This is a genomic window from Hyphomonas johnsonii MHS-2, from assembly GCF_000685275.1.
Lineage (GTDB): Bacteria > Pseudomonadota > Alphaproteobacteria > Caulobacterales > Hyphomonadaceae > Hyphomonas > Hyphomonas johnsonii.
Genome location: NZ_ARYK01000007.1, coordinates 1 through 111466, shown reverse-complemented (window position 1 = coordinate 111466; position 111466 = coordinate 1). Strand labels below are relative to the sequence as shown.

At 64.3% G+C, this 111466-nt stretch carries 113 protein-coding genes, 3 tRNA genes and 1 pseudogene (1 of these 117 cut by a window edge); 68 read left to right on the top strand and 49 right to left on the bottom strand.

Going from position 1 to position 111466, the window contains the following annotated elements:
• From HJO_RS14100 to HJO_RS14090, 3 genes are all read right to left on the bottom strand, one after another.
• On the bottom strand, window positions 1-1061 hold the 5' portion of the coding sequence (locus tag HJO_RS14100) for a threonine ammonia-lyase (protein WP_156945678.1). It extends 166 nt beyond the left edge of the window; the window shows 1061 of its 1227 coding nt (coding positions 1-1061); its start codon is at window positions 1059-1061; its stop codon lies off the left edge, out of view.
• A gap of 133 nt (window positions 1062-1194) precedes the next feature.
• Complete coding sequence (locus HJO_RS14095; protein ID WP_035617996.1) at window positions 1195-3030, bottom strand: ABC transporter ATP-binding protein; 1836 nt, start codon at window positions 3028-3030, stop codon at window positions 1195-1197.
• Window positions 3031-3157: 127 nt separating this feature from the next.
• A complete protein-coding gene (locus HJO_RS14090; protein ID WP_035617994.1) occupies window positions 3158-3838 on the bottom strand; it encodes an OmpW/AlkL family protein in 681 nt (226 codons plus the stop codon).
• A 297-nt stretch (window positions 3839-4135) separates the two neighbouring features.
• On the opposite strand from HJO_RS14090, the gene HJO_RS14085 reads away from it, so the two are divergent.
• Together HJO_RS14085 and HJO_RS14080 are read left to right on the top strand one after the other, a co-directional pair.
• Window positions 4136-5269, top strand: a complete 1134-nt coding sequence (locus HJO_RS14085; RefSeq protein ID WP_035617992.1) for an iron-containing alcohol dehydrogenase — start codon at window positions 4136-4138, stop codon at window positions 5267-5269.
• Window positions 5270-5280: 11 nt separating this feature from the next.
• Complete coding sequence (locus tag HJO_RS14080) at window positions 5281-5952, top strand: DNA-3-methyladenine glycosylase I (protein WP_035617990.1); 672 nt, start codon at window positions 5281-5283, stop codon at window positions 5950-5952.
• A gap of 15 nt (window positions 5953-5967) precedes the next feature.
• Here the strand turns inward: HJO_RS14080 and HJO_RS14075 are convergent, their stop codons facing one another.
• On the bottom strand, window positions 5968-6147 hold the full coding sequence (locus tag HJO_RS14075; protein ID WP_035618121.1) for a hypothetical protein: 180 nt from the start codon (window positions 6145-6147) through the stop codon (window positions 5968-5970).
• A 70-nt stretch (window positions 6148-6217) separates the two neighbouring features.
• Between HJO_RS14075 and HJO_RS14070 the strand changes: the two genes are divergently transcribed.
• Window positions 6218-6640 (top strand): hypothetical protein, encoded by a 423-nt coding sequence (locus HJO_RS14070; protein WP_035617988.1) that lies wholly within the window; start codon window positions 6218-6220, stop codon window positions 6638-6640.
• On the opposite strand, the gene HJO_RS14065 is transcribed toward HJO_RS14070, so the two are convergent.
• Window positions 6637-7020 (bottom strand): hypothetical protein, encoded by a 384-nt coding sequence (locus tag HJO_RS14065; RefSeq protein WP_035617986.1) that lies wholly within the window; start codon window positions 7018-7020, stop codon window positions 6637-6639. The genes HJO_RS14070 and HJO_RS14065 overlap by 4 nt on opposite strands.
• Window positions 7021-7209: 189 nt before the next feature.
• Between HJO_RS14065 and HJO_RS14060 the strand changes: the two genes are divergently transcribed.
• Window positions 7210-8490: a polyhydroxyalkanoate depolymerase gene (locus HJO_RS14060; RefSeq protein WP_035617984.1), complete on the top strand. Its 1281-nt coding sequence runs from the start codon at window positions 7210-7212 to the stop codon at window positions 8488-8490.
• 104 nt (window positions 8491-8594) lie between these two features.
• Window positions 8595-9161 carry an HdeD family acid-resistance protein gene (locus HJO_RS14055; protein WP_051618637.1) on the top strand — a complete coding sequence of 189 codons (567 nt, stop codon included), beginning with the start codon at window positions 8595-8597 and terminating at the stop codon, window positions 9159-9161.
• Window positions 9162-9177: 16 nt separating this feature from the next.
• Here HJO_RS14055 and HJO_RS14050 read toward each other — a convergent pair whose 3' ends face one another.
• Window positions 9178-10245 (bottom strand): PLP-dependent cysteine synthase family protein, encoded by a 1068-nt coding sequence (locus HJO_RS14050; protein WP_084142038.1) that lies wholly within the window; start codon window positions 10243-10245, stop codon window positions 9178-9180.
• A 116-nt stretch (window positions 10246-10361) separates the two neighbouring features.
• Here HJO_RS14050 and HJO_RS14045 point away from each other — a divergent pair, with 116 nt between their 5' ends.
• Complete coding sequence (locus HJO_RS14045; protein WP_035617982.1) at window positions 10362-10823, top strand: Lrp/AsnC family transcriptional regulator; 462 nt, start codon at window positions 10362-10364, stop codon at window positions 10821-10823.
• On the opposite strand, the gene HJO_RS14040 is transcribed toward HJO_RS14045, so the two are convergent.
• From HJO_RS14040 to HJO_RS14030, 3 genes are read right to left on the bottom strand one after another with little or no spacing between them, the layout of a single operon-like run.
• On the bottom strand, window positions 10820-11710 hold the full coding sequence (locus HJO_RS14040) for a hypothetical protein (protein WP_035617980.1): 891 nt from the start codon (window positions 11708-11710) through the stop codon (window positions 10820-10822). The genes HJO_RS14045 and HJO_RS14040 overlap by 4 nt on opposite strands.
• A gap of 35 nt (window positions 11711-11745) precedes the next feature.
• The gene (locus HJO_RS14035) at window positions 11746-12564 is read right to left on the bottom strand and encodes a HupE/UreJ family protein (protein ID WP_051618636.1); all 819 of its coding nucleotides are present in this window, start codon (window positions 12562-12564) and stop codon (window positions 11746-11748) included.
• Window positions 12561-13343 (bottom strand): ZIP family metal transporter, encoded by a 783-nt coding sequence (locus tag HJO_RS14030; protein ID WP_051618635.1) that lies wholly within the window; start codon window positions 13341-13343, stop codon window positions 12561-12563. The genes HJO_RS14035 and HJO_RS14030 overlap by 4 nt, the downstream gene beginning before the upstream one ends.
• Window positions 13344-13531: 188 nt before the next feature.
• Between HJO_RS14030 and HJO_RS14025 the strand changes: the two genes are divergently transcribed.
• From HJO_RS14025 to HJO_RS14005, 5 genes are read left to right on the top strand one after another with little or no spacing between them, the layout of a single operon-like run.
• The gene (locus HJO_RS14025) at window positions 13532-14113 is read left to right on the top strand and encodes a ZrgA family zinc uptake protein (protein WP_035617978.1); all 582 of its coding nucleotides are present in this window, start codon (window positions 13532-13534) and stop codon (window positions 14111-14113) included.
• A gap of 16 nt (window positions 14114-14129) precedes the next feature.
• Complete coding sequence (locus tag HJO_RS14020; RefSeq protein WP_035617976.1) at window positions 14130-14825, top strand: ABC transporter ATP-binding protein; 696 nt, start codon at window positions 14130-14132, stop codon at window positions 14823-14825.
• Window positions 14822-16090, top strand: a complete 1269-nt coding sequence (locus HJO_RS14015) for an ABC transporter permease (protein ID WP_035617974.1) — start codon at window positions 14822-14824, stop codon at window positions 16088-16090. Before HJO_RS14020 ends, HJO_RS14015 begins: the two co-directional genes overlap by 4 nt.
• Window positions 16091-16149: 59 nt before the next feature.
• Window positions 16150-16869: a DUF3299 domain-containing protein gene (locus HJO_RS14010; RefSeq protein ID WP_035617973.1), complete on the top strand. Its 720-nt coding sequence runs from the start codon at window positions 16150-16152 to the stop codon at window positions 16867-16869.
• A 4-nt stretch (window positions 16870-16873) separates the two neighbouring features.
• Window positions 16874-17494, top strand: a complete 621-nt coding sequence (locus HJO_RS14005; protein ID WP_035617971.1) for an HAD-IA family hydrolase — start codon at window positions 16874-16876, stop codon at window positions 17492-17494.
• Window positions 17495-17604: 110 nt separating this feature from the next.
• On the opposite strand, the gene mscL is transcribed toward HJO_RS14005, so the two are convergent.
• From mscL to aroA, 5 genes and pseudogenes are all read right to left on the bottom strand, one after another.
• A complete protein-coding gene (gene mscL, locus HJO_RS14000; protein WP_035617969.1) occupies window positions 17605-18015 on the bottom strand; it encodes a large conductance mechanosensitive channel protein MscL in 411 nt (136 codons plus the stop codon).
• 111 nt (window positions 18016-18126) lie between these two features.
• Window positions 18127-18426 (bottom strand): integration host factor subunit beta, encoded by a 300-nt coding sequence (locus tag HJO_RS13995; protein WP_035617967.1) that lies wholly within the window; start codon window positions 18424-18426, stop codon window positions 18127-18129.
• Window positions 18427-18850: 424 nt separating this feature from the next.
• Window positions 18851-20530 (bottom strand): annotated as a pseudogene (gene rpsA, locus HJO_RS13990) (30S ribosomal protein S1); the annotation flags it as partial.
• Window positions 20531-20665: 135 nt separating this feature from the next.
• The gene (gene cmk, locus HJO_RS13985) at window positions 20666-21304 is read right to left on the bottom strand and encodes a (d)CMP kinase (protein WP_035617963.1); all 639 of its coding nucleotides are present in this window, start codon (window positions 21302-21304) and stop codon (window positions 20666-20668) included.
• Window positions 21301-22629, bottom strand: coding sequence for a 3-phosphoshikimate 1-carboxyvinyltransferase (gene aroA, locus HJO_RS13980; protein ID WP_035618110.1), 1329 nt, complete (start codon window positions 22627-22629; stop codon window positions 21301-21303). Before aroA ends, cmk begins: the two co-directional genes overlap by 4 nt.
• 113 nt (window positions 22630-22742) lie before the next feature.
• Between aroA and HJO_RS13975 the strand changes: the two genes are divergently transcribed.
• From HJO_RS13975 to HJO_RS13940, 8 genes are all read left to right on the top strand, one after another.
• Window positions 22743-23285, top strand: a complete 543-nt coding sequence (locus HJO_RS13975) for a TIGR02300 family protein (protein WP_035617961.1) — start codon at window positions 22743-22745, stop codon at window positions 23283-23285.
• Window positions 23286-23333: 48 nt separating this feature from the next.
• Window positions 23334-23409 (top strand) — tRNA-Ala (locus HJO_RS13970).
• 279 nt (window positions 23410-23688) lie between these two features.
• Complete coding sequence (locus HJO_RS13965) at window positions 23689-23931, top strand: DUF1150 family protein (RefSeq protein ID WP_051618634.1); 243 nt, start codon at window positions 23689-23691, stop codon at window positions 23929-23931.
• Between the two features lie 86 nt (window positions 23932-24017).
• Window positions 24018-25271: a parallel beta-helix domain-containing protein gene (locus HJO_RS13960; protein ID WP_035617959.1), complete on the top strand. Its 1254-nt coding sequence runs from the start codon at window positions 24018-24020 to the stop codon at window positions 25269-25271.
• A complete protein-coding gene (locus HJO_RS13955) occupies window positions 25268-26338 on the top strand; it encodes an SO2930 family diheme c-type cytochrome (RefSeq protein WP_035617957.1) in 1071 nt (356 codons plus the stop codon). The genes HJO_RS13960 and HJO_RS13955 overlap by 4 nt, the downstream gene beginning before the upstream one ends.
• 32 nt (window positions 26339-26370) lie before the next feature.
• Window positions 26371-26835, top strand: coding sequence for a YaiI/YqxD family protein (locus HJO_RS13950; protein ID WP_035618105.1), 465 nt, complete (start codon window positions 26371-26373; stop codon window positions 26833-26835).
• Between the two features lie 79 nt (window positions 26836-26914).
• A complete protein-coding gene (locus tag HJO_RS13945; RefSeq protein ID WP_051618633.1) occupies window positions 26915-27700 on the top strand; it encodes an enoyl-CoA hydratase/isomerase family protein in 786 nt (261 codons plus the stop codon).
• Entirely contained in the window at window positions 27697-28980 is a 1284-nt protein-coding gene (locus tag HJO_RS13940) for an acetyl-CoA hydrolase/transferase family protein (protein WP_051618632.1), read from the top strand. Before HJO_RS13945 ends, HJO_RS13940 begins: the two co-directional genes overlap by 4 nt.
• Here the strand turns inward: HJO_RS13940 and HJO_RS13935 are convergent.
• Entirely contained in the window at window positions 28977-29378 is a 402-nt protein-coding gene (locus HJO_RS13935; RefSeq protein ID WP_035617956.1) for a PaaI family thioesterase, read from the bottom strand. The genes HJO_RS13940 and HJO_RS13935 overlap by 4 nt on opposite strands.
• A 130-nt stretch (window positions 29379-29508) precedes the next feature.
• On the opposite strand from HJO_RS13935, the gene HJO_RS13930 reads away from it, so the two are divergent.
• The 5 genes from HJO_RS13930 to rpoN all read left to right on the top strand — a co-directional run bounded on the left by HJO_RS13930 (window position 29509) and on the right by rpoN (window position 33741).
• Complete coding sequence (locus HJO_RS13930; protein ID WP_035617954.1) at window positions 29509-30123, top strand: ribonuclease D; 615 nt, start codon at window positions 29509-29511, stop codon at window positions 30121-30123.
• Between the two features lie 89 nt (window positions 30124-30212).
• Window positions 30213-30887, top strand: a complete 675-nt coding sequence (locus HJO_RS13925) for a hypothetical protein (RefSeq protein WP_051618631.1) — start codon at window positions 30213-30215, stop codon at window positions 30885-30887.
• Window positions 30874-31392, top strand: coding sequence for an LptA/OstA family protein (locus HJO_RS13920; RefSeq protein ID WP_035618094.1), 519 nt, complete (start codon window positions 30874-30876; stop codon window positions 31390-31392). The genes HJO_RS13925 and HJO_RS13920 overlap by 14 nt, the downstream gene beginning before the upstream one ends.
• Window positions 31393-31489: 97 nt before the next feature.
• The gene (lptB, locus tag HJO_RS13915) at window positions 31490-32224 is read left to right on the top strand and encodes an LPS export ABC transporter ATP-binding protein (protein ID WP_051618630.1); all 735 of its coding nucleotides are present in this window, start codon (window positions 31490-31492) and stop codon (window positions 32222-32224) included.
• Between the two features lie 23 nt (window positions 32225-32247).
• Window positions 32248-33741 carry an RNA polymerase factor sigma-54 gene (gene rpoN / locus HJO_RS13910; protein ID WP_084142034.1) on the top strand — a complete coding sequence of 498 codons (1494 nt, stop codon included), beginning with the start codon at window positions 32248-32250 and terminating at the stop codon, window positions 33739-33741.
• 4 nt (window positions 33742-33745) lie between these two features.
• Here the strand turns inward: rpoN and HJO_RS13905 are convergent, their stop codons facing one another.
• The 3 genes from HJO_RS13905 to HJO_RS13895 all read right to left on the bottom strand — a co-directional run bounded on the left by HJO_RS13905 (window position 33746) and on the right by HJO_RS13895 (window position 36387).
• Window positions 33746-34540 (bottom strand): S1/P1 nuclease, encoded by a 795-nt coding sequence (locus HJO_RS13905; protein ID WP_035617950.1) that lies wholly within the window; start codon window positions 34538-34540, stop codon window positions 33746-33748.
• A 75-nt stretch (window positions 34541-34615) separates the two neighbouring features.
• On the bottom strand, window positions 34616-35467 hold the full coding sequence (locus tag HJO_RS13900) for a ribokinase (protein WP_035617947.1): 852 nt from the start codon (window positions 35465-35467) through the stop codon (window positions 34616-34618).
• Complete coding sequence (locus HJO_RS13895) at window positions 35464-36387, bottom strand: nucleoside hydrolase (protein ID WP_035618089.1); 924 nt, start codon at window positions 36385-36387, stop codon at window positions 35464-35466. Before HJO_RS13895 ends, HJO_RS13900 begins: the two co-directional genes overlap by 4 nt.
• Before the next feature lie 121 nt (window positions 36388-36508).
• Between HJO_RS13895 and cdd the strand changes: the two genes are divergently transcribed.
• Entirely contained in the window at window positions 36509-36913 is a 405-nt protein-coding gene (cdd, locus tag HJO_RS13890) for a cytidine deaminase (protein ID WP_241764754.1), read from the top strand.
• Here cdd and HJO_RS17890 read toward each other — a convergent pair.
• Together HJO_RS17890 and HJO_RS13880 are read right to left on the bottom strand one after the other, a co-directional pair.
• On the bottom strand, window positions 36910-37446 hold the full coding sequence (locus HJO_RS17890) for a thioesterase family protein (RefSeq protein WP_051618628.1): 537 nt from the start codon (window positions 37444-37446) through the stop codon (window positions 36910-36912). The two genes, cdd and HJO_RS17890, sit on opposite strands and share 4 nt — an antisense overlap.
• 228 nt (window positions 37447-37674) lie before the next feature.
• Window positions 37675-37751, bottom strand: a tRNA-Arg gene (locus tag HJO_RS13880).
• Window positions 37752-37882: 131 nt separating this feature from the next.
• Between HJO_RS13880 and HJO_RS13875 the strand changes: the two genes are divergently transcribed.
• Complete coding sequence (locus tag HJO_RS13875; protein WP_035617946.1) at window positions 37883-38878, top strand: TraB/GumN family protein; 996 nt, start codon at window positions 37883-37885, stop codon at window positions 38876-38878.
• Window positions 38879-39007: 129 nt separating this feature from the next.
• Here the strand turns inward: HJO_RS13875 and HJO_RS13870 are convergent, their stop codons facing one another.
• The 4 genes from HJO_RS13870 to HJO_RS13855 form a co-directional block, all read right to left on the bottom strand.
• On the bottom strand, window positions 39008-39685 hold the full coding sequence (locus HJO_RS13870) for an HAD family hydrolase (protein ID WP_035617944.1): 678 nt from the start codon (window positions 39683-39685) through the stop codon (window positions 39008-39010).
• A 9-nt stretch (window positions 39686-39694) separates the two neighbouring features.
• Window positions 39695-40570 carry an inositol monophosphatase family protein gene (locus tag HJO_RS13865; RefSeq protein ID WP_035617942.1) on the bottom strand — a complete coding sequence of 292 codons (876 nt, stop codon included), beginning with the start codon at window positions 40568-40570 and terminating at the stop codon, window positions 39695-39697.
• Window positions 40571-40602: 32 nt separating this feature from the next.
• Entirely contained in the window at window positions 40603-40998 is a 396-nt protein-coding gene (locus HJO_RS13860; protein WP_035617940.1) for a helix-turn-helix domain-containing protein, read from the bottom strand.
• A gap of 266 nt (window positions 40999-41264) precedes the next feature.
• Entirely contained in the window at window positions 41265-42167 is a 903-nt protein-coding gene (locus HJO_RS13855; RefSeq protein ID WP_035617938.1) for an N-formylglutamate amidohydrolase, read from the bottom strand.
• A gap of 151 nt (window positions 42168-42318) precedes the next feature.
• Between HJO_RS13855 and cpdR the strand changes: the two genes are divergently transcribed.
• The 3 genes from cpdR to HJO_RS13840 all read left to right on the top strand — a co-directional run bounded on the left by cpdR (window position 42319) and on the right by HJO_RS13840 (window position 43623).
• Window positions 42319-42678 (top strand): cell cycle two-component system response regulator CpdR, encoded by a 360-nt coding sequence (gene cpdR, locus HJO_RS13850; RefSeq protein ID WP_035617936.1) that lies wholly within the window; start codon window positions 42319-42321, stop codon window positions 42676-42678.
• Window positions 42679-42732: 54 nt separating this feature from the next.
• Window positions 42733-42807: transfer RNA gene (locus HJO_RS13845), tRNA-Val, on the top strand.
• A gap of 165 nt (window positions 42808-42972) precedes the next feature.
• Complete coding sequence (locus tag HJO_RS13840; RefSeq protein ID WP_035617934.1) at window positions 42973-43623, top strand: glutathione S-transferase family protein; 651 nt, start codon at window positions 42973-42975, stop codon at window positions 43621-43623.
• Window positions 43624-43630: 7 nt separating this feature from the next.
• On the opposite strand, the gene HJO_RS13835 is transcribed toward HJO_RS13840, so the two are convergent.
• The gene (locus HJO_RS13835) at window positions 43631-44521 is read right to left on the bottom strand and encodes a dienelactone hydrolase family protein (RefSeq protein ID WP_051618627.1); all 891 of its coding nucleotides are present in this window, start codon (window positions 44519-44521) and stop codon (window positions 43631-43633) included.
• Between the two features lie 79 nt (window positions 44522-44600).
• Window positions 44601-45521 (bottom strand): oxygenase MpaB family protein, encoded by a 921-nt coding sequence (locus HJO_RS13830; protein ID WP_035617932.1) that lies wholly within the window; start codon window positions 45519-45521, stop codon window positions 44601-44603.
• 156 nt (window positions 45522-45677) lie between these two features.
• On the opposite strand from HJO_RS13830, the gene HJO_RS13825 reads away from it, so the two are divergent.
• Complete coding sequence (locus HJO_RS13825; protein WP_051618626.1) at window positions 45678-46418, top strand: nucleoside/nucleotide kinase family protein; 741 nt, start codon at window positions 45678-45680, stop codon at window positions 46416-46418.
• Here the strand turns inward: HJO_RS13825 and HJO_RS13820 are convergent.
• Window positions 46411-46938, bottom strand: a complete 528-nt coding sequence (locus HJO_RS13820; protein ID WP_035617929.1) for a VOC family protein — start codon at window positions 46936-46938, stop codon at window positions 46411-46413. The two genes, HJO_RS13825 and HJO_RS13820, sit on opposite strands and share 8 nt — an antisense overlap.
• 10 nt (window positions 46939-46948) lie before the next feature.
• Complete coding sequence (locus HJO_RS13815) at window positions 46949-47158, bottom strand: SlyX family protein (RefSeq protein WP_035617927.1); 210 nt, start codon at window positions 47156-47158, stop codon at window positions 46949-46951.
• 96 nt (window positions 47159-47254) lie between these two features.
• On the opposite strand from HJO_RS13815, the gene dusA reads away from it, so the two are divergent.
• From dusA to HJO_RS13795, 4 genes are all read left to right on the top strand, one after another.
• On the top strand, window positions 47255-48244 hold the full coding sequence (gene dusA, locus HJO_RS13810) for a tRNA dihydrouridine(20/20a) synthase DusA (RefSeq protein ID WP_035617925.1): 990 nt from the start codon (window positions 47255-47257) through the stop codon (window positions 48242-48244).
• A 466-nt stretch (window positions 48245-48710) separates the two neighbouring features.
• The gene (locus HJO_RS13805; protein WP_035617923.1) at window positions 48711-49529 is read left to right on the top strand and encodes a hypothetical protein; all 819 of its coding nucleotides are present in this window, start codon (window positions 48711-48713) and stop codon (window positions 49527-49529) included.
• A complete protein-coding gene (locus HJO_RS13800) occupies window positions 49529-50470 on the top strand; it encodes a hypothetical protein (protein WP_035617921.1) in 942 nt (313 codons plus the stop codon). The genes HJO_RS13805 and HJO_RS13800 overlap by 1 nt, the downstream gene beginning before the upstream one ends.
• Window positions 50471-50815: 345 nt before the next feature.
• The gene (locus HJO_RS13795; RefSeq protein WP_162173835.1) at window positions 50816-52159 is read left to right on the top strand and encodes a CHAP domain-containing protein; all 1344 of its coding nucleotides are present in this window, start codon (window positions 50816-50818) and stop codon (window positions 52157-52159) included.
• Between the two features lie 343 nt (window positions 52160-52502).
• On the opposite strand, the gene HJO_RS13790 is transcribed toward HJO_RS13795, so the two are convergent.
• Window positions 52503-52778, bottom strand: a complete 276-nt coding sequence (locus HJO_RS13790; RefSeq protein WP_199285761.1) for a hypothetical protein — start codon at window positions 52776-52778, stop codon at window positions 52503-52505.
• A 395-nt stretch (window positions 52779-53173) separates the two neighbouring features.
• Complete coding sequence (locus HJO_RS13785) at window positions 53174-53527, bottom strand: cupin domain-containing protein (RefSeq protein WP_035617917.1); 354 nt, start codon at window positions 53525-53527, stop codon at window positions 53174-53176.
• 96 nt (window positions 53528-53623) lie between these two features.
• Here HJO_RS13785 and HJO_RS13780 point away from each other — a divergent pair, with 96 nt between their 5' ends.
• The 5 genes from HJO_RS13780 to HJO_RS13760 all read left to right on the top strand — a co-directional run bounded on the left by HJO_RS13780 (window position 53624) and on the right by HJO_RS13760 (window position 61253).
• Window positions 53624-54514 carry a LysR family transcriptional regulator gene (locus tag HJO_RS13780; RefSeq protein ID WP_035617915.1) on the top strand — a complete coding sequence of 297 codons (891 nt, stop codon included), beginning with the start codon at window positions 53624-53626 and terminating at the stop codon, window positions 54512-54514.
• A 350-nt stretch (window positions 54515-54864) separates the two neighbouring features.
• Window positions 54865-56256, top strand: a complete 1392-nt coding sequence (locus HJO_RS13775) for a hypothetical protein (RefSeq protein ID WP_156945669.1) — start codon at window positions 54865-54867, stop codon at window positions 56254-56256.
• Window positions 56257-56420: 164 nt separating this feature from the next.
• Window positions 56421-57968, top strand: a complete 1548-nt coding sequence (locus tag HJO_RS13770) for a YifB family Mg chelatase-like AAA ATPase (protein WP_035617911.1) — start codon at window positions 56421-56423, stop codon at window positions 57966-57968.
• A gap of 55 nt (window positions 57969-58023) precedes the next feature.
• Window positions 58024-59514: an ATP-binding protein gene (locus HJO_RS13765; protein ID WP_035617909.1), complete on the top strand. Its 1491-nt coding sequence runs from the start codon at window positions 58024-58026 to the stop codon at window positions 59512-59514.
• Window positions 59511-61253, top strand: a complete 1743-nt coding sequence (locus HJO_RS13760) for an MFS transporter (RefSeq protein ID WP_035617907.1) — start codon at window positions 59511-59513, stop codon at window positions 61251-61253. Before HJO_RS13765 ends, HJO_RS13760 begins: the two co-directional genes overlap by 4 nt.
• Window positions 61254-61259: 6 nt before the next feature.
• On the opposite strand, the gene HJO_RS13755 is transcribed toward HJO_RS13760, so the two are convergent.
• Window positions 61260-63536: an NADP-dependent malic enzyme gene (locus tag HJO_RS13755; RefSeq protein ID WP_035617905.1), complete on the bottom strand. Its 2277-nt coding sequence runs from the start codon at window positions 63534-63536 to the stop codon at window positions 61260-61262.
• Window positions 63537-63715: 179 nt separating this feature from the next.
• On the opposite strand from HJO_RS13755, the gene mutS reads away from it, so the two are divergent.
• Together mutS and HJO_RS13745 are read left to right on the top strand one after the other, a co-directional pair.
• Window positions 63716-66442 carry a DNA mismatch repair protein MutS gene (mutS, locus tag HJO_RS13750; protein ID WP_035617904.1) on the top strand — a complete coding sequence of 909 codons (2727 nt, stop codon included), beginning with the start codon at window positions 63716-63718 and terminating at the stop codon, window positions 66440-66442.
• Between the two features lie 137 nt (window positions 66443-66579).
• Window positions 66580-66834 carry a hypothetical protein gene (locus HJO_RS13745; RefSeq protein ID WP_035617902.1) on the top strand — a complete coding sequence of 85 codons (255 nt, stop codon included), beginning with the start codon at window positions 66580-66582 and terminating at the stop codon, window positions 66832-66834.
• A 17-nt stretch (window positions 66835-66851) separates the two neighbouring features.
• Here the strand turns inward: HJO_RS13745 and HJO_RS13740 are convergent, their stop codons facing one another.
• The 8 genes from HJO_RS13740 to HJO_RS13705 all read right to left on the bottom strand — a co-directional run bounded on the left by HJO_RS13740 (window position 66852) and on the right by HJO_RS13705 (window position 74448).
• On the bottom strand, window positions 66852-67259 hold the full coding sequence (locus tag HJO_RS13740; protein ID WP_051618625.1) for a helix-turn-helix domain-containing protein: 408 nt from the start codon (window positions 67257-67259) through the stop codon (window positions 66852-66854).
• Between the two features lie 59 nt (window positions 67260-67318).
• A complete protein-coding gene (locus tag HJO_RS13735; protein ID WP_035617900.1) occupies window positions 67319-68731 on the bottom strand; it encodes an efflux transporter outer membrane subunit in 1413 nt (470 codons plus the stop codon).
• Entirely contained in the window at window positions 68724-69956 is a 1233-nt protein-coding gene (locus tag HJO_RS13730; protein ID WP_035617898.1) for an ABC transporter permease, read from the bottom strand. The genes HJO_RS13735 and HJO_RS13730 overlap by 8 nt, the downstream gene beginning before the upstream one ends.
• Window positions 69953-70654, bottom strand: coding sequence for an ABC transporter ATP-binding protein (locus HJO_RS13725; RefSeq protein WP_035617896.1), 702 nt, complete (start codon window positions 70652-70654; stop codon window positions 69953-69955). Before HJO_RS13725 ends, HJO_RS13730 begins: the two co-directional genes overlap by 4 nt.
• 2 nt (window positions 70655-70656) lie before the next feature.
• Window positions 70657-72153: an efflux RND transporter periplasmic adaptor subunit gene (locus HJO_RS13720; RefSeq protein ID WP_051618624.1), complete on the bottom strand. Its 1497-nt coding sequence runs from the start codon at window positions 72151-72153 to the stop codon at window positions 70657-70659.
• 202 nt (window positions 72154-72355) lie between these two features.
• The gene (locus HJO_RS13715; protein WP_162173834.1) at window positions 72356-72730 is read right to left on the bottom strand and encodes a hypothetical protein; all 375 of its coding nucleotides are present in this window, start codon (window positions 72728-72730) and stop codon (window positions 72356-72358) included.
• 28 nt (window positions 72731-72758) lie between these two features.
• Window positions 72759-73709, bottom strand: coding sequence for a glutathione synthase (gene gshB / locus HJO_RS13710; protein ID WP_035617891.1), 951 nt, complete (start codon window positions 73707-73709; stop codon window positions 72759-72761).
• A 55-nt stretch (window positions 73710-73764) separates the two neighbouring features.
• Window positions 73765-74448 carry a BON domain-containing protein gene (locus tag HJO_RS13705; RefSeq protein WP_084142046.1) on the bottom strand — a complete coding sequence of 228 codons (684 nt, stop codon included), beginning with the start codon at window positions 74446-74448 and terminating at the stop codon, window positions 73765-73767.
• Window positions 74449-74618: 170 nt separating this feature from the next.
• Here HJO_RS13705 and rsfS point away from each other — a divergent pair, with 170 nt between their 5' ends.
• The 3 genes from rsfS (at window position 74619) to HJO_RS13690 (ending at window position 77306) form a co-directional block, all read left to right on the top strand.
• Entirely contained in the window at window positions 74619-75053 is a 435-nt protein-coding gene (gene rsfS / locus HJO_RS13700) for a ribosome silencing factor (RefSeq protein ID WP_084142027.1), read from the top strand.
• A gap of 6 nt (window positions 75054-75059) precedes the next feature.
• Entirely contained in the window at window positions 75060-75524 is a 465-nt protein-coding gene (rlmH, locus tag HJO_RS13695; RefSeq protein WP_035617889.1) for a 23S rRNA (pseudouridine(1915)-N(3))-methyltransferase RlmH, read from the top strand.
• A 480-nt stretch (window positions 75525-76004) separates the two neighbouring features.
• Entirely contained in the window at window positions 76005-77306 is a 1302-nt protein-coding gene (locus tag HJO_RS13690; protein ID WP_035617887.1) for a TAXI family TRAP transporter solute-binding subunit, read from the top strand.
• Here HJO_RS13690 and HJO_RS13685 read toward each other — a convergent pair.
• On the bottom strand, window positions 77303-78070 hold the full coding sequence (locus tag HJO_RS13685; protein WP_084142025.1) for a LytTR family DNA-binding domain-containing protein: 768 nt from the start codon (window positions 78068-78070) through the stop codon (window positions 77303-77305). The two genes, HJO_RS13690 and HJO_RS13685, sit on opposite strands and share 4 nt — an antisense overlap.
• 126 nt (window positions 78071-78196) lie before the next feature.
• On the opposite strand from HJO_RS13685, the gene HJO_RS13680 reads away from it, so the two are divergent.
• The 9 genes from HJO_RS13680 (at window position 78197) to HJO_RS13640 (ending at window position 88938) form a co-directional block, all read left to right on the top strand.
• Entirely contained in the window at window positions 78197-78751 is a 555-nt protein-coding gene (locus HJO_RS13680; protein WP_241764753.1) for a DUF2306 domain-containing protein, read from the top strand.
• A gap of 70 nt (window positions 78752-78821) precedes the next feature.
• Window positions 78822-79991, top strand: coding sequence for an alkaline phosphatase D family protein (locus HJO_RS13675; protein ID WP_035617885.1), 1170 nt, complete (start codon window positions 78822-78824; stop codon window positions 79989-79991).
• A gap of 45 nt (window positions 79992-80036) precedes the next feature.
• Window positions 80037-81281: an MFS transporter gene (locus HJO_RS13670; RefSeq protein WP_035617883.1), complete on the top strand. Its 1245-nt coding sequence runs from the start codon at window positions 80037-80039 to the stop codon at window positions 81279-81281.
• Window positions 81282-81404: 123 nt separating this feature from the next.
• Window positions 81405-82592, top strand: coding sequence for an ADP-forming succinate--CoA ligase subunit beta (gene sucC / locus HJO_RS13665; RefSeq protein ID WP_035617881.1), 1188 nt, complete (start codon window positions 81405-81407; stop codon window positions 82590-82592).
• A gap of 9 nt (window positions 82593-82601) precedes the next feature.
• Window positions 82602-83504: a succinate--CoA ligase subunit alpha gene (gene sucD, locus HJO_RS13660; protein ID WP_035617879.1), complete on the top strand. Its 903-nt coding sequence runs from the start codon at window positions 82602-82604 to the stop codon at window positions 83502-83504.
• Window positions 83505-83667: 163 nt separating this feature from the next.
• On the top strand, window positions 83668-86676 hold the full coding sequence (locus HJO_RS13655) for a 2-oxoglutarate dehydrogenase E1 component (protein ID WP_035617876.1): 3009 nt from the start codon (window positions 83668-83670) through the stop codon (window positions 86674-86676).
• Window positions 86677-86715: 39 nt separating this feature from the next.
• Complete coding sequence (odhB, locus tag HJO_RS13650; RefSeq protein ID WP_035617874.1) at window positions 86716-88236, top strand: 2-oxoglutarate dehydrogenase complex dihydrolipoyllysine-residue succinyltransferase; 1521 nt, start codon at window positions 86716-86718, stop codon at window positions 88234-88236.
• 9 nt (window positions 88237-88245) lie between these two features.
• Window positions 88246-88491, top strand: a complete 246-nt coding sequence (locus HJO_RS13645; protein WP_035617873.1) for a CBU_0592 family membrane protein — start codon at window positions 88246-88248, stop codon at window positions 88489-88491.
• 102 nt (window positions 88492-88593) lie between these two features.
• A complete protein-coding gene (locus HJO_RS13640) occupies window positions 88594-88938 on the top strand; it encodes a chorismate mutase (RefSeq protein ID WP_035617870.1) in 345 nt (114 codons plus the stop codon).
• Here the strand turns inward: HJO_RS13640 and HJO_RS13635 are convergent.
• Window positions 88899-89291 carry an Hpt domain-containing protein gene (locus HJO_RS13635; protein ID WP_035618066.1) on the bottom strand — a complete coding sequence of 131 codons (393 nt, stop codon included), beginning with the start codon at window positions 89289-89291 and terminating at the stop codon, window positions 88899-88901. The genes HJO_RS13640 and HJO_RS13635 overlap by 40 nt on opposite strands.
• A gap of 471 nt (window positions 89292-89762) precedes the next feature.
• Between HJO_RS13635 and HJO_RS13630 the strand changes: the two genes are divergently transcribed.
• Window positions 89763-91760, top strand: coding sequence for a hypothetical protein (locus HJO_RS13630; RefSeq protein ID WP_162173833.1), 1998 nt, complete (start codon window positions 89763-89765; stop codon window positions 91758-91760).
• On the opposite strand, the gene gcvA is transcribed toward HJO_RS13630, so the two are convergent.
• A complete protein-coding gene (gene gcvA / locus HJO_RS13625) occupies window positions 91757-92689 on the bottom strand; it encodes a transcriptional regulator GcvA (protein ID WP_035617866.1) in 933 nt (310 codons plus the stop codon). The two genes, HJO_RS13630 and gcvA, sit on opposite strands and share 4 nt — an antisense overlap.
• 108 nt (window positions 92690-92797) lie before the next feature.
• Between gcvA and cysG the strand changes: the two genes are divergently transcribed.
• Genes cysG through HJO_RS13595 form a run of 6 tightly spaced genes read left to right on the top strand, consistent with a single transcriptional unit; the run spans window position 92798 to window position 97975 of the window.
• Window positions 92798-94189, top strand: a complete 1392-nt coding sequence (gene cysG, locus HJO_RS13620; RefSeq protein WP_035617864.1) for a siroheme synthase CysG — start codon at window positions 92798-92800, stop codon at window positions 94187-94189.
• The gene (locus tag HJO_RS13615; protein ID WP_035617862.1) at window positions 94186-94491 is read left to right on the top strand and encodes a DUF2849 domain-containing protein; all 306 of its coding nucleotides are present in this window, start codon (window positions 94186-94188) and stop codon (window positions 94489-94491) included. The genes cysG and HJO_RS13615 overlap by 4 nt, the downstream gene beginning before the upstream one ends.
• The gene (locus HJO_RS13610; RefSeq protein WP_035617860.1) at window positions 94488-95099 is read left to right on the top strand and encodes a glutathione S-transferase family protein; all 612 of its coding nucleotides are present in this window, start codon (window positions 94488-94490) and stop codon (window positions 95097-95099) included. Before HJO_RS13615 ends, HJO_RS13610 begins: the two co-directional genes overlap by 4 nt.
• Window positions 95092-96750: a nitrite/sulfite reductase gene (locus HJO_RS13605; protein ID WP_035617858.1), complete on the top strand. Its 1659-nt coding sequence runs from the start codon at window positions 95092-95094 to the stop codon at window positions 96748-96750. The genes HJO_RS13610 and HJO_RS13605 overlap by 8 nt, the downstream gene beginning before the upstream one ends.
• Window positions 96737-97225 carry a DUF934 domain-containing protein gene (locus tag HJO_RS13600; RefSeq protein WP_035617857.1) on the top strand — a complete coding sequence of 163 codons (489 nt, stop codon included), beginning with the start codon at window positions 96737-96739 and terminating at the stop codon, window positions 97223-97225. Before HJO_RS13605 ends, HJO_RS13600 begins: the two co-directional genes overlap by 14 nt.
• 6 nt (window positions 97226-97231) lie before the next feature.
• Window positions 97232-97975, top strand: coding sequence for a phosphoadenylyl-sulfate reductase (locus tag HJO_RS13595; protein ID WP_035617855.1), 744 nt, complete (start codon window positions 97232-97234; stop codon window positions 97973-97975).
• Window positions 97976-98053: 78 nt separating this feature from the next.
• Here HJO_RS13595 and HJO_RS13590 read toward each other — a convergent pair whose 3' ends face one another.
• Complete coding sequence (locus HJO_RS13590; protein WP_035617854.1) at window positions 98054-98920, bottom strand: TrmH family RNA methyltransferase; 867 nt, start codon at window positions 98918-98920, stop codon at window positions 98054-98056.
• Window positions 98921-98991: 71 nt separating this feature from the next.
• On the opposite strand from HJO_RS13590, the gene HJO_RS13585 reads away from it, so the two are divergent.
• Window positions 98992-100215, top strand: a complete 1224-nt coding sequence (locus HJO_RS13585; RefSeq protein WP_035617851.1) for a hypothetical protein — start codon at window positions 98992-98994, stop codon at window positions 100213-100215.
• Between the two features lie 7 nt (window positions 100216-100222).
• On the opposite strand, the gene rpoH is transcribed toward HJO_RS13585, so the two are convergent.
• The 4 genes from rpoH to HJO_RS13565 all read right to left on the bottom strand — a co-directional run bounded on the left by rpoH (window position 100223) and on the right by HJO_RS13565 (window position 103767).
• Window positions 100223-101137: an RNA polymerase sigma factor RpoH gene (rpoH, locus tag HJO_RS13580; RefSeq protein WP_035617850.1), complete on the bottom strand. Its 915-nt coding sequence runs from the start codon at window positions 101135-101137 to the stop codon at window positions 100223-100225.
• Window positions 101138-101475: 338 nt separating this feature from the next.
• A complete protein-coding gene (gene zapE / locus HJO_RS13575; protein ID WP_035617848.1) occupies window positions 101476-102600 on the bottom strand; it encodes a cell division protein ZapE in 1125 nt (374 codons plus the stop codon).
• Window positions 102601-102606: 6 nt separating this feature from the next.
• The gene (locus HJO_RS13570; RefSeq protein WP_051618620.1) at window positions 102607-103221 is read right to left on the bottom strand and encodes a rhomboid family intramembrane serine protease; all 615 of its coding nucleotides are present in this window, start codon (window positions 103219-103221) and stop codon (window positions 102607-102609) included.
• A gap of 114 nt (window positions 103222-103335) precedes the next feature.
• On the bottom strand, window positions 103336-103767 hold the full coding sequence (locus HJO_RS13565) for a response regulator (protein ID WP_035617846.1): 432 nt from the start codon (window positions 103765-103767) through the stop codon (window positions 103336-103338).
• Between the two features lie 252 nt (window positions 103768-104019).
• On the opposite strand from HJO_RS13565, the gene HJO_RS13560 reads away from it, so the two are divergent.
• The 4 genes from HJO_RS13560 to HJO_RS13545 all read left to right on the top strand — a co-directional run bounded on the left by HJO_RS13560 (window position 104020) and on the right by HJO_RS13545 (window position 107774).
• Window positions 104020-104931: a 1-acyl-sn-glycerol-3-phosphate acyltransferase gene (locus HJO_RS13560; RefSeq protein ID WP_035618062.1), complete on the top strand. Its 912-nt coding sequence runs from the start codon at window positions 104020-104022 to the stop codon at window positions 104929-104931.
• Window positions 104932-105127: 196 nt separating this feature from the next.
• Window positions 105128-106312, top strand: coding sequence for a mechanosensitive ion channel (locus HJO_RS13555; protein ID WP_035617844.1), 1185 nt, complete (start codon window positions 105128-105130; stop codon window positions 106310-106312).
• A 91-nt stretch (window positions 106313-106403) separates the two neighbouring features.
• Window positions 106404-106895 (top strand): GNAT family N-acetyltransferase, encoded by a 492-nt coding sequence (locus HJO_RS13550; RefSeq protein ID WP_035617843.1) that lies wholly within the window; start codon window positions 106404-106406, stop codon window positions 106893-106895.
• Between the two features lie 63 nt (window positions 106896-106958).
• Window positions 106959-107774 carry a hypothetical protein gene (locus HJO_RS13545; RefSeq protein ID WP_156945664.1) on the top strand — a complete coding sequence of 272 codons (816 nt, stop codon included), beginning with the start codon at window positions 106959-106961 and terminating at the stop codon, window positions 107772-107774.
• Between the two features lie 15 nt (window positions 107775-107789).
• Here HJO_RS13545 and HJO_RS13540 read toward each other — a convergent pair whose 3' ends face one another.
• Both HJO_RS13540 and HJO_RS13535 read right to left on the bottom strand, forming a co-directional pair.
• A complete protein-coding gene (locus tag HJO_RS13540) occupies window positions 107790-108254 on the bottom strand; it encodes an MORN repeat-containing protein (protein WP_156945662.1) in 465 nt (154 codons plus the stop codon).
• A 22-nt stretch (window positions 108255-108276) separates the two neighbouring features.
• Window positions 108277-108762, bottom strand: a complete 486-nt coding sequence (locus HJO_RS13535; RefSeq protein WP_035617837.1) for a CinA family protein — start codon at window positions 108760-108762, stop codon at window positions 108277-108279.
• Between the two features lie 123 nt (window positions 108763-108885).
• Between HJO_RS13535 and HJO_RS13530 the strand changes: the two genes are divergently transcribed.
• The 3 genes from HJO_RS13530 (at window position 108886) to HJO_RS13520 (ending at window position 111322) form a co-directional block, all read left to right on the top strand.
• Window positions 108886-109815: a LysR family transcriptional regulator gene (locus HJO_RS13530; protein ID WP_035617835.1), complete on the top strand. Its 930-nt coding sequence runs from the start codon at window positions 108886-108888 to the stop codon at window positions 109813-109815.
• Window positions 109816-110188: 373 nt separating this feature from the next.
• The gene (locus HJO_RS13525) at window positions 110189-110599 is read left to right on the top strand and encodes a hypothetical protein (protein ID WP_156945661.1); all 411 of its coding nucleotides are present in this window, start codon (window positions 110189-110191) and stop codon (window positions 110597-110599) included.
• A 150-nt stretch (window positions 110600-110749) separates the two neighbouring features.
• On the top strand, window positions 110750-111322 hold the full coding sequence (locus HJO_RS13520; protein ID WP_035617831.1) for a hypothetical protein: 573 nt from the start codon (window positions 110750-110752) through the stop codon (window positions 111320-111322).
• The last annotated feature ends 144 nt before the right edge of the window (window positions 111323-111466 follow it).

The following is a 111466-nucleotide window of genomic DNA, read 5'->3' as shown; positions in this document are numbered from 1 at the left end:
CCGATCACCTTGGAAACCAGCGCCAACAGGCCGGGCCGGTCATCGCCGACGATGCGGATGGACGCGAGGCGCTTTTCCCTGACCAGAGCGCGTGTCAGGACGGAGGCCAGCAAACGCGTGTCGATATTGCCGCCACACAGGACGAGGCCGACTTTCCGGCCGGCAAATTTTTCAGGATGCGCCAGCAGGGCTGCGAGCCCCGCAGCGCCGGCACCCTCTGCGACCGTCTTTTCGACGTTGACGAAAAGGGTAATCGCGCGCTCCAGGTGCTCTTCCTCGACGAGGAGGACCTCATCGACAAGTTCACGGGTGATCTGGAGTGTCAGGCGGCCGACATCGCGCACGGCGATGCCTTCGGCGATCGTGGCGCCACCGACCTTGACTTCGCGGCCTTCCAGTTCGGCAAGCATGGCCGGATACATCGAGGTTTCGACACCGACGATGCTGATGTCCGGGTTGATGCCCTTGGCCGCAACCGCCATGCCGGCGATCAGGCCGCCTCCGCCGATCGGAACGACGAGCGTGTCGAAATCAGGTTTTTCCGCAAGCATTTCAAGGGCAACGGTGCCCTGTCCGGCGATGACATGAGGGTCGTCGAAGGGATGGATGAAGGTCAGGCCTTCACGCTGGCAGATATCGTAGGCTTTCGTCTTGGCCTCGTCGAAGCTGAGGCCGTCGAGCACGATCGTGGCGCCGTGGCTGCGGGTTTGTTCGACTTTGCTGAACGGCGTGGTGCGGGGCATGACGATGGTGGCGGGGATTCCGAGGCGCCGGGCGTGGTAGGCCACGCCCTGGGAATGGTTGCCAGCCGAAGCGGCGATGACGCCCGCCTTGCGCTGGGCATCTGTCAGGTGGGAGAGCCGGTTGAGCGCGCCGCGTTCCTTGAAGGCTGCGGTGAATTGCAGGTTCTCGAATTTCACCCACACTTCTGCGCCCGTAATGGCCGACAGTGTCCGCGAATGCATCATTGGCGTGTGCACGATCTGGCCTTCGAGGACGCGGGCAGCGGCTTCGATATCAGACAGCGTTACGGGCAGGGTGGTGGTGAGTGTATCAGGCATTCAGGAGGTCCCGGTTCAGGTCGGGCGCACCCTATTCTTGCAATCCGGTGAGGGCAAGGCGGGGGAGGCGAGGCGGTGGCAGGGGCGTTTCGTCGCGCTGGCCGGGGTGGGGCAGGGCGTGGTGTGGGCGAGGTCAGGCGAGGTGCAGGCCTTCGCTGCCGAGGATGGCGTCATGTTCGGCGACGAGATGGCCCGGGGCGATTTCGACCAGCTGCGGCTGGTATTGTTCCGCGTCGGGGTCATCGACCAGTTTCGACTTGAGGAAGCGCAGCGGCGCGCGGCTGTCGAGCGGGCTGGGCAGGTCACCGGTCAGCGTGATGCGTTCGCGGCTGCGTTCGAGTTTCGGGTCGGCGGCGGGTACGGCGGCGATCAGGGCCTTGGTATAGGGGTGGCGGGCATCTTCGTAGATCGCCGTGCGTCCGGCCAGTTCCACGACGCGGCCGAGATAGAGAACCATCACGCGGTGGCTGATCTCGCGCACGACGGAGAGGTCATGGCTGATGAAGATCATTGCGAGGCCGAATTCCTTCTGCAGCTCGATCAGCAGGTCGACGACCTGGGCCTGGACCGACACGTCGAGGGCCGAGACGGCCTCGTCACAGATGACCAGCTTCGGCTTCAGGATCATGGCGCGGGCGATGCCGACGCGCTGGTTCTGTCCGCCGGACAATTCGTGCGGGTAGCGGTTGATCAGGGCGGGGTCGAGGCCGACGCGGGGCATGATGGCCTGCACGCGCTGGTCGCGCTCGGCGCGGGTCAGGCGCGGTTCGTGCACCTGCAGCGGCTCGGCGATCGAGGCGCCGATGGTCATGCGCGGGTCAAGGCTGGCGAGCGGGTCCTGGAAGACGATCTGGAGGTCGTCGCGCAGGGCGTCCATTTCGGACTTGCCGGCTTTGGTGATGTCCTTGCCCAGCCAGGCAACCGTGCCGGATGTCGGCGGGATGAGGCGCAGCACGCCGCGGGCGAGGGTGGACTTGCCGCAGCCGGATTCGCCGACGACGCCGAGCGTTTCGCCGGGGCGGAGGTCGAATGACACGCCGTTGACGGCCTTCAGGGGCTTCATCTTGCCGAACAGGCCGCCCTTGATGCGGATCGGGAAGTGGACCTTCATGTCCTCGACTTCGAGCACCGGCTTGATGCTGCTGTCCGGGGCCGGGCCGAGCGCCGGGCGGCCACGCCGGTCCGGCTGGTCGATCCGCGGAACCGCTTCAAGCAGCATTTTCGTGTAGTCATGCTGGGGATTGTAGAAAATGTCGTCGACAGTGCCGCGTTCGACGATCTCGCCATAGCGCATGACGATGACCCGGTCGCACATGCGCGCCACGACGCCCATGTCGTGGGTGATCAGGGCGATGCCGGTGCCGGTTTCCTTCTTGAGGTCGTTCATCAGGTCGAGGACCTGTGCCTGGACCGTGACGTCGAGCGCCGTTGTCGGTTCGTCGGCCAGCAGCAGCTGCGGATTGCAGAGCATGGCAATGGCAATCATCACGCGCTGGCGCATGCCGCCGGACAGCTCGTGCGGGAACTGGTCCATGCGCCGGGCCGCTTCCGGGATGCGGACATTCTCCAGCCATTCGACGCAGCGCTTGTCGGCCGCTTCGCCCTTCAGGCCCATGTGCAGGGCCAGAGTCTCGCGCATCTGCGCACCCACCGTCATGTGCGGTGTCAGGCTGGTCAGCGGGTCCTGGAAGATCATCGACATCTTGGCGCCGCGGATCTTGCGCAGCGTCTCGACCGGGGCTTCGAGCATGTTGACACCGTCAAAGTCGACCCGGCCGGTGGCCGTGCCGTTCTCGGCGAGCAGGCCGAGGCTGGCGAGCGACGTCTGGCTCTTTCCCGAACCGCTTTCACCGACAATACCAAGGCATTCGCCGGCGGCGACGTCGAAACTGATACCGCGCACGGCATGGACACTGCCGTCGGGCGTGGAGAAATCGACCACAAGGTCTTTCACGGAAAGTATGCTCATGACGGCAATCTCTACAGGCACAGGGAAGGTGTGCAATGTTTTCAATGCACAAAAAAACCGCGCCGGTTAGGGCGCGGTTTGAGTTGGCGGGTCCGGCCCATCGGGAGGCAGGCCGGTCGCCGGGTTGTCAGAACCTGTAGCCGAAGCCGACCCCGACAACGAGCGGGTCGATATCGACATCAGCCTTCACATCGGTGCCGAGCGCCGTGGTGAAGTCGACTTTGACGTCTGTGTTGATCCAGATTTTCTTGATGTCTGCGTTGAAAGCCCAGCCACCAGGCTCGCCATCAAGGTCATAGTCGAAGCCGGCCTGCAGGGCCGGTCCGAAGCTGGAATCATAGGAGATGCCGTCGGCAACCGGGCCTTCGTCCTCGTCGAAGAAGAAGGTCGCGTTCACGCCTGCACCGACATAGGGCTTGAACTGGCCCATTTCGGTGAAGTGATACTGCACCGTCAGGGTGGGTGGCAGCAGCCAGACATCGCCAAGGTCTACCGTCGCGTCGGTCAGCGCGCCGGGCACGGTGACGTTGACGGCCTTCACGTCGTGCGGCGTGACGGCGAGGATGAGCTCGGCCGCAACATGCTTGTTGAAGAAATAGGTGATGTCGAATTCCGGCACGTATTGGTCGGAAATATCGACGTCACCGGGCAAGGTCGCACCGCCGGCCTTCAATGTCCCTGCCTCGTCAGGCAGGACACCGAGCACGCGGGCCCGCAGCATCCACGGGCTGTCTTGGGCGTGGGCTGCGGCGCTGACGCCGGTCCATGCTGCGCTTGCCATGAGAGTTGTGATGACTAGTCTTTTCATTGGTCTGTACCCCGCATTGTGATCCAATGCGGGCGATGTAGGCCATTGATTTTGAAGGGGTAATTGCCCGTTTTGACGCGCGGTTTCACGCCGCGCGGCATGTGCGCGCTTCTAGGTAAAAGTCCCGATTGTGTCGGATGCGGGTAGGCAGGACAGTGATGAATTGCGCCTGATCCGCCGGCCGGTGCGGCGTGATGACAGGGCCTTTCCCCTAGCGGCAGGCTTGAACTTGTCGGCGCGAGCGATGAACATGCCCGCCAGACCCACGCCGGAAACGGCCATCACAGGATATCGCTTATGCCCGTCATCAATTTCCTTACGCCCTGCATCTTTGACTCCGGCGCGCTGAAGCAACTGGAAGTCACGGCAAAGAAGCTCGGCATCACGCGGGCCTTCATCGTGACAGATCCCGGCATCAAGGCCGTGGGCATTCTTGACAAGGTGATTGCGGCGCTGGGCAGCACGCCGGCGGGTATCTTCGCCGAGACGGTCGCCAATCCGACGGAAAAACAGGCCAAGATTGCGACGCAGGCCTACAAGGACAGTGGCGCAGACGGCATCATCGCGCTCGGCGGCGGGTCTTCAATGGACCATGCCAAGGCGATCGGCCTGATGGCCTCGCATGATGAACCGCTGGAAACCTATGCCGCGCTGATCGGCGGTGCGAAGAAGATTCACAAGATCCCGCCGCTGATTGCCATCCCGACCACGGCCGGAACCGGCTCTGAAGTGTCGATCGGCATGATCACGACGATGGAGAATGGCCGCAAGGAAACCTTCGCCTCGCCCTTCCTGATCCCGTCGACGGCAATCTGCGACCCGGACCTGACGATCGGCCTGCCGGCCTTCCTGACGGCGGCGACCGGCATGGACGCGGTGACCCATTGCATCGAGGCGGTGCTGACGCCGACGGTCAATCCGCCGGCCGAGGGCATCGGCTATGACGGCGTGACGCGGGCGCTGGGTGGCGACTGGCTGAAGCGCGCGGTCAAGGACGGTAACGACACAGAGGCGCGCTGGAACATGATGATGGCGAGCTATGAGGGCGCGCTGGCCTTCGTGAAGGGCCTCGGCGGCGTGCATGCGCTCAGCCATGCGGCGGGCCGCCTGCACGAGAAGAAGCTGCACCACGGCACGCTGAACGCGATCTTCCTGCCGCACATCCTGCGGTTCCACGAAGGATCGGCTGACGAGAAATACGCGCGCCTGAGGACGGCGATGGGCCTGAAGCCCAAGGCGGACCTTGGCGATGCGATCCAGGACCTGAATGATGCCATCGGCATTCCGAAAACCCTGTCGGACATCGGCCTGACGGCGGCAGATGGCCCGGGCATTGTCGACTTCGCCCAGAAGGACCTCGCGCATTTCGGCAACCCGCGCACGATGGGGGCCGATGATTATGCCCGCGTCTACGAAATCGCGCTGGGATAGGAGCCATCGGCATGGGTGCGTTCGACGAGGTGATTGAGCGCGCTGCCGGCCACCATGGCGGACGCGCCGCCGTGCTTGAACGCGCTGCAAATCCTCACGCCGTGGAGGACCTGTCGAAGGTTCCCGCCGACCGGCTGCTGTCGACAATGGCGCGCTGCGTGTTCAATGCCGGGTTCAACTGGAAGGTCATCGACGCCAAGTGGGACGGCTTCGAAGCGGCGTTCGAGGGGTTTGATCCGGCCAGGCTGGCCTTTTTCGGCGACGAGATGATGGGCGACCTGGTCTCCGACGCGCGGATCGTGCGCAATGGCCAGAAGATCAGGGCGACGCTCGAGAATGCACGGATGGTGGCAGAGATCGAGCAGGCCGAAGGCGGGTTCGGCACGTTCCTCGCCGCCTGGCCGGCCGATGACCAGACCGGCCTGATGGCGTTCCTGCACAAGAAGGGCTCGCGGCTCGGCGGCGCGACGGCGCAGTATTTCCTGCGGTTTTGCGGCTGGGATGCGTGGATCACGTCGACGGACATGCGCACGGCACTGGTGCGTGAAGGTGTGCTCGACACGCCGGTCGCAACCAGCAAGGGCGATCAGGCGAAAGTCCAGGCCGCAGTGAACCGCTGGCATGACCAGTCGGGCCTGCCGCGCGCGACGATCAGCCGGCTGCTGGCGCTGAGTACCGGATGAGGCGCCGCGCCGGGGTTACGGTTTGACGGCCAGGGCGCTGAATACCGACACGCAGAACGGCACGACGAAGCTGAGCCCCATTTTCCACCAGTTCAGCGGTTCGAAGGCGATCACGCGCTCGAACTGGTTGATAAGGGTCAGGATGGACCCGACGGTCACAGCGACGATCAAGCCGCGGATGAGAATTGCGCGCATGGTGCCTCCAGTATCGGGCCGGGACGAATTTGCTTCCTGAACCGGCGCGAATCCCTGCATCTACTCCGTCATGGTACAGGAAATCCAGAACTATGCGGGCGGACTGGGCGTTGCCGCCAGTGCCATGGCCATCGGGGCAGCCTGGGTGGTGACGATTGCGTCGCCCAATTGCAGCTATGACAAGCTGGATGGCAGCCGGGCCGACGGGCATGTGCGCGAACTGCTGCACCAGACGGCCATCCCGATTGCCTGCATGATGCTGGCGGCAGGCGCGCTGTTCGCGCTGGCAACCAGCTGGGTGGCCTGTGCGACGGCGCTTCTGGCAGCGTTTGGCTTCTATGCCACGCGGATGATGCTGGCGCCGAAAGTGGGCAAGAATCCGAAAGGCGTGCGCACCCGGCGCAAGGACCAGCGCGCGGTATCTGTCAGCCTGTCGCTGATGTTCACCCTGATCGCCGTAATTGCAGCGATTCTCGGGCTGATCGGGCTCTAGGCGTAGACCAGCCAGAGGCAGCCCATTTCGTGCAGGGCCCTGAAATTGTCGACCGAGCGGCTGGCGGCGCGCCGGGCGATTTCGCCGGCGGACTTGCGGTTCACGGCCAGCATCAGCGCGCAGATTGCCAGGCCTGGAATGAAGGCCCACCAGACAAAGGCCAGGGTCGCCAGAAAGCCGAGCAGGCAGATGAAATAGGCCAGGGCATCGAGGACACGGAAGCGGACATACATGTTCCGCCCGAAGGCATTCAGCAGTTCCGGGCGCTTGTGCAGCTCCTCTGCATCAATCGCAAAACGCTGGCCGGGGACGTTTTCCATGAACACGGCGCGGGTCATCTGGCCGGCGCGATGGGGGTTGGGTTCGCATTTCAGGAACATGGCTTTTTGCCTCCTCGAGTGAACCATAAAGCATGCGTGCGTTAACCTCTGGCGGCGCTGGCGATGAAAATTCAACGGAAATTAAACACTTCCTGGCAGGATTTGCTGCAGCGCCTGACTGGCGAATCCGTTTGCTACCGGGCCAAGCTGCACTTATGTTGCAATGCAGCATGAAAGGTTTGTAATGCGATGCTTTACTCCCTCGTCGAACTGAACCGGGCTGCAATGGCGCCGATGCGCCTTGCGGCAAAGGCCGGACGGGCCGCCCTCCTGTCGCCCCTTAACCCGATCGGAAAGACTGAGTACGGGAAGTCTCTGGCAGCGTTTGCCGACGTCTTCGAGAGCACGACGCGCTATTATGGCAAACCGGAATGGCGGATCGACACCGTGCGGGTCAACAGTGCGCCGGTAGATGTGACGCCGACCGTCGCGTGGCGCTCGCCCTGGTGCAACCTCCTGCATTTCAAGAAGGATCCCGACCAGCTCGCCGCTGCGCGCAAGCCCGGTTCGCCGCCGCTGCCCCGGATGCTGATCGTCGCGCCGCTGTCAGGCCATTATGCCACGCTGCTGCGCGGCACGGTGGAGGCGTTCCTGCCCAATCACGACGTCTACATCACCGACTGGTCGGATGCGCGCATGGCGCCGGTCTGGCTCGGTCGGTTCGACCTGGATGACTATGTCGACCATATCCGCGATATGCTGACGCACATCGGCGGCGGTGCGCATGTGCTCGGTGTCTGCCAGCCGGGACCGCCTGTGCTGGCGGCCCTGTCGATGATGGCCGAGGATGATGATCCGGCCCGGCCTGCCTCGATGACATTCATGGGCTCGCCGATCGACGCGCGCCGCAGCCCGACCGTGCCGAATGAACTGGCTGAAGAGAAGTCTTTCAGCTGGTTCGAGGCAAACATGATCCACACCGTGCCGGCGCCCTATCCGGGCGTCATGCGCCGCGTCTATCCGGGTTTTGTCCAGCTCGCGTCGTTCATGCACATGAACTGGGATCGCCATGTCGATGCGCAATGGCATTTCTTCAACCACCTTGTCGAAGGTGACGGCGACGAGACCGACAAGCACCGCGAATTCTACGACGAATACCGGTCCGTGCTCGACCTGACGGAAGAATTCTACCTCCAGACCATCCAGCGGGTGTTCCAGGAACACCACCTCGCCCGCGGCATCTACAAGTATCGCGACACGCGCCTGGTCAAGCCGTCTGCCATCCGCGACATCGCGTTGATGACGGTTGAGGGCGAGAAGGACGATATTTCCGGCATCGGCCAGACCCAGGCAGCACATGATTTGTGCACGAATATTCCGGACGACATGAAGGCGGACTACGTCCAGCCCGGCGTCGGCCATTATGGTGTGTTCAACGGCAATCGGTTCCGTACCGAAATCGTGCCGCGCGTCACGCAGTTCACCAGCCGGTACCTGGACGTGAAGGCTGAAATGGCTGCGCGGGCCTGAGGCAACGGGCCAGTTCATTTCTGCCTGACCAAGCGGGGCAGATGCCCTATATTAGGCAGGTGGAGCGCGCCCCTTTTGCTCTCCCCCGAAGAAGGAGACAGGCCATGACGGCTTCTGATGCTTTCCCTGAAACACTGTCGGAGCGCTTCCTGACGGTCACATGGTGGGCCATGTTGCTGCGTGGCATTGCGGCAGTCCTGTTCGGCATCCTGAGCTTTGCCTGGCCGGAAATCAGTCTTCTGACACTGATGATCGTGTATGGCGCCTACGCCATCATGGACGGCGCTTTCCTGATCATCGCCGCCTTCCGGGGCGGTGCGTTGCGCTATTGGCTGCTGCTGCTCAGCGGTGCTCTGGGCGTTGCCGCCGGCGTGATCGCCATTGCCTGGCCGGGCCTCACGGCCATTGTCCTGGTCTTCATCATTGGCTGGTGGTCAATTGTCCGTGGCGTGATGGAAATCATGCTGGCCATTCGCGTGCGCCGGGAAATCCCGCATGAGTGGCTCCTGATCCTGGCCGGCCTGTTGTCGGTCGTGTTCGGTGTCGTCCTGCTGGCGGCGCCCGGCTCCGGTGCACTGGCGCTGATCTGGCTGATCGCCCTCTGGGCTGTCGTCTTTGGCGGGCTGATGATCATCCTCGCCATCCGGCTGAGGCATTGGCGTCAGGCCTGAGGCCTGACTCGGCTGGTCAGCTGCAGGCGACCGCCTCGAAGTCGAGAAGCTCGATTTCCGGGCTGAGGTGACCCGCTTTCGCCGGCTCGGCCCCGGCCAGTGCTGTCGACAGGTATTTCTTGTTGTCGTCGCAGAAGACCGTGGCAACGCAGGCATCCGGTCCCAGCTTCTCCGCAGCGATCAGGGCGCCGATGAGATTTGCGCCTGACGATATACCGACGCCGAGACCAAGTTCATTGGCGAGGGCCTGGGCCATCAGGATCGCGTCTCCGTCAGAGACCGCGATGACGTCGTCCAGTTCGGTGAACTCCACGATGGCCGGGATGAAATCGTCGGATATGCCCTGGATCCTGTGGCTGCCGACCTTGTGTCCGGTCGACAGCGTCGGGGACTCCATCGGCTCCAGCGGATGCACCTTCACGCCCGGCACCGCCGCACGCAGGGCCCGGCCGACGCCCATCACCGTACCGCCTGTCCCGACACCCGCGACGAAGGCGTCAGGCGTCAGGCCGAGCGAGGCCAGCTGGCGCAGGAGTTCCGGCCCGGTGGTTTCGCCATGGCCCAGCGCATTGTCGCAATTGGAGAACTGGCAGGGCAGGAACACGTCGTCGCGATCCGCCGCCAGCGCCCGTGTCGCGGCGATGGCGCCAATGAACCCGCCCTCTTCGCGGCTGACGAGGTGGAGTTCCGCGCCGAGGCTACGCAGCAGGCACTTGCGTTCGTCGCTCATCCAGTCGGGCATGTAGATCCGCACCGGATGGCCGAGGGCACGCCCCAGCGCCGTCAGGGCGATGCCGGCATTGCCGCTGGTCGCTTCAACGATCAGGTCGCCGGGCTTCAGGGCGCCGCTGGCATAGGCGCGGGCAAGGATCGAGAGGGCCATGCGGTCCTTGATCGAACCGGTGAGGTTGTAGTGTTCGGCCTTGGCGTGAATGACCCGCTCGACTCCGCGGTAGCGCAGACGGATCGAGAGCAGCGGTGTCCGGCCGATCAGCGCGCCGAGCGCCTTGAGGCGAGCGGGCGGAACGTGTGCCGGCCGGATGGCGTTGCCGGGTTCGTGCAGGGTGGCAGCAAGAGCAGGCATCGGCAGGACCTCGAATTATTCAGATCAGGAAGAGTCTCACGCCCTTCATCCAACTTCATCGCAATCATGCGAATATATTCATGGAATATGGCGAGAATTTTCGATAACACTCCGGGATGGAAGAAAAAATTGATGATACGGACCGAATCCTGCTGCGCGCCCTGCAGGCAGACGGCACACAATCCCTCGAATCACTTGCCGAGCGGGCGGGCATCTCGACCAATACGTGCTGGCGGCGGGTTAAGCGGCTGGAGGAGAGTGGCCTGATCGCCCGGCGGGTCGCGCTGATCGATCCGGAAAAGCTGGGTCTCGGCCAGACGATCTTCGTGGCGATCCGCACCCGCGATCATTCGGCGGCCTGGCTGAAGCGGTTTGCGGACGCCGTGCGCACGATTCCGGAAGTCGTGGAGTTCTACCGCATGGCGGGCGAGGTCGACTATTTGCTGAAAGTGCAGGCGCGCAGCGTCCAGGACTATGACCGCGTCTACAAGGCGCTGATCTCGCGGGTCGACATTGCCGATGTCAGCGCGACATTCGCGATGGAATGCCTGAAGAACACGACCGAATTGCCGGTCTAGTTACGGCCGCGCAGCATGGCGGTCCGGGTGCGGCCGGGCACATGCAGCATGCGGTCAAGGCCGAGGCAGGCGGCCAGCGGTTCACCGTCAGGTGTCGTGTGGAGGCCGTCAGGGGCGCCGAGGTAGTCGGCAAGGGCACTGCGGGCCGCTTCGTCGATCGCCGCGTGGATGGTGCGGGCTGATACTTCCGTCAGCATGTGCGAGGTGCGGCAATTGACCTGTTCGGCAATCACCAGGTCGGTCGGTTCGCCGCCCATGCGCAGGGCCCGCCAGGCTGCCCGTTTGGCAGCAGGCCGGATCAGGATAGCGGCGGGCAGACCGTCATGCTTGGGCACGGCGAGCCAGAGCGACGTGATGCCGAGGTTGGCGTCCGGCGCGTTGTAGCGAACGGTATAGATCATGCCGTCAGGCACGGGCACCGTCGTCACGCGGACCGCCTGGCGCTGGTCCAGTTCCGCCAGCCATTCCGCGACGGCGTCGTCGCGGGCGTCGCGGGCACGCCGGGAATTGCCGGTGGCGAGCAGGGCGACGGCATGGTCGAGATGTGTCTGGGGGTCGGCCGGAAATCCGCCGGCCAATGCCGCGTCGTAATGGGCGACGGCCTTGCGGGCGGCGCCAGCGTCGAGCGCGGCCCGGGCGGCAACGAGATGGGCGTCGCGGATTTCAAACCGGTCGGGACAGGCGTCGATGAACGCCTCTGACGTGCGCAGCAGGTAGGCGGGGCTGGCTTCCTCGGTGGGCGATACCAGGGATTCCCGAAAGTTCGCCGCGTCCCGCAGGCCGCACGCCGCATCGACGCTTGCGGGGCCGGCAAGACCGGGCAGTGCCGTCAGTCCGGCGGTGATCGCCGCAGCGGCGAATTTGGGGCCGAGTCGTTTGATCCACATGGCGGATGCTCCTGGCAATCTGTCGGGCGCACCTCTCAGCCCTGGAAGAAGGCCCGCTCAATCGCCCACCAGAGGCCGATGGCCCCGATGGTGGCTGAAACGGGCCAGACCAGGAGCGGCCGGTAGAGCTGCATCTGCCCGGCCTGCCTGAGGACGCCCTTGAAGTAGACCGCCGCTGCAATTGCCATGCCGATGACGGCCAACTGGCCGAATTCAACGCCGATATTGAACCCGATCAGGGCCGGCCAGAAGACGCCCTGCGGCAGGCCGAGATCACTGAATGCGCCGGCAAAGCCCATGCCGTGGACCAGGCCGAAGCCGAATGCCAGCAAGGGCCGCCAGGCCTGCGTGTCAGCGAAGATGATGTTCTCGAGGGCGGCCCAGGCGATGGTCAACGCGATCAGCGGTTCGGCAAGCGAGGGCATCGGCGTGATCACGCCAGAGGCGGCAAGCCCAAGCGTGGCGGTATGGGCAATGGTAAACGCGGATATCTGGAACAGCAGCGGGCGCACCCGCTGGCTGGACAGGAACAGGGCCAGCACGAACAGGATATGGTCCACACCTTTCGGCAGGATGTGCTGGAATCCGATCCCGACATAGAAGGCCGCCGTGGCGGGGGCGGAACGATCAAATTCGGAGTCGTCTTCCGGCTCTTCAGCTGCCGGTGTCGGCGCTGCGGGCTGGGCCGTCTTGCTGTCGAGCCGGGCAAGTTCGCGGCAGAGCGCGGGATCCATGCCGCCGTCCGGGGTGCACAATTCGTCGGCCGGGTGGGCATGGGCAGGCGCGGCGGCGAGGCCAGTCAGGACAAGGAGGCACGCGCAGGCAGCCAACAGGCAGCGAAACTGCGCTGTCACGGCACCATGTCCAACAGGTCATGCGAAGCGAGCGGGCTGAGGCCGTGGCCTTTCTCCGGCCCGTGTACGGGAAGGGTGGCGATCAGGATGGCGATGCCGACCCCGGCGCCGAGGGCGAGGAAACTGCGCATCGGCGTTTCTTCCTTCAGGGGCTCCATCAGCGGGCCCGTGGCGACGTAGAGAAGCAGGCCCGCCGACAGCGCGAACAGCGCGCCGATGGTTTCCGGGCCGAGGCCATACATGAAGGGCGCCGATGCGATGACGCCGAGCGGCGTTGTGGCCGCAGCGGCCAAAAAGGCCAGGAGGAAGGCCTGCCGGTTGGCAAAGCCGTGCCGACGCAGGATGGCGAAGGCGATCACGCCCTCCGGAAACTTGTGCAGCAGCAGCGAGGCTGCCGCGTAAACACCCGACGAAAAGCTCGCCGCGAAGGTTACCGAATAGATGATGCCGTCGATGAAGGCATGCGTTGCGACAGCCATGACGGGCGTGATCGCGGCTGCCTGGCCGGCATCACCGCCCTCCGGGAAGACGGCGCGGACAAGGAAGCTCAGCATCAGCCCGCCCAGGAACCCGGTCAGGATCAGGGCCGGGGCATGCCGACTGAGCGCGAAGGCCTCCGGCGTGATGTGCAAAAGGCTGAGCGTTACCAGCATGCCGCCAGCCGCCAGGGCGAACAGGCCGGAATGGCGCTCGCTCCAGTCGCCGCGGGCAGCCACTGCGATCAGGCCGATCGAGGTCACGAACGCAGCAATCAAGGCAAAGAAAAGAGGGGCCTGCATGGATTGAAGCATGGTGGGGATGCGTGTCTCGCGAGGCCTTGCGGGGCCGAATTGGGGTCCTGGGGGCGACGCTGCGGCGATTGGTACCGAAGGGTCTTGTGAAAAAATGTTATATAGTCTCATTATGGGGATCGCGAGACATAATTTGCGGTTACTGCATTTTCCACACGCTGGCTTCAGGAGATTCCATGACCACGCTGATATCCCCAAGCGCGCTGTCGAGCGGCCTTGTTGCCCTGTTCGGTCTTGGCCTGACAGCGTGCGGCCCGGCGGCACCCACCCCTGAGGCAGCGGCACCGATCGCCGCCGTGGCAGAGTCACCGGTCGCCAGCGAGCCAGGCCCTGACAGCGGTACCGGCGAGATCCACGAGGCGCATGTGCACGGATCGGGCGACCTTGCCGTCACCGTGGACGGCGATGTGCTGACGGTCACGCTGGATGCGCCGCTGGCGAATTTCGGGCTTGGTGAATCCGATGCAGGCGCCCTGCAGATCAGCACGGGCATCGGCGACCACCTGGTCACTTTCACCGGCGCGGCAGGCTGCAAGGAAGGTGACCGGGACATCCAGACCCGCACCAATGGTGACCATGCTGCGCTGACGCTGACAGTGACATTTGCCTGCGCGAAACTTGCGGCGCTGGACGGTGTGCGGCTAAATGTTTTCAGTGAATTCCCCGGATTCCAGTCAGTGGATGCGGTATTCATCGGGCCTGACATGCAGACAGCATCGGTCCTGACCGCGGCCAATCCCGAACTTGCCGTCAACTGAAGCCAGGCCTGCGCGAATGACTGTACCTGCCATCGAGATTGAAGGGCTGCGCTTTGCCTGGGGCAAGCATGCGCCCGTGCTGGACATTCCGTCCTTCCATCTGGCCCGTGGCGAGCGCTTGTTCCTGCGCGGGCCGTCGGGCTCGGGCAAGTCGACCCTGCTCGGCATCATTGCGGGGGTGCTGGGCGCCAGCGCCGGGAGCGTGCGTGTGCTGGGTGAAGACATGACCGCCCTCAGCGGCGCGGCGCGCGACCGGATGCGGGCAGACCATCTCGGCGTCATCTTCCAGATGTTCAACCTGGTGCCGTACCTGTCTGTCACCGGAAACGTCACGCTGCCGCTGAAATTCTCCGCCATCCGCCGGCGGGCCGTCGGCAGCGATCCGGAGGCAGAGGCCGGGCGCTTGCTGGCACGCCTTGGCCTGACTGATCCGGCCCTGCTGGCGCGCCGCGTATCGGACCTGTCGGTCGGCCAGCAACAGCGCGTGGCCGCCGCCCGGGCGCTGATCGGCGCACCGGAAATCGTCATCGCGGACGAACCGACCTCTGCCGTCGACGCCGATGCGCGTGACCGGTTCATCGAACTGCTGTCGGAAGAGACGGCGCGGACGGGTGCAGCCCTGCTATTCGTCAGCCATGACGTTTCCCTGGCCCGCCTGTTCGACCGGGCCGTGGACCTCGCGGAGATCAACCGGGCCGGGGTCAGCGCATGAGTGCGATCCTCTCCCTTGCCTGGAAAAGCCTGCTGAATCGCAAGGGATCGGTGATCCTGACAATCGTTGCCGTGGCACTGTCGGTGGCCCTGTTCCTGGGCGTCGAGAAAGCACGGACGGGGGCGCGCGAAGGCTTTGGCAACACGATTTCCGGCACCGACCTGATCGTGGGCGCGCCGACAGGCACGGTGAACCTGCTGCTGTATTCCGTGTTCCGGATGGGCAATGCCACCGCGGAAGTGTCGTGGCCGACCTATCAGAAAATCGCCGCGCGCCCGGATATCGCCTGGGCAGTGCCGATTTCCCTTGGCGACAGCCATCGCGGGTTCCGCGTGCTTGGCACGGAGAATACCTATTTCGACTATTACAAATATGGCCGCAACCAGTCACTGGAACTGGCTGAAGGACACCGGCTCGACGACCTGTTCGATGCGGTGATCGGCGCCGATGTCGCGCGCGAGCTTGGTTACGGGATCGGCTCGCCATTGGTGCTCAGTCATGGGCTGGGCAAGGCGAATCTCGGCAGTGGTCACGAGAACAGGCCCTTCCGCGTAACCGGCGTCCTTGCGCCGACAGGCACACCGGTCGATCGCACGGTGCACGTCTCGCTGGAGGCGATAACGGCCATCCATGTCGGTTGGGAGACCGGCGCCAAGAACCCCCTGTCCGACACGATTACCGAAGAGATGATCCGGGGGTTCGACCTGACGCCGAAGACGGTCACTGCCCTGTTCGTCGGCCTGAAAAAGAAGGGCACGATCCTCACCACCCGCCGGGCGATCAATACCAACAAGGGCGAGCCGCTGATGGCGATCATCCCGAGCGCGGCGCTGGCCGAGCTGTGGAGCGTGACAGCCTTTGCCGAGCGCGCCCTGATGGCGGTGTCGGTGTTCGTGATCGCGGTGGGGCTGGTGTCGATCCTGACCTCGATCCTGTCCAGCCTCAATGAACGGCGTCGGGAGATGTCGATCCTGCGGGCGGTCGGTGCCCGGCCGGGGCATGTTTTCAGCCTGCTGGTGCTGGAAGCCGGCCTGGTCGGCTTTTTTGGGGCGCTGGCGGGTATCCTCGTCATCCACGCCGTGCTGGCCGTGGCGGGGCCAGTGATCGAGGCACGCTATGGCGTCTCGCTCGCCGGGACTGGGCCGGGCCTGACAGACCTCTACACACTGGTCGCGGTCACGCTGGCCGCGCTGCTGATCGGCATGGTGCCGGCCTGGACGGCCTTCCGCAGGTCGCTGGCGGATGGCCTGTCGGTGAAGCTGTGACACTTGGAACCGCTCAAACCTGTTGGCGCTGGCCCGCCGTCCCGCTTAGAAAGGTCACCATGAAACCGATCCTGATCCTCACTGCCGCCGCGCTGCTGGCGCTCCTTGCCGCCTGTGACCAGTCGGCGGCGCCGGAATCGTCGGCAGCTCCTGCCGCGGCTGCCGCGGTGACTGATGCGGGACCGAAGGTGGGCGACAAGATTGGCGAGAGCGAGGCCGAGAAGGCCGCGAAGGCGGCTGCCAGGAAGGCAGAGCGCCAGGCCTCGGTTGTGGCCAAGGCGATGGAAGAAGCCCGGATTGCAGCAGACCTCGAGGCGCGCGGCATTCGCAGTATCGGGTGGGAAGACCTGATGCCGGAAGGCGAGGAAGAGCGCCTCGCGCAGATGTACCAGTCGCAGATGGAATCGCTGTATTCGGGCTCGGCGATCGCCGAGGGGTCGGCCATGGACACCGCCATCCAGATCGGCACGTTCAACACGGTCGCCGCCCTGGACGGGCAGAAGATCCGCATCCCGGGTTATACCGTGCCGTTCGAATATGCATCGAAGGCCGAGATCACGCAGTTCCTGCTGGTGCCCTATTTCGGGGCCTGTATCCACGCGCCGCCACCGCCGCCGAACCAGACCATCTTTGTCGAGACGGTGAACCCGATCAAATTGAAGGACCTCGCCCAGGCCGTCTGGATCGAAGGTACGATCCACGCGAAGACGCAGGAATCCGATCTCGCCGATGCGGCCTATACAATCGAGATGACGTCGATCGAAAAGTACGAGTATTGACCGGATGATCCGGCCGGACGCCATCAGGGTTGTCGCCTGGGACTTTGACGGCGTGCTCAACCGGAACATCAGGGACGGCGTCTTCGCATGGTCGCGGAATTTCGAAGCCGACCTTGGCCTGTCCCTGGAGTCTTTCAGCCGTTTCCTGTTTCAGGGCCGGTTCCGTCAGGCGATGGTGGGGCAAGCCTGTCTGGTCGAACTCGTGCGGGAGTGGGCGCAATCCAACGGCGCAGCTGGCCGCGAACACGAAATCCTGGACTATTGGTTCACCCGCGACGCCCTGCATGATCCGGATGTGTTGCTGATGGTTGAGACGATGCGCCAGCGCGGCGTGGCGAATGTCATGGCCACGAACAACGAGATTCATCGCACGGCGTTCATCGAGTCGGTGATGGGCTTTGCCGACCACATGGAACGGATATTCGCGGCGGGGCGAATGGGCGTGGCCAAACCCGATCCGGGCTATTTCCGTCACATCGAGCAGGAACTGGGACTCCCGGGCGCGGAATTCCTTCTGGTCGATGACATGGTTGAAAATGTGGAGGCGGCTCGCGACCTCGGCTGGCAGGCCTTCCACTTCACGGAAGGCGCGCACCAGGCGTTGGCGGATGCCCTGAACCTGTAAAAAAGAGGGGCAGCCAACAAGGCTGCCCCTCTCCTAATCTACATTTCACTCTACTGCTCGCAAGGCTTAAGGAAAAAGTCCTAACGCTTTACGAACCTCGCAGAGGCGGCCTATTTGGCGCCTTTTGCAAGCAGGTTGCGGATTTCCTCAAGCAGGACTTCCTGGCGCGGCGGCTCGGCCGGCGCAGCCTCTTCCTTCTTTTTCATCGAATTCATGCCCTTGATGATCATGAACATCACGAACGCGACGATGATGAACGAGATCAGCGCGCTGAGGAATGCGCCAATGTCGACGATCGCAGCCGGTGTCGTCACTTCGCCGGCGGCATCCACGACGGCAGGGGAAATTGTGTAGGTCAGCGCGGCCAGGTCGATGCCGCCCATGATCGGTGCCAGGATCGGCAGAAACACGCCCTGGATGAAAGCCGTGACGACGGTCGCGAATGCGCCGCCCATGACAAAGCCGACGGCCATGTCGACAAGATTGCCCTTCATGGCAAATTCTTTGAATTCCTTGAGCATTGAATACCCCTCCTAATGTTTGTTATCCCACACGCCAGTAAAAATGATTCCTACTATTCGATTTGAGGGTCAAGCAGGTTCAACAGCAAGGGGAGTCCTTCGGAATACGCCCTAACGGGCTTCGGGATCTTCGCCGCCATTGACGCGCGCGCGCAATTCCTTGCCGGCCTTGAAGAAGGGGACAGACTTCGCCGGCACCTTGACCGGTTCTCCCGTGCGTGGATTGCGCCCCTTGCGGGCATTGCGCTGGCGCACGGAAAAGGCCCCGAAGCCGCGCAGTTCCACGCGATCGCCGCGGGCCAGGGCGCCGCCGATCTCGTCAAGGATGACATTGACGACGCGCTCAAGGTCTTCCTGCCGGAGATGGCTGTATTCCGAGGCGAGCTTTGCGATGAGTTCAGACTTAAGCATGTGTTTGTTATTAAACGCATTTGCGGCGGGAGCCTAGGCCCCCGCCGCAAACATTTCGTCGAATTTAGGAAGCTCGATTCCCGGGCTCTCAGGCCTGGTTCATGAACTCCTCGGCCTGGGCCTTCCAGCCGTCGCGTTCCATGCGGCCCTGGAAGCTGAGCTCTTCTTCAAGCTCGCTGACCTGGGCCTCGCTGAGAGCAGCGATCTGCCAGAAGTGGAAGATGCCCGCTTCGTGGAGCTTCTTCTCGAACGCCGGACCGACGCCCTTGATCTGCTTCAGATCGTCGGCATCCCCCTGAGGGGCAGCCAGGCGGCCGCGTTCGTCCATCGCCTTGGCGTCACCAGCAGCAGGTGCTGCTGCCTTGGCTTTCGGCTCCGGCTTGGTCTCGGCCTTCGCGTCGGGCTTGCCGACCGACGAGGAGGCGAGCGCAGCGCCGAGGATATCGCCCAGCGAAGCACCGGCATCAGCCGAACCGTACTGTGCGACGGCATCTGCTTCTTCGGCAATCTCGAGTGCCTTGATCGACAGCGTCACGCGGCGCGAGCCACGGTCGACTGTGAGGATCTTGGCGTCGACCTTGTCGCCGACCGCAAAGCGTTCGGGACGTTGGTCTGCCCGGTCGCGGCTGAGGTCGGAGCGGCGGATGAAGGATTTCATCGCCGGGGAGCCGAACTCGACTTCGACGCCGCCCGAGGTGATCTCGGTGACGGTGCAGGTGACGATCGAGCCACGCTTGAGGCCGGTGCTGCCATCGGCAGGGGCCGCAATCGGGTCGCCGCTGAGCTGCTTGATGCCGAGCGAGATGCGTTCCTTGTCGATATCGACGTCGAGGACGCGGGCCTTGACCATGTCGCCCTTGGTGAAGCCTTCAATGGCCTGCTCGCCGGACTTGTCCCAAGCGATGTCATTGATGTGCACCATGCCGTCAAGATCGGGGCCGAGGCCCACGAACAGGCCGAACTCGGTGATGCCGCGGACTTCACCCTCGATTTCAGAACCGACCGGGTGTTCGGCGATGAAGGCATTCCACGGATTGTCCATGGTCTGCTTCAGGCCGAGCGAGATGCGGCGCTTGTCGCTGTCGACATCCAGCACTTCCACGTCGACTTCCTGGGTCGTCGAGAGGATCTTGCCAGGGTGGACGTTCTTCTTGGTCCAGCTCATTTCGGAGACGTGGATCAGGCCTTCAACGCCGTCTTCCAGTTCAACGAACGCACCATAGTCGGTGATGTTCGTGACCTGGCCCTTGAGCCGTGCGCCGACCGGGTAACGCGAGTCGATGCCGTCCCACGGGTCGGAACCGAGCTGCTTCATGCCGAGCGAGATACGCTGGGTTTCAGGGTTGATCTTGACGATCTGCACTTCGACTTCCTGGCCGACTTCAACAACCTGCGACGGGTGGTTGATGCGCTTCCAGCTCATGTCGGTGACGTGCAGCAGGCCATCGATGCCGCCGAGGTCCACGAACGCACCGTAATCGGTGATGTTCTTGACGATACCTGTGCGGACGTCGCCTTCCTTCATGTCCGAGACGATCTCGGCGCGCTGTTCGGCGCGGCTCTCTTCGAGGATCGCACGACGCGAGACAACGATGTTGCCGCGTGTACGGTCGAGCTTGAGGATGGCGAACGGCTGGATTTCACCCATGAGCGGACCGACGTCGCGGACCGGGCGGATATCCACTTGCGAACCCGGCAGGAACGCGTTGACACCGCCGAGGTCGACCGTGAAGCCGCCTTTGACGCGTCCGGAAATGGCGCCTTTGACAGGCTCTTCCTTGGCAAAGCTGCGCTCGAGCTTGATCCAGCGCTCTTCGCGGCGGGCCTTGTCGCGCGAAAGGACAGCGTCGCCGAGGGCGTTCTCGATCCGGTCGAGATAGACATCAATGATGTCGCCGGCCTTGGGCTGCTCGTCTTCGAGGGCAAATTCCTTGGTCGGAATACGGCCTTCGGTCTTCAGGCCGATATCGACCAGGACGTTTTCGTTCTCGATGCCGATCACGGTGGCCGGGATAACCTGGCCTTCCTTCATCGCGCCCGCCGCAGCGGACGATTCGAACATCGCGGCGAAATCGTCGGTTGTTGGGTTCATTTTTTCAGTCATTGTCTCTCCGGGGACGGGGCGAACGGTTCAAGGCGGGCGTGCACCATTGCAGCCCGCGTCGGAACGACCCGTTAAAGTGGTCTGTCATCTTCAGAGCGGCACCATCTGTTTGGATTTGAGCCCTTGTGAGGCCCCTCAGACGGTCTTTCCACGGGCGAGAACGGCCTCAACGGCTGCGATCGCCTTCTCCACTGCGGCGTCTATAGTCAGATCAGTCGTATCGATCAAGACAGCATCTGCCGCAATCGTTGCCGGGGCATCCTTGCGCAACTGGTCGCGTTCGTCACGAATACGCAGATGCCGGATGACATCTTCGAGTGTCAGGCCAGGCTCAGTCGCAACCAGTTCCTTCCAGCGCCGGAAGCCGCGCTGTTCGACATTGGCGTCGATCCAGAGCTTCACGTCGGCGTCCGGTGCGATGACAGTGCCGATATCCCGGCCGTCGAGCAGGGCCCCGCCGGGCTGGGTGGCAAACGCCCGTTGCAGGTTGAAAAGCGCCCGGCGCACGTCCGGAATGGCCGCAACCTTGCTCGCCGCCTTGCCCGCCTCGCCCGTGCGAAGCTCTGAATCCCGGAATTTGGAGAGATCGAGCGAAGTGGCGATGGCCGCCAGGCCTGCGGAGTCGTCCAGCGCGACGCCCTGGTTCAGGGCGGCGACGGCGGTGGCCCGGTACAGGCAGCCGGTGTCCATGTGCGGCAGCGCATATTTCGCGGCGAGGCGCGTTGCGATGGTGCCTTTTCCCGAGGCCGTGGTTCCGTCGATGGCGATGATCATGCCGGCCTCTCGGATATGTCAGCTCCCAGGGACGCCATGTGGGAAAGGAAGTCCGGGTAGCTGGTGGCGATCATCGAGATGTCGTCGACGCTGACGGGCTGTTGCGCAGCGGTGCCGAGGACCAGGGCGCTCATGGCGATGCGGTGGTCGTGGCGGGTCTCGACGAGGCCGCCGCCGGGGGGAGGGCCGCCGCAACCCTGTACGGTGAAACCGTCCTCACGCTCTTCGGCCTCGACGCCATTGGCGCGCAGCATGTCGACCACGGCCTTCACCCGGTCGGTTTCCTTGACGCGCAATTCCTCAGCGCCGGTGACGCGGGTCTCGCCGGTGGCAAAGGCGGCGATCACGGCGAGGATCGGGAATTCGTCGATCATCGAGGCGACGAGGCGTTCGGGCACGTTGCGGCCGATCAGGGCGGCAGAGCCGGACTGGATGTCGATCAGGCGCTCGCCAGCCGCATCGCCGGTGTCTTCGGCGCCAAGGCGTGCGCCCATCAGTTCGGCAAGGTCGAAGAAGCCGGACCGGGTCGGGTTGGACATCACGCCTTCGACCAGGACATTGCCATCCGGCGAGATCAGGCCGGCGGCGATCAGGAAGGCGGCGGACGACGGATCGCCCGGAATGGCGGCCTCGATGGCGCTGAGCGGCTGGCGGCCGGGAAGCGAGATCGTGCGCGCCTGGCCGTCGCCCCGCTTGACGGCGACCTCGGCGCCAAACCCGCGCAACATGCGTTCGGTATGGTCACGGGTCGGCCTGGCTTCCTCGACAATTGTCGTGCCGTGCGCATTGAGGCCGGCGAGCATGACGGCCGACTTGACCTGCGCGGAGGCCTGCGGCGGGGCGTAGGTGATGGCCTTCAGGGCGTTCGTGCCGGTGAGACGGAAGGGCAGGCGGCCGTGGGGCTCGGCCGTGTCGGCAAGGCCCATCAGGCGCAGCGGGGCCAGGATGCGATTCATTGGCCGGGCGCTGAGGCTTTCGTCGCCGACGAGGTCGACCGTCAGGTCGTAGCCGGCCATCAGGCCCATCATCAGGCGCGAGCCGGTGCCGGAATTGCCGAAATCGAGCGGGGCGGCGGGCGAGGACAGCCCGCGCGGGCCGGTGCCGGTAACCTCCCACTGGCCGGGCCCGATGCGGGTGACAGTGGCGCCCAGCGCCTGCATGGCCGTGCCGGTGCGCAGTACATCGTCGCCTTCCAGCAGTCCCGTGAAGTGGCTCGTTCCGGCCGCGATTCCGCCCAGGATCAGGGCCCGGTGGCTGCACGACTTGTCGCCGGGCGCACGGATAACGCCTTTCAGGCGACTGACGGGGTGGCTGGTCCAGACCATGAGCAAATTCCGTTTGGGTGTTTTCAGCGTGAATTCGGGCTTTGACAGCGCGCGGCGTTCATGGCAAGCGCCCGCCCAGACCAAAATCATTGAAACCCGGAGGGAGCCGCCCCGTGTCGAAAGACAAACTCGGAACCAAGCAAGTCTGCCCAGACTGCGAAGCCCGCTTCTACGACCTCCACAAACGCCCGGCTGTCTGCCCCAAGTGCGGCAACGAGTTCGACCCCGAAGACGAAGTCATCAAGACCACGATCACCAAGGTGAAAGCCAAGGCTGCCCGTGCCGCCGTCAAGTCCGACGATGACGATGATGACGACGATGAAGACGACGAGGTCGCTGCCAAAGGCAAGGGCAAAGGCAAGGGCGACGATGACGACGACATCGACGACGATGACGAAGACGAAATCGACGACGAGGAAGACGCCAAGGAACTGGGCGGCGACGCAGCCGAAGTCATCCTGGAAGGCGCTGTCGACGATGACGAGGAAGAAGCGACAGGAACCAAGGTTCCCGCCGGCTTTACCGAAGAAGGCGTTGATGACGACGATGACGACGAAGACGATGTCGTTCTTCCGGACGATGATGACGCGTTCGATCTCGATGATGACGATGACGACGACGACGATCCGCTCGTGCTCGACGATGATGAAGATTAGGGCTTGAAAGGCGCGGTCTGCGCGTCTACTTCTCGCCTTCCCTGATCAGGGGCCATAGCTCAGTTGGGAGAGCGCTTGCATGGCATGCAAGAGGTCGTCGGTTCGATTCCGTCTGGCTCCACCATTCTTCCCTGATTTCAGCAGGGTCCGAATCGGGACCGCTGGACCCCGCCTGAGGCAGGGTCAGGGCAGTTTCCGGCCCATGCCACAGCCGCCTGTTAACCGCCGATGTGGCTGGTTTAGCGTCACTATTATGTGAACATTGTCTCACTTCCGCCGCATCCCGGCGCTTGAAGCGGCCACATTGCTCCCCCATTTTAAACGTGAACGAAGGGTCCGCCCCCTGAGGCAAGCAACCGGTTCCGGCGTTCGGTGTATCTGTCTTGTGACGGAAAGGAATGGAATGATGACGACTGAACTGAAAACGAACCCGTTTGAAAGCGAAGCCTTTGTCTACATCCGCCACCTGGATGCAGACGAATTGCAAAGCCTGCTGCCACCCAACGCAGTAGGCCAGATCAATGACCCCGACGAACTGTTCGTGGTCCTGTCGGCCGACGGGGTTCGCCTCGCCGTTGTCGAGGGGCGGGACGCGGCCGTTGCCGCGGCCCTGGCCAATGATCTCAAACCGCTGAGCGTGCACTGACGCACGGGCGGCAAACGCCGCCCTCTTGCTTTTCCCCGGATTGAAGTTGACACTCACGTCAACATTGATCCGGGGAGGACGCAGGCATGAAGTTCCAAGTCAGATTGGCAGTGGGATGCGCAGCGCTTGCGCTCGCCGCCTGTGGGCCGAAGGACGCCGCCATACCCGGCGACGCGACGCCCGGGCTGCCGGGCGTGCTGTCGGCGGAAGGCGATTTCGGATCGACCCTCCAGCTTGCGCTGATCGAGGCGAAGCCGGGTGACACGATCCGCCTGCCGGAAGGCATTTTCATGCTGGATACCGGCCTGTCGCTGGATGTTGACGGCGTCACCGTCCTCGGCGCCGGGCAGGACAAGACAATCCTCGACTTTTCCGGCCAGACCGGTGCGGGCGAAGGCCTGCTGGTGACCGCTGACGATGTCACACTGATGGCGTTCGCCATTCGTGACACCAGGGGTGACGGGATCAAGTCAAAAGGGTCCGACCGGATCACCTATCGCGACCTGACGGTCGACTGGCCGGGCGAACCGGACGAGGAGAACGGCGCCTATGGCGTCTACCCGGTCGAATCGGAAGACGTGCTGATCGAGAACGTGACCGTTCGCGGCGCATCCGACGCCGGCATCTATGTCGGCCAGTCGCACAATATCATCGTGCGCAACTCGATTGCCGAATACAATGTCGCCGGGATCGAGATCGAGAATTCCACCAATGCCGACGTCTATGGCAACGTGGCGCGCGACAATGCCGGCGGCATCCTGGTGTTCGACCTGCCGGACCTGCCAATGGTCGGCGGGCATTCGACACGCATCTTCAACAACCAGATCGTCCACAACAACACGCGGAACTTCGCGCCGGTGGGCAATATCGTGGCTGGTGTGCCGTCGGGTACGGGTGTCATCGTCCTCGCCAACAGGAACGTGCATGTGTTCGACAATGATTTCGCCGACAATCGCACGGCGCATGTGCTGCTGACGGCCTATGGCGAGCCCTTCACGGACGCGCGCTACAACCCGTTGCCGCGCGATATCGTGGTGCGCAACAATCGCTGGACCGGTGGCGGCGAAGACCCGCAGGGAGACCTGACGGCGGTCGCGCAGGCGTTAGGCGGAACGTTGCCCGCGATCGTCACCGATGGCGTCACGAAATGGCCGGGCGCCGAAGCGGCACGGGTGAACATCGTTGTCGACGAAGACCCGGCTGTCGGCTTCCTCAATCTCGGTGTCGGCGCCTACCCGCTGGATCCGGCGACGCTTGCGCCCAGCACGGATCGGCCGCGCGGCCTGGCAGTGGCCGAGCCTGGCGCGGTCAAGCTGCCACAGGATGCCGGAGCCGAATGAAGCAGTTTGCGTGTCTTGCGGCAGCGCTCGTCCTGCTCGCGGCCTGCGGAGCCAGGGGCGGCGAAGCGGCGCGCAGCCCAGGCCCCGACCTGTCGGTCGTGCTTGCGGAGACGCCCGCGCCGACCCTTGCAGACTACGGATTCTTCAAGGATGCCGCAGCCGAAAAGCCGGCGGACGGCGTGGTTGCCTATGACCTGATCAATCCGCTGTTTTCAGACCATGCCCTCAAGCACCGGTTCGTTTTCGTGCCTCAAGGCCGGACGGCTGCCTATTCCGATACGGCCGCGATGGACTTTCCCGTCGGTACGGCCCTGATCAAGACGTTTGCGTTCGCGCCAGACCTGCGCACGCCCGAGGTGGGCCAGTACAAGGTGGAGACGCGTGTCCTTATCCGGAAGGAAGACGGCTGGGCGGCCTTTCCCTACGCCTGGAACGCGGCGGGCACCGTGGCGACCTATGCGCCGACCGGTGGGACACGGAAGGTCTCTGTCACCACCGCGGCCGGCGCGTCGCTTGTGATCGACTATGCCATCCCCAACAAGAACCAGTGCAAGACCTGCCACCAGGACGGCGAGGCGGTGCTGCCGATCGGGCCCAAGGCACGCAACCTGAACCATGACGGCCCGGCCGGTGTGAACCAGCTGGTGGACTGGCGCGCGCGCGGCATGCTGGACGGCTTGCCCGGTCATCCGCCCGTCGCCCCGGCCATCCATGACGTCCGCCTGCCGGTCGCAGACCGGGCCAGGGCCTATCTCGACATCAATTGCGGTCATTGCCACAAGGCGACCGGGTCGGCGTCGAATTCCGGCCTGTGGCTCGATTCAGGTGAAACGTCGCCGGTGCATATCGGTGTCGGCAAGCACCCGACGGCAGCCGGACGCGGGGCGGGCGACAGCCTTTACGTCATCGCGCCCGGCGCGCCGGACCAGTCGATCATGGTCTACCGGATGGCGTCGACCGAGCCGGGCGTGGCCATGCCGGAACTCGGCCGCACCGTCGTCGACGAGGACGGCGTGGCGCTGGTGCGCGAATGGATCGCCAGCATGGACGCGGCAGAATTGCCGTGAGCCGGCAGACGCTGTAAAGCCGCGTCATGACGATACAGATTCTCGTGGATGCAGATGCCTGCCCGGTGAAGGACGAGGTCTATCGCGTTGCGATCCGCCACGGCGTGCCGGTCACCATCGTCGCCAATTCCTATATCCGCATTCCCGAACACAGGCTGATCTCGCGCCAGATCGTCAGCGACAGCTTCGATGCAGCCGATGACTGGATCGCCGAACAGGCGGATGCCGACGCGGTGGTGATCACGGCGGATATCCTGCTGGCCGACCGCTGCCTGAAGGCGGGCGCACGGGTGATCGGGTCGACGGGCAAGCCGTTCACCGATGATTCCATCGGTGCGGCAGTGGCGACGCGGGCCATCCTGGCCGACCTGCGCGTCGGCATCAGCGAAACAGGAGCGCCGCGCGGCGGCGGTCCGGCACCCTTCACCAAGGCCGACCGGTCGCGCTTCCTGTCGGCGCTGGACGAGGCACTGGTCGCGCTGAAGCGGGGCCGCTGAGCGCCTTGCGCTGCGTCGGCCTTCTTGCGAAGACGGACGCGCATGTGCGCCGGCCCGGCGCCCCAGACCCGGAGAGCACTTGAGCCAGCCATCCATCCGTTTCGAGATCCGTGAGCCGTTTGGCGAGATCATTCTCAACAAGCCCGACAAGCGCAATGCCCTGTCAGTCGACATGTGGGCGGCGATCCCTGAACTGATCGAACGCGCCGTGGCGGCCGAGACCGTCAAGATCGTGCTCATCCATGGTGGGGACGCGGGCGCGTTCGCCGCCGGGGCCGATATTTCCGAATTTCCGACCATCTATTCGACACCGGAAAGCGCCGCCGCAGCAGGCGAGACGATCGAGGCCGCACTTGGCGCGGTCGAGACCTGCCCGAAGCCGGTCATCGCCGCCATCGAAGGCGCCTGTGTCGGCGGTGGCACGAGCCTCGCCATGGCGGCCGACCTGCGCGTGGCAGGCGAAACGGCGCGCTTTGGCATCACCCCGGCCAAGCTCGGCATCGTCTATCCCGTGGGCGACACGCGGCGCCTCGTGGCCGCGATGGGCGCGGCCCGGGCCAAGGATGTCCTGCTGACGGGGCGGATATTTGACGCGGCCGAGGCGGCGACACTCGGCCTGCTGAACCGGACGGTTCCTGCGGGCAGCGCGCTGGCCGGCGCCCGTGAACTGGGAGAGGCCATCGCGGCCAATTCGCAATGGTCTGCCCGCGCGATCAAGCAGATGGTCGCGGGCGTCACGGCCGGATGGGACGAGACCAGCGCCGAGGCGCAGGCCCTGTTCCTCGCCGGTTTTGCCAGCGAGGACTTCAAGGAAGGCTATACCGCCTTCCTCGAAAAGCGCCCGGCGAGATTCACCTTCAAATGATGACGAGCCATGACAGTCTTGCGACCGGCTTTGCCGCGTTGCGCGCCTTGAAGCCGGGCCCTGCGCGGCTCTACCTGGCCGGATGCAGCGGCGAGCCCGCCGGGCTGTTCGACGTCATGGGCGCCGAACCGGACCTGGCCCGCGACCTGACATTCGTGGGGGTGCCGGTGCCCGGCATCAACCAGATCGACTGGACCAGCCTTCATGCAAGTGCGCGGGCGGAAATGCCGTTCATGTATGGCGCCATGCGTGCCGGGTTCGAGGCTGGCAGGATCCAGTTGCGCCCGATGCATTACAGCGACAGTTTCCGGCAGATCCAGGCCGGGCCGATTGACCTTGGCGTCGTCATGGTGTCGCCGCCGGACGCCGATGGCCGGGTCAGTCTCGGCCTGTCTGCGGATTTTTCGGGTGCGGTTCTGGCGCGTCCGGACATTCCGGTCATGGCGATCATCAACCCGCGCATGCCGGCACCTGCCGATGCACCGCGCGTGGCGTTGACCCGCTTCGCTGTCGTGGTCGCGGACGACACGCCGCTGGTCGGCCTCGCGGAAACGGCGCTGCCGCCGGTATTCGCGCAGATCGGCGAGCAGATTGCGGATCTGGTCGCAGGCAAGGCCGCCTGCCTCCAGTTCGGGATCGGCAACGTGCAGCAGGCCGTGCTGAAGGCCCTGTCCGAGGCGGGCGGGCCGGCGAACCTGCGGATTCATTCCGGCCTTGTGACCGATCCGGTCCTCGGCCTGATCGATGCGGGCCGCGTCGTCGATGCGCCGGGCGCGATCCTGACCGGCGTCGCCGTGGGCACCGACGAACTCTACCAGCGGGTCGCGCGCGACCACCGCTTCAGGTTCCGCGGCGTCGACATCACCCACGGCATCGACGTGCTGTCCGGCATTCCGGATTTCGTGGCGATCAATTCGGTGCTCGAGGTCGACCTGTTCGGGCAGGCGAATGCGGAATTCCTGAAGGGGCGGCAGGTATCGGGGATCGGAGGTCTCGCGAACTTCCTGCGCGGGGCAGCGGCGTCGCAGGGCGGCATGCCGGTCGTGGCGCTGCCGTCGTCGGCGGCGAAGGGGCGGGTGAGCCGGATCGTGCCCCGGCTCGGCCCGGATGCTGTCAGCGTGCCGCGCTCTGACATTGCCTGGGTGGTGACAGAGCATGGCGCGGTCAACCTGCGCGGTGCGAGCCTTGATTCCCGCGCGGAGAGGCTGATCTCGATTGCCGACCCGGCTCACCGGGACAGCCTGGCCAATGCCTGGGCGGAGATGCGGGCCGGGTTCTAGAGGTTGAGCTGGGTCTGCGTGGTCAGGCTGACCAGCTTGCCGTCAACCGTTTCCACCCGTGTCTGCCAGACCTGCAGGCGCCGGCCGACACTGATGGGCAGGGCCGTGGCACGCAGGACCGTGCCGGTTGGTGCCGCTGAAATGAGGTTGGTCTTGCTCTCAGTCGTGGTCGTGCCCTTGGCGCCGTCCGGCAGGTTCAGGAAGGCGGCAACGGCGCCCGCGCAATCGGCCAGCGTCATCAGGAAGCCGCCATGCGCGATGCCGCCCGCCGTGCACTTGTCAGCCTCGACGGTAACCTCGGCGACCACCTTGTCCTTCGTGGCCTCGACCATTCTGAGGCCGATCATGCCGGCAAACGGCATGGAGGCAATGATGGCCTGCATGGGATCCCTGGTCATGGCTTGCACTCCTTCGGCAAGGTCTCAGGCTACCTGCTGACGGGGAAGGCGGTCAAACCGGAAATCTGCCGGAACGTGCCACCGACAGCGATCATTTGCCCTTAACGCCTGTCATGCTAAAGCGCTGCGGATGAACGGTATCACACTCCACAAGGGCGACCTGCCCGCGAACATCGATTTCGGGGCCATCGTGGCCATCGACACCGAAGCCATGGGCCTGAACCCGATGCGTGACCATCTCACGCTGGTCCAGCTGTCGGCCGGCGACGGCACGGCGCACATTGTCCAGCTCGGGCGCGATTTCAACTGCCCGAACCTGAAGGCTCTGCTGTCCGATCCGAAAGTGATCAAGCTGTTCCATTTTGCCCGGTTTGACGTGGCGATGATCAAGCGCTGGCTCGGCGTGGACTGTGCGCCCATCTGGTGCACCAAGATCGCCTCGAAACTCGCCCGCACCTATACCGATCGGCATGGCCTGAAGGATGTCGCGCGCGAAATTGCCGGGATCGATCTCTCGAAAGCCCAGCAAAGCTCCGACTGGGGCGCGGCGGACCTGACAGATGCCCAGCTGCAATATGCGGCCTCCGACGTCTTCTACCTGCACACGATCAAGGCCGGGCTGGAAGCGATCCTGGTCCGCGAAGGCCGGCTGCAGCTTGCCGAGGCGTGTTTCGCCTTCCTTCCGACCCGTGCGGCGCTGGACCTTGCCGGATGGGCCGAACAGGACATTTTCGCTCATAGCTGACACAAGTGTCATGTGCTGGGCGCTTTTGTTTCGGGTCTATCGCGGGTAAACACAGGCTGTAACACCTGTCACAGGCCGCCATCACCATCATGGACGCAGTCAAGCATCACGACCCGGCATCGCTCTGGGTTCCGCGTCGGCAGATGACGCTGGCGCAGGCGCGCAAGCGCTCGGAGATCGTGCGGATATTGCGGGTCCTGTTCATGGCCGGCGCAGCCATTTCGATCGGCTTTTTTGTCGGCTACCTGATCAAGAGCGCCATTACCCGGGACGCTGTCCCGGTGGAGATTTCAGGTGATGCCGTCATCACCATGCTGAATCCGCGGTTTGCCGGCCGCGATTCGACCGGCCAGAGCTTCACGATCACGGCCGCATCGGCCCGGCGCAAGCCGCTGTTGGATAATGCGGTCGACCTGGTCAATCCGGTGCTGCGGGACGCGGCAGGCAGCGAAGTGCGCGCCCCGCGGGGCATGTACGACCGGGATGCCGGCATTCTCGAACTCTATGATGACGTGCATATCAGCGACATGTCGGGATATTCCTTCAGCACGGCCGGTGCCCGCGTGCATGTCGGCAAGGACTGGGTCGAAGGCCTTTCGCCGCTTCAGGGCAAGGGACCGCTCGGCGACATAAAATCGGATTCCTACGAGATTCTAGAGGGTGGCAACCGCGTGGTGTTTGAGGGTAATGTCAAAACAGTGATTTACCCGGTGCAGCCTGATGCACCGGAAACCGTTGAAGGTGATGCAGATGGCAATCCTTAAATATTTCGGCGCCGCGCTGGCGGTGTCCGTCTTGGGCGCGCCTGCGCTGGCACAGATATCGTCCGAAGGCGGCCCCATCTATATTGATTCCGAGCGCACCGAGAGCCTCGAGAAAGAGCGCAAGGTGCTGCTGATCGGCAATGTCGACATCCAGCAGGGCACCGCCCGCCTGAGGGCCGATACGGTGACAATCATCTTTGCCGGCAAGTCCGGCGCCGGGTCCACCGGCATCGGTGCCGGGTTCGGCCAGATCCAGACCATGCTGGCCGAGGGCAATGTCTTCTATGTGACGCCGGAACTGAAGGCCAAGGGTGACCGCGGCGTGTATGATGCCAAGATCGACACGATCACGATGACAGGCCATGTCGCCCTGTTGCGCGAACGGGATGTGGCCGAAGGTGAAACCCTGCGAATGGAGATCGGCAACCGCCGGACAACGCTCGATGGAGGCAACGGCCGGACCCGCATGGTGATCGAACCGGACCGGGAAACGGCCTCGAACTGAAAAATTCAAGCAAAGCCGTGAAGCCGATCTTAAGTATGTCAGGCTATGCCTTTGGCGGGGCGGTGACATTGCCCGCAAACTGGGACAAATTCGTGAGATGAGTGAAGTGGCCGAAGGCCTTGTCGTTGAGAATATTGCCAAATCCTTTGGCAAACGACAGGTGGTGCGCGACGTCTCCTTGTCCCTGCAGCGCGGGGAAGTTGTCGGCCTGCTTGGACCCAACGGGGCCGGCAAGACGACCTGCTTTTACATGATCATGGGCCTGATTGGTGCAGATTCCGGTTCGATCTCGATCGACGGCGAAGATGTGACCCGCCTGCCCATGTACCAGCGCGCACGCCTCGGCGTGGGCTATCTTCCCCAGGAAGCCTCGATTTTCCGTGGCATGAGCGTGGAAGAAAATGTGATGGCCGTGGCGGAACTGGTCGAAAAGGACCGGTCAGCCCGCATGGCACAGGTCGACAGCCTGCTCAGCGAACTGCATGTGGAACATCTGCGCGGCCAGGCGGCCACGTCCCTTTCGGGGGGTGAACGTCGCCGGGTCGAGATTGCACGTGCACTCGCCTCCCGTCCGAGCTTCATGCTTCTGGACGAACCGTTCACCGGCATTGACCCACTCGCCATCTCCGACATTTCCGAACTTGTCCGCTATCTGAAGCAGCGTGGCCTGGGCGTCCTGATTACGGACCACCAGGTGCGCGAAACGCTGCAGATCGTCGACCGGGCCTATGTGATGTATGATGGCGAAGTCCTGTTCAACGGCACACCTGAAGACGTGCTGAAGAACGAGGAAGTACGCCGGGTCTATCTGGGTGAACAGTTCGCCGCTTAATCTAACAGGGTGCGGGCTTAGGAATGAAACAATCACTCGACATGCGCCAGGGCCAGTCCCTGGTGATGACGCCCCAGCTCCAGCAGGCGATCAAGCTGTTGCAGTTGTCCAACCAGGAATTGGCAGAATTTGTCGAAGCCGAGATCGAGCGCAACCCGCTGCTCAACAAGGCCGAGGAAAACGCTGAATCCGCCGACCAGGCCGAGGCGCCCACCCGCCGCGAGCAATTGTCGCTGGATGACACGTCGGGTCTCGGTACGGCGCGCGACCAGCTCGACGCGCCGGGCGAGGACGTCTTCGAACCCGGCACCGGATCGGACGCCGCCATGCCCGCCGAAGGGTCCGGCCCGTCAGCCACGACCGACTGGTCGAACGCAACCGGCGGCAGCTTCAGCGGCGACGACTATGACGTCACCGCCAACATGTCGACCGATATCAGCCTGCAGGAACACCTGCACAACCAGCTCAACATTGCGGGCTTTTCAGCGGCTGACCGGCTGATCGGTGCCCGCCTGATCGATGAGACCGACGAAGCCGGCTACCTGCGCGCATCCCTGGCCGACATTGCCGAAGCGCTCGGCGCCGACGAAGCGAACGTGGAAGCGGTCCTCGCCGTCTGCCAGGGCTTCGAACCGACCGGCGTGATGGCGCGCTCGATCCCCGAATGCCTGACCCTGCAACTGAAGGACCGCGGCCGGTTCGATCCGGCGATGGAGGCCATGCTCGCCAATCTCGACCTGGTGGCGAAGCACGACCTGAAGGCGCTTGCCGATGTGTGCGGTGTCGACAAGGCCGACCTGCTGGACATGCTGGCAGAGCTGCGCCAGCTCAGCCCGAAGCCGGGCGGCGGATTTTCCAGCGATACGAGCGTCGCCGTGGCCCCCGACGTCTTCGTCCGGGAATTGCCGAACGGCATGTTCGCGGTCGAACTGAACGCTGAAACGCTGCCGCGGGTGCTGATGGACAAGGCATACTATGCCGAAGTCACCGCCATCCCGATGCGCGACCAGGAGAAGGAGTTCATCTCCGAATGTGCCGCCAACGCGACCTGGTTGATCAAGTCGCTCGACCAGCGCGCCCGGACGATCCTGAAAGTGGCGAGCGAGATCGTGCGCCAGCAGGATGCCTTCTTCGCGCATGGCGTCGCTCACCTGCGGCCGCTGAACCTGAAGCAGGTTGCCGACGTGATCGAGATGCATGAATCAACCGTCAGCCGCGTCACGTCGAACAAGTACATGGCCACCCCGCGCGGCTTTTTCGAACTGAAATACTTCTTCTCGGCCTCGATTCCGGCAACCGGGGGCGGCGAAGCCCACTCGGCTGAAGCGGTCCGTCACCGGATCAAGATGCTGATCGACGGCGAGCAGGAAGACGGCGTCCTGTCGGATGACCAGATTGTCGAGATCCTGACCAGCTATGGTATCGACATTGCCCGCCGCACGGTGGCGAAATACCGCGAGAGCCTGAACATCCCCTCCAGCGTCCAGCGCCGCCGCATCAACCGCGCCAGCGCCTGAGGGCCTATTCGACGACCGGGATTTCGGGTTCGAACATTGCGTTGAGATAGGCTGCCAGGCGCACGCCGCCCTGTGACAGGCGCTGTTTCAGGATGGGCCGGGCCTGGTAGACATAGTCCCATGACAGGATCTGTGTGTCCGGATAGATCGTGTCGCGGATGGCGGCGCTCTCATCTGCCCACTCGGCGGGCCGGGCCTTCGCCCATTCGGCCAGCTGGTCGGACGTGATCTTCTGCACCAGCCAGGCGGTCCATTCGGTATAGGACAGTTCCTCGTACTGGATCAGTTTCTCGTCCCAGACTTCGTGCAGGTTGCTCATTTCCTCGAAGAAGGTGCAGATGAACTGGTTGCCGCCCCGGTCGGTGCCATTGCCGGCATGCAGCGGCTGGTGCAGGTCGCCGACGAGGTGGACGATGAAGCGCAGCGCCAGCTGGCGGTCTTCCAGCGGCGCCGCCGGGTCGATCGCGATGGCCCGGAACTTTTCCAGCGCCGTGATCGCGTTGCCTTCCGTGGGCGCGGTTATCTCATCATAGGTCATGCCTTGCGGGATCGTGACATAGTGCCAGGGATTGGCTTCCGAGCGCCAGAACGGATCAGGGCTGGAGCGCATGAAATCGGCCCAGTCGGCGGCCTCGGCAATCCCTTCCGGGCCGAGGATGCCGTGGATCGCCTGGTCGGCTGACCCGCTGAGATAGTGCTGGGCAATTTCGGCGGTCACCCGGTGGCCTGTCTTGCCCCATGCATGGGCCGGCAGGACGAGGGACAGGGCGATGACAAGCGGCGCGATGAGGCGGTTCATGAAGCAGTCTCCGGGCTGGCAGGGCAGGGTGACCTGAAAGCCATTTGCGCCTGCCGGTCAATGCTGCTGCGCCGATTAAGATGGCGCAGAGGCGAGCAACCGGTCAACGTCGGCGCGGTGCGGCAGGCTGGGCTGGGCGCCGGGCCGGGTACAGGCGAGGGCACCGGCCGTGACGGCAAAGCGCAGCGCATCAGCCTCGGGCATGCCCTCGATCAGCGCCACCGTGAGTGCCGCCGTGAACGTGTCACCGGCGCCGACCGTATCGACCACCTGCACCTGCGGCGGCGTCGCCCGGGCAATCTCGGCGCCGTTGCGGTAGAGCACGGCCCCTTCGGCCCCGATCGAGACTGCGACCAGCGCGCCGGTCCGGTGCACGGCATCGCCATAGAACGCCGCCTCGGTCTCATTGACGCTGATCAGGCTTGCCCGGTCTAGCAGGGCATCCGGCACCGGCATGGCTGGCGCGAGATTCAGGCTGACGAAACCGGTCGCCTTGACGGCCGCTGCCAGCAGCGTGTCCGTGCTGATCTCAAGTACGCCCATCATGTCGGTGATCGCCTGGTTCTCGACATCGGCAGGCCGCAGCGCAGCATTGGCGCCAGGACAGACAACGATCTGGTTCTCGCCATCGGCCGAGACCGCGATCAGGGCGACACCGGTCGTCTCGCCGTTGATATGCTGGACACCCGACAGGTCGACCCCGCCGGCCTGCAACAGGCGCAGGGCCTCTTCGGCCATGTCGTCGGCCCCGACCGCGCCGACCAGCTTGACGTCTGCGCCGAGGCGACGGGCCGCGAGGGCCTGGTTTGCCCCCTTGCCGCCGGGATGGCGGGCCAGCCGTGCACCGGTCACCGTCTCACCCGGCCGGGGCAGGGCCGCGCCGGTGGCGACGATATCGAGGTTGATGGACCCGGTGACGGTGATCATGACGCCACCAGCGATTCAACGAGGGCGAAAAAGGCGTCCGCGTCGGCAGATGTCACCCAAGTGTGCGGGCCGTCCGCCTGCGCTGAGACCTGTGTCTTGCCGAACCGGTCGCCGGGCTCGGTCACGACGCTGACACGCGCCGCGTACCCGGCGAACAGGTCTGGCGCCAGCATGTAGGCGATGGTCGACGGGTCGTGCATCGGTGTCATCTGCCCGCCTTTCCAGCGCGCTTCAAGCGTGTTGGCCGCGTCCAGCAGTTTCGCCATGATCGCCGGGCGCTCTCCTGGCAGCGCGCGGATCGCCGCGACGCGCTCCGGCTCGGCGCGCACCGTATGCGTCACGTCGAGATTGAGGACGGCAGCGGGCACGCCGCTGTCGAACACGACCGCGCCGGCATGCGGGTCGGCGAACAGGTTGAACTCGGCATGCGGCGTGATGTTGCCGCCGGCCGTATCGGCCCCGCCCATGATGACCAATTGGGCGATCCCGCGGGCAATGTCCGGCGCCATGACCAGCGCAGCGGCGATATTGGTCAGCGGGCCGGTCACCACGACCGTGTATTCACCGGGGGCTGCTGCCTGCAGCATGTCGATCAGTTGCGTCACGGCATGCGGACGGGCGAGCGGCGTATCCGGCTCGAACGGGTCGAGGCCGGCAATGCCGCTCTCGCCGTGAAAATCCTCTGCCGTCACCGGCGCCCGCAGGATCGGCCGCGGACAGCCGGCAAACACCGGCACGTCCGTCCGGTCAATGATCTGGCACATCATGCGCGCATTGCGGCTGGTCAGGTGCAGCGGCACGTTGCCGGCCACGGTGGTGATCGCGCGCACGTCGAGCGCAGGGCTCGCCAGCGCCATCATCAGCATCACGGCGTCGTCCACGCCGGGGTCGCAATCGATTATCAGCGGCCGCGCCGTCATGATCTGGTCCGTTCCCTTGTTTTTACTGATCCTTTCACCCGTATCGCGCCAAGGCAAGATTGCGCCGCACATGACGGGCGTGTTACCGGTCAGGCAACTCCAGAAACCGTGTGGACCCTCCGTGACAGATGCGCCCCTGCCCGTCCTGACCCGCCTGCTGGAAGCGGCCCGCGCTGCGCGCCTCAACGCCCATGCGCCCTATTCGAAATTCCGGGTAGGCGCCGCCGTTCTGGATGAAAATGGCACCATATCGGCCGGCTGCAACATGGAGAATGCCGCCTATCCGCTCGGCACCTGTGCCGAAGCGGTGGCGCTCGGTGCGATGGTGGCATCCGGCGGGCGCGAATGCCGCGCGATCCTGATCGTGGCTGGCGGCGACACGCTGATCACGCCGTGCGGCGGCTGCCGCCAGCGCATCGCCGAGCTCGCGGTGCCCGCCACGCGGATCTATTGTGCGGCTGCCGAAGGTGACGCGATCAGCCAGGTGACCGTCGACGACCTGCTGCCGAACAGCTTTCGCCTTTAGGAGGCGACGTCCGCCGGGCGGGCCTTGAGATCGTCCAGCATGGAGCGGTAATTGGCGGGGATCTCCGGCGCGTCGAGGTGCAGGCCATAGCCGTCGAACACCATGTCGATCGTCACGCGCTCCTTCTTCCGGCCGACAAGGCGCGCCACCATGCGGCTTTCGGCAACCACCTTGCCGCCCGAGACGAACGTGTGCCGGAACAGGATATAGCTGCCCTCCCAGCCGACCGGTTCTGTGCGCACCTCGAACTTCTGGGGGAACTGCATCATCCGGTAGAAGGTCAGCGCCTCGGCCTGGATGACCGGCATCCAGCCGCGCTTGCGGAAAACATGCAGGAACCCGGTGCGCGCGATATAGTTCAGCATGGCAAGATCGGTGAACGAGGAATAGCGCGAATTGGTCATGTGACCCATCGGGTCCTGGTCGCCCAGCCAGACGGCCGAGCGGATGACATGCACGTCAAACGGCTCCGTGCGCCGGCCTGAAAAATAGGCCGGGAGGAAGATCCTGAGGAACCTGAAAAAGAGGTTCATGGCTGGTTGCCCATCCCGTTGCTTTTGCCCGGGCCTGTTGCAAGGACGGGGCCGCCCGCAAGGGTGCCAGCGACAAACTAACAAAACATGTGAACGCAGTGCGTCCGGCGCGCATGCCGGCGCCGCCGCAGCAGGCCCCAGCGCAAAATTCCCCGAAGAGTGGAATCGCATCAACCGATGGTAAACATTGCGGTCCTTGATGAGCCGATCGCCACGTCTCGGAAGGAATGGTGCACCCAACAGGATTTGAACCTGTGACCTCTGCCTTCGGAGGGCAGCGCTCTATCCAGCTGAGCTATGGGTGCCTAAGTGGAGCCGTCTTTAGGCCAAGCCGGGCAGGGGTGCAACGGGGCAATGGCCGGTCCGTGCCGGGGCATCGTTTGCAGGGGCCTGAAATTCGGCTAGGCAGGCAGAGCCAATAAGAGGACTCCCTGTCATGTCTTTCCTGCGTCCGGCCCTTGTGGCCCTTTCAGCGCTTGTCCTGATCGGCCTGCCGGCCTGTTCCAGGGAGGCCGAACCGGCCGCCCCGGTCTCGCCCGAGGCCGCCGCCGCAGCTGCAAAGGCAGAGGCCGATGCCGCAGTCGCCGCTGCGCTGGCCGAGGCAAAGGCCTCGCGCGGGGCTGGCGAACCGGCGGTCTGGGTGCTGCGCGATGCCGATACCACCCTCTACATCATGGGCACGGTCCACCTGTTGCGTCCGGAGGTCGCCTGGCGCAGTGACGAGATCGACGCGGCGCTGGCAGCGGCCGACACGCTGGTCCTGGAGGCCGACACGACGAGCCCTGCGGCCGGGCCGGCGATGATGAGATTCGTCCGCGAGGAAGGCCTGTTCAGCGATGGTGGCCAGCTCACCAACCTGCTGGACCCCACCGAAATGGTCGAACTGCAGGACGCGCTCGACTATGTCGGCCTGCCGCTCGGCTCGGTCCAGCCCATGCGGCCCTGGTTTGCGGCCGTGAACCTGTCGGTCATGCAGATGACCAAGGACGGGTTTGACCCCAATGCCGGCGTCGAACAGGTCCTGGTTGCCGAGGCCGTTCGCGACGGCAAGGCCCTCGCCTATCTCGAAACGGTCGACGACCAGCTCGGCCGGCTGGCGGGCCTGCCGGATTCCGTCCAGGTCGACTTCCTGATGACGTCGGTGGAATCGATCGACGAGAGCGCTGTCATGCTCGACGCGATGGTCGATGAATGGATCGACGGCGATGTCACCGGCCTCGGCCTGCTGCTCGCCAATCCGGCGATGATCGGTTCGGACGAGATCTATGATGCCCTGCTGAAATCGCGCAACGAGATCTGGGCGCCGAAGATCGCGGCCATGCTCGATACGCCCGGCACCCGGCTCATCGCTGTCGGCGCCGGCCATCTCGCCGGGGACGACAGCGTGATCGCCATGCTCAGGCAGCAGGGGCTTGAAGTGACCGGGCCATAGGCGCACAGGCGGCTTTCCGCCGCGAGGACAGGCCTGCGTTGCGTGGCACGCTGGCGACGGGGGAGGGCCGCTTCGTGCCATGCGGCTGTGCCAGGGCAACGGTTCTGTAGGGGCGGGTTTCTTGTCGGGTCAGGCGTCGCCGAACAGGTGCGCGGCGATGGCGTCATGGCTCGCGAAGGCAGCGGCCGCGCCGGCCTCGACAAGGCGTGCGGCAAGCCCGGAATCGGCATGGCCCCCGCCGGTATAGCCGAACGCCGTCATGCCTGCGGCCCGCGCCGCGCGCACGCCGTTGACGCTGTCCTCGATCACCAGGCAGGCGTCCGGCCGGGCGGAGATGTTACGGGCGGCAAACAGGAACAGGTCCGGTTCCGGCTTGCCACGGGCAACCTGGTCGGCCGAATAGATGTGCGGTGCAAAGGTGTCCGTCAGGCCGGTAAGGTCGAGTTTCCGGTGCAGGCGCGGCGTCGCCGACGATGACGCCACGGCCACCGGCCCGGCAAAGCGGCCTGCCAGCGCGGTCGCCCCGGCCAGCGCCGCGAGTTCTGCCTCGATCCGGGGCCAGGCGCGGGCATTCAGGCGCTCACCGAAATCCTCCGGGAAAGGCCCCTTGCCGAGACGGGCATAGTCGCCTGCCAGCGCGGCGCGGAAATCCGGCCCGCCGAGCCCGACAAACCGCGTCAGGTAGGTCTCGCGGTCGTAGGCCAGGCCCAGCTCGGCGAGGAATTCGATCTCGACGGCGACATGGATCACCTCGGAATCGACCAGCACGCCGTCACAATCGAATATCAGGGCATCGAAATTCCGCATCGGCACGGCTCAGGCCAGCGTTGCCGACCGGCGCAATGCCAGCAGCGCCTGTTCCATCACGCCGTCGCTGGACGCGCAGACGATCTGGCCGCCGAGCTTCGGTTCGTTGCCCCGCCAGTCGGTGGCAATGCCACCGGCGCCGCGCACGACCGGGATCAGGGCGGCAACGTCCCAGGCTTTCAGGCCGGATTCCGCGACGAGGTCGATCGTCCCGCCCGCGAGGCGGGCATAGGCATAGGCATCAAGGCCGTAACGCGTGATCCGGGCGGTGGCGCGCAGGTGGGTCCAGGCGCCCTGTTCGGCCGGGTTGAACATGAATGCGTCGGTGGTCGCAATGGTGGCCTCGCGCAGGTCGCTGCACGCCGACACGCGGATCGGCGTCTGCGTTCCGTCCTTCACCAGCGCGGCGCCGCCCGGCCAGCCGAGATAGCGTTCGCCGAGCACCGGCTGGTCGATCACGCCAATCAGCGGCACGTCGTCCGGGCCGACCAGGGAAATCAGCGTCGTCCAGACCGGCAGGCCGGCAATGAAGGCCCGCGTGCCGTCGACCGGGTCGATCAGCCAGCGATAGCCGCTGCTGGAGGGCGTCTCGGGATACTCCTCGCCGGTCACGCCGTGGTGCGGGCGCTCAGCCTCGAGAATCGCGCGAATTGCCCGTTCGGCGGCCCGATCAGCCTCGGTGACGGGGTCGAAGGGGGCTTTTGCGGGGATAGAGGGGGTCGCTGTCGGTTGCGGACGGGCGGCAGGCTGCGCGGCGGGCGGGCCGCCTGCCTTGTTGTCCACGCCTTTCAGCGCACGAAAATGCGGCCGGATGGCTATCCAGGCCGCATCTGCGAGCCGCCCGGCGAGGGTCAGCTCATCTTCAAGGGTAAAACCGTCAGGCATCCGGCAGGGCTAGCCATGCCGGGTGCCGGGCGTCAAGCGGCGCCGTGGCTCGACTGGTCGCCTTCAAGGGCCTTGGCCAGCTCCAGCAGGCGTTTGCGCGGCCGTTCACCAAGGCGGTAATAGGCCCGCACCAGTTCCAGCGTCTCTTTCTGCGAGAGGATGTCGGTGCCCATGTGCTCGGCATCATTGGCGGCATCCGGGGCATCAGCGGCTGGAATGCCGTCAAAGAAGTATTGCACCGACACGTTCAGGGCGCGCGACAGTTCGTACAGGCGCGAAGACGTGATGCGGTTGGCGCCACACTCGTATTTCTGGATTTGCTGGAACCGCACACCCACCTGGCTTGCCAGGTCTTGCTGGGTCATGCCCAGCAGCCGGCGGCGGCGGCGGAGGCGCTTGCCCACGTGCAGATCGGTTTCATCAGCCATTACTTGCTCCAAACGCTACAGAGACCGCTAACAGTCCCAATTCAGGAATTTCGAACAAGTCCTACGCAATCGACGTGCCGGACGGCATTTTTTGCCCAAAAAGCAGGCAATCGAGGTTAATTGCAGAGGTGCGACATTCATGCGCTTGCCAAATTGTGCACCGCAACATATTCCTGTCCTTGCACTTCGGTGCAGACGCCTTTGGCGTTTCCTCCCTTTGACTTTGGCCGCACCTCCGGGTGCGGCCCTTTTTTTTGCCCGAAGGGTCAGGCGGGGGAGAGAAGCCGGGCCACGGCGAGGATTTCGGCCGTCACATCGGCCACGATGGCGCGGATGGAGTCGAACCGGTCGGATGGCGCAATGGCGTGCTCATCCATGTAGAGACCGCGATTGATCTCGATCTGCAGCGCATGCACGCCGCGCTTCGGCCGGCCATAGCGCCGGGTCGTGTAACCGCCGGCATAGGGCGCATTGCGGGCGACGCTCAGGCCCTGCGCGCGGAAGGCCCGCTCCACCCGCCCGGTCAGGCGCGGGTCGCAGCTCGACCCGAAGCGGTCGCCGAGCACGATATCGGCCAGGTGGCGCCGTCCCGGCTGGACCGAGGGCATGGAATGGCAGTCGATCAGCAGGGCATGGCGGTGCAGGTCGCGCATCACGCCAAGTTCCTGCCCCAGCTGGTCATGATAGGCGTCATGCACGCGAGCCAGGCGGGCCTCGCCCTCGGCCCGGGTCAGGCGGCGGGCATAGATCGCCTCGCCGCGGGCCGCGACACGGGGCAGGCAGCCGAGCCCGGCATCGACGCGGGCCGTCGGCAGGCCGCAGGGGCGCGGGGCGCCGTCGCTGAACATGCCGGCATCCAGTTCCCGCGGGTCGCGGTTGAGGTCTGCCACGCAGCGGCCATAGCGGGCCGCCATCAGCACGGCCCCCAATTGCGGGGCATCGCTGAACAATTCATCGACAAAGGCGTCCTCGGTGCGCCGCACATCGATCAGCGGCACGCACAGCGCCGCTTTCATCGCGTCCGGGTAGACATTTCCCGAATGGGGCGAGGCAAACAGCACGGGCGCAGCCGCCTTGGCTGGCCGAACCAGCGTGTAGGGCACGTCAAATACCGTTGCGCCGACAGGTTCGGGGCGGTCGCGCTGAGTGATTGGAGTGGCACCGGTCATTGCGCCAATGGTTTGTCAGTTCGCCGGAAGGTCAAGCCTTTTCCCGTACCGGGCAAAAAAAGACATGCCCTTTCTCGCATCTATTCACCGCTGATTTACCCGATGGGGGCTTTATGGCCATATTCGCTAAATCGCACACAAGGGGGCGAGCGTGACCAAGATCCTGCTGGCAGAAGACGATGATTCGATGCGCACGTTCCTGGCGGCCGCGTTGCGTCGCGCAGGCCACGAGATCCAGGACTATGCAGACGGCGAGACTGCCCTGCACGCCCTGGAACGTGAAGTATTCGACCTGTTGCTGACCGATATTGTCATGCCGGGGCTCGACGGTATCGAACTGGCCCGCCGGGGCGCCGAACTCGACCCGGCCATGAAGATCGTTTTCATCACGGGTTTTGCCGCCGTTGCCCTGTCATCCGGCGCGCCGACGCCGGCCGGGGCCAAGGTTCTGTCCAAGCCCTTCCACCTGCGCGAGATCGTCGACGAGGTCGACAAGGTGATGGCCGCCTAAACCATCTTGACGCGGCGGGCCGGATTGGCCATTACCGCCGCTTCCCGATGGATCGGGCGGTTAGCTCAGTGGTAGAGCACTACGTTGACATCGTAGGGGTCACAAGTTCGAACCTTGTACCGCCCACCATCCATGACCGATGGCGCAAAGCGCCAGAAATCGGTCGAGGACCGGTTTCAGGACATGGATGCCCGCAGCGTCAGCAAGGGCTTCCCAAAATCGCCAACTGCCCCCGCGACGCGATCGCATCCCGATGCTAAATCATGTCCTGTCCAGCATCAGGAACGCCCCCCCATGACCCTCACCCTCTATTACCATCCCTTCTCCTCCTACTGCCAGAAGGCCGTGACGGCGCTTTACGAGAAGGGCCTCGCCTTCGAAGGCAAGCTGATCGACGGCAGCGAGCCGGTGATGAGCGAATTCAAGGCGCTGTGGCCGGTCGGCAAGATGCCGCTCCTGGTGGATGACGGCCGGACCGTGTTCGAGGCGACGGCGATTGTCGAATACCTCGACGCCCGCTTCCCGGAGACGGCGCGGATGATCCCGGCGGACCCGCTCGTGGCGGTCGACGTGCGGATGTGGGAGCGGTTTTTCGACAATTACATCGCCTACCCGCAATTTCGCCTGCTGGCCCCGCGTATTGGTCAGGAGGTCGACGATGGCGGTGAAAAGTGGCGGGCCAAGGCCGACACGGCCCTCGCCGTGCTGGACGCGCACATGGATGGCCGGGAGTGGGCGGCCGGTGACGCTTTCAGCCTTGCCGACTGCGCCGCCGCACCGCACCTGCTCTATATCGACTGGACCTACGGAATTCCGGATCATTTCCGGAATGTCTGGGCCTATCGCGACCGGCTGCTCGCCCGGCCAAGCTATGCCCGCGCGCTTGATGAGGCGCGCCCCTATCGCGCCGGTGTCCCGATGAATATCCCCGAGAACCGCGACTGAACGCGCCCTAGGCGAACTTTGCCTTGAAGAAATCCAGCGTGCGCGACCAGGCGAGCTTGGCCGCGTCGGCGTCATAGCGCGGGGTCGTGTCATTGTTGAAGCCGTGGTTCACGCCTTCATAGATGAAGGCCTGGTAGTCGGCGCCCGCCGCCTTCAGCGCCGCTTCGTAGGGCGGCCATCCGGCATTGACTCGCTCGTCGAGCCCCGCGAGGTGGATCATCAGCGGCACTTTCACGATCGCCGCCTCCTTGGTGTCGGGCCATCCGCCATAGAAAGGCACGGCTGCCGACAGCCAGGGCTGGTTCACCGCCATCAGGTTGGTCACCGCGCCGCCGAAGCAGAAACCGACACAGGCCACCTTGCCATTGCATTCCGGATGGGCGCGCAGCGTGTCGGCGGCGGCCATGAAATCCTGCACCATCGCGCCGCTGTCGCGCTGCGATTGCAGGGCGCGCCCGTCATCGTCATTGCCAGGATAGCCGCCGAGCGGGAACAGCGCGTCCGGTGCCAGCACGACATAGCCGGCCAGCGCCGCGCGGCGCGCAACATCCTTGATGTGCGGGTTCAGGCCCCGGTTCTCGTGCACGACCACCACGCCCGGCCGCGTGGCAGGGCCGTCCTTGAGGCGAACAAGGTCGCCTGACATGTCGCCGGCACCGGTCGGAGAGGCAAAGGCGAAAGTCTCGATTTTCAGGCGCGGGTCGTCAGGCGATGTCTGCAGCTTGGAATCATAGTCCGGCATCATGCAGGCCGCCAGCATGCTCACCGTCAGGCCCCCGACGGCATACTTGCCGAGGCCTTCGAAGAAGGCGCGGCGCGACATCGCGCCATGCGCATAGGCGTCGTAGAGGTCGAGTGCGCCCTGTGGCACGGGCAGGGAATCGGGGCGGTGGCTCATGATGTGTTCCTTCTTTGCCGGTTTGCGGGAAAGGGTAGGGCAGTTCGCGCCGGGGGAAAGGCGCGCACCGGGTGTCGGGTCATGTCGCGGGCGATGGGGCGCTGGCAGGCTGCATGTCCTGCAGGATGCGCGCCTGCTTGTCCGGGCTCTTCCAGAGGAAGCTTGCGGGCAGGCCGAGCCGCAGGCAGGCATCGGCCGGCGGGCTGTTGGGCACGGGAATTCGCTCGGCCGCAGCGCCCATGAACCGCACCACGCGTTCCCCCCACGGGCCGAGATCATAGGCCGGGCCGAGTTCGAGGCGCGCGCGCACGTCCGGCGGCAGGATCGCCACCGCCGCATGGACGACAGCGCTCTGCAGGCCTTTCGGCACGCCGCGCGCGGCCCGCCCGGACTTCATGATGTCGAGGAATTCGGTATTGATCGGGTGCGGCTCGAAGCGCGGCAGCAGGGTTGCCAGCATGGCATGGAAGTCTGCCTCGCAGGTCAGCGGATGCTTGACGCCGTAGAGGCGCGCCACAGCTTCGCCTTCCCGGTAGAAGCGCTGCTTGTCGGCGTCCGATACCGGGCTGACGAACCGGTCATAGGCCGTCAGGAAGCCATACCCGGCCGTGGCGCTGACCCAGTCGAGCAGGTCGACGTCCAGCGCCGTGTAGGGTTCGCCCGACGGCGTTACGCCCTGCACATGCGCATGCATGTTGGTGATGCCCTGGATCACCCGGCGCGCCGCCGATTGCGGGCCATAGACCCCGACCATGGCCGCGACGCCGGTGCGCCGTGACCGGCCGATCGGGTCTGTCTTGAAGACTGAATGGTCCCACACGCCGGACCGGATGCGTGCATCGGCAAATTCCAGCAGCACCGCTGCAATGCCGCCAACGCCGAGCGCGATCGGGTTCTTGAACACGCGCCACGAGACGGAGTCCGGCGCCGCGAAAGCGGGTTCGCGGTCGGGATGGCGAAAATCGATCTTCCAGCCGAGATAGGATGTCATGCCGAGCATGGTTCGGGGCTTTCCGGGGCCTGCACGATTGCAGACTAACAGGCCGGTCCGCTGCGACCAAGGCCGAACGCGCCCGCACGCGCGGCGGGCGAAAACCGGTTTGTGCTGCCGCGCCGAACCGCTAGGCTTGCACAGCATTGCGGGAGACGGCTCAACATGGCGGAAGAACCACTCGCTGAGGCAAGCGCAGGCGTTGCCGCCCTCGCGGCCTGCCTGGCCAGCCTTCGCCGCGACCGCGATGCCCGGATCGTCGGCCTGACCGGCTCGGTGGCGGCCGGCAAGACGACGCTGGCCGGCCAGGTTTCGGCGGCGCTGGTGCCCGGCCTGACGGTCGACAGCGTATCGACCGACGGCTTCCTGTTCCCGAACGCCGTGCTGCAGCCGCAGGGCCTGCTGATGCGCAAGGGCTTTCCAGAAACCTATGACCGGGCCGGCTTCACGGCGGCGCTGGCCAGCCTGCGCCAGGGCGAGGCGGATTTTCCGGCCCACAGCCATGTCATCTATGACATCGACCCGGCCCTGACGCGCACCATCCACCTGCCGGACATCCTGATCCTGGAAGGGCTCGGCTTCCAGCCGCCCGCCCGGCCTGACCGGACTGCAGGCGATCCCGACGTCCTGATCTATCTCGACGCGTCGGAAGCGGATCTCGAATACTGGTATGTCGAACGCTTTGTCGGGTTCTGGGAGGCTGCCCGCACGGACCCCAAATCCTTCTACGCGCAATGGCTGCACATGAGCGAGCCGGAACTCAGGGCATTCGCCAAGTCGGTCTGGGACGGCGTCAACCTGCCGAACCTGCGCGACCATATCCATCCGCTGAAGGCCCATGCCGACATCGTGGTCAGCAAGGACCGCGGCCACACGGTCGCGGTCACCGAAGACCGGATCAGCTGAACGTCCGGATCGGGTTGGTCCCGTCCCAGCCTTCGGCCTGTTTCCGGATATGGGCGAAGGTCTTGCCCTTGGTGCCGCTGATATCGGAAATCTCGACAATCGTGCCCGGGTGCGCCTCGGTATCGAAATAGGCGAACCGGCCCTTCTCGCCGCCGATCTGGCCCTCGTGGCCGACGGTGTAGCCAAGGCCGATGGCCTTGTCGTAGAGGCCCTGGTAATCGTGCGTCCAGTAGGACATGTGCTGCAGGCCTTCCTTCCCGGCGTCGAGGAAGTCCTTGTACATCGAGGGCGCATCATTGCGCTGCTGGATCAGTTCGATCTGCAGGTCGCCGGAATTGGCCAGCGCGATGCTCATCTTCACGTCGGAGGCGACACCGCGATAGGTGAACCAGTCGGTCTTCACGTCCTCGATATAGAACCACGGGCCGACGCCCATTATCTCGATCCAGTGCGCCATTGCGCTCTCGATGTCGCGCACGACATAGCCGTTCTGGCAGACATTCCCGAATATGCGGCTCATGGTTTCCTCATCACCAGTGTGGCGGCGGCGTGTCCTCGCCCGGTTCCGAACTCATCGCCTGCACCGCGTTCGCATACTGCTCGGTCAGCCGGGCGACCTGGCGGGTCAGCCGGTCGATCTCTTTCCACTGCGCGATGACGGTCTTGTTCAGGTCTTCGATCACGACGTCCTGGTGGACGATGCGGGTTTCGAGCGTATCGAGGCGGTCTGTATCGGTCATTGCCGCTTCTTAGCGCGCCGAGGGCCGGGCGGGCAAACACATTGATGCGGCCAAAGACGCTGGACGCAGGCCCGTCACCGGCTCTAGACGGTCCCCATGACCGACTACCGCTTCTCTGTCGCGCCGATGATGGACTGGACTGACGCGCATTGCCGCGCCTTCCATCGCTGCCTGACGCGGTCGGCGCTGCTCTATACGGAGATGCTGACCGCCGACGCCATCATCCACGGGGACCAGGAGCGCCTGCTTGGCGAGGCGCCGACCAATCGCCCGACTGCCCTGCAGCTCGGCGGGTCGGACCCGGCCAAGCTCGCTGCGGCCACGAAGATCGGCGCCAGCTCGGGCTACCAGGAAATCAACCTCAATTGCGGCTGCCCGTCATCGCGGGTCCAGTCCGGGGCGTTCGGCGCCTGCCTGATGGCCGAGCCGGACCTTGTCGCTGCCTGCGTTGCCGCCATGCGCGAGACCGTCGACATTCCAATCACCGTCAAGTGCCGCATCGCCATTGACGACATGCCGGCCCGCGAAACCCTGTTCACCTTCATCGACACGGTCGCGGCAACCGGTGTGACCGGCTTCACCGTCCACGCCCGCAAGGCCTGGCTGAAGGGCCTCAGCCCGAAGGAAAACCGCGACGTGCCGCCGCTCGACTATGCCCTCGTCGCAGACCTGAAAGCCGAACGCCCGGGCCTCTCGATCACCCTGAATGGCGGCATCACCACGATCGACGCGTGCCGCGAGCACCTGAAAGTCTTTGACGGCGTCATGCTCGGCCGCGCCGCCTACCAGAACCCGTCCTTGCTGGGTGAGGTCGACGCGGCCTTTGGCGGGGAAGGCGCTCCGCGCGTCTCGGCGCATGACGCGATCATGGCCTACCGGCCCTACATGGCCGCGCGGCTCGCCGAAGGCGTCGGCCTGCACGCCATGACGCGCCACATGCTGGGCCTGTTCAACGGCCAGCCCGGCGCCCGCGCCTGGCGCCGCATCCTGTCGGAAGGCGCGCCCCGGCCCGGCGCAGGGCTCGACGTGCTCGACGCCGCCGTCGAGGCGATCACGGGGCATGCGGACAATCGCGTGGACGCCTGACCGGCCTCGGCCTGTCCCACACCGCACGCGCCGCATCCTGCAGCCGGTCCGGCAAAAGCGCCCGCGCCTCTCCGCCCCCGATCCCCGCCGTCCTATACTGCCCCCGTCGCCGGTGCTCCCACCGGTGACCGGTCCGGGGTCTTTGCCTGCCCCACGCGGATGGAACGGCGGCCAGCTGTGCACGGCAGGGCGCTCTACCATTCACTGTACTGAACCCATTGCCTTGCCTCGCGGCTCCGCCGCCCATCCGCAAGGACTGGACTCCACCACCCCACCGGAAGGGCTCCGCCCTGTCCGGGATTTGGTGCTGGTCTTGTTGGCCCGTTCCACGCTCCGCGCCAAAGCCGATCGGCGCAAAAATATCGCTTGCGTGTTGTCTCGGCTGGGCCGCTAGCTGAACGGGCGGCAATTTGATTTGGGGAAATCAGTGCCCGGCTTTCCTTGAAAGGAGTGAAGAGGGGTCAACATGAGAACAATCGAGGTTTTCGCGCTGGCGGTTTTGCTGGCAGGGTGCGCAACTGCGCACACGACTATCGGCCTTGGTCTGGCTGAAAGCGCAGGCGGACAGCCCGGCATCAACGGCACGGCGGCGGATGAGGCGGTCCTGATTCTCGCTATCGGTCCGGTTGCCACAGCTGGTGGATACCAGTTTCAGCGGCTGACGGACGACAGGGGTGGCTTCGATGACGACCAGGTCATCCTGGGCTTTGCCGCCTGGGGCGTTGGCGACAAGATGAAGCGCCCGGAGGGTGGCAAGTCATCCGTTTGGGTCCTCCATGACGAGATCAATTTCCTGATCAAGAAAATCGAGCCCGGCACGTACGCGGCAACATATGTCACGTGGAATACATTCACCGGAGTTTACTCGGGAACCGCGTCGCTGTGCCAGAACGAGGGTGCGGCGACGTTCGAAATTCAGTCCGGGATCAATATCCTCTCGTCCCGCGATGCTTACCCGCCCGGAACCGCGGCGCGCCTGTCCGGGCAATTTTCGGAAGAAGATGTCCTCGCCCAGTTTGACAAGACGCGGCAGAATTATCCGAATTTGAAAGGCGCCCCCCGCGTCGTCTATCCCGCTCTGGAAACACGCTGGTCCAAGGCCGATGGCGGGTTCTTCTCCACCCCTTGCAGCGCGGCCGTGGCAGGCACGGTCGCGGTGAGCAGGCTGCGGCAGGTGGCCGGCGATGTTGCGCCGGATGACGCGGACAAGGCAGCCATTGCGGCTGCGCTCGCCAATGTTGAAAGCAGGTCGGGACAGCCTGGCAAATCGGGGAAGACAGAGTGATGGCACATCTCATATCGACAGCGTTTCGTTTCACGGGCACTTTCCTGGCCGGTGCGATGCTGTCCGCCTGCATCTCGCTCACACCGGACCAGGTCTACCCTTTGGGCTCGACACTATCGGCTGACCCATCCCTTGTTGCGAATCTGGACGCGCCGCTGGAATCGACAATCAGGACAGCCAAGTCGGGCGAGATCATCCTGAAACAATCGGTGCAGAACACCTCGGTCATGATCCTGGAAAATACTGTCACGCCGGTCGGTGATGTCAGCCTCGCTGTCCAGGCGCGGTCGGTCGAACTGACCGAGGGGCTGGCATTCTATCCGGCAATCAGCTTCGGGAAGGAGAATGCGCTCGTCGCCTGTTCGTTTGATCGGCCGGCGGTGTGGACTCCAAGGTTGAACCCGGGCGCCAGCGGGCAGGGCAAGGTTTGCTTCGAGCTTGAGAAAATCGCCGGCAAGATCGACTTTTCGCAAGTCGGGCAGGGGCTGGGCGGGCGTTCATCGTCCGTCTTTTTCTTTGTGTCCGACAGACTCGGTTTTGCGGAACCGTCCGGACCATACGAGAAGCTCTTCAGGTGGGATCCGCAGCTGACATACGAGGTCTCTGAACCTGCGCGTTTTCGGACAATGACGCCCACGGAATCCGCAAAGTCCCGTACGCCGAACATCGCCCTGAGGTTCATTTCCACCGAAGCGGGAGGGCAGATCAAGCCGGTCTATCTGGCGGGAGACCAACCTGTCGGCGTGCAAGCCGACCCGATTGTCATCGGCGCCGACCAGGACTTCCCGATCAAGATCAGATACGATGGTGCGGACATCGAGATTCTCGCCCTGAAGGAAGGCGTCCTGGCCTATCGAGTCTTGTCGGGGTTTACGACGGGCGCGACCTACATCCTGGACCTGCCGGAATCGGCCACGCCGATGGATGCCGCCTCGCCGTAAGCTCGCCGCCGCCCATCCGTCAGGACTGGACTCCACCGCACCACCGGAAGGCCACGGCCCTGTCCGGGTTGTGGTGCTGGATTTGGCCGGAATTTGTTGCGACCCCCAATAAATAGTAGTTAGCTGCCGAATACTATTTCGAGGCGATGTGGTGAATGCGGAGTATTCCAAGTTTATTGGCTCTTTGGCAGCCCATATTAGTCAAGCGGTGGAATGAGGCGGTGGGGAACATTTGTGTCGATTATCTCTGAACTGAGCGCGTGCAGCCAATCGCGCCGTGCTGGACTGAAGCAACTTGTTTTGGCTTCTTTCCATTGGAAGCCCCGGAGTACCTCAGATGTACGGATGGCTTCAACTAATCCTTGCGCCTGTCTTGTGCCAGCTTTCAAGCGGATTGCCCTATTTTCGCTGATTGCGTTGTTTTCGGCCAGCGCTGCCGGGGCGCAAACAGACACGACTTCGGGCCCGCCGGAAATAGATCAGGCCAAGCGGGTAAAGGAAATCTGCGCGGCCTCTGTACAGCAGACAAGCACCCCGACAGGAAGCGCGCTTGCCGGATCACTTGAAGGGCTGACAAATTACTATCGCCGTTCGGCGCTGAGTTGTCAGCTTCCCGAGCAGAGCTTTGTTCTCACGGTTCCGGAGCAAATTCGGATCGTCGGGGACAATAGTACCCCTGAACACAAAAGGCGTTTGATTTGTCGTCTGGCGGATATGCTCCCGGCGCACATCAGCGCGGGTGAATCTAGGAAGCTACTGGGGGAGATGGACGGATATAACCGAGTTGAGGCCATCAGCTGCATCTCAAAGAAGATCACAGAAGGTCTCTCGGTATCCGAAGTGGTTGAAATTCTCGGTCCCATCATGCCGGAGAATGATCAGAAATGGAGCCTCCAGTCCTACAGCCCGCGCGACCATATTTCGGCATTGTGCAAACTCTCGGCGCTGATGACGCACGATATAGATGCTCAGAGTGCGTCTGATGTCCTCGGGCTTGCGCGCAATTATGATAGATTCCGCGCGCTCGGTTGCTTCGTTGACAAGCTCCAGGATGGACTTGGTTGGGCTGATGTCGATCTGCTGGTCGGCGCATCAGTCTCATCGAAGGGCTTGATCATGGACCGGCTTGGATCAAAGGCTCCGGATGGGCTGAACAAGGACCGCCTATCGCGTTTTCAAGCTGATTTCGTTTCCCGTCAGTTTTTGGTGGACCCGGATCCTCCAGCCTGGCTGAAAGGGCAGTGCGTCGGGTGGGCTAAACTGGCATTTGCCGAAGTCTCTCGCGTTCCACTCAACATACCCGTAGGTACCGCGCGCAACATACCGGCTAAAGCTGCGAGTGCGGGACTGACCATAGAAACGGATCCGAAAAAGGCGCGCGTCGGTGCTCTGATTGTTTGGGATAATGGCGGCGCGGGGCACGTGGGAATTGTCACCAACATCAGGCGGAACAGCACTACCGCAGACGTTGAAAGAATTGTAGTCGCTGAATCCAATTGGGGTATCGCGACGGAAGCGGGTTCGAAGAGATGGGGGATTGATTTGGAAACGGCTAAACGGGAGCTCGTAACCGATTCATATGGGCAATTCTCTACATCGTCCTTCTATACAAACTCGCTGGATCGACCTGCGCCGTCAACGAAGACTCCATTGAGCTACAAGTTTGCCGGATATGTCTTGCCGGAATGAAATCAATCTGGATTGAAGAGAGTCAGCGGTTTTATATCTGGACGCCGATTTGGTGATTGGCGACAACGTTGAGCGGTCGCAGTCAATGTGCCCGCTCGCTGTAAATAGACATGGTGGTCCGATGATGGAGTCGAAACACACGCCATGATGAAGTCACCGGGCAGGGCGTCTGGGGTTGGAGGAGGTTGCCTCAACGACGCCCGCTGGCTTGATCGCGAATGCGATCAAGCGCCGACTGCTCACCGCATATGGCAGGCAATCGGCGCACCATCCAACCGGATGGTCACCATAAATTATCCGTACACCATCATCCCCTTCGGCCCTGAGCCTTCGAGATGAAGGCCTAAAGCGAAGTTGTCGTTGTTTCAGAATTCGTCAGCCCGCTGTTGTTGACAGTGACCTGGACGGTTTGTGGTTGTGAATTGGAGGCGATAACGATTCCCCAAATCCAGGCTCCGAGCATCATCGGGATGCCAATGATTGCACCAACGACGGTGAAGCAAAGGGTTAACCCGATTGCCCAGATGAGAATTTGCCCAATTCCCTGTCCCACTTTTCCGATCACGAACGAACCTACGCCCGGCATTAAAATATTCAGAATGATCGCCAATGCTTTCATCTCGTCGCCCCCCTTGAGCTTGCATAGGGAAAGTCTGCACAAAAATACCCTGCGTGCAACAAGGGATTGAATATTTTGGTGAATTCGCAGGTGCGAAAGATCTCGGGATCAATTCGTGGAAATAAAAGTAAGTATGAGGAGAAAGATTCCTGGACCTCTTCGCGTTCTGCACTTTGCGTGCGCGCGATGCGGCCTGGTTCAGGGTTCGTAGAAGCTGCCAGCGCCAAGCCTATGCGCCTTTCTGGCAGAATCTTGGCAGGCGTTTTACGCCCGGCTACTCCGCCAGGACTGGACTCCACCACCCCACCGGATGGGCACGGCCCTGTCCGGGTTGTGGTGCGGGTCTTGTGGGGTGGAAGGCCTGCTTTCCGGGCGTTCGGCCTGCATGGGGGCTCCTATTGGAGGGCGCCAGGCTCCTGCATCTTCAGGAAGTCGTCCGGGGCCAGCGCTTCAGGCAAGGCCAGGATATAGACGACCTTGTCCTTGACGGCGCCTTCTGCGTGCAGGGTTCGGGCGGGCACGACCACTTTGTCGCCGGCGCTGACGGGGGTGCGGATACCTGAATCGACGTCCAGGAAGTCAGTCTCGCCTTCCATGATATAGGCGTGCACTTCATCAGCGTGCCAATGGGGTTCCAGGCCCGGAGACGGCGGCGAAACAAACGTGGTGGGCCAGGTCGCGTTCCGTTTCACGTCGTCCATGACCTCGGAAAGCGAAGTGAAGTATCCCTGGAAGAATTGAAGTGCCATGAGTCCGCGTCCTTGAATTTGAAGGCATGAGTATGGATCGTGCGGAGTTCGAGATAAACCTAGCGGAGCGCATCATGTTGATGCAAAGTTCGCATCATGCAACTTGCCGCACTCAGAACCTTTTCCGATGTCATGACGCTGGGCAGCTTCGCCAGCGCCGCCCGCTATCGCGACGTCGATCCCTCGTCTGTATCCCGATCGATTTCCGGGCTTGAAGAGGAGCTGGGCTTTCGGCTGTTTCAGCGCAACCGGCGAAAGCTGGCGCCCACGGAAGCGGGCCTGACCTATTTCGGGCATATCCGGAACCTGATTGAAGACCTCGATCAGGCGCAACAGAAAGCGCTCGACCTGGCCACCGAGCCGCAGGGCCTGCTGCGCATCACGGCCTGCACATCACTTGGCCAGCGCGTGATTGCGCCCCTGCTTCAGAAGTTCATGGATCGCTATCCGGCCCTTTCCCTGGAACTGGTGCTGACGGATGCGCAGGTTGACCTGGTCGCCGACCAGATCGACCTGGCCATTCGCTTTGGTCCCAAACCCGGGGGGGATGTCAGCGCGACCCGGCTGGCGCCGCGCACATTCCGGGTGTGTGCCAGCCCATCCTATATCCAGCGCGCGGGCGGATTGATGCATCCGGAAGACCTGTCTGAGCGGGAATGCGTGCTGTTCCCGTTGCCCGGATACCGCACGCGCTGGCTGTTCCGGGACGCTGCGGGGCGTGAGTACGAAGTTCCCGTTCGGGGGCGGTTGCTTGTCTCTCATGGCTTGACGATGACGCAGTGCGCATTGGCCGGTATCGGGCCAACCCTGCTGCCGGATTGGCTGTGCCGGCCAGAGCTCCAGGCGGGAGACCTGGTCGACCTGTTTCCCGAATTCGAGTGTGCCGCAACCGAGTTTGATACGGCTGCCTGGATGGTTCATCCGTCGTGCAAATACGTGCCCAACAAGGTTGAGGCCTTCATGCAATTCCTGCGCGCGGAAATCTGACGCCACATAGCGTCGGCGATGACGCGGTGAGGCCCCGCCGCCCATCCGCAGGGACTTGGACCCACGCAAGATCGGAAGGGCAGGGCCCTGTCCGGCTTTTGGTGCCGACTCGATTGTGCTTGTCCCGAAATCTTCGGCTTGTCCTGACGACATTTGCGATGCGTTCCTGATCTCGCTGGCAGGAGGTTCGGCGTCGCCTGCATTGCTTGATCAAGGGAATTCGCTCGCTGGGTTATTGGGTGGATACAGTCAGCACCAAAACAAAACCGTCCAAACAGTCTTTGACTCACGCGCCTATCCTTGTTTGGAAGGGGCAGCCGCTATGGTTTCGTCTTTGTCAGGGGTCCAGCATGAACCAATTCAACCCAACGCACATCGTTGCAGCGCTCGTGCTTTTGTTCGCACCTGTGATTGGAGCAAGTGCACAGACACGGACACTGCCTGACGGATCTTCCCTCAAGCTGACGGATCACAGCGCGCGTTCCGAAACCCCCAAAGCCGTGCCATCGTTCGGAAAGCGCCCAAGTTATTGCGCCCCGGCTGCCCGACACTTCAACAAGCTTCCGACACTGAACTTTAGTGATGGTTACGCGTCTCCGAACGAGCCGGCGACGCAATACTCGATCCGGATTTCTCGTTCAGGGTACCCGGTCGGCCACGTCAGCAATGCGGCCCAGCAGGGCTTTTCGATCATGAACTATGCATCGCAGAGAGCGCATGCCTATGAAAGCGCGGCGTCAGCTTACTGGCGCTCTTTTGACCGTAGCGGACGCAGCGACACAACGCTTTCCAAAGAGTACGCGTACTGGATTATCGCCAGATACCTTCACAATCGCGAGGTGGCTTCCATTGGCTCATTTGCCGGTGGTCGCATGGGGCAGGTCATGAATCGCATGGGCAATATGTCATTCGTTGATCCGGAAGGCGTGCCGAGCCGCATAGACTCATCGCGCGATCTTGAGGCGTACCTGACCGCAGTACGGGATTTTGACTATCTTCGTCTAAGCCAGTGCACCGTCGCGATTCACGAGACGATCGACGACAAGCTGGATCACATGGGACTATTGTCCGAAACGATCGGCTATTTCGATCGACATGTGCCGCTCTCTGAAAGACTGAGCGGACTGTCCGCAGCGGAAAAATTGGCATTCTATGAAGCCGGCTCTGACAAGTGGCACTATTTCAAAGTGAAAATTGCCTCCGCTGAAGCTGCGCGCGAATTCATTGCGGGTGCGGCCAACCCGAATGAGGCTGGCCGAGCTTTGGACTTATACATATTGCAACTGGTATCGTATTATCGCGGAGAGGATCCGAACAACTATGACGCCTCGTGGGCAATCGATAACCTGCCTTCCGGCTTCAAGGGTGAATTCTTCTCAAATTCAGAGAGATTGTCTCAAGTCTATCCAGAGCTCGGTGCCGGGTTCAAACGTCCCCCGGACGGCGCAACGACACTCAAACTCAATCAATGCGTGAAAACAAGGTATCGCGGTGCAATTGACTATTTCATTGCAGAGGTTTCCCCGGACTTTCGCTCGCAGCTCGAAACGCAGGTTGCGGAATCGTCCCACCCGACTCCCTTGTGCAGGGAACGCGTGAAAAAACGTGGCGATAATGTTGGCTCACAAGACTGTCCTCTTCGGACTGATGCGTTGGCATATGCGGTAGTCGCATGTCTGACGGGCAAGCCATATGGAGAACCGGCCGAATTGTTTGAAGGGTTGCCAGACGTATATCGATAGCGATGCACAAAGGAGGGGTTTCAAAAAAACACGGGCAGGCTGTCGAACTTGCGGTGATCTGGAACCTCAGGGATCGAGAGGCATGGGCGATTCCGGCTTGAATTTTTGTTCTTCCTTTGTTCGATAACCTGTGTTAACCATTTTCCCGCTGAAGGGGAAACGGGATGGTTTGCCGCATCACGACATTTGCGTTCGAGGGAGTCGAGGCCCAGCCTGTCGACGTGCAGGTCCAGCTGACCGGCGGGCAGCCGAATTTCTACATTGTCGGCCTCGGCGACAAGGCGGTCACCGAAAGCCGCGAGCGCGTGCGCGCCGCCTTTGCCGCGCTGGGCCTGGCCATGCCGCCCAAGCGGGTGATCGTGAACCTGGCCCCCGCCGACCTGCCCAAGGAAGGCAGCCATTACGACCTCGCCATTGCCCTCTCCATCCTTGCCATCATGGGCGTCATCCCGCCGGACCTGCTGGAAGGCCATGCCGCCATCGGCGAACTCTCGCTCGACGGCCGGCTTGGCGAGACGCTCGGCGTCCTGCCGGCAGCGATGGCGGCCGAGGCGATGGACCTGAAGCTGATCTGCCCCGGCCCGTGCGGGGCAGAGGCCGCCTGGGCCGGCGGCAGCGTGCTCGCCGCGCCGAGCCTGATTGCCCTGATCAACCATTTTTCCGGCCGCGCCGTGATCGGAGCGCCGCCGCCCGGCATGCTGGCCGAACCGCCGACCGGCCTCGACCTGCGCGACGTCAAGGGCCAGGAAGGCGCCAAGCGCGTGCTGGAAATCGCCGCGGCGGGTGGGCACAATCTCCTGTTCTGCGGTCCGCCGGGCTCGGGCAAGTCGATGCTGGCCCAGCGCCTGCCGGGCCTGATGCCGCCGCTGTCGGCGCGCGAACTGCTGGAAGTCTCGCAGATCCAGTCGATCGCGGGCCTCCTGGAGCGCGGGCGCCTGTCGCGCACACGGCCCTTCCGCGCGCCGCACCATTCGGCCTCGATGGCCGCCCTTGTCGGCGGTGGCATCAAGGCCAAGCCCGGCGAGGTGTCGCTGGCCCATCACGGCGTGCTCTTCCTCGATGAACTGCCGGAATTTCCCGCCAATGTCCTCGACAGCCTGCGCCAGCCGCTGGAAGCCGGCGAGGCCGTCGTCGCCCGCGCCAACCGGCATGTGCGCTATCCCGCCCGGTTCCAGCTGGTCGCGGCGATGAACCCGTGCCGCTGCGGCGGCGGGCCGGGCGCGGCGGCGTGCACGCGCGGGCCACGCTGCGCGCAGGCCTACCAGTCACGCCTCTCCGGCCCCTTCCTCGACCGGATCGACCTCTATTACGACACCCCGCCGGTGACGGCGGTGGACCTTGCCCTGCCGCCGGCGCCCGAAGGCACCGCCGAGGTCAAGGCACGTGTCCTGCGCGCGCGGGACATCCAGACAGACCGGTTCGGCGAAACCGGCAGCGACACGCGCCGCCCGGTCAATGCCGACACCGCCTCCGGCGACCTCGAACGCTTTGCCACGCCTGACGGGCCGGGTGCCGCGCTGCTCGCCGACGCCGCCGCGCGGCTGCAACTCACCGCGCGCGGGTATCACCGTGTCCTGAAAGTTGCCCGCACCATTGCCGACCTCGACGGCGCCGGCACGGTGCGCCGCGTGCATGTCGCCGAGGCGCTGACCTATCGCCGGCGCGCCCCCGGACAGGCCGAAGGCGTCCAGGCAGGCGCGCTCGCCCGCTGAATCCGGCCGGGGCCATTAAACGAATGCTAAAGCCTTGTGCCTAGGCTTGGCCGCAATGACAGATGCATCCGATCCGCCGAAACTGAGTTCGACCCCGGAAGAGGCCTTCCTGGCAACGGCAAGCCATGAGATTCGTACACCTCTCAATGGCATTCTCGGCACCGTCTCGCTGCTGCTCGAGACCGATCTCCAGCCGTCCCAGCGCGAATATGCCGAAGTGATCAAGCAGAGCGGCGCCCGCCTGCTCGACCTGCTGAACAATGTGCTCGACTATGCCCGGCTCGATGCGTCCGCCGTCGAACTGGAAACCGAAAGCTTCTGCCCTGTCCGCCTCGGCCGCGAAGTGATCGAACTGCTCAGCCCCCGTGCGCATGCCAGCGGGCTCGACCTCGCCGTCCGCACCTCGCAATTGCCGATGCCGACCTTTGTCGGTGATGCTGGCCGGATCCGCCAGATCCTGTTCAACCTCGTCGGCAACGCCCTCAAGTTCACCGCGCATGGCGGCGTCCTGCTCGACATTTCGGCGTGCGATGACGGGCTCGAATTCCGCATCATCGACACCGGACCCGGCATTGCCCGGCCAGACCTCGCCCGCTTGTTCGAGGCCTTCCGCCAGGCCGGGGCAGGGGACGCCTACAAGGATGGCGGCGTCGGCCTCGGCCTCGCCATCGTCAAGCGCCTGACCGACATGCTGGGCGGCACGATCGACGTGCTCAGCGCGCCGGGCTGCGGCGCAGCCTTCTCGGTCTTCCTGCCGCTGCCACGCTCGGGCGCGAAGCCGACGCACGACGCGACATTCCTCGGCGGTCGGGTCGGCCTTGTCGGCCTGCCGCCGGCGACCTGCCTGTCGATTTGCGGCGCCCTGATCGATGCCGAGGCCGTGCCCGTCCTGATCGACCCGTCGCGCGGCGCCCTGCCGCCGGGCGTCGACGTGCTGCTGATCGGCGCGGACCTGCCGGAAGGCACTGTCCGGGCCTATGCGAAAATGGCGCCGGCGCTGGTTGTTTTCCGGCCCGAGGACCGCGGCGCGTTGCCCCGGTTCCGGATGCTCGGCTGTGTCGGCTGGCTGGTGCGCCCGCTGCGCGCATCATCGCTTGCCGAGCGCATTTTCCTCGTGCGGACCGGTGGCGAAGCGGAGGACGAGCCCGAAGCCCAGACCGGCGTCGGCCATGTCCTGATCGCGGATGACAATCCCGTAAACGCCCTGATCGCACGGCGTGCCTTGGAATCGGCCGGATTTGGCGTCACAGTCGCTTCGACCGGAAGCGAAGCACTGGAGGCCGCCCGCGCCATGAACCCCGCCCTTATCCTGATGGACCTGCGCATGCCCGTCATGGACGGGTTCGAGGCCATGCGCCGCCTGCGCCAGGAAGGCTCCACCGTTCCGATCATTGCCGTCTCGGCTGAAATGAATGGCGACATCGAGCGCCGCGCGATCAGTGCCGGCGCCAATGGCGTCGCCGCCAAGCCACTCGACGCCGAGGGCCTGCGCGCGCTGGCCCTGCACTGGACTGGCCGGGCAGCCAGATCGGCCGGCGCCGCATGAGCGACGCGCCGGCGCGAGCAGCACAGCCGCCTCGCGCCCTGCGGGCGCTGAAGGCGCTCGGCGACCGCCGCATGGCCGCGATGGCCCTGTTCGCATTTGCCGCCGGCATACCGATGGGCGTCACGCTTGGCCTGCTGAATGCCTGGCTGACCAAGCTTGGCATCACACCCTCGACCATTGGCACGCTGTCTTTGCTGACGCTTGGCTATTCGTTCAAATACCTCTGGGCGCCGGTGTTCCAGTCGGCCCATCCGGCCCCGATCACCGGGTTCCTTGGCGGGCGCCGCTCGTGGCTGCTGCTGTTCCAGGCCGTCATGGTCGTCCTGATCGTGATCTTCGCCTTCACCGATCCCGTCGCCAATATCGGCCTTGTCGCCTTCTTCGCCCTGATCATCGCCCTTGTCTCGCCGACGCATGACATCGTGCTCGACGCCTGGCGCATCGAGGTTGCCCGCTCTGACGAAGACAAGGACCTGATGTCCGCCCTCTACCAGTTCGGCTACAAGTCGGCAGGCTTCATCTCCGGCTTCATTGCCCTGCTGGTGGCTGCCCGTTTCGGCTGGACGGCAACCTTCCTGATGGTCGCCTTCTTCCTCGCCCTCTCAATGGTCGGCACCCTGATCGCACCGGAACCGGCAAGCTCCAAGACGCCCAATGCCGACCGCCTGTCCTTCATGCCGAGCCTGCCGCGCAAGATCGCCGCGCCGGCCGTCGGCATCGTCGCGATCAGCTGGCTGATCGGCTTCGCGATGATCCTGACCTTCGTGATGCAGTCGCTGCTGATGGAAACCGCGCCGTCCGGCGGCACGTTCGTGCGCACCGAGGGCCCGTGGATTGTCGTCCTCACCGTGCTCGTGCCCGCGGTCATATCCGCGTTCCTCGTCTTCCGCTTTGGCGCGCGGGCTGGCGAAACACCCGCCCGGATTGCCAACGAGACCCGCACCGAAGCCGTCATGCGCACATTGTTCCGCGCCATTTTCGATCCGCTGATGGAGCTGATCTCGCGCCTGAAATGGGGCGCGGTGCTTGTCCTGCTGCTGGCGCTGACCTACCGGTTCACCGATGCGGTCTGGGGCGCGTTCGCCTATCCCTTCTATCTCGGGCTCGAACATGGCGCGCTCGGCCATTCGCTTGACGACGTGGCCATTGCCTCGAAATTCTTCGGCGTCATTGCCACCATCCTCGGCTCGCTGCTCGGCGCGGTGATGATCGCCGTGGTCGGGCGCATGCCGGTGTTCTTTGTCGGCGGCATCGTCGCGGCCGTCACCAACCTGCTCTATGCCGACCTGGCCGCCGGCGCGACCGTGCTCGACAGTTTCCTGGCCTTCACCCATCTCGATGCCCCGCTGGGGACGCTGGCGGAATGGGCGGCGGCCCTGTCACCCGATGTCGTGGCCGCAGACCAGGGCCAGCGCATGGCGCGCCTGATGGTCACCATCTTTGCCGAAAACCTTGCCGGCGGTTTCGCGCTGGTCGCGATCACGGCCTACCTGACCTCGGTGGTCAATCCGCGCTTTGCGGCCGTGCAATATGCGCTGCTCGCCTCGCTCACCATGCTGATCGGGACGCTGGGGCGGCCCTGGCTCGGCGAGGTCATCGAGAGCCAGGGCTATTATACCGTCTTCATGGTCACGTTCTGGCTCGGCGGCATCGCCGTCGTCCTGTCGGTGCTTGAATGGATAAGGCAGGCGCGCGACACGTCGCACTCCACCAGCCTTGTCCTGGCCCAGGACGACTAGGCGGGCCTAGTCCGCCTGCACGCGGTCCACGTCATAGGCGGCGATCGTCGCAAGGTTCACGATATCGCCGACCGTGGCACCGAGCGACGCGATCTGCACCGGCTTTTCGAGGCCCAGCAGGATCGGTCCGATCACGGTCGCGCGGCTCATGGATTCGAGCAGCTTGGTAGCGATCGACGCCGAATGGATCGCCGGCATCACCAGCACATTGGCCGGCCCTGTCAGGCGCGAGAACGGGTAGAGCAGGCTGTGGTCCTGGTTGATCGCCACGTCGGCATTCATGTCGCCTTCGTATTCGAAGTCGATGTCGGCCATCTGGTCGAGAATGCTGACGGCCTCGCGCACCTTCTCGCCGCGTTCGCCCATCGGGTTGCCGAATGTCGAGTAGGACAGGAATGCCACGCGTGGGGGAAAGCCCATGGCGCGCACGGCGGCGGCCGCTTCGATGGCGATGTTCGCCAGGTCCTGGCCCTGCGGCAGTTCGGTCACGCTCGTATCGGCGATGAACACGGTCCGTCCGCGATTTATCACCATCGACATGCCGATCAGGGCCTTGCCCGGCTGGGTATCAAGAACCAGCCTGGCATCATTCAGCGCGACGTCGTAATTGCGGGTCACGCCCGTCACCATGCCGTCGGCATCGCCATTCTTCAGCATGCAGCAGCCGAAGATGTTGCGGTCCTGGTTGACCAGGCGCTGAACGTCGCGCTTCAGGTATCCGTCCCGCTGCAGGCGGGCATAGAGAAAGTCCGTATAGACCGGATTATTGTCGGAGAGCCGCGCATTGATGATCTCGAGCGAGCCGGCCGGCACACCCATCTGTTCCATCATCCGCTCGACCTGTGCCTCGCGGCCGATCAGGATCGGCTTGCCGAGGCCCTGGTTCTTGAATGCATAGGCGGCGCGCACGACGGCGGGCTCCTCGCCTTCAGCAAAGACGATACGGCTCTGCTGGACCTTGGCCCGGGCCTGCACGCCTTCCAGGAAGGCGGCGGACGGATCGGCGCGGCGTTTCAGCGATGCGCAATAGGCGGCCATGTCGGCGATCGGCTTGCGGGCGACGCCGGTATCCATTGCGGCCTGTGCCACGAACGGTGGAATGAAGCTGATCAGGCGCGGGTCGAACGGGCTCGGAATGATGTATTCCCGGCCAAAGCTCGGACGGGCACCATGATAGGCGGCGGCCACTTCGTCCGGCACGTCCTCGCGGGCCAGCTCTGCCAGCGCCTGCGCGCAGGCGACCTTCATTTCCTCGTTGATGCTGCGGGCCCGCACGTCGAGCGCGCCGCGGAAGATGTAGGGGAAGCCGAGCACATTGTTGACCTGGTTGGGATAGTCCGACCGGCCCGTTGCGATGATCGCGTCGTCGCGGACAGACTTGATGTCTTCCGGCGTGATCTCCGGGTCGGGGTTTGCCATCGCGAAGATGATCGGGTTCTTGGCCATCGACTTGACCATTGATTTCGTCACGGCGCCCTTGGCCGACAGGCCGAGCAGGCAGTCGACGCCGACCATGGCTTCCGCCAGCGTGCGCTTGGATGTCTTGATCGCAAAGGCGGACTTGAACTGGTCCATCCGCTCGGTGCGGCCCTGGTAGACGACGCCGGTGGAGTCGCACATGATGATGTTCTCGGCCTTGACGCCGAGATGCCGGATCAGGCCGGCGCATGACAGGCCTGCTGCGCCGGCGCCGGAGACGGCCACGGTCAGGTCCTTCAGTTCGCGCCCGGTAATCAGGCAGGCATTGATGATGCCGGCAGCGGCGATGATCGCTGTGCCGTGCTGGTCATCGTGGAAGACCGGGATATCGAGTTCCTCGCGCAGGCGGCTCTCGATGATGAAACAGTCCGGCGACCCGATATCCTCGAGGTTTATCCCGCCCCATGTGTCGCCGATATTGCGCACCGTGCGAATGAAGTCCTCGACGTCCGTGGTGTTGACCTCGATGTCGACGCTGTCGAGGTCGGCGAAGCGCTTGAACAGGACGCACTTGCCTTCCATCACCGGCTTGGACGCCATCGGCCCGAGATTCCCCAGCCCGAGAATCGCCGTGCCGTTCGTGATCACGGCCACCAGGTTGCTTTTCGACGTGTAGTCATACGCCTTGTCCGGATCCTCTGCGATCGCCAGGACCGGGACCGCGACGCCGGGGCTGTAGGCCAGCGAAAGATCGCGCTGCGTGCCCATCGGCTTCGTCGGAGTCATGGAGATCTTGCCCGGTGTGGGCTGGGAATGGAAATCGAGTGCTTCCTGGTCGGTGAAGCTTGGGCGCTTGGCTGTCATGGGGAAAAGTTGGTCCGATGCTAACAATTGGGTTCGTTGCTAGCGATTGACCCTATGCCTCGCCGGGAGGTGTGCCAACCGCAAATATGGACCATGTCGTCGCGCTTTCAGGCAATTTAATGACGCCAGCAGTGCGAACGCTTTGCGAATCTCTCGGGCAGAGGCTAGCGTCCGCCACCATGGCCGACACCGCGACTCCCTCGAAGAAGAAGGCCACCAAGGGCAGTGAACCCACGCCCTTCATGGTGCAGTATCTCGGTATCAAGGCGCGCCATCCCGAGGCGCTCCTGTTCTTCCGCATGGGTGATTTCTACGAGCTCTTCTTCGAGGATGCCGTCGCGGCGGCGCGCATTCTCGACATCACGCTGACGGCCCGGGGCGAACATGACGGCAAGCCGATTCCGATGGCGGGCGTGCCCTATCATGCTGCCGAGGGCTATCTCGCCCGGCTGATCAAGTCCGGTGCCCGCGTCGCCGTCTGCGAACAGACGGAAAGTCCAGCGGAGGCGAAAAAGCGCGGCTCGAAGTCAATCGTCAATCGCGACATTGTCCGCATTGTCACACCCGGCACCCTGACCGAGGATTCGCTGCTGCCGGCGCGGCAGGGACAGGCGCTGGCCGCCATCGCCCTCGCCAGGGGCGGCGCCGATGCCGCGATCGCGGTTTGCGACGTCTCGACCGGGCGCTTCGACGTGACCGCGGTGGCACCCGCCGCGCTTGGCGATGCGCTGCTCGGATGGCCGCTCAGCGAACTGCTCGTCAGCGCCGCAGATCGCGACCATGCGGCCATCGCGCCGGTGCTCGCCGCGTCCAGCGCGCCGGTCACCGACCGTCCGGCGCGGGCGGCGTCGCCCAAGGCGGGGGAGGGGCTGCTGAAACAGGCGTTCGGCGTCGCCGCCCTCGATGCGTTCGGCGATTTCAGCCGCGCCGAACTCTCGGCCATCGGCCTGTTGCTGGATTATGTGCAGCTGACACAGGCCGGCGCCGATATCCGCCTCGACCCGCCCTCGCGCCCGCCGCCGGGCGGGCACCTGTCGATCGACCCGGCGACCCGGGCGAGCCTCGAGATCGACCGTGCCATGAATGGCAGTCGGGAAGGCTCCCTGCTCGGTGCCATCGACCGGACACTGACCGCGCCGGGTGCCCGGCTGCTCGCCTCGCGCCTGTCGCGCCCCTCGCTGGACCGCGACGAGATAGAGGCCCGGCTGGAAGCCGTTGCCTGGCTGGTCTCGGCGAGCGACAGCCTTGATGCCCTGCGCACCCGCCTGAAGTCTGCGCCTGACCTCGAGCGCGCGCGCACCCGCCTCCGGCTCGGCCGTGGCGGTCCGCGAGACCTCCTTGCCATCAGCCGTGCCCTGCAGGCGGGCGATGAAGCGGCCGGCGAACTGGCGCGCGCCGAAGGCGGCCTGCCACCGCGTCTTGCCACCGCAGCCGAGACCCTTTCGCTTGCGGCGTCTCCCGCCCTTGCCACGCTCGCGGCAGACCTTGCCCGCGCCCTTACCGACGCCCCGCCAATGCTGGCCCGCGACGGTGGGTTCATTGCGCCCGGCTGGGACAGCGCCCTCGACGAGGCCCGCAGCCTGCGCGATGACAGCCGCCGCATCATCGCCGAATTGCAGGCCCGCTACGCTGCGGAGACCGGCATTTCCGCCCTCAAGATCAAATTCAACAATGTCCTCGGCTATTTCATCGACGTGCCCGCCCGGCACGGCGATGCCCTGATGGCGCCGCCCCTGTCGGAGACCTTCATCCACCGCCAGACCCTGGCCGGGAATGTCCGCTTCTCGACCCGCGACCTTGCCGACCTTGCCGGGCGCATCTCCCGCGCAGAGGAAGAGGCCAAGGCCCGTGAGATCGCCCTGTTTGATGGGTTTTGCGCGCGCGTATCCGATCTCAATACCGGCCTCACCGCATCAGCGCAGGCGATCGCGGAACTTGATGTTGCCGGTGGCAATGCCGCGTGGGCAATCGAGATCGACGCCGTGCGCCCGGCCCTGGCCGATGCGCCCGTGTTCGAGGCGACGGCGCTGCGCCACCCCGTCGTCGAGGCGGCCCTCAAGCGCGAGGGGCAGGGCTTTACCGCCAATGACCTCAGCCTCGATGCCGATGGCGAGGCGGGTCCGCGCCTGCTGCTCGTGACCGGGCCGAACATGGCGGGCAAGTCGACCTACCTCCGGCAGGCCGCGCTCGCGGTGATCCTCGCACAGTCCGGGTGTTTCGTGCCGGCCCGTGCCCTGACTCTGGGCCTCGCCGACCGGGTGTTCTCGCGCGTTGGTGCGTCGGACGACCTCGCCAGGGGCCGCTCCACCTTCATGGTCGAAATGGTCGAGACAGCCGCCATCCTGACCCAGGCGACGGATCGCAGTTTCGTCATCCTCGACGAAGTCGGCCGCGGGACATCGACCTATGACGGGCTTGCCATTGCCTGGGCCGCGGTCGAGCACCTGCACGGCCAGAACGGCTGCCGGGCCCTGTTCGCGACCCATTACCACGAACTCACCCGCCTCGCCGACGACCTGCCGCACGCCGCCAACGCGTCCCTGCGGGCCCGTGAATGGAAGCACGACCTTGTCTTCCTGCACGAAGTCCAGCCCGGCCCGGCCGACCGCTCCTACGGGGTCCAGGTGGCCCGCCTGGCCGGCCTGCCGAAACGGGCCGTCGCGCGCGCCACGCAGATCCTCAAACGCCTCGAGGCCGATCCGGCATCAGCCGACAGCCTGCCGCTGTTTGCGGCCATGACCGAGCCGCCAGCGCCGGAAGATACCCCTGCCGCACCCTCAGCGCCCTCCGCCCTCCTCGAGATGATCGCCGACACCGATCCTGATGCCCTCACCCCGCGAGAAGCCCTCGACTTCATTTACAGGTTGAAGTCGGAGTCGAAAAAAAACCTGGATTCCGGTGATTAGCATTGGACGACCCGGCGAGCGTAACATTATGGTAATGCTCATAGAGCGATCACTGAACCTATCGCAGTTACAACAGGGGCGAGGAATCCCGACGACAGGCCTATCCCCATAATCAGCGCTTGAGCTGGAGGAATAGAATGGCTGGAAAGACGATGAAGCAAGGCGGGGCTGCTGTCAGCAGTCTCCAACTTCAGCTCGAAATTGAAAATGGCCGAAAGACGATCAATCGCCTCGCGGCAATCATCAGGATGGTTGGAGATACCGGCGTGTCCGACGCCGACACGGCTGCAGAACTCGATGCACATCTCGGCGCGGCATACGCTGCGGCGAGCAGGTGGCTTCTGGAATCGCGTATCGAGGCCAGGCGCCTCAGCGCTCGCCGGTTTGTCTAGGCAGGGGCGTTGCCCTTCTAGTTGCCGTCGGTTTCAAGTGCGTTGAGCAACCGGACAGCCACAGCCAGGTCATCCGGGTCGGTGATCTGGTCGAGCAGCTTCTTGGCATCCCGGCGCAGGTCCTTGATCCGCAGGCGCGTTGCCGAGGCTTCGGACCGGCGGCCAATCGGCTCGAACGGCTCGTAGAAGAAGCTGATCGGCTTTTTCAGCGCAATCGCAACCTCACGCAGGCGGCCCGCCGACATGCGGCTGTGGCCAGCTTCATATTTTTGGATCTGTTGGAACGTGACTCCCAGCATTTGTGCCAGTCCGTCTTGCGTCAGGCTGGCCTCGCGGCGTCCCTGACGGAGTTGCTGGCCAACATAGCGGTCCGCGTCTGTCGGCTTTCGGGCATCGTGGCCGGAATTTGATTCTGTCTTCAACATGATTGGGTCTATTACGCTGTGATTTGCCAGCCAGACAAGGGTTTAACCGCAGGTCGGCATCACGATTGGCCATCATTTGCAGTCGGCAGGGGGGTCATCGCGCCGCCAAGCGACAGATAGAGGGCAATGCGCGATTCAATCTCCGACCGGCGCAGCGATAGCAGGGTCCGGTCGGCCTGGAAGCTGCGCTGCCGGAAAGTCAGGACGTCGAGCAGGTCGATGGCGCCTTCCTTGTACTGGATCTCGGCCAGCTGCAGTGTTTCGCGGGCATTGGCCGAGGCCGTCTCGACATAGGTTGCACGGCGGCGCAGCGTTTCGACATCGTCCAGCCGGCCTTCGACATCGGCATAGGCATCGAGAACCGCACTGCCATAATTGGCCAGCGCTAAGCGCCCGCCCGCTTCAGCAGCCTCGATCCGTGCGGCGGTCAGCCCGCCATCGAACAGCGTGTCGGCCAGCCGTGCGCCAAGCGACAGGGCAAGCGCGGCGGGGTCGACAAGGTCGCCCAGGCTGTCAGTCGCACTCGACACGCCGCCTGACAGCGACAGGCTCGGCCAGCGCCCGGCCCGAACGACGCGCGTGCTGGCAAATGCAGACCGCACACTGGCTTCTGCCGACAGGACATCCGGGCGGCGCCGCAGAAGGTCTGCCGGCTGGCCCGCGATCACGACATCCGCCACCACCGGCAAGGCGTCCGGCACGGTCATGCTGCCATCCGGATAGCGTCCGAGCAGCACCTGCAGTGCCCGCACGGCGCTGCGTTGCGCGGCGAGCGAGGTTTCCAGCGAATCCCTGGCGCTGGCGACATCGGATTCGGCAAGCACCTGGTCGCCGCGGTCGGCTGCGCCCAGTTCATACCGGATATTGACGATCCGCTGGGTTTCCACCTGCGCGGCGAGGGTCGCGCGTGTCAGCTCCACCTGGCGGCCGGCGTCGATCGCCACGACATAGGCGCGCGCCACAGCGGCCGCGAGCGCTTCGCGGCTCGCCCGGTAGAAGGTCTCGGCCGCCTGCAGGTCGTATTCAGAGGCGGCAATGCCTGACCGGATGGCACCCCAGAGATCAGCTTCCCAGCTCGCGTCGAGGCCCAGCGTATAGCGTTCGCCGAGATCGAAATCCTCGAACGGGGATGATGCCGACGCACCGGCGCTGGCGTTGACAAAGGGCAGCAGGTTCGACCGGGACTGGCGCAGGAAGGCTTCGGCCCGCCTGACGCTTTCCTCGGTCGCCCGGAGGTTCGGATTGGCGCTCAGCGCCTGGCTCATCAGGTCCAGCAGGACCGGGTCTGAAATGATGCTCGACCAGTCGGCGGCAATCTCTCCGTCCGCGCCTGCGCCGAACGCCCAGTCGGCTGGCGCGCCGAGCCCGGCGACTTCCGCGCTCAGCGCCGGCTGCGGCCTGTCTGCGGTTCCGGTGCTCGAGCAGCCGGACAGGGCAGCCAGCAGGACCAGCGCAAGGGAATATCTATTCATGACGAAGTGCCTCGATGGGGTTGAGCCGGGCCGCCTGACGGGCCGGGAAGAATCCGAAGAACAGGCCAATCACGGCCGATGCGCCTATCGCGATGATGGCGATGCGCGGCGAAATCTCAACCGGAAACTCGCCGAGCCTGGCCGCGAGGTTGGCCGCGCCGACGCCGAGAGCCGATCCGATCACCCCGCCGAGCAGGCAGAGTGCCAGCGCTTCGGCAAGGAACTGGCCGAGAATGTCGATGCCGCGCGCGCCGACCGCCATCCGCAATCCGATCTCGCGGGTCCGCTCGGTCACCGAGACCAGCATGATGTTCATCACGCCGACACCGCCGACGATCAGTGACACGGCGGCCGTGAACGCCAGCAGCACGCCGAATGTCGCCTGTGTGCTCGAGCGCGCGCGGATGAAGTCGGCAATGTTGAAGACGCGGAAATCGTCGGTATCGCCAGGCTGGATGCGCCGGATTTCGCGCAGGCGGTCTTCCAGCTGTTCCTGCGCCCGCGTCATGTCATAACCGGCAGCAATGCCGACCTCCATGCCGGTCACGTATTTGGCCACGGTCGGGTTGCCGCCGGTGATCCGGTTGCGGGCCGTGTTGATGGGAACGATGATGACGTCATCCCGGTCGCCGCCGGGCCCGGCGGAGGCACCGCGCGATTCCAGCACGCCGATGATTTCCAGCGGCACATTGTTCGCCCGGATCGTCTGGCCGACCGGGTTCGTGCCCTCGAACAGGCTGTCGGCCACGGTCTTTCCGATGATCGCCACGGCGGCCCCGGCATTCACTTCGCGCTCGTCGAAGAACCGCCCTTCGCTCACGTTCAGCGACTGGGTGATGAAATAGTCGGTATTGGTGCCGTACAGGTTGGTCGACCAGTTATCCTGGCCCGAGATCACGGTGACAGAGCCTGAATTGCGCGCCGCGACGGCCGTGACGAAGGGTTCCTGCCGGATCAGGTCGACGTCGGCATCGGTGAACGGCTGGTCCGACGAGGCGCCGCCCGAGCGCGGGCCGCGCCGTGATGCGCCGGGATAGATGGTCAGGTTGCTCGCGCCGAGGTTGGCAATCTGCTCGTCCACCTGTTTGGCCGCCCCTTCGCTGATCGCCATCATCGCCATCACCGAAGCGACGCCGATCATGATGCCCAGCATCGTCAGGAAGCTGCGCAGGGGATTGGAGATGAGCGCCTCGATGGCGGACCGCAGGGCAACACCGATTTTCATGTGGAGCGCCTTTCATCTCGTTCGACCTGGCCATCCCGGAAATGGATCTGCCGCGTCGCATAGGCGGCGACTTCCGGTTCGTGAGTCACCAGGATGACGGTGATGCCCTCGGATGAAAGTCCTGTCAGCAAGTCCATGATTTCCTCGGATGTCTTCGTATCGAGTGCGCCGGTCGGCTCGTCGGCCAACAGGATCGACGGGCGCCCCGCCAGGGCCCGGGCAATCGCCACGCGCTGTTGCTGGCCGCCCGACAACTGCATCGGGCGGTGATCCATCCGGTCGCCCAGGCCGACCATTTCGAGACACTCGCGGGCACGCGCCGTCGCGTCTGCAATCGGCTTGCGCGAATACAGCAGGGGCAGTTTCACATTGGTGAGTGCACTGGCGCGGTGCAGCAGGTTGAACTGCTGGAAGACGAAGCCGATGGTCTCGTTGCGCAGGTCGGCCAGTTCGTCCCGGGTCAGTTTCGACAGGGGCCGGCCCCTGATCGTCAGCTCACCGCTGGTCGGCACGTCCAGCGCGCCGATCAGGTTCATCAGGGTCGACTTGCCCGATCCCGATGGGCCCATGATGGCGGTCATCTCGCCTTCGATGAAATCGAGATCGACGCCGCGCAGGGCGAAGACGTCCTGCGTGCCCATGCGGTAGACCTTGGTCAGGTCACGGCAGGTAATGATGGGAGCCGCTGCGGCAGGCATGCTCAGTTGTCCGCCGCTGCGACCGTCAGCCGGGTAACGAAAGCGTCGCCCTCTTCGGCACCGCGAAGGATCTCGACATTCTGTCCGTCGGACAGGCCGATCGAGACGGATACCGTTTTCAGCGTGCCGTCACCGACGGGCTGGTAGAGGTCGACCCGCCGCTGCGCAGCGCGTTCATTGAGTGTCTTCTGGACGATGGCCAGCTCGTCACGGCTGAGATTGTCGCGCAACACCTTGTCGGTGCGCGACTGGATCTTCTCGCGCATGCCGGCCCGGTCGAACGTCGCGCCCGCGTCGCCCATGCTGGCGCGCACCTTCTCCATCTCGGCCTGCATTTCGGTCTGGATCTTTTCCTTGCGGGCCGCATCGATATCAAGCCCGGCCAGCATCATGTCAGCCTGGTTGCCGCCCGCGCCGCCGCGGCGGCCGCGCCGGTCCTGATTGTCTTCGTCGGCAACGTCAGACACCACCGTCACGCCGTCGCTGGGCGGGCGGAACCGGACTGCGGATTCAGCCAGGCGCAGCACGCCTTCGCGCTTCTCGGCGGTGATTTCCACGTTCGCCGTCATGCCCGGCAGCAGGCGGCCGGAGCGGTTCTCGGCGGCGATCACGACCGTATAGGTCACGACATTGGAAAGTGTTTCCGAGGCGAGGCGAACCTGCTCGACCGTGCCCTTGAATGTTTCGTTCGGATAGGCGTCGACCTTGAAGGTGGCCGGGTCGCCGGCATCTATCCCGCCAATGTCGGATTCCACCACGGCGGCATCGATGCGGATGTCGCCCAGGTCCTGGGCGATCTGGAACAGGATCGGCGCGGAGAAGGACGCGGCGACGGTCTGGCCGACATCGACGCTGCGTTCGATCACGACGCCGTCAATCGGCGAACGGATGATCGTGCGGTCGAGGTCGAGCTGCGCCGACTGGAGGGCTGCCTGGCGCTGGGTGAGCGTTGCCTGCGACGAGCGCAGCTGCGCGCGGGACACGTCGAGCGCGGCCTTTGCCACGGCCAGCGAGCGTTCGGCATCTTCCAGGGCGGACTTCGCGATGGCGTCCTGGTCGTACAGCGCCTTCACGCGATTATAGTCTTTCTCCGACTGGGCGAAGCTGGCCTCGGCAGATTTGATATTGGCCCGCTGCACATCGAGACTTGCCCGTGCGCTGGCAATGTCTGCCTGCGCCGAGGCGACACGGCTCTCGAATGTCTGCGGGTCGATCCGCGCAATGATGTCGCCTTCCTTGACCTGGGAATTGAAGTCGGCGTCCAGTTCGACGATCTGGCCGGACACCTGCGAGCCGACCTCGACCGTTGTCAGGGCGCGCACGGCGCCCGAGGCTGTCACCAGCCGGGCCACGTCACCGCGCTCGACCGTCGCCGTCTCGAGCGTGAAGTCGCCGGGCTTGGCCGTACCGGGGCCGCGCAGGAACACGGCCCAGAACACAACCAGCGCGACCAGGCCGCCAAGGCCGTAAACGATCTTCTTGTCTATTTTCGGGATCAAAATACTGTACTCGCTCTCGCATCAGGACCAAAGCCCAACCCGTTCAGCCAGCACAAGAGCAGGCAGGACGCGTCTGGCATCAATGTGGAGCATTGCGCCGCTCCTGCCAGATCAAACGTCCGTCACGCGAATTTCCGTCGGCCACAACTGAGTTTTCGCGCGAACGTCAGTCAGGACCGGTATATTTGGTGTAAACGCGCGCCTATTTCTTCGGCGTCAGCCGGATGACGTCGTCTTCCGGTTCAGCGGGGCTGGGCGTGGTTGTCGCCAGCAGGTCGGCCTCTTCATCAAGGTCGATATTGAGATTGACCGAGGGGTCCGATCCGAAATCCGCAGACCCGAATGCGCCGGACCCGATCAGGCGCTGGTCGTCGTTGACGCCGAGGTTCAGGTTGAAACTGCCGCTCGATTCTGCGGACTCGGCTGTCGGGCTGGGCAGGGACAGGTTGAACGTGCCGCCCGCGCCTTCGTCGGCCGAAACGGTCTGGAGTTCCGCCGCGTCCGGGTCGGCGGCCTGGGAACAGGCGGTGCCTGCGAAGACGAGTGAGGCGAGCGCGAAAGCAGTGATCGATTTCATGGTCATGGCCCTGATCTTGGCGCGGGTGTCAGCGCCCCGCAAGCTTCTCTTGCACACCGTCCCAGAAAATGGCTGCGGTATCAATGCCTGACAATTTCTTGAGCGCCTGGATACCTGTCGGCGATGTCACGTTCACTTCGGTCAGCCGCCCGCCGATCACGTCGATTCCGGTGAGCATGAGCCCGCGGCGTTTCAGCTCCGGGCCGATGGTCTCGCAGATACGCCTGTCGGCATCGCTGAGGTCTGATTTTTCCGCTGTCCCGCCGACGACGAGATTGGAGCGCACCTGGCCGGTCTGCGGGCGGCGGTTGATCGCGCCGACTGCTTCGCCATCGACCAGGATGATCCGCTTGTCGCCCTCGCTGACGGCCGGCAGGAAGGCCTGCACCATGACCGGTTCGCGCGAGCGCGTGAAGAACATTTCCAGCAGCGAATCGAGGTTTGAATCCGCCTGCTTCAGGCGGAACACGCCGGCCCCGCCATGCCCGTACAGCGGCTTGACGATGATGTCCTTGTGGGTCTCGCGGAAGGCAGCGATGTCGCGCGGGTCACGTGACACCAGCGTCGGCGGCATGATTTCGGGGAACAGCAGGGGGAATATCTTTTCCGGGCTGGAGCGCACGCCTTCCGGATCGTTCAGCACCAGCGTCTCGCCCGAGATGATCTCGAGCAGGTGGCAGGCGGTGATATAGGCCATGTCGAATGGCGGGTCCTGGCGCATCAGGACGACATCGACATCCTTTGCAAGGTCCAGTTTCACGGTCTTGCCGAACACGCCCGGCGTGCCGGCCACGCGCTGGACTTTCGCCTCGCGCGCCCAGGCGGTCACCCGTCCGGCCTCGAAAGACATGTCGGCCGGGCCGTAGACAAACAGCTCGGCACCGCGCGCCTGGGCCACTTCGGCCAGCGCGAAAGTCGTGTCTCCGTCAATCTTGACGTGTTCCAGCGGATCCATCTGGATCCCGATGCGCAAGGCCATGGCGACTGCCTCCCCCTTCAATGCGGGAGACGCCGGGTTGGAGACGCCTGCCCTGTCAGTAACTCACGCCGAGCAGTTCGGCGTCTGTCTGGGTTCCATATGTTGCATCGGGAACCGGATTGTAAGAGGGCGTCGCCTGGGTTGTCGGGGCGGGCTGGTTCTGCGCATCGCCGCGGATGCGGACATAGGAAACAACCTGGCGCACGCCGCCGACGACGCTGGCTTCCTCGGCGGCCTGCTTGAGTTCTTCGGCCGTGCGGGCGGTTCCCATCAGGTAGACGACGCCGTCATAGGTTTCGACATTGTAATTCAGGCTTTTCACCTTGCTGGAGCCCACCAGGCGTGCGCGGACGCGGCCGGTGATCAGTTCGTCGGACATGTTGGCGAGGAATCCGCCGGCCGGCTCGATCTTGATTTCATTGGCCACATCATGCGCGCGCGACGAGGTCCAGGCGATGCCTTCCGCCTCAACCCGATCGGTCGGATCGTCGACGCGGCCCGACAGGAGGACCAGGCCCCCGGCCACTTCGACATCGACCTCGCCAAAGCGATTGGCGCTTTCCGACAGCAGCTTGGCCTTGATTTCATTTGACGTTGTTGCGTCGTCGAGGGCTTCGCCCATGGTCTTGTCCTGAACGGCGGTGACCCCGACGGCACCCGCCGCACCGAGCGCGGCGACAGCGCAACCGCTGAGTGGAAAGGCCAGAGCGAGGGCGACTGCAGCAAGGCGCAGGGTCATGACGATACTCTCCATAAGCAACAAGGGAACACGGAATCAGCCGCCTATCCTTCACCAAACTTACGGCGAAATTCTGTCATGTGCCAAGAAAAACACGCCCGCTGCTGCAATTGGGCCCGGCTCTGTGCGGCGTGTGGGTTTGGGCTGGTTGCCCGGCCCGGGCCATGTTAATGTCCGCTTCGCCAATAACAGAAGGAATTGAGACCCTGACTTCCAGCGCCCCGCGGACACTGCCCGCAAAGAGTGCCACCCTCGAAGACATCCGTGCCGTGGCTGAAGCCCTCGCCAAGGCTCTCGAGGATGACAAGGCGGAAGATCTCCTGTTCATTGACCTGGACGGAAAATCCTCTCTCGCCGACTTCATGATCATTGCGTCGGGTCGGTCCGGTCGCCATGTCGCCGCGCTTGCAGATCATCTTTCCCACCAGGTTAAGCAATTGACCGGCCGCCCGGCCAGTGTCGAAGGCATGCCGAATGCCGACTGGGTCCTGATCGATACCGGCGATGTGATCGTGCACCTGTTCCGCCCGGAAGTCCGTGAGTTCTACAATCTCGAAAAGATCTGGGCCTCGGACACCAGCGCCCATCGCGCCACCACGCACTAGACCAGCATGCGCCTTCTGATCCTCGCGGTCGGCCGCCTGAAATCAGGCGCCGAACGCGATCTCGTCGATGAGTATTTGAAGCGGGCCGGCCCGGTCTGCCGCAGCCTCGGCTTTCGCGGTCTTGAAGAGATCGAGATTGCCAGCGGCGGCGGGATCGACGCCGAGGCCGACCGCATCCTTGCCAGGATTCCGGCCGGCGCGCGCATCATCCGCCTCGACGAGCATGGCCGGAACCTGCCCTCGGCCGATCTCGCTGACCGTCTTGCGACGCTGCGGGACCAGGGCGTGCCGGATCTCGTCTTCCTGATCGGCGGGGCGGAAGGCTATGGCGCAGCTGTCCAGCGCGCGGCGCCGGATACGATGGCCTTCGGCGCCCAGACATGGCCGCACCGGCTGGTCCGCGTGATGATTGCCGAGCAGATCTACAGGTCAGCGTCGATCCTCGCGGGGATGCCGTATCACAAGGCCTGAGGGGGAAATGGAAAGAGGCTCCGAAGCAAGGGGTGGGGGGACGCCGCTTCGAAGCCTCTAGAAGATGGCTGGCGCTTGGGAGGGTTCAGTCGGGAGGGACTTATCCAACCATCTTGAGCAGTCTACGTACAAGCAGCCGAAATGGTTCCGTGATTCACGAAATAAACATTCAGCCAGCGAAGAGCGAAGGATGCGGGCCCAGTGCCAGGCCCAGCGTCAGCAGGGCGAATGCCCCCATTGCAGCAAGCGAGGCGGCTTTTGCGATGATGTTCGACTGGTCCATCCTGGAAACCCTTTTGCATCTTTCAGGCCATCAGATGGTGCGGCCCGTGGATGATGAACAGTTTCTAAACGGAATAGGTTCCATGCGCGGCGCGCATGGGGCCATTTCATGGCAAACCAATAGTTAAGATTGATCCTGCTCCGGCACCGCCTTACACGTGGTGGCCGGGACAAGCATGACTGAAGGTGGGACACGGGATGGTGACGGCCATAAAGGATTTCCTGAAAATCTACTGGCCGCTCGTCCTGCTGGCGATTGCCGGCGTCGTGACAACCCTGTTCCTGATGGACCCGGCACCCCCGCACCGCATCCAGTTCGCCGCCGGTTCGCCCGGCGGGGCCTATTATGCCTATGCCGAGCGCTACCAGCGCCTGCTTGGCGAGCAGGGCGTCAAGGTGGAGCTGATCCAGACGGCAGGGTCGGTCGAAAACCTGCGCCTGCTCGACGAGGGCCAGGCGGATGTCGCACTGGTGCAGGGCGGGCTCGCCCAGCCCGGCGACGCGGCCAACCTGCAGTCGCTCGGCGGCCTCTACCACGAACCGTTCTGGGTATTTGTCCGCAGCGAACTCGGCGCGACCGATTTCGGGGCCCTGCGCACGGCGCGGCTGGCGATCGGCCCGGACGGGTCCGGCACCCGCATGCTGGCGCTCGACCTGCAGGGCGAATTCGGCGGCACATGGCCGCCCGAGTCCCGGATCACGCTGACCGGTTCGGCGGCTGTCGATGCGCTGCTCGCCGGTGAGGTCGATGCCGCAGCCTTCGCGGCCGCGCCGGATGCGTCCTATGTCCAGTCCCTGTTGCGCACGCCCGGTATCATGCTGCTGCCCTTCGAGCGCGCCAGCGCACTGGCCCGCCGCCAGCCGGCGCTGGCCGACGTCATCCTGCTGCGCGGTGTCGTCGACATCGGTGCAGACCTGCCGCCCCATGACGTGCCGCTGGTGGCCCCGGTGGCCCAGCTCGTCGTGACCAGGTCATTGCACCCGGCGATCGAGGCGCTGCTGATCGACTCGGCCGCCGCGATCCACCGGGACGGCAGCCTGCTGGCGCCCGCCGGAACCTTCCCGGATCCCAATGCCACGGACCTGCCGATATCGCGCCAGGCCAAGCGCTATTATGTAAATGGGCCGTCCTTCCTGCGCCGGTACTTCTCGTTCAGCATGGCGAACTTCCTCGACCGTGCCTGGATCCTGGCGATCCCGCTGCTGACGCTGATGTTCCCCCTGGTCCGGGTCGCGCCGCCAATCTACCGCTGGCGCGTGCGCCGCAAGATCTATGTCTGGTACAAGGACCTGCGTGACCTCGAAGCCCGTGGCCGCGCGCTGCCCGGCAAGGAAGAACGCGCCGCGATTACCGACGAACTGGAAGACCTGCAGGTCGAGATCGGCGAACTGGATGTGCCGCTGTCCTATACCGACGACCTCTACCGGCTGCGCAACCATGTCGAATTCGTCAAGCACCTGCTCACGAGCACGCGCCCGCCGCCGGGCCTCGGCGTCTAGGCGAGGCCGGCTTCCCGGACAGCCCGCTGGTAGGTCCGCGAGACAGGCGCCTCCTTGCCGGATTTGAGCACCAGCACCAGCTTGCCGCCCTCGCGCCGGGCATCCGCCACGCCCGCCTCGGCCACCCACCATGACCGGTGCGTCTGCAGGCCCTTGGCGCCGTCCAGCTCCCGCATCGCATCGGCAAGGCGCATGAGGATCAGTTCCTCGCCGCGGTCGGTATGGATACGCAGGTAATGGTCTTCCGATGACACTGCATAGAGTTCGGCGCCACGATAACGCACCGGCAGGCGCCCGAGGAAGGTCGCCGCCGCTGCCGCATCCGGCACGTGGTCCGCCCCGCCGTTGAACGAGCGCTCCAGCAGGACACCGAGCCCGGTCATCGCGATGGCGATCACCCAGACCAGGCCGAACAGGGATGGCAGGTAGCCGAGCGGCATCCACCCGCCGTCCACCACGCGTTCGATGCCGACCAGCGCCGCTGAGACGGCCAGCGCCGTGACCACCGACAGGACAAGCATGACCGCCCAGACCGGCAGGTTCGGCGCGCGGCGCGCCAGTATCGAGGATGTCGTTTCGCCGACAGTGGCACCGAGCAGGACCAGGCCGGTCCAGTAAACCGCATTCAGCCAGAACGGCATCTGGGCGGTGGCGCCATACGGGCGGATGAACGCCAGGAACAGCCCGATCGCAGTGAAGACGGCGACTTCGCGCCCCCGCCGTGCCCAGTCCACCTCGATCCGCACCCTGGATCCCCCCTGCATTTCGCGCTTCGCGAACCGTTCTGGCCGTATTTCACGAAGGATTCCAGTCGCTCCATGCAATCGGCGTGGCGCAGGCACAGGGCAGGGGGCAGGTCAGTGGCACAGGCAATTGCACAGGAGCCCGCCATGACCGACATCACCGCTTCCCGCCCCACACGTCCCACACTGCGCGCCGCGCTCGCCGGTCGCCCGAACATGGTCATGCTGGCGGCGGCGTTGACGGCCTACGTCACGATCAGCGCCATGATGCTGGATTCAGCGGGCAATCCGCCGATCCACTTCCGGTTTGACATCTCCCCGCTGCTGCGCTCGCCGCTCGTGCTGAAAGCGCATGTCACCGGCGCGCTGCTGTCCTTCCTGATCGGGGTGGTCCTGCTGCTCGGCGTGAAGGGGCGCCCGCTGCACCGCGTGCTCGGTTACAGCTGGGTTGTCACGATGGCCGTCACGGCGATCACCTCTTTCTTCCTTACCGGACTGAACGGCCACAATTTCAGCTTCATCCACGCCCTTTCGGCCTGGACGGTGATCGTGCTGCCGATGGGCATTGCCGCGGCCCGGCGCCACGACATCAAGGCGCACCGCAAGCACATGACCGGCATGTTTGTCGGCGGCATGCTTGTCGCCGGCCTGTTCACCTTCCTGCCGGGCCGCATGATGTGGTCGATTTTCTTCGGCACCTGAGTGTTCCGCCCTTACTGACGCGGCCGAACACGGCTAGTGTGCAGCAGGTGCAGTGCTTCGGAGGAATTCCATGAAACGCGCGATCCTGTTGGCGACACTCCTCGGTGTCGCCGCCTGCCAGTCTGCGGCGCCGGTGTTCTTCCCGGCTGCACCGCCCGCGCCAACCAGCGCAGTCGAGGCGCTTGAGGCTTATTATCGCACGCTGCCGGATGAGTTTTATCCGCGTGCACCGGAGGGCCTGCCATTGCCCGCTGCCGACCATGTCATCAGCCGCGTCCTGGTGGGGTCGTGCCTCAACGAGGAACTGGGCACCAGCGCCGCGCTCGTCGAGATCGCGAAGACGCCGGCGGACCTCTTCCTGATGATCGGCGACAATGTCTATGGCGACCTCGATGGCGAGGCCCGGATCATCAACCAGCCTGACCTCGACGAATTGCGCGAAAGTTTCCACGACCTTGCGGCCCGGCCGGATTTCCAGGCCGTCAGGGCGGCGCATCCGATGATGGTGGCCTGGGATGACCATGACTTTGGGGCCAATGATGGCGGCCGGGATTTCGCCTTCCGCGGTCTCGCCGAGCGTATCCATGAGCGCTTCTGGGGCCTCGACGAGCAGGATTCCGGCGCGTGGCCGGGCACGTATCATGCGCGCACATTCGGGCCGGAAGGCCAGCGGACGCAGGTCATCATGCTGGATACGCGCTTCTTCCGAACGTCGTTGACGCCCACCGATGAAAGGGCCGCCAAGGGCAAGGAGCGCTTTATCCCATCCGCCGACCCGCAGCAGGACATGCTCGGGACCGACCAGTGGACGTGGCTTGAAAACCAGCTGCAACAGCCAGCTGACCTGCGCCTCATCATCTCGTCGATCCAGGTCGAGGCGACAGACGGGCATGGCTATGAAGCCTGGTCCCGCCTGCCGCTCGAACAGGCCCGGCTCTACGACCTGCTGCGCAGGACCGATGCGAACGGCGTCGTGTTCGTTTCCGGCGACCGGCATGCGGCCTTTCTCTATCGTAAGGACGACGTCCTGACCTATCCGGTCTATGAACTGACGGCCTCGTCGCTGAACAAGGCATACGCCGAAACCACAGATGAAAAAGACAGTGCACAACTGGGCGCGGGCTATGCGCCTGAGAATTTCGGGGCCATTGATATTGACTGGACCGCCGGGACAGCCCTTCTGTCGATCAAGTCCAATACCGGCGAGACTGTCCGCGAGACGTCTGCCAAGTTCAGGTAACCCCCGCGCCCGGTCCATCCGGGGGCGCGCACCGGCAGGCAGGCCATGACCGCAACGCGCAACGTCCTTGTTCTCATCATATCGGTCATGATCCTCCAGCTTGCCGGCGGACTGATCGGCATGTTGACGCCGCTCGGCCTGGAGGCCATGGGCTCCGGCCCGCAGACGATCGGCGTGATCGCGGCCTTCAATGCTGCCGGCTACATGATCGGCGCATGGACGGCGCCGCGCGCGTTGGGCCTGATCGGCAATATCCGCCTGTTCGCGGCGGCATCGGCGGTCGGTGCCGTGGCCGTGCTGGCGCTGTCGCTCTGGCATGACGCCACATTCTGGGCCCTGATGCGGATCCTGCAGGGAATTGCCTTCGCCTACATGTTCACCAGTATCGAAAGCTGGCTCGGCGAGGCGGTGCCCGAACAGTCTCGCGGAAACGTGATGGGCATCTACCATACCGGCGCAAAGCTCTCGCTGATGCTCGGGCCCTTCTTCGTGGCCGGCCTCGGGCCGCTCGACAGCCGGGCCTATATCTGGACCGCCCTGTTCCTGACCCTCGCGATCCTGCCGGTCTGCGTGACCCGGCAAAAGGAACCCGCGCCGCCCGACCGGACGCCGATGCCGCTGATGGAACTCGGACGGATGGCGCCTGCCGCGGTCGTCGGCGTCCTGCTGGCCGGCGTCGTCAATACCGGTACGCTGGCCCTGCTGCCGGTCTATTTCCAGGATTTCAGCCTGGCCGGCGGCGGCACGGCGGCGGTCGCGATTGCCGGGGCGGCGGCCTGGCTCGGCGGCCTCGTCCTGCAATGGCCGGCTGGCGTCCTGTCGGACCGGATCGAACGCCGCCTCGTGATCGCCGGACTCTGCGCCATGGCGGGCGTTGCAGCACTGCTGATCGCGATCTTCGGCCGGGCGGTCGGCGAGATCGGCGTGATCGTGCTGCTGACAGTCTGGGGCGCCGGGGCGCTGTCCTTCTACGGCCTGTGCGTCGCCCATGCGATCGACCGCACGCCGCGCGGACGGGTGCCGCAGGTGATGTCCGGGCTGCTTTTCGTCTGGGCCGCCGGATCGATCGTCGGGCCGCTGATGTCGGGCTTTGCGATGCGCATGGCCGACCGCGTCGGCCTGTTCGGCCTAGCGGGCGTGCTGCTGCTGGTCCTGGCCATCCTGATGGTCGTCCGGGTGCGCCAGCGCGCAGCGCCGAGCGAGGCCCAGCAGGAGGAATGGAAACCCATCCAGCCAACGCCGCTGGCCAGCGTGGAGCTGGACCCGCGCAATCCCGAACTCGATACCTGAGTCTGCGTCCAGCATCGTATACTCAGCCAGTTGTCGGCGCGAATAAGCCTGTTATACAGCCGACACCATAACGGGGCGGCACGCGGCCTCCCTGCACGTCACCCAACCATCAGGGCAGTCCATATGAATATTCACGAATACCAGGCAAAAGCGGTGCTGAAATCCTTCGGCGCCCCCGTTGCCGAAGGCGTACCCGTCCTCTCGCTCGACGACGTTCAGAAGGCGGTCGACACTCTGCCGGGGCCGCTCTGGGTCGTGAAAAGCCAGATCCACGCCGGTGGGCGCGGCAAGGGCAAGTTCGTCGAGGCCGAAGCCGGCGAAAAAGGCGGCGTCCGCCTCGCCTTCACCAAGGAAGACGTTCTCAAGAACGCCAAGGAAATGCTCGGTCACCATCTTGTGACGGCCCAGACCGGCCCGGCCGGCAAGCAGGTCAACCGCCTCTACATCGAAGACGGCGCCGACATTGACCGCGAACTCTATCTCTCCATCCTCGTCGACCGCGAAACCGGCAAGGTGGCTTTCGTCGTCTCGACCGAAGGCGGCATGGACATCGAGGCGGTCGCCCATGACACGCCCGACAAGATCATGACCCTGCCAGTCGATGGCGGCGTCACCGAAGCGGATGCATCCAAGCTCTGCGACGCCCTCAAGCTGGAAGGCACAGCGCGCGCCGACGGCATGAAACTCTTCCCGATCCTCTACAAGGCCTTCACCGAGAAGGACATGGCGATGCTGGAGGTGAACCCCCTGATCGTCATGGAAGACGGCCACCTGCGCGTCCTCGACGCCAAGGTCAGCTTCGACGGCAACGCCCTGTTCCGTCACCCCGACATCATGGAACTGCGTGACAAGACCGAGGAAGACGAGAAGGAAATCGAGGCCTCCGAATGGGACCTCGCCTATATCGCCCTCGAAGGCACGATCGGCTGCATGGTCAACGGCGCCGGCCTGGCCATGGCGACCATGGACATCATCAAGCTGTACGGTGAAGAGCCGGCCAATTTCTGCGACGTCGGCGGCGGCGCCGGCAAGGAGAAGGTCGCAGCGGCGTTCAAGATCATCATGAAGGACCCCAACGTGAAGGGCATCCTGGTCAACATCTTCGGCGGCATCATGAAATGTGACGTGATTGCCGAAGGCGTGATCGCGGCGGTCAAGGAAACCAACCTTTCCGTGCCGCTGGTCGTCCGTCTCGAAGGCACCAATGTCGACCTCGGCAAGAAGATCATTGCCGACTCCGGTCTCAACGTCATCTCCGCCGACGATCTCGACGACGCGGCCCAGAAAATTGTCAACGCGGTTCGCGGCTAAGGAATACTCATGTCCATTCTTATCGATAACAACACCAAGATCCTCACGCAGGGCATGACCGGCAATACCGGTTCGTTCCACACCAACCAGGCGCTGGCCTATTACGGCACCAAGATGGTTGGCGGTATCCACCCCAAGAAGGGCGGAACCATGTGGAAGGCCGATAATGGCACCGAACTGCCGATCTTCTCGACCGTCGCCGAAGGCAAGGCCAAGACGGGCGCCACCGCGTCCGTCGTCTATGTCCCGCCAGCCGGCGCAGCCGCTGCCATCGAGGAAGCGATCGACGCGGAAATCCCGCTGATTGTCTGCATCACCGAAGGCGTGCCCGTGCTCGACATGGTCCGTGTCAAAGCCAAGCTCGACAAGTCCAAGTCGCGCCTGATCGGGCCGAACTGCCCGGGCGTCATCACGGCCAATGAGTGCAAGATCGGCATCATGCCGGGCTCCATCTTCAAGAAGGGGAATGTCGGCATCGTCTCGCGCTCCGGCACGCTGACCTATGAAGCCGTGTTCCAGACCACGCAGGTCGGCCTCGGCCAGACAACGGCCGTCGGAATCGGCGGCGACCCGGTCAAGGGCACCGAATTCATCGACATGCTGGAAATGTTTCTTGCCGACGACGAGACGAAGTCCATCATCATGATCGGTGAGATCGGCGGTGGCGCAGAAGAGGAGGCCGCCCAGTTCCTCATCGACGAGGCCAAGAAGGGCCGCAAGAAACCGATGGTCGGCTTTATCGCCGGTCGCACGGCCCCCAAGGGCCGCACGATGGGCCATGCTGGCGCAATCGTGAGTGGCGGCAAAGGCGATGCTGAGTCAAAGATCGCTGCAATGGAAGCGGCCGGCATTCGCGTCTCGCCGTCGCCAGCGCGCCTTGGAACGACCCTGGTTGAGGTTCTGAAGGGCTAGAAAGCCCGGAATTGATCCAGCGGGACGGCCGAAATGGTGCGCTTGGCGGCGTCAGGTTCTGACTGCGTCGGCCGTCCTGCTAAAATTGTTCCTGATGATAGGAATAGGCAAGGTTTCGTTCCTATATGTCGGGGAACGATTTGGTCCGGAGGACGGATGAGACATGGCAGATGATGGCAGCCCGATGAATGGCGCACGCAGCAAGGGTAACGCTGCGATGCTCGACACGGCATTCCTTTATGGCGGCTCGGCCCAGTGGCTCGAGCAGATGCAGGCCACGTATGCCCGCAATCCGTCATCGGTTCCGGAGAGCTGGCGTGCGTTCTTCGAACAGCTCGACGACGATCCGACCAATACCGAACTGAACGCTGCCGGCGCCAGCTGGAAGCGCGGCGACTGGCCCCTGCCCAGCAAGGGTGACGACGTCGCGGCCTTTGACGGCAACTGGGCGGTTCTCGATCCGCGCATCGAGAAAAAGCTCAAGGCCGACCGGCCCACTGCCTCGGATGCCGACATCTCGCTGGCGGTCAAGGATTCCATCCACGCGATCATGATGATCCGTGCCTACCGGATGCGCGGCCACCTGGCTGCCAACCTCGACCCGCTCGGTATCGATGATGCCGGCGCCCAGCCCGAACTCGATCCGGCCACATACGGCTTTACGGCGGCGGACATGGACCGGCGCATCTACCTCGATGGCTATCTCGGGCTCGACTACGCCACCGTGCGGGAGATGCTGGACATCCTCCGGCGCACCTATTGCTCGACGCTCGGCATCGAGTTCATGCACATTTCCGATCCGGTCGAGAAAGCCTGGCTGCAGGAGCGGATCGAAGGCCCCGACAAGGGCGTTGCCTTCACCAAGGCCGGCAAGAAGGCGATCCTGGCCAAGCTGATCGAAGCGGAAACCTTCGAGCGCTTCCTGCACAAGCGTTATCCCGGCACCAAGCGCTTCGGCCTTGATGGCGGTGAGGCCGCTGTGCCGGCGCTGGAGCAGATCATCAAGCGCGGCGGTGCCCTTGGCGTCGAGGAAATCGTCGTCGGCATGTCGCACCGCGGGCGCCTCAACATGCTCGCTGCCGTGATGGGCAAGCCGTACGAACAGATCTTCTTCGAATTTCAGGGCGGCAACACGCAGGGCGCCGACCAGTTCGGTTCCGGTGACGTGAAATACCACCTCGGCGCCTCGTCCGACCGCGTCTTCGACGACAATCACGTCCACCTGTCGATGAACGCCAACCCGTCGCACCTCGAAGCGGTCAATCCGGTCGTGCTCGGCAAGTCGCGTTCCAAGCAGGAAATGCTCCACCGGGAAACCGGCGACCTCGTGCGCACCAAGGTATTGCCGCTGTTGCTGCACGGCGATGCGGCCTTTGCGGGGCAGGGCGTCGTGGCCGAGTGTTTCGCGCTGTCGGGTCTCTCCGGCTACCGCACCGGCGGCACGATCCACTTCATCGTCAACAACCAGATCGGCTTTACCACCAGCCCGATGTATTCGCGTTCGTCGCCTTACCCGTCGGATGTCGCCCTGATGGTCCAGGCACCGATCTTCCACGTCAACGGCGATGACCCGGAAGCGGTTGTCTATGCCGCCAAGGTCGCGACCGAGTTCCGGCAGAAATTCGCCAAGGACGTGGTCATCGACATGTTCTGCTATCGCCGCTTCGGGCACAATGAGGGCGACGAGCCCATGTTCACCCAGCCGGTCATGTACAACGAGATCAAGAACCACCCGACGACGCGCGAACTTTACGGCCAGCGCCTGGTCGCCGAAGGCATCGTGACGGCAGAAGCGCTCGAGCAGCAGGTTTCCGATTTCGAGGTCTATCTCGACAAGGAATTCGAAGCGTCCAAGAAGTTCAAGGCCAAGAAAGCCGACTGGCTTGATGGCGAATGGAAAGGCCTCGGCCTGCCGGAAGACGATGAGCGACGCGGCAAGACCGGCGTGACCAAGAAGCGCCTGCAACAGCTTGGCCAGACCATCACGAAGGTTCCCGACGGCCTCGAAATCCACAAGACGCTGGCCCGCGTCATCGAAGGGCGCGCCAGCGCCATTGCCAAGGGTGACGGGCTCGACTGGGCGACAGCCGAACACCTGGCCTTCGGCACCCTGCTTGAAGAGGGCTTCCCGGTCCGCCTGTCGGGCCAGGATGTCGCGCGCGGCACGTTCTCCCAGCGCCACAGCCACTTCGTCGACCAGAAATCCGGCGAACGCTACACGCCGCTGAACCATATCAGCGACAAGCAGGCCCAGTATGAAGTGATCGATTCGCTCCTCTCCGAGGAAGCGGTGCTCGGCTACGAATACGGCTACGCGCTCGCCGACCCGAATACGCTGACCCTGTGGGAAGCCCAGTTCGGCGACTTCGCCAACGGTGCGCAGGTCTTCTTCGACCAGTTCATTTCCTCGGCGGAGCGCAAATGGCTGCGCATGTGCGGGCTCGTCTGCCTGCTGCCGCATGGCTATGAGGGGCAGGGCCCGGAACACTCCTCCGCCCGCCTCGAGCGCTTCCTCCAGATGTGCGCGGAAGACAATATGCAGGTCTGCAACCTGACGACCCCGGCGAACTATTTCCACGCCATCCGTCGCCAGATCCACCGCGACTTCCGCAAGCCGCTGATCATCATGACGCCGAAATCACTGCTGCGTCACAAGCTGGCAACATCCTCGCTCGACGACATGACGACGAAGTCCTCGTTCCACCGCATCCTGTGGGACGATGCCGAAACACCAGGCCGCGAAGGCAAGATCAAGCTGGTGAAGGACAACAAGATCCGCCGTGTCGTGATGTGTTCGGGCAAGGTCTATTACGACCTGCTGGAAGCGCGCGAAGAGGCCGGTGTCGATGATGTCTACCTGTTGCGGATCGAACAGTTCTATCCCGTCCCGCGCCGCTCGATCATGACCGAGCTGAAGCGCTTCAAGGGCGCCGAACTGGTCTGGTGCCAGGAAGAGCCGCGCAATATGGGCGGCTGGACCTTCATTCGTGACGAGATCGAATGGTGCGCCACGCAGATCGACGCGAAATCGCCGCGCCCGCGCTATGCCGGTCGTCCGCCGTCTGCCGCAACCGCGACGGGCCTCATGTCCAAGCACAAGGCCGAAATGGCCGCCTTCCTCAACACCGCCCTCGGGCCGGACCCGATCGATGACAAGATTGTCGCGGTCTGATCCTCCCTTTCCGGAATTTTCCAACATGGACCTTGCATCATGACCGATATCTCAGTCCCCACACTTGGCGAAAGCGTTACCGAAGCCACCGTTGGCCAATGGCTGAAATCGGCCGGTGACAGCGTCAAGCGCGACGATGTCCTCGTCGAACTCGAAACCGACAAGGTGTCTGTCGAGGTTTCGGCGCCGGAAGATGGCGTGCTCTCCGAAATCGTTGCCAATGTCGGCGACACGGTCGAGATCGGCGCGCTGCTCGGCCGCCTGAATGCCGGGAACGGCGCGGCCAAGGCGGCGCCTGCCAAGGCTGCCGCGGAACCTGCCACGCAAACCAAGGCGGCTGCGGCGCCTGCGCCTGCCGCCAAGGGCGGCGCGCTGACAGACGTGGCCGTGCCGACAATGGGCGAAAGCGTTGCCGAAGGCACGCTGTCCACCTTCCTCAAGAAGGTCGGCGACAGCGTGAAGAAGGACGAAACGATCGCCGAGATCGAAACCGACAAGGTGGCGCTCGAAGTGCCGTCCCCGGCAGATGGCACGATCGCCGAACTGGTTGTCAGCGAGGGCGACAGCGTGACGCCCGGCGCCGTGATTGCCCGCATCAGTGCCGGCGCTGGCGCGGCCGCTGCGCCTGCACCTGCTGCCGCACCTGAATCGGCGCCGGCGGCTGCACCATCCCGCACGGCGGCTGCACCGGTCTCGCCCTCGGTGCGCCGCATCTCGACCGAAGCCGGCATCGACCCGGCCGCGATCCCCGGCACCGGCCGTGACGGCCGGGCGACCAAGGGCGATGCCCTCGCCTATGTGAACAGTGCACCGAAGGCCTCCACCGCCGTGGCCCAGGCGAAGGCCCCGCGCGACCTCGGCCCGCGCGAAGAGCGCGTGCGCATGACGCGCCTGCGCCAGACCATCGCCCGCCGCCTGAAAGAGGCGCAGGACAGCGCTGCCATGCTGACCACGTTCAACGACGTGGACATGGGCGCCATCATGGACCTGCGGAAAAAGCACCAGGACAGTTTCGTTGCCAAGCACGGCATCAAGCTCGGCTTCATGAGCTTCTTCGTGAAGGCCTGTGTCAACGCGCTGAAAGAGGTTCCCTCGGTCAATGCCGAGATCGACGGCACCGACATCATCTACAAGAACTACTATGACATCGGCGTCGCCGTCGGCACCGACAAGGGCCTCGTCGTGCCGGTTGTACGCGACAGTGACGATCTTTCGCTCGCCGGTATCGAGAAGGGCATTGCCGATCTTGGCAAGCGCGCCCGCGACGGCGACCTGACGATCGGCGACATGCAGGGCGGCACGTTCACCATTTCGAACGGCGGCATCTATGGCTCGCTGATGTCGACCCCGATCCTCAACCCCCCGCAATCCGGCGTGCTCGGCATGCACCGGATCGAGCAGCGCCCGGTGGCCGTCAACGGCCAGGTCGTGATCCGTCCGATGATGTATCTCGCCCTCAGCTACGACCACCGCATCGTCGACGGCAAGGAAGCGGTCACCTTCCTCGTCCGCGTCAAGGAAGCGCTGGAAGATCCCGAACGCATGCTGCTGGAAGTCTAGGGCCTCGGTGTGAGCCTGTTCGACGCCATCGGTATCCTTGGCGTCGGGCTGACCCTGATCGCCTATCTCCTGCTGCAGGCAGAGCGGCTGGAATCCCGCTCGCGCGCCTATTCGGCGCTCAACCTGTTCGGCTCGGTTGCGATTCTCACCTCGCTGGCCTTCGACTTCAACCTGTCGGCTGTCCTGATGGAAGGCTCATGGGCCGCGATCAGCCTGTATGGCCTGTTCAAGGCGCTCCGCGCACAGCAAGCCTGACACCGGCGCAATCCTCCGCGCCGCGGCGTCGCACCTCTCTCACTTGCCGCCGGCCGCATCCCCATGTAACCGGCAGCACGCAACAGAACAGGGTCCAAGCCCATGACGACCTATACATCCGACCAGCGCCATCATACGGCCGAAACCGCCGAGACCATGGCGCAGGTTCGCTACGAGATAGACCGTATCGACCAGTTGCTCGTGGAAATCCTCGCCGAGCGTCAGTCCTTCATGGACGCTGCCGCCCGCATCAAGGGTGACCGCGCCGTGGTGCATGACCGTGCCCGCATCGAAGACGTCATTGCCAAGGTGAAAGGGGCCTGCGCCGAGGCGGGCCTGTCGCTGGCCATTGCCGAGCCGGTCTGGCGCACGCTGATCGACCGCTGCATCGCCTATGAATTCGAAAGCTATGACGCCTTGCGCGAAGCCGCCAGCGTGAAGTCGTAGGAGGTCTTTGCGGCTGCCTCCAGCGTCTCGCCGAGCAGGTCCTTGACGTCACCCAGCATGACTGCGGCGGCCGTCAGGCTCGGCGGGGGCTCATCCCGGCCCATCCGTTCGGCGCGCCCGCACAGGCTTGCCAGTCGCACTGCGCCGATGCTGAGGCTGGCACCCTTCAGCGTGTGGGCGGCGTCGGCCCATTGCGAGGGCTCCGCGCGCGGATCAAGCAGACGCGACCAGATTTCGGCCTGCTGACGGAATATCTCGATGACTTCCACCGCCAGCGCGGTGTCGTTGCCGGTCATGGCGCGCAACTGGGCCCTGTCGAGCAGGGCGAGCGGGGCAGGGGATTCGTCCGTCATCTGCATGACTCCATGGAATTTCCCTCCGCTTTTGCCATGCCGACCTTTCCCTAAAGGTTAATAACAGTTTGGAATCCCTTCATTAAATATGCGACAAACTTTATCGATTGTCGGCAAGCGGATAATGGGGTAATGTCCGCGGCGATGGCCGAGGGGCTATAGGCACATTCGATTTTGATTTGTTGAGGACTACCAATGACTGGGTTCATTTCCCTCATCCGGAACCTTGTTCTTGCCGGGATTCTTGCCTGGTTGGGCGTCGAATTCGCGCCTGCTGACCAGGACGAAGCAGACCAGGGACAGCCGGATTCGGTGATTTTGGCGATTTTACGCTAGCGCGCCCGTTTCGGACTGCCTTCAAAAACCCTGTTTTCCGGCCTCGCGCCGGACGAATTGTCACGGTATAGTCGCCGCATGACGGAGATGCCTGCTGTTCGCCCTTCAGGTCGGGATGTTCTGGCCAGACAAGAAGTGTCCGAAAACTTCGAAGCCGCCCGCAATGGCGGGGGCTGGATGGTGGCTGCCGGATTCGGAATTGCCCTGCTCTGGTATTGTGCCGCCGCTGCGGCTGCGGTCGGCGTGTTCGGCATCGACGCAATCCTGGCCCAGTCACCCGCATTGCTGACCGGTGGCGTCCTTGCGGTTCTCGTCCCGGGACTGCTGATCATCATGGCCGGATACATGGCGCGCACCAATCGCCGCGCCTCCGCGTCGAATGCGCTGGTGATGGAAGCGGCCATCCGCCTGCTCGCCCCGGCGCGCGAGGCAGGAACCGAAGGCATCACCTTTGCCGAGCAGATGAAACAGGCAGCGTCCGAAGTCGACCGGTCGATGGCGCACGCCATGTCCGCCATGAAGGCCATGGCAGGCGAGATCGGTGACGAACGGATGCGTCTTGAATCGGTCGCCTATGCCAGTGCCGACAATGCGCGCGACCTCGCCCAGCGCCTCGCTGCCGAGCGCTCTGCGCTGGAGGGCCTCGCACGCGACCTCAAGGCCCAGATCAGTTCCATGAACGAGGCGATCCCGCGCCAGGCGGCGATGATGGTCAATGCCGCCAAGCAGGCCGGTGACGAAGTGGCGCGGGCGGACGAAGCACTCGAGTCACGCCTGAACGGCATGGCGGCCGCCGGTGAGGCATTGGCCACGCGGCTGATCGGTCTCGACGAGCTGGCGCGCGAAGCCACCACCCGTACCGAAACGCTCACCTTCGCCGTCAGCCGCGTCGAGGAAAAGCTCGACCAATCGCACAAGCTGGTCGACGCCGCTGTCCGCGCCGGTGAATTTGCCGCCGCCGCAGCCTCGACAACGGGCGATGCGCTGAAGGATGCGGTCTCGTCCGCGCTGGATGGTGCCCGTTACGCCAATCAGGAAATCAACCAGGCGACCCGCGCCGCCTCCGAGGAAGCCGCGAGTGCACTGGCCCGCCTGCGTGAGGCTGGCGAGCACGCTGCCGCCGCCGTCCGGGCCGCCGGCACCGCCGCCCGCGCAGAGATCGACCAGATGAACCGCGCCACCGGCCAGCCCGTCGCGCCGCGCCCTGCCGCGCCGGTCACTGCGGCTGCCTCCGTTCCACCTGCGGCCCCTGCCGCCGCCACCCACGTTGCCCCGGCTGCACCCGTCACGCCGGCTGAACCTGCCCCCATTCCCGTCGCACGGCCGGCCGAACCGGTGCCCCGCCCGGTCAACGGCCATGCCAATGGCGCCGTCAACGGTCACGCCAATGGGCATGCGCTGTCTGAATCCTCGCCGCCGATCACGCGGCCCGCGCCGCCTCCGCGTCCGCCTGCGCGGCCCAGCATGGAAGACGAATTGTTCGACGCTGCCGCCGATGCGCTCGCCTCGGCCAGCCTTGACCCGGATGAAGGCGACCCGCTCGAACTCGGCCGTGACCCGGACCCGAAGGATACGAGCCCGCTGATGCTGCGCCGCCGGTTCGACGATCATGACGATGCACCGCCACCGGTTCCGGCGCGCCGTGCAAGCGACCAGGCCTCTGTCAACGGAGCGGGCTCAGGCGCGCTCGCGACCTCATCATCCCGGGCGCTGGCGCCCGGCACGGATATCGGCTGGCGCGACATCATTTCGGACATGAGCCGGGACGAGCAGGGCGACCATATGGACCGCGAGGAAGTCGCCGACCAGATGATCCAGCGCCTACAGACATCAGGCATCCTGTTGCCGGAAGCCTTCCGGCCAAAGGCCAAGCGCCGCATCGCCGAGGCCGCCCGCCAGGGCGAGCGCGAGCGCCGTGCCGCGATCATGGAAAATGCCGGCCGCCAGGTCGAACGCGTGACCCAGCGCCTGCGCAGCGACCGTGACTTGCAGGCGCTCGCCCGCGAGTTCATCTCGATGGAAGAGGAAGATGCCCTGCACGCACTGGAGCAGACGCAGAAGACCAGTCGCAACGCCAGTCCGCGCCTTGCCGCCTACCTGCTGCTGGATGCCGCTGCGGGCGCCAGCGCCTAGACGCCGACCACCGCGGTGTTCGCTGCTTCGGCTTTGACCCATTTCATGAAGGCGCGCACGTCTGGTGACAGGTGGCGGCCCTTGGGCCAGACCAGCCAGTAGCCGAAATCGATCAGTGTCGACCCGTCCGCGAACGGCGCCACCAGGCGGCCTGAAGCAAGGTCGGCTGCCGCAATCGCCTGCTTGGCCAGCGCCACGCCACGCCCGGCGGCGGCCGATTCGATGACCAGGATGGCCTGGTTGAAGCGCGGGCCTCGCGTGCCGTCGACGTCTTCGACATGGCGGGCGTGCAGCCAGCTTGTCCAGTCCGGGCAGGACGGGTCGTTCTCGCCACTTTCGTCGTGCAACAGCGTGTGGTGACGCAGGTCCTCCGGCCGCTTGATCGCGTCAGGGCCTTCCAGCAGGGCAGGGGAACAGACCGGCAGCACCGTCTCGTCGAGCAGCTTTTCCGATTTGAGGCCGTCATATTGCCCCCTGCCATAGCGGATCGTGAAATCGGCGTCGGCCATCGCGAAGTCGGTCAGCCCCATGTCCGCCGAAATCCAGGCTTCGACGCCGTCATGCGTGCGATGAAACTCGCCGAGCTTGGGGGCGAGCCACTTGGCGGCAAAGCTCGGGGCGCACGAGACCATCACCCGGCCCTTGCGCGCCGGGGCCTGCATGATGCGCCCGGCTTCCGAAATCCGCTCGAACGCCTCGCGCACCAGCGGCAGGCTGGCCTGTGCGGCATCCGTCAGCAGCACCGACCGGCCCGTCCGCTTGAACAGGGGCGTGCCGGCATAGTCTTCCAGCTGGCGGATTTGCTGTGAAATCGCGCCAGGTGTCACATTCAGTTCATCGGCTGCCTGCGTGAAAGACAGCCGTCTGGCGGCTGCTTCGAAGGCGCGCAGGGCATTCAGGGGCGGCAGGCGGTCAGTCGGGTCTGTCATGAATAGTATCTCTAAAGGATCGCTGTAGGGGTTCACGGTTGCGCATGAACCGTCAATAGCCAATTTGTCCTTTAATTCATCAGCAATACTAAACAAGAGTGGACCCGCATGCGTCAGTTTCCGGCCTTCTTCAACATGCACGATGCGTCTGTTGTCGTGTTTGGCGGCGGTGAGGAAGCGCGCCGCAAGGTTCGCCTTCTGGCGGCGACACCCGCCCGGATCACCGTGATCGTCTCGCAGATCGACCCGGGCTTCGCCGAGGAATTCGCCGGCCGCATCACGATCGCTCCGCCGGATCATGCCGGGCCCGCGCTCGACATTGCCCGTTTCGCCATTGTCGCCAACCGCCTCGACGTCAATGCCGACAAGGCCATCACGATGGCCCGCCAGTATGGTGTCCCGCTCAACGTGGTCGACCGGCCGGACCTGTGCGACTTCACGGTGCCGTCGATCATCGACCGGGGCGACGTTGTTGCCGCCATCGGCACCAGCGGGTCGGCGCCGGTCCTCGCCAAGTCGATCCGGGAAAAGCTCGAAGCGCTGCTGCCACAGCGGATCGGAGACCTCGCCGCGCTGGCTCGACGCCTGCGCCCCGACGCCCGCACCGCGATCCCCGACAGCAAGGCCCGCCGCCGCTTCTGGGAGCGCGCGCTGACCGGCCCGGCAGCAGACCTCGCCTATGCCGGTGACCTTGAGGGCGCCGAAGCCGAAATGCGCGCCCAGCTCAGGCCCGGCGCGCCGGTGCGGGGCATCGTCCACCTGGTCGGTGCCGGCCCGGGCGACCCGGAACTGCTGACGCTGAAGGCCCTGCGCCTGATCCAGGAAGCCGACATCGTCTATTATGACCGCCTCGTCAGCGACGCCATCATTGCCCTGATCCGCCGTGACGCAGACCGCGTGCCCGTCGGCAAGTCAAAGGGCGACCATTCGGTCCCGCAGGAGACGATCCACGAATGGCTGATCGCCTCGGCCCGCGAGGGCAAGCGCGTTGTCCGCCTGAAGGGCGGCGACCCGTTCATTTTCGGCCGTGGCGGGGAAGAGCTTGAAGCCGTCCGCGCCGCCGGTGTCGACGCCCAGGTCGTGCCGGGTATCTCGTCAGCCCTCGGCTGCGCTGCCGCTGCCGGCCTGCCGCTCACCCACCGCGACCATGCCCAGAGCCTGACCTTCGTCACCGGCCACGCAAAGGAAGGCGGCGTCCCGGACCTCGACTGGACGGCGCTCGCCCGTCCCGCCCAGACCGTGGTGGTGTTCATGGGCGTCGGCACGTCGGCAGCGATTGCCGAGAACATCATCCGTGCCGGACGCGCCCCGTCGACGCCCGTTGCGGTGATCGAAAACGGAACGCGCGCCAACGAGATCCGTGTCTATGGCACGCTGTCCGAACTGCCCCATCTCATCCAGCGCGCCGGCATCAAGGGCCCCGCGCTGCTCGTCATCGGCGAAGTCGCAGGCCTGCCAGAAGAGGCCATCGCCCACGCATTCAAGGAACAAGTCGCATGAGCTCCGTCCGTCCGAAACTGAAACCGGAAACCCCGAAATCCATCACCGCCTGGGAAACACCCACCGGCCGCACGGTCTGGATGGACGCTGATGGCAACTGGACGCCGGATGCCTCGCGCATCGCCGTCTTCACCGGCGACGACGCCGAGACACGCCTGGCAAATGCCATCCGGCAGGAGGCCGCCGTCACCGATCCCTATTTCATGGAAGTGACCGAAACAGGCGCCGTCGCGGGCCGCGAGACCTTGCGCGAAACGATCCGTGTGAACGGGCCGACGGTCGCCTACGGAGAAACCGTATGAACCGCATTTTCGGTGACTCCATTTCCGGCAATTGCCAGAAGGTGAAATGGGTGGCGACGCGCCTGTCCATTCCCCACGAATGGATCGAGGTCGATGTCCGCAAGGGCGATACGCGCACGGATGAGTTCCTCGCGCTGAATCCGTTCGGCCAGGTGCCGGTCATCCAGTTCAACGATGGCCGCACGCTGGCCCAGTCGAATGCAATCATCCTGCATCTTGCCGAAGGCTCCGAGCTGGTGCCGGCCGATGCATTCGAACGCGCCAAGGTGCTGGAATGGCTGTTCTGGGAACAATACTCGCACGAGCCGGTGATCGCTGTGCGCCGGTTCCAGAAGCTGTACCTGAACACGCCTGACGACGAGATCGACCCGGACCTGATGGCCAAGGGCCGCCGGGCGCTCGGCCGTATGGAAATGACGCTCATTTCCAGCGACTGGATCGCCGGCGGCGAGGCCATCACGCTCGCCGACGTCTCGCTGCTTGCCTATACGCGCCTGGCGCATGAAGGCGGTTTCGACCTCGACGAGTTCCCCGCCGTCAGCGCCTGGGTCGCCCGCTCCGAGCTCGAACTCGGCCTGCCGCACATCCACGAGGTCACCCATGTATAGATACGATGAATTCGACGAACAGATGGTCCGCGAACGCGTTGCGCAGTTTCGCGGACAGGTGAACCGCCGCCTGTCCGGCGAACTGCTGGAAGACGAGTTCAAGCCGCTACGCCTGCAGAACGGCGTTTACCTGCAACTGCATTCCTACATGCTGCGCACCGCCATTCCCTATGGCCAGCTCAGCCCGCGCAAGCTGCGCCAGCTGGCCCGCGTCGCGCGTACCTTCAGCAAGGGCTACGGCCATTTCACCACGCGCCAGAACATCCAGTTCCACTGGGTCGCACTGAAGGACGTGCCGGCCGCGCTCGACCTGCTCGCCGATGTCGAGATGCATTCCATCCAGACCAGCGGCAACTGTATCCGCAACACGTCGTCGGATCATTTTGCCGGTGCAGCCCGTGACGGGATCAGGGACCCGCGTCCCTGGTGCGAGATCATCCGCCAATGGAGCACGTTCCACCCGGAATTCGCATTCCTGCCACGCAAGTTCAAGATTGCGGTCACGGCGGCCGAGACCGATCGTGTCGCCATCCGTGTCCACGATATCGGCCTGCACATGCGCCTGCGCGGTGACGTGCTGGGCTTCGAGGTCCATGTCGGCGGCGGTCTGGGGCGGACGCCCGTGATTGCCTCGCTGGTCAATGAATTCGTGCCCGAGGACTGCCTGCTCGACTATCTCGAGGCGATCATGCGGGTGTACAACCTGCACGGACGCCGCGATAACAAGTTCAAGGCACGCATCAAGATCCTCGTCACCGAACTCGGGCCGGAGGAATTCACCCGTCAGGTCGAAGCTGAATATGCCGCGCAGCGTCCGAACGAGAAGATCGATCTTCCGCGGGCGGAAATCGACCGCATCCATGCCTATTTCAAGCTGCCGGATTTTGCCGAGAAGCCGGAAACATCCGCCGTGTTTGAAGCTGCAAAGGCTGCCGACGCCGGCTTTGCCCGCTGGGCGAAGAACAACCTCCACCCGCATATCATGCCCGGCTACACGTCGGTCACGATCAGCCTGAAGCCGGTCGGCGGCACGACCGGTGACATGAATGCCGACCAGATGGAAAAGGCGGCAGACCTGTCCGAAACCTATGGCTTCGATGACGTGCGCGTGACCCATACCCAGAACCTGGTCCTGCCGCATGTCGCGCTGGACGACCTGCCGACGATCTATGCCGAGCTGGTCGCCGCCGGCCTCGCGACCCCCAACGAGGGCCTGATCACCGACATGGTCGTCTGCCCGGGGCTCGATTTCTGCACGCTGGCCAATGCCCGCTCGATTCCCGTCGGCCAGGCGGTACAGCAGGTGTTCGCCGATCCGGACTACCAGGAAGACATCGGTCGCCTGCACGTGAACATTTCCGGCTGCATCAATGCCTGCGGCCACCACCATGTCGGCCATATCGGCATCCTCGGCGTCGACAAGAAAGGCGAGGAATTCTACCAGATCAGCTTCGGCGGACGGGCCGACGAGAAAGCCGTGATCGGTACCATTACCGGCCCTGGCCTGCGGTCCGAGGAAGTTCCCGGCGCCCTCAAGCGCGTCATCGACACCTATCGCAGCCTGCGTACCAGCAAGGACGAGCTGTTCATCGACACGCTCACGCGGCTTGGCCACGACCCATTCAAGGAGGCGCTCTATGCCACTGATTAAGCACGGCGCCGAATCTGCCGATCCCTGGGACTATGTCGAAGGGGAAGCCGAGCTGGCAGATGGCGGCTACTTCACTGTTCGCCTCAGCCGCTTCCTGGCCGAAGCGCCAACCCTGGCCGACCGGAACACGCGTGTCGGCGTGCGCCTCGTACCTGACGACGATGTCGAGGAACTGGTGCCATACCTGCAGCAGGTACAGCTGATCGAGATCGATTTTCCCAAGTACACGGATGGCCGCGGCTATTCCCAGGCCCAGCTCCTGCGCCGCCGGCACGGCTATACAGGCGAGTTGCGCGCGGTCGGTCACGTCCTGCGGGATCAGATATACTATATGAACCGTTCAGGCATCGATGCTTACGAGACGGTCCGTGCTGACCTACCTTCAGTGCTGGATGCATTGAAGGAATTTTCCGAAGTCTACCAACCGGGTGCCGGTGGTCAGGTGTCGGTGTTCCGCAAGAGACACGGAAGTTAGTACCTGATGCCTTATGGTGACATCATTGCCCGGAACGCTGAGGCGCCGGACCTCCGCCTCGCACGCCTGAACAGCGAATTGCGTGACGCGTCCGCTCAGACGATCCTGCGTGTGTCGATGATCCGCGAATGGCCGGACCGCATGACCTATGTGTCGAGCTTCGGTGCCGAAAGCGTCGCCATGCTGGCCCTGATCGCCGACGTCGACCCGTCGCTGCCAGTCGTCTTCCTCGATACCGGCATGCACTTCCCGCAGACGCTGGACCACCGCGACGAGGTGATCGAGCGCCTTGGCCTGACCGGTGTGCGGTCGATCCCGCCGAACGAGACAGAACGCAAGGTGCTGGATCCGAAGAACGATCTCTGGAAGACCGACACGGATGCCTGCTGCGCCCTGCGCAAGGTGCGCCCGCTGGAGCCTGCGCTTGAAGGCTTCTCGGCCTGGATCACCGGGCGCAAGCGCTTCCATGGCGGCGCGCGCATGTCGCTGCCGGTCTTCGAATTCGCCAATGGCCGCTACAAGATCAATCCGCTGGCCAACTGGACACCGGAAGATGTCGAACTGATGATCCAGCAACGGGGCCTGCCGCGCCATCCGCTGGTTGCGCAGGGCTATCCGTCGATCGGTTGCTGGCCGTGCACCAAGCCGGTCGCCGAGGGCGAAGATGTGCGGGCCGGGCGCTGGGCCGGCCAGAACAAGACCGAGTGCGGTCTGCATGTCGACAAGAGCGAACGTCCTAGGGTATTCTGAACCAGAACTACTTCGGGTGGGGCGTCACACCACGCATTCCCGTAGCGCCCTCTCCAGTCTGGAGGGGGCGTTTTCTTGTCAGGCCCTGGCCGCGAAGGCGTGGCCCAGCGCGATCGCGCCGGCCGTCGCCACGTTAATGCTGTCAAAGCCCGCCGCCATGGGGATACGCACCGGCACCGCCGCCGCGATCAGCTCAGCCGGCAGGCCCTGTCCCTCCGCGCCCAGCAGGATGGCCAGCCGGTCCGGCACGGGCAGCGACCCCAGCGGCGCGGCATCGGCCCGCGGCGTCATGGCCCACACGGTATAGCCTGCCGCCTGCGCTGCCTTCACCATCTCCGCCCCGCTGCCACCGTGCGCGAAGGGCAGCCACAGGCTCGCCCCGGACGACACCCGGATCGCCTTGCGATACAGCGGGTCACAGCATCGCCCGTCCAGCAGCACCGCATCGGCGCCGAACGCTGCCGCATTGCGGAAACACGCGCCGACATTGTCGTGATTGGACAGGTCCGACAGCATGAGGATTGTGGAGGGGAGGGGCTCATCCTGAGCGAAGTCGAAGGACGCGCCCCGCGCCGCCCGCGCCCGTCCTTCGACTTCGCTCAGGATGAGCGCTGCGTCCTGCTTCGCCTCTCCCTTCACCCCGCAGGCCAGAACGCCCCGGTGCATCGGGAATCCCGCCACATCGTCCATCACGTCCTGCGGTGCAACATAGACGGGCACGTCCTCCGGCACATGTGCCAGGATGTCCGCCAACGGTTCCAGTCGGGTTTCGCACAGGAACAGGCTCTCCACCTTGAACCGGGACCGCCGCAGCAGGGTCTCCAGCGTCACCTTGCCTTCGACAATGAACCGCCCGCCATGGCCGGACGTCAGGTCCTTCTCGCGGATCGAGGTGTACGGCGCGAGGCGCGGGTCGGCAGGATCGGCAATCGGAAGAATGGGCATCGGGACTGACCTTGTCAGGTATGGCTCAAAGGGTAGGAGTGTCTGACAGCCATGATCGAGGGGACGAGTTCATGTCAAATACACATCTGGTGTCGCGGATCGCCGTGTCGATCCTGTTTTTCCTTCTCTACGCGGCATTCCTGGTTGAAACAGGTGCACTGGTTGCGGAATTCGGCGCCGGCGGCATCGGCCTGCGGGTCGCATTCCTCGATTCCCAGAATTTCATCTTCTTCCCGATTGCGGGGCTTCTGGCGCTCGTCGCCTTCTGGAAACCCGCCGTGCTTCTGGTTGATGCGTTCGGGCGAGGCAAGCTTCGGTACGGGCGCCTGATCCTGGTCGCCAGCCTGCTTGTCTGTGGGGCGGCGGCCTGGGGCCTTGCCAGCCTGTTCAGCAGCTCGAATGCCCGGTCCGTCTTTGAAATCTCCCTGCCGGCGCTGAAGGCGGATCAGGGCGCGTCCGCAACAGACGGCGCGGCCGCGCGCGCGCCCGTCCTGGATGTGTTGGCGCGCATGAAAATCCTCTCGTCCGGCGAAGGCGGCCTGCCGGCCTACCAGTCGCAATGCGATCAGGAATGGCTGGAATATGCGACAGCGTCCGATACGCAGGCGCTGTGCTTCCCGGCGGGTGAAAGCCTGACGGTTCGCGCCTGTTGCCAGGCCAAGACGGCGTTCCGCGCCCATCTCAACACGCTGGCGACGGAGTCGCCGTCACGGCTGGCCACCGTCCACCGCTATATCCTGCCCGTGAAATGCTTCTTCCTGCTGCTGCTGATGGGAATCGGCATTCTTCTGGTGCGGTTCCGCAAGGGGCTTGAACGGATCTATGGCGGCGACTTTTCGCACATGTCCTTCGGCCTGGCCGTGGGCGGCGCCGTGATGCTGATCTGGCCCTTGCTGAACGCATCCTATCTGCAGACCATGTCACTGCTGACGGGGGGCGGGTCGTCGAGCGCCTACACCGTCGTGGCGCCGCTGATTGCGCTCGGTTTCGGTGTCTGGACACTGCTGCTGATATTCTTCCACCTGCGCGCCTATCCCAGCCAGATCGAATATGCCGCCAAGATCGGTGGCTTCGTGGCGGCCGCGATTGGTGTGTTCCGCTACGACGACATCACGATGTACCTGTCGCGCACCCTCGGGGTCGGCGGCAGTGTCGTGGCGATCATCGTGTTTGCCGTGGCGGTGATCGCACTCCTGCTCAGCATCCTGCTCGGCGTGGATCCGACCGATATCGACTTCAAGGAAAATCCCCGACAGGCGAGACCGCCTGCCGGGGATGAAAAAGACCAGGCCTGAGGCCGGTTCAGTTCGCCGCAGCGCCCGCTGAAACAGGCAGGCCCTGTTCCTTGGCCATGCGCTTCATCGCCTTTTGCAGCTTTTCGAACGCCCTGACCTCGATCTGCCGGATACGTTCGCGGCTGACATTGTAGGTCTCGGACAATTCTTCCAGCGTTTTCGGCTCTTCCGACAGGCGCCTTTCGGTCAGGATATGACGCTCGCGCTCGTTCAGGTCTTCCATCGCGTTCGCCAGAAGGTCCATGCGGGCGTCGTATTCCTGCTTGTCGGCAAAGTCGGCAGCCTGGCCCTGGTCGTCATCGGCCAGCCAGTCCTGCCACTCCATGTCGCCATCGGTGCCCATCGGCACGTTCAGCGAGGCGTCAGAGCCCGACATCCGGCCGTTCATCGAATACACTTCGGCTTCGGTGACGTTCAGCTTGTCGGCAATCAGCTTGGCCTGTTCAGGCTTCAGGTCGCCTTCGTCCAGCGCTTTCATCTCGCCTTTCAGGCGGCGCAGGTTGAAGAACAGCTTCTTCTGCGCGGCCGTCGTGCCGAGCTTCACCAGGCTCCACGAGCGCAGGATGTATTCCTGGATCGCGGCGCGGATCCACCACATCGCATAGGTCGCGAGGCGGAAGCCCTTTTCGGGGTCGAATTTCTTGACGGCCTGCATCAGGCCGACATTGCCCTCGGAGATCACTTCGGCCATCGGCAGGCCATAGCCGCGATAGCCCATGGCGATCTTCGCCACGAGGCGCAGGTGCGAGGTGACCATCTTTTCGGCCGCCTCGGTGTCATCATTCTCGAGCCACTTGCGGGCAAGCATGAACTCTTCGTTCTTCTCGAGCATCGGGAATTTGCGAATTTCGCTGAGGTAACGGCTGAGGCCCTGCTCAGGGCTGAGGGCGGCCGTACTGCGGGCAGAAACGGGATTTGCCATGATATTCTCCTCCTGTTGGAACCAACCCGCAGGTGCGGCGATGGTTTCCGGTTCAGACGTTCCGAGACAACCTATAGCCCCGCATGGCAGCAGCGTATTGTCCGGAAATGCGCATGTATGTCATCGCGCTGCAGCATAAATAACAATTAGGGCAGCAGTAGGGAAGGGGGAAGCCACGATTGCGTGAGCGCTCCCTTACAAATTCGTCACCCCGCCTGAAGCGGTATGGGCAGGCATGCGGGCTTGCCACAATCAGACCATGCCCGCGTTCAGGGCCAGGTTCGCTGCAATGGCGATAATAGCGGGTTTCGCTCCAAAAGGGAAGCGGATGCCGCCTGTCAGTCCGTCACCACGCGGTGCTCTTCAGCGAAATATTCGGCCGAGCGCATCTCATGCAGGCGGCTGGCCGTGCGCTGGAATTCGAAACTGCCGTCGCCGCCGGGATAGAGGGCGTCCGGTTCGGCTGCGGCGCTGGCCACCAGCTTCACACGGGCCTCGTACAGCTCGTCGATCAGGGTGACGAACCGGGCCGCTTCGTTGCGCTTGTCGGGCGACAGTGCAGGGATGCCTTCCAGGATCACTGTATGGAAATGCGATGCGACGGCATGATAGTCGCGCGCGCCCAGTGGCCGGGCACAGAGTTCGTCGAACGTGAAGCGCGCCACGCCGGCTGCCTCCCGGTTGACCTCCAGCTTGCGGCCCTTGATCGTCAGGGTGCAGTGCTGTGGCGTGGCGCCCAGTGTCAGGCGCTGCCAGGCCTTGTCCAGTGCCTTGGCCGATGCGTCGCCCAGCGGCGTGTACCAGACCGGTGCTTCCGACAGCCGGTCGAGGCGATAGTCGCGCTCTGCCGCGAGTTCGAAAACGTCGCAATGGGCTTTCAGGTGCTCGATGAAGGGCAGGAAAAGCGGCCGGTTGATGCCATCGGTATACAGGGCGTCCGGTGCGCGGTTGGATGTTGCGACCACTGTGACACCACGCGCGAACAGGGCGTCGAACAGGCGCGCCAGGATCATTGCGTCGGCAATCTGCGTGACCTGGAACTCGTCGAAGCAGAGCAGTTTCGCGCCGGAGGCGATCCGTTTCGCGGCTGGCGCGATCGGGTCATCCCCGGCTCCCCTGACACGCCATTGCGACCGCTTGCGCGCGCCGGAATCCATCGCCCGCCACTCGGCCAGCATGTCGTGGACGCTGCCCATGAATTCGTGGAAGTGGACCCGGCGTTTCGGCTCGACAGGTGCGGCCTCGAAGAACAGGTCCATCAGCATCGACTTGCCGCGCCCGACCCCGCCCCACAGGTACAGGCCCCGGACCGGGTCGGGGGTCAGGAACCAGCTGCGCCGCGCCAGCCGGCGCAATTCCCTGGCCAGCGCGTCGAGGCGGGCCGCGGCGGCGGCCTGCGCGCTGTCTTCGGAGATCACACCTTCTGCGATGCGGGCCTCGTAGCGTGCCAGCACGTTGCCCATGCGCACTCAGCCCAGCCGCCCGATGACCTGGTCGATCAGGTGACGCCAGGATTCGGGTCGCAGCAGCATGGCGATCGCGAGTCCTGTCAGGGCGCCGCCAAGGTGCGCGCCGTGCGCAACCATGGTCTGGTCACGCTGTGACAGGATGAAGCTGACGACGATGAATCCGACACCGAACACGATCGCCCACATCGGGATGGCGAAGAACAGGTAGAGCACGGCAAAGGGGAAGAACAGGCAGAAGCCTGACACCACGCCGGACGTGGCACCGGACGCGCCGACGGCGCGGTAATCAGGCTGGTTATGCTTGTCGGCAAATTCCCAGACATTGCCGCCCAGCAGCGAAGCGGAATACAGGATCAGGAACCCGCCCGACCCGAGATGCTGCTCCAGCACCTGCCCGAACATGTAGAGGACATACATGTTGATGAAGAGGTGAAGGCCGTTGACGTGGAGGAAGGCCGAGGTGACGAAGCGGTACCATTCCTCGCCCTGCCGGATCGGGGCGATCCAGAAGACATAGCGCTCAAAGAAGTCATGGTTGTTGAATGCCACAATGCTGGCGATCACGTTCAGGGCGATCAGCGTGTATGTGGCTGGATAAATGAGCAGTCCGTCCATGGTGCGGCAACTGTCCTTTGTTCATCCATAAAAGGGCAAAATCGCCCGGGCGCAATCTCCGGGCGACTTAGCAAGGTCATGTGGGGGTCGGCAAGCGCCCGATGGGCGCCCGGATCAGGCGGCGCGTGCCGGAATGGCGGCCGGGGGCATCTGTTCCAGCAGGAAGTCCTCGAACGTGTCGGGCCGCTGGATGAACCGGTTGAAGGGCAGGGTTGCCTTGAAAACGGCCTTGGGCGCGATGTTGGCGCCGCACCGGACGGCCGATTCGACGACCTGGTCGCGGGTGTCCATCGACGACACGACGGCGATCCGGTATTTGCCCATATTGGCCACGCGGGCGATCGTCATGTCGGGGTCCACGCTGTCGGGGAGGCCAAGGTCGAGCACGACAAGGTCGAAGCGCTCAAGGCGAAGGCGTGCCTCGGCTGCCATCAGATTCGGCGCCAACACGAGATCGACCTGGATGCGCGAGCGGGCAGCCTTGTCGGCGGCAATCGCCAACATGTCCCGCACCGGCTCGTGGTCTTCAACCCAAAGAACTTTCATATACTCTACCCCGAAGTGTTGCCTGATACCCGGGCGTCTGTGTTAACCAGCACCCGTCTTGGGTTCACATTGGCACGGGGGCCTTACGTCTTGGTAAAGCAGAACTTTCCGAAGTGTTGAAATCGCCACTGATTGCAGTTTTCGGGATTTTTTTTTGCGGGCGCATGGATGCCCTCTCCGCTTTCCGGTTTCACGGCTTGATGTATGCTCTGCCAGAGCGAAACGGGACATCATGAAGAATCGCCTGAGGCCATGACAGACGAGATCATTGCAGCTGCCCGGACAGACCGGCCCGTCTCTGCCTTTCACGAGGCCGAAACCGGCAATGATACGCATATTGTCGACGTGCTGATCGAGGAACGCTGCCCGAAATTGCGATCGAGCTGGTCCTGGCCGCTGGTTCGCCCGGTGCTCTACCAGATGCTCGGGTACCGCCGCGCCCGCCGCATGGCCGACCACATCGTCCAGCTGAACGGGCGGGAATCCTTCGACATGCTGTCCGGCCAGCTCGCCTTCGATCTCACGGTCGAGTCCATCGAACGGATGCCGAAGACCGGGCGCCTGATCGTCGCGGCCAACCATCCGACCGGCCTGGCGGACGGCGTTGCCGTCTGGGACCTGCTGAAACAGGTGCGCTCCGACATCGTCTTCTTCGCCAATGCCGACGCCGTGCGCGTCAATCCGAAATTCGATGACGTGATCATCCCGGTCGAATGGGTTGCCGCCAAGCGCACGCCGGCCAAGACGCGCGAAACCCTGAAGCGCGCTGCAGCGGCATTCACCGAGGAAAAATGCGTCGTCATCTTCCCGTCCGGCCGGCTTGCCCGGCGCGTCGACGGTGTGCTGCAGGAGAAGGACTGGTTCTCCACCGTGATCGGCCTTGCCCGCAAGCAGGCTGCGCCGATCCTGCCGCTCAATGTCGATGCCTGGAATTCGACACTCTATTACCTGTTCTGTGACCTGAACGACGAGTTGCGCGACATCACCCTGTTCCACGAACTGCTGAACAAGCGCGGTTCGAAATTCCGCATGACCTTCGGCCAGCTGATTCCTCCGGACCGGCTGCAGGGCGATTCCACCGCCCTCACAGAAAGCCTCAAACGCCACGTCGCCTATGAACTGCTGGCCGATGCGGACGCTGTCTTCAACCCTGGTTCGGCCTAGGACGATCCGTCTTGTGAACACGGAAACCCTCCGCACGTGCGGTGCGGGGTCCGGCACGAAATTCATCCATAGGCAGAATATCCGGCAATCCTAAATTCCTGTTCATCCTGCATTGCAAAACGATATGCGATAACGCCCTCACTGGGATGCTGGCGCCATAGGGGCGACGCGCTATCCGGTGGAACAGGGGCTGAATATGGAAGAATTCTGGAATAATCTGGTGGTGCAGGCGCAAACGTACGGGCCGAACCTCATCAAGGCGGCGCTCGTCATGATCGCCTTCATCATCGCGGCCATGATCGTACGATGGCTGGTCAGCGCGGCAATCGACAAGACCGGCCTGGCCAAGCGCGCCAACACGCTGAAATCGGCGGACAGCAAAAGCCTCGGCGCCAGCCTGTCGTCGGCCGCCTTCTGGATCATCATTCTGGTCGGTCTCATGCAGGCGCTCGCGATTGCCGGGGCGACACAGATCTCCGACGCGCTGAATGGCGTGATCGCGCCGATCATGGCCTATGGCGACAACATCATTGGTGCCGTCCTGGTCTTCGGCATTTTCCTGATCGTCGCGAATGTGGTGAAACAGGCGCTCTCGGCCATTCTCGTCTTCGCTGACGGATTGCCGGAACAGCTCGGTCTCGCTTCAGGGCCGGTCAAGGTGTCAGGCATCACTGCCACGATCGCCTCGGCCTTCATCGTGCTGATCGGTGCGATCACCGCCTTCGACGTGCTCGACATGGCGGCCATCTCGGATCCGGCCAACGCCTTGCTTGAAGACATTGTCGGTATCCTGCCGAACCTGCTGGCGGCCATCGTCATCCTTGGCATCTTCGCCATCGTGGCGCGCTTTGTCGGCAGCCTGATCGCCCGCGTCCTTCCCGGCATGGGCCTTGATGGGGCTGTCGCCGAACTCGGCATCCTCAAGGGCGCCGATTCCGGCCTCACGGCATCGGTCATTGCCTCGCGTGTCGCGCAGTTCTTCATCGTCCTGCTTGGCATGATCGCGGCGCTCAACGCCCTCGGCATCAACTCGCTCAGCTATGCGATGGACGTCGTCCTTTCGATGGGCACGCAGATCGTGTTCGGCGCGGTCATCATCTTCGCCGGTGTGTTCATCGCCCGCCTGGTCACCTCTGCCATGGCCTCGACCGGATCAGGCGCAACCGATGTGGCTGCCAACCTGGTCAAGTGGATCATCATCATCCTGTCGGTCATTCTCGGCATTTCGCGCATGGGCCTCGACCCGACAGGCGGCGAGTTCATTCTCAATGTCGCGCAATACCTCGTCATGGGCGGTGCAGCGGCGTTCGCCATCGCATTCGGCTGGGGTGGCAAGGACTGGGCGGCCCGCCAACTCGAAAGCTGGCGCGCCTCGCGCTAGGCCATCGGGCCCGCATTTTCGGAAAGGCCGCCTGTCGCAGGGCGGCCTTTTTCATTGCGCCCGGCCCGGATGCGCCTTATGGCCGCTCGCCATGCTCGAAATCATTCCTGAAACCCCCGCGATCCATGCCGAGGCCATCGAAGCCCTGTTCGATGCCACGTTCGGCCCCGGCCACTTTGCCAAGACGGCAGAGCGCCTGCGCGAATATTCCCGCTCGCTGCCGGACATTACCCGCCTTGCGGTTCTCGATGGCGAAGTGATCGCGGTCTGCCGTGTCTGGCCGCTGGTTGTGGGGCCGGCCCGGACGCGCGCCCTGTTCTACGGCCCGGTCGCTGTCGCGCCCGCGCACCAAGGCAGCCGCCTCGGCCTGACGGTGACAGGCGAGGCGCTGGAAGCGGGCAAGGGCGCCGGTTGGCCAGCTGCCGTGCTGATCGGTGCGCCGAAATATTTCGGTGAGATCGGATTCAAGGTGACGCCGAAGAACCAGCTCGCCTTCCACGGTCCCCAGGACCAGGCCCGCGTCATGGTCCGCGACCTGGCCGGCGATGCCAGTGCGCTCTCTGGGCTGGTCACGGCGCTTTAGAAGCGGCGCGTCCGCCTTGACTCCCTGCGGGCAACATCAGTGAATGCGGGGGGGAGACGCGCGGTGGGAAAAATCTTTTCAAGCCTGAGCTTCGTGATGGGCGTGCTGTCGCTCGTCATGCTTGCCAAGCAGGGGCTCGAACTCGGTTTCGTGGCGCCGCTCGAGACCGTGACCGAGTTCTACCGCAAGCTTGTCCAGGTCTTCCTCGGCTGGGCCGATGGGCCGCTCGGCTCTCTGGTCGCCCGCCTCGCCCCGCACGTCCCGGATATCCATCTGCAGCCGCACTGGAAGCACATCCTTGTGCCCATGTGGCTCTATGTCGGCGCCGATTGCCGCATCATGTGGAAAATCGGCCGCTTGCGTGCGGCCGTGTTTTTCGCGCTGACCGGGGGTCTGCTCGCCCTCCTGGCCAGCGTCGCGGCCGGGGCCGTGGCGGTGGACGACCCGCTGATGCGGCCGCTCCTGTTCCCGGTCGCCGCGCTGGTCGTCTTCAACTTCCTTCAGGCGATCTGGGACGCGCTGTTCAAGCCGGTTCCCGGGCGGACGCGCTGGCAAGTGTTCGGCCATTATGCGGGCTTGTTCGCGCTGGGCAATCTCGTCCTCGGCGCGGTCGTGGTGGCAGTCGGGCTGACGCTACAGGGGCTGGGCCTGCCGGGGGTCAATCTTGTCCTGCTGTTGGTGCTGGTCGGCCTGCTGGCCCTACGCGACATGTCGGTCGCCGCGCTTGGCGTTGAGGCTCGCCGCAAGCCTGATCAGACCTGGCGGCAATGTTTCTTGGCCATGGCCAATGTGCGCCTGGGCCTCGCGGTGTTCGCCACGCTGGGCGCGGCGCTGGCACTGCTCGGCTGCAATGCCGGTCTTGGCCTCGCCGGCATCTAGCCAGCCCGCGCCTGTCTATTCCGGCAGCAGGTATTCGGCTGGCAGGCCGTCAACATACAGTCCCTCATGGAACAGCTCGCCCTGCATGTCGCGCTCGGTGCCGGGCCCGTTGAGCAGGCCGTTCGCAAACAGGCCGGCCATCACGACATTGCTGTCGGGCAGGGTCAGCACGCCATAGCCTTCATACACGCCGTCCACCGTCTCGCCCTGGTAGCTCGCCATCAGGGCAGGGCCCTCGTAGATATCGTCGGCATATTGCTCGATCGGTGCATAGCCGGCGGCCACGGTGCGCGCCCTGGCTTCGGCGGCGCGTGCAGCCAGGATGTCGGCTGAGGGAAGGGCGGTCGCTGTCGCTTCCGCTTTCGGATCCACGGGCGCCACCGGTTCCTTTGGTGCCGGGGCTCTCGGCCCGCAGGCGACGCAGGTGGCCGCCAGCCCGACGACAAGACTCGTCCGTGCCCGTGTCATCATCCGCATCATGGTCTGCTCCTTCCCGGCGGCGCTATGTCAGCGCCGCGTGCATCAGGTCCAGCGCGTCCAGCGCGAACCGGCGCATGTTCGCGTCCCGGTCGGGAATGCCTGTCTCCAGCGTGCGCGACACTTCGAACCCGCCCGGCCCCGACAGGGCGACGCACGTATGCCCGGCCGCATCGCCATAGCCGTTGCCCTCCGGCCCTGCTGCACCGGTCTCCGACAGGCCCCAGTCGGCACCGAGCTTGCCGCGGATCGTCCGCGCCAGCAGCAGTGCATAGGGCTCGGTCGACGAGCGCATACCGGCAATGTCGTCGCGGCCAAGGCCCAGCAGGCCCTTGAACGCCGCCGGCGCATAGATCACCCCGCCACCCCGGTAATAGGCCGACGCCCCGGGCACCGCCAAGAGGGCCGCCGACACGAGGCCGCCCGACGAGGATTCGGCAATCGCGACCGTTTCGCGGCGCGCCTTCAGCTGGGTGCCGATCTCCGCAGCAAGGGGCAACAATGTTTCCATTGTCCCCATCAAGCAGCCCTTCACCCGCAGGGCAAGGCGGGTGGTCCCATGCGCGCGCAATTGCCAATAACGCTTGCACGGCATATTGACCAAAGCGGGCCGGCTTGTGCATGGGAGTGACAAATGACGGATCTGCGCCTGATCCTTTATTTCGAAGTGGTCTACCGCCTGCTGAGCTTTTCGCGGGCTGCCGAGGAGCTGCACCTGACGCACTCGGCCGTCACCCGCGCCATCAAGTCGCTGGAAGATGCCTGGGGCACCCAGCTGTTCTACCGCACCACCCGGTCCGTCGTGCCCACCGAGGCCGGCGAGCGCCTCTATCCGATGGCCGTCGAGCTGCTCGCCTTTGCCGAGACCGTTCATCACGAAACTGTGTCTGGCGACCGGGAGTTGAAACTTGTCGGCGGGCCGATTGCCTTCGACATCCTGCTGCCGACGGCGATTCTGGCATTCTCCGAGGCCTTGCCGCAGGTGCGCATGCGGGCCGATGTCATGCCGCCGCACGCGGCCATAGAGGAACTCGTCCAGCGCCGCGTCCATGTCGTGCTGTTCAACATGTCGACGCTCCAGGCGATGCCGCATGCCGGGCGCCTGCAGTTCCAGGAGATCATGACCGACGATTTCATCATGGCCTGCCGGCCCGGCCACCCGGCGCTCGACGCGGCGGACGATCTTGCCCGGCTTCTGGAGTTCCCGTGGGCCTTTCCGGGCTATCTCCACTATCTCGATGGCCAGTTGCCGCCCGGCCTGACGAAGATGATGGAGCGGGCCGGCGCGCCGCACTACACGCTCTACAGCCCGACCGCCTGCATGAACCTGTCAATGATCTCGGATGTGATGACCATCGTGCCGCTCTCGCTGGCGACGGCCCACCTGCAGGCCGGCCACGTCGTCGGCCGGCGCGTGCCGGGCGTGCCGAAATACCATCTCGGCGCCGCTTTCCGCCGCGAGGCCGACCTCGAGCCGAACATCCGGCACTTTCTCGACTGCCTGTCCACCGCGGCCCGCGAGATGGAACGCAGCAATGCCGAGCGGATGAAGAGTTTCAACTAGAGAGAGAAGCATCATGCGCTTGTGCGCCCTATGCGCAAATTCGCAAGTATTACTCACTTGTTCTCATTAGTGGCCTGCGATACGCCTGTCCTGCCTTTGCAATGTGGTGCGTCCCCCACCCAGTTCTACATTGCAGTCCAGGGCATGTTGTCAGGCAGCATTATCCCCGCTGCCTGGCAACACTAGTGGGTGCCCGCCCGGCCCGCGCCGGCCCCATCCTCACGCGTTCCGGCACCTGCCGCCCCCTGCGGGGCAGGGCAGTCGTACGCCCGCTTCCTTTGACTCTTGCCATGACCATCCATACAGCATCGCCCGGGCGGCACAGGCGAATCAGGGCTGGCCGCTGACCGGTTCGAACAGGATGGCCCGCACGATGAGACCCTGGATCGCCCTGGCTGCCAGCCTTGTCCTTGCCGGCTGCAACGCCAACAGCCGCGATAGCGTGACCTTCAGCTGCGAAGCAAAGGACGACGCCCGGCCTGGCGACAGCCGCCGCGTCGTCTTCCGCTTCGAGGACCGCTTCCTGTTCATCCGCACCGACACGGGCGGCACCGACAATGTCTGCACGCAGGACCGGACACGCCTCTGCGACGTGAAGATGACCGCCGACACGCTGACCCTGCGCCAGGAGGTCGAACGCCCCTATTGCGGCTGGCGCCCGCTGGTCAGCACCACGCTCGACATCGACCGCCACTCGGGCGCCTTCACCTTCACCCAGCAAGGCTGCGAACCCGACGAAGACATGCGCCTGACCGGCCACTGCGAAATGACCCTGCACGATTGAGCGGATGTTGGGGGAGGGGGCCGCGCCAGCGCCTGCTGCCGGCCATCCAGGGCGGCGCACTAAGGGAAACCCCTGAGGTATGACGCCCGGATTTGCGTGTAGACAGGCGCGGGTCGGACTGTGTCTGGCGGCAATCGAGGAAGACAGGTCATGACAGATACAGCCAAGCCAATGGTCCGCGAGGCCGTCGGGGTTTTTCAAACCGAGAAAAGCATGCAGGCGGCGATTGACGAATTGCTGACCAATGGGTTCAACCGCGCGGAAATCACCCTGCTCGCATCGACAGAGGCCGTCGAGGCCAAGCTCGGTCACAGCTACAAATCGGTGAAAGCGCTCGAAGACGATCCCGACGCCGCCACTATCGCCTATGCCACGATCGAGGGGCCGGGTGCCGCCGAAGGCGCGGTCATCGGCACGCTTGCCTATCTCGGGGCCCTGGCGGCATTTGTGCCGATTGTCGCCGGTGGCGGCGCGCTCGCGGCGGCGCTCATCGCGCTGGGCGTCGGCGGCGGAACCGGTGTCACGATCGGCGCCCTCCTGGCGCGGCTGATCGAGAAACACCACGCAGACTATATTGCCGACGAACTCTCGCATGGCGGCCTGGTTCTCTGGGTGCGCACCTGGAATGCCGCCGACGAAGCCACGGCAACCCGGATTCTCAAGGCGCATTCCGGCGCCGATGTCCATGTCCACGGCCTGCCGGACATCGACACCCAGGGCTGAACCCTGCAAGGCCATTTCAGGACAATGCGTTGCGCATGACAATGCAGGGTGAGTCGCGCGCAGCGCTACCTACCAACCGGTCTTGCCCTCTCCCCACCACAATCCAACCTCACACCACCCCGCGTTATACTGCCTCCCATGACT

Excerpts from the sequence above, each read along its gene's own strand:
- HJO_RS14040 (WP_035617980.1), bottom strand. The coding sequence starts at position 11,710 with ATGTGGATCAAACGACTCGGCCCCAAATTCGCCGCTGCGGCGATCACC.
- HJO_RS13640 (WP_035617870.1), top strand. The coding sequence starts at position 88,594 with ATGACGACCTATACATCCGACCAGCGCCATCATACGGCCGAAACCGCC.
- HJO_RS13600 (WP_035617857.1), top strand. The coding sequence starts at position 96,737 with ATGCCACTGATTAAGCACGGCGCCGAATCTGCCGATCCCTGGGACTAT.
- HJO_RS14010 (WP_035617973.1), top strand. The coding sequence starts at position 16,150 with ATGAAACCGATCCTGATCCTCACTGCCGCCGCGCTGCTGGCGCTCCTT.
- HJO_RS13815 (WP_035617927.1), bottom strand. The coding sequence starts at position 47,158 with ATGACCGATACAGACCGCCTCGATACGCTCGAAACCCGCATCGTCCAC.
- HJO_RS13615 (WP_035617862.1), top strand. The coding sequence starts at position 94,186 with ATGAGCTCCGTCCGTCCGAAACTGAAACCGGAAACCCCGAAATCCATC.
- HJO_RS13705 (WP_084142046.1), bottom strand. The coding sequence starts at position 74,448 with ATGACCCTGCGCCTTGCTGCAGTCGCCCTCGCTCTGGCCTTTCCACTC.
- HJO_RS13995 (WP_035617967.1), bottom strand. The coding sequence starts at position 18,426 with ATGCTTAAGTCTGAACTCATCGCAAAGCTCGCCTCGGAATACAGCCAT.
- HJO_RS13680 (WP_241764753.1), top strand. The coding sequence starts at position 78,197 with ATGACCGACATCACCGCTTCCCGCCCCACACGTCCCACACTGCGCGCC.
- HJO_RS13610 (WP_035617860.1), top strand. The coding sequence starts at position 94,488 with ATGAACCGCATTTTCGGTGACTCCATTTCCGGCAATTGCCAGAAGGTG.
- HJO_RS13540 (WP_156945662.1), bottom strand. The coding sequence starts at position 108,254 with ATGATGCGGATGATGACACGGGCACGGACGAGTCTTGTCGTCGGGCTG.
- HJO_RS13820 (WP_035617929.1), bottom strand. The coding sequence starts at position 46,938 with ATGAGCCGCATATTCGGGAATGTCTGCCAGAACGGCTATGTCGTGCGC.
- HJO_RS14030 (WP_051618635.1), bottom strand. The coding sequence starts at position 13,343 with ATGCAGGCCCCTCTTTTCTTTGCCTTGATTGCTGCGTTCGTGACCTCG.
- HJO_RS13830 (WP_035617932.1), bottom strand. The coding sequence starts at position 45,521 with ATGCTCGGCATGACATCCTATCTCGGCTGGAAGATCGATTTTCGCCAT.
- HJO_RS14015 (WP_035617974.1), top strand. The coding sequence starts at position 14,822 with ATGAGTGCGATCCTCTCCCTTGCCTGGAAAAGCCTGCTGAATCGCAAG.
- sucC (WP_035617881.1), top strand. The coding sequence starts at position 81,405 with ATGAATATTCACGAATACCAGGCAAAAGCGGTGCTGAAATCCTTCGGC.
- HJO_RS13860 (WP_035617940.1), bottom strand. The coding sequence starts at position 40,998 with ATGGCTGATGAAACCGATCTGCACGTGGGCAAGCGCCTCCGCCGCCGC.
- HJO_RS13925 (WP_051618631.1), top strand. The coding sequence starts at position 30,213 with ATGGACGCAGTCAAGCATCACGACCCGGCATCGCTCTGGGTTCCGCGT.
- HJO_RS13740 (WP_051618625.1), bottom strand. The coding sequence starts at position 67,259 with ATGTTGAAGACAGAATCAAATTCCGGCCACGATGCCCGAAAGCCGACA.
- HJO_RS13560 (WP_035618062.1), top strand. The coding sequence starts at position 104,020 with ATGACAGACGAGATCATTGCAGCTGCCCGGACAGACCGGCCCGTCTCT.
- lptB (WP_051618630.1), top strand. The coding sequence starts at position 31,490 with ATGAGTGAAGTGGCCGAAGGCCTTGTCGTTGAGAATATTGCCAAATCC.
- cysG (WP_035617864.1), top strand. The coding sequence starts at position 92,798 with ATGCGTCAGTTTCCGGCCTTCTTCAACATGCACGATGCGTCTGTTGTC.
- HJO_RS13535 (WP_035617837.1), bottom strand. The coding sequence starts at position 108,762 with ATGGAAACATTGTTGCCCCTTGCTGCGGAGATCGGCACCCAGCTGAAG.
- HJO_RS14095 (WP_035617996.1), bottom strand. The coding sequence starts at position 3,030 with ATGAGCATACTTTCCGTGAAAGACCTTGTGGTCGATTTCTCCACGCCC.
- HJO_RS14055 (WP_051618637.1), top strand. The coding sequence starts at position 8,595 with ATGACGGCTTCTGATGCTTTCCCTGAAACACTGTCGGAGCGCTTCCTG.
- HJO_RS13520 (WP_035617831.1), top strand. The coding sequence starts at position 110,750 with ATGACAGATACAGCCAAGCCAATGGTCCGCGAGGCCGTCGGGGTTTTT.
- HJO_RS14005 (WP_035617971.1), top strand. The coding sequence starts at position 16,874 with ATGATCCGGCCGGACGCCATCAGGGTTGTCGCCTGGGACTTTGACGGC.
- HJO_RS14045 (WP_035617982.1), top strand. The coding sequence starts at position 10,362 with ATGGAAGAAAAAATTGATGATACGGACCGAATCCTGCTGCGCGCCCTG.
- HJO_RS13855 (WP_035617938.1), bottom strand. The coding sequence starts at position 42,167 with ATGACCGGTGCCACTCCAATCACTCAGCGCGACCGCCCCGAACCTGTC.
- HJO_RS13865 (WP_035617942.1), bottom strand. The coding sequence starts at position 40,570 with ATGCCTGACGGTTTTACCCTTGAAGATGAGCTGACCCTCGCCGGGCGG.
- HJO_RS14050 (WP_084142038.1), bottom strand. The coding sequence starts at position 10,245 with ATGCCTGCTCTTGCTGCCACCCTGCACGAACCCGGCAACGCCATCCGG.
- HJO_RS13765 (WP_035617909.1), top strand. The coding sequence starts at position 58,024 with ATGACAGATGCATCCGATCCGCCGAAACTGAGTTCGACCCCGGAAGAG.
- HJO_RS13555 (WP_035617844.1), top strand. The coding sequence starts at position 105,128 with ATGGAAGAATTCTGGAATAATCTGGTGGTGCAGGCGCAAACGTACGGG.
- HJO_RS13725 (WP_035617896.1), bottom strand. The coding sequence starts at position 70,654 with ATGCCTGCCGCAGCGGCTCCCATCATTACCTGCCGTGACCTGACCAAG.
- HJO_RS13735 (WP_035617900.1), bottom strand. The coding sequence starts at position 68,731 with ATGAATAGATATTCCCTTGCGCTGGTCCTGCTGGCTGCCCTGTCCGGC.
- HJO_RS13585 (WP_035617851.1), top strand. The coding sequence starts at position 98,992 with ATGTCAAATACACATCTGGTGTCGCGGATCGCCGTGTCGATCCTGTTT.
- HJO_RS13805 (WP_035617923.1), top strand. The coding sequence starts at position 48,711 with ATGAGAACAATCGAGGTTTTCGCGCTGGCGGTTTTGCTGGCAGGGTGC.
- HJO_RS13530 (WP_035617835.1), top strand. The coding sequence starts at position 108,886 with ATGACGGATCTGCGCCTGATCCTTTATTTCGAAGTGGTCTACCGCCTG.
- HJO_RS13565 (WP_035617846.1), bottom strand. The coding sequence starts at position 103,767 with ATGAAAGTTCTTTGGGTTGAAGACCACGAGCCGGTGCGGGACATGTTG.
- HJO_RS13960 (WP_035617959.1), top strand. The coding sequence starts at position 24,018 with ATGAAGTTCCAAGTCAGATTGGCAGTGGGATGCGCAGCGCTTGCGCTC.
- HJO_RS13550 (WP_035617843.1), top strand. The coding sequence starts at position 106,404 with ATGCTCGAAATCATTCCTGAAACCCCCGCGATCCATGCCGAGGCCATC.
- HJO_RS13825 (WP_051618626.1), top strand. The coding sequence starts at position 45,678 with ATGGCGGAAGAACCACTCGCTGAGGCAAGCGCAGGCGTTGCCGCCCTC.
- zapE (WP_035617848.1), bottom strand. The coding sequence starts at position 102,600 with ATGGGCAACGTGCTGGCACGCTACGAGGCCCGCATCGCAGAAGGTGTG.
- HJO_RS13940 (WP_051618632.1), top strand. The coding sequence starts at position 27,697 with ATGATGACGAGCCATGACAGTCTTGCGACCGGCTTTGCCGCGTTGCGC.
- sucD (WP_035617879.1), top strand. The coding sequence starts at position 82,602 with ATGTCCATTCTTATCGATAACAACACCAAGATCCTCACGCAGGGCATG.
- mutS (WP_035617904.1), top strand. The coding sequence starts at position 63,716 with ATGGCCGACACCGCGACTCCCTCGAAGAAGAAGGCCACCAAGGGCAGT.
- HJO_RS13690 (WP_035617887.1), top strand. The coding sequence starts at position 76,005 with ATGGTGACGGCCATAAAGGATTTCCTGAAAATCTACTGGCCGCTCGTC.
- HJO_RS13780 (WP_035617915.1), top strand. The coding sequence starts at position 53,624 with ATGCAACTTGCCGCACTCAGAACCTTTTCCGATGTCATGACGCTGGGC.
- HJO_RS17890 (WP_051618628.1), bottom strand. The coding sequence starts at position 37,446 with ATGAACCTCTTTTTCAGGTTCCTCAGGATCTTCCTCCCGGCCTATTTT.
- HJO_RS13920 (WP_035618094.1), top strand. The coding sequence starts at position 30,874 with ATGGCAATCCTTAAATATTTCGGCGCCGCGCTGGCGGTGTCCGTCTTG.
- HJO_RS14020 (WP_035617976.1), top strand. The coding sequence starts at position 14,130 with ATGACTGTACCTGCCATCGAGATTGAAGGGCTGCGCTTTGCCTGGGGC.
- HJO_RS13875 (WP_035617946.1), top strand. The coding sequence starts at position 37,883 with ATGTCTTTCCTGCGTCCGGCCCTTGTGGCCCTTTCAGCGCTTGTCCTG.
- dusA (WP_035617925.1), top strand. The coding sequence starts at position 47,255 with ATGACCGACTACCGCTTCTCTGTCGCGCCGATGATGGACTGGACTGAC.
- HJO_RS13595 (WP_035617855.1), top strand. The coding sequence starts at position 97,232 with ATGCCTTATGGTGACATCATTGCCCGGAACGCTGAGGCGCCGGACCTC.
- HJO_RS14080 (WP_035617990.1), top strand. The coding sequence starts at position 5,281 with ATGGGTGCGTTCGACGAGGTGATTGAGCGCGCTGCCGGCCACCATGGC.
- gcvA (WP_035617866.1), bottom strand. The coding sequence starts at position 92,689 with ATGACAGACCCGACTGACCGCCTGCCGCCCCTGAATGCCCTGCGCGCC.
- HJO_RS13525 (WP_156945661.1), top strand. The coding sequence starts at position 110,189 with ATGAGACCCTGGATCGCCCTGGCTGCCAGCCTTGTCCTTGCCGGCTGC.
- odhB (WP_035617874.1), top strand. The coding sequence starts at position 86,716 with ATGACCGATATCTCAGTCCCCACACTTGGCGAAAGCGTTACCGAAGCC.
- HJO_RS13870 (WP_035617944.1), bottom strand. The coding sequence starts at position 39,685 with ATGCGGAATTTCGATGCCCTGATATTCGATTGTGACGGCGTGCTGGTC.
- HJO_RS13570 (WP_051618620.1), bottom strand. The coding sequence starts at position 103,221 with ATGGACGGACTGCTCATTTATCCAGCCACATACACGCTGATCGCCCTG.
- HJO_RS13605 (WP_035617858.1), top strand. The coding sequence starts at position 95,092 with ATGTATAGATACGATGAATTCGACGAACAGATGGTCCGCGAACGCGTT.
- HJO_RS13790 (WP_199285761.1), bottom strand. The coding sequence starts at position 52,778 with ATGAAAGCATTGGCGATCATTCTGAATATTTTAATGCCGGGCGTAGGT.
- HJO_RS14065 (WP_035617986.1), bottom strand. The coding sequence starts at position 7,020 with ATGTTCCTGAAATGCGAACCCAACCCCCATCGCGCCGGCCAGATGACC.
- HJO_RS13955 (WP_035617957.1), top strand. The coding sequence starts at position 25,268 with ATGAAGCAGTTTGCGTGTCTTGCGGCAGCGCTCGTCCTGCTCGCGGCC.
- aroA (WP_035618110.1), bottom strand. The coding sequence starts at position 22,629 with ATGGTCTGGACCAGCCACCCCGTCAGTCGCCTGAAAGGCGTTATCCGT.
- rpoH (WP_035617850.1), bottom strand. The coding sequence starts at position 101,137 with ATGGCAAATCCCGTTTCTGCCCGCAGTACGGCCGCCCTCAGCCCTGAG.
- HJO_RS13715 (WP_162173834.1), bottom strand. The coding sequence starts at position 72,730 with ATGAAATCGATCACTGCTTTCGCGCTCGCCTCACTCGTCTTCGCAGGC.
- rlmH (WP_035617889.1), top strand. The coding sequence starts at position 75,060 with ATGCGCCTTCTGATCCTCGCGGTCGGCCGCCTGAAATCAGGCGCCGAA.
- HJO_RS13590 (WP_035617854.1), bottom strand. The coding sequence starts at position 98,920 with ATGCCCATTCTTCCGATTGCCGATCCTGCCGACCCGCGCCTCGCGCCG.
- HJO_RS13685 (WP_084142025.1), bottom strand. The coding sequence starts at position 78,070 with ATGCAGGGGGGATCCAGGGTGCGGATCGAGGTGGACTGGGCACGGCGG.
- HJO_RS14025 (WP_035617978.1), top strand. The coding sequence starts at position 13,532 with ATGACCACGCTGATATCCCCAAGCGCGCTGTCGAGCGGCCTTGTTGCC.
- HJO_RS13965 (WP_051618634.1), top strand. The coding sequence starts at position 23,689 with ATGATGACGACTGAACTGAAAACGAACCCGTTTGAAAGCGAAGCCTTT.
- HJO_RS13935 (WP_035617956.1), bottom strand. The coding sequence starts at position 29,378 with ATGACCAGGGATCCCATGCAGGCCATCATTGCCTCCATGCCGTTTGCC.
- HJO_RS13835 (WP_051618627.1), bottom strand. The coding sequence starts at position 44,521 with ATGAGCCACCGCCCCGATTCCCTGCCCGTGCCACAGGGCGCACTCGAC.
- HJO_RS13895 (WP_035618089.1), bottom strand. The coding sequence starts at position 36,387 with ATGACGGCGCGGCCGCTGATAATCGATTGCGACCCCGGCGTGGACGAC.
- HJO_RS13675 (WP_035617885.1), top strand. The coding sequence starts at position 78,822 with ATGAAACGCGCGATCCTGTTGGCGACACTCCTCGGTGTCGCCGCCTGC.
- HJO_RS13840 (WP_035617934.1), top strand. The coding sequence starts at position 42,973 with ATGACCCTCACCCTCTATTACCATCCCTTCTCCTCCTACTGCCAGAAG.
- HJO_RS14085 (WP_035617992.1), top strand. The coding sequence starts at position 4,136 with ATGCCCGTCATCAATTTCCTTACGCCCTGCATCTTTGACTCCGGCGCG.
- rpoN (WP_084142034.1), top strand. The coding sequence starts at position 32,248 with ATGAAACAATCACTCGACATGCGCCAGGGCCAGTCCCTGGTGATGACG.
- HJO_RS13930 (WP_035617954.1), top strand. The coding sequence starts at position 29,509 with ATGAACGGTATCACACTCCACAAGGGCGACCTGCCCGCGAACATCGAT.
- HJO_RS14075 (WP_035618121.1), bottom strand. The coding sequence starts at position 6,147 with ATGCGCGCAATTCTCATCCGCGGCTTGATCGTCGCTGTGACCGTCGGG.
- HJO_RS14060 (WP_035617984.1), top strand. The coding sequence starts at position 7,210 with ATGCTTTACTCCCTCGTCGAACTGAACCGGGCTGCAATGGCGCCGATG.
- HJO_RS14090 (WP_035617994.1), bottom strand. The coding sequence starts at position 3,838 with ATGAAAAGACTAGTCATCACAACTCTCATGGCAAGCGCAGCATGGACC.
- HJO_RS13900 (WP_035617947.1), bottom strand. The coding sequence starts at position 35,467 with ATGATCACCGTCACCGGGTCCATCAACCTCGATATCGTCGCCACCGGC.
- rsfS (WP_084142027.1), top strand. The coding sequence starts at position 74,619 with ATGTCCGCTTCGCCAATAACAGAAGGAATTGAGACCCTGACTTCCAGC.
- gshB (WP_035617891.1), bottom strand. The coding sequence starts at position 73,709 with ATGGCCTTGCGCATCGGGATCCAGATGGATCCGCTGGAACACGTCAAG.
- HJO_RS13755 (WP_035617905.1), bottom strand. The coding sequence starts at position 63,536 with ATGACAGCCAAGCGCCCAAGCTTCACCGACCAGGAAGCACTCGATTTC.
- HJO_RS13670 (WP_035617883.1), top strand. The coding sequence starts at position 80,037 with ATGACCGCAACGCGCAACGTCCTTGTTCTCATCATATCGGTCATGATC.
- HJO_RS13730 (WP_035617898.1), bottom strand. The coding sequence starts at position 69,956 with ATGAAAATCGGTGTTGCCCTGCGGTCCGCCATCGAGGCGCTCATCTCC.
- HJO_RS13800 (WP_035617921.1), top strand. The coding sequence starts at position 49,529 with ATGGCACATCTCATATCGACAGCGTTTCGTTTCACGGGCACTTTCCTG.
- HJO_RS13785 (WP_035617917.1), bottom strand. The coding sequence starts at position 53,527 with ATGGCACTTCAATTCTTCCAGGGATACTTCACTTCGCTTTCCGAGGTC.
- HJO_RS13905 (WP_035617950.1), bottom strand. The coding sequence starts at position 34,540 with ATGAACCGCCTCATCGCGCCGCTTGTCATCGCCCTGTCCCTCGTCCTG.
- HJO_RS13655 (WP_035617876.1), top strand. The coding sequence starts at position 83,668 with ATGGCAGATGATGGCAGCCCGATGAATGGCGCACGCAGCAAGGGTAAC.
- HJO_RS13770 (WP_035617911.1), top strand. The coding sequence starts at position 56,421 with ATGGTTTGCCGCATCACGACATTTGCGTTCGAGGGAGTCGAGGCCCAG.
- HJO_RS13635 (WP_035618066.1), bottom strand. The coding sequence starts at position 89,291 with ATGACGGACGAATCCCCTGCCCCGCTCGCCCTGCTCGACAGGGCCCAG.
- HJO_RS13775 (WP_156945669.1), top strand. The coding sequence starts at position 54,865 with ATGAACCAATTCAACCCAACGCACATCGTTGCAGCGCTCGTGCTTTTG.
- mscL (WP_035617969.1), bottom strand. The coding sequence starts at position 18,015 with ATGCTCAAGGAATTCAAAGAATTTGCCATGAAGGGCAATCTTGTCGAC.
- HJO_RS13760 (WP_035617907.1), top strand. The coding sequence starts at position 59,511 with ATGAGCGACGCGCCGGCGCGAGCAGCACAGCCGCCTCGCGCCCTGCGG.
- cmk (WP_035617963.1), bottom strand. The coding sequence starts at position 21,304 with ATGATCATCGCCATCGACGGAACCACGGCCTCGGGAAAAGGCACCATC.
- HJO_RS14070 (WP_035617988.1), top strand. The coding sequence starts at position 6,218 with ATGGTACAGGAAATCCAGAACTATGCGGGCGGACTGGGCGTTGCCGCC.
- HJO_RS13795 (WP_162173835.1), top strand. The coding sequence starts at position 50,816 with ATGGCTTCAACTAATCCTTGCGCCTGTCTTGTGCCAGCTTTCAAGCGG.
- HJO_RS13745 (WP_035617902.1), top strand. The coding sequence starts at position 66,580 with ATGGCTGGAAAGACGATGAAGCAAGGCGGGGCTGCTGTCAGCAGTCTC.